This is a genomic window from Actinocorallia libanotica (assembly GCF_039525175.1).
Lineage (GTDB): Bacteria > Actinomycetota > Actinomycetes > Streptosporangiales > Streptosporangiaceae > Actinocorallia > Actinocorallia libanotica.
Map to the genome: position 1 here is coordinate 113338 of NZ_BAAAHH010000005.1, position 109913 is coordinate 223250.

Sequence of the window (109913 nt, forward strand, 5' to 3'; positions counted from 1 at the left end):
GGAGCGGCGGCGCTCCAGCCGAACAGCGGCAGCCAGCCGTCCCAGCCTCCGCTGGGCACGGTCTGCCGACGGTGGAACGTCCCCAGGCCGGACGGCCCGATCGCGGTGACGGTGAGCCGGCCGCTGCCGTCCCGCGCGACCCTCGGCGCGGCGCCCGCCGCGGTCCCGAACGGGTGCCACGCGGCGGTCCAGGGGCCGCCCGGCGACTCCTGCCAGCGGTGGTGGATCGCGGCGCCGCCGGGCGTGAGGATGAACGCCTCCAAACGGCCGTCGGCGTTGGCGGCGAGGACGGGAGGCGCCCCCGCGGCGCCGCTGAATCCCACTTCCCAGGGGTTCCAGGCGAGCGATCCCGGCGTCCCCTGGCGCCGGCGGGCGACGGAGGCGCCGCCGGGGCTCAGCGCGAGGACCTCCAGCCGGCCGTTCGCGTCCCGGGCGACGGCGGGGGCGGCACCGGCCGGGCCGCCGAACTCCTCCCAGCCGTGCCAGCTTCCGTCCGGCCGCTGCACCCGGTGGTGCAGGTCGGCGCCGCCCGGAGCGAGCGAGAACACCTCCAGCCTGCCGTCCGCGTCGCGGCCGAGCGTGGGGACGGCCCCGGCCGGGCCGCCGAAGACCTCCCACGCCGACCAGGTGTCGGTGCCCGGGTCGAGCTGGACGCGGCGCAGCATCGACCGGTCCCCGGCGTCCAGCGCGAACACCGTGAGCCGGCCGGCGGCGTCGAGGCCCGCCACCGGGTTGTCGGGGCTCTGCCACGGCAAGGGGGCGTCGTGCCAGTGCAGGGGCGCCACGTACAGGCCGTTCCGGAACCAGCCCGCGGCGCTCACGTACCAGTCCTCGCCGTCGGCGACCACCTCGACGGCGTGACCGGGCACATGTCCGGCGTACCTGTCGAGGCCGAAGCGGAACGGGTCCCGGGACGCCAGCACGTCCGTGCCCTCGTAGCCGCCCCGCGGACCGACGAACAGGTAGTACCAGCCGTCCCGCTCGGCGACGAACGGCGACTCGGTCACGGAGACCGTCGTGTCGGTGCTCGCGTCGGTGAACGCGGTCCCCGGCCCGCTCCAGTGCAGCAGGTCGTCGGAGCGGCGGTAGGCGACGATGTGGTGGCCGCCCGGTTCCGAGAGCTCGGTGTAGTACATGACCCACTCGCCGCCGATCCGCACCACCATCGGGTCGCGCGCGACGAGGCCACGGAACAGCGGGCCGGACGGCTCACGGGTCCAGGTGGACAGGTCGGTGGAGGTGGCGAGGTTGATCGCGGCGCCGTTCGCGCCGCCGGCGGCGTAGAACATCCAGTATCTGCCGTCCGCCTCGATGACGTGCGGCGCCCACAGGTGCTCCTCGCCGTAGGAGGGGTCGACGGTGAGGGCGTCGGCGTGCGCAGTCCACGGCCCGTACGGCGTCGGGGAGGAGGCGTGGGCGAAGGAGACCTCCGCCGCGCTGTCCGGTGACTCGCCGCGCGGCGCGCTCGCGCCAACGATGCCGAACATGTGCCATCGGCCCCGGGCCCGGACGAGCGTGTGGTCGTTGAGGTAGCGGGGCCCGGCGGAGGTGGACGGGTCATGGACGTAGGTGAAGGGGCCCGAGCCGACCCACCGGTGGGGCGGGGCGGCGGAGGCCTCGGCGCGGCCGGCGCCCAGAAGCGGGAGCGCGCCCGCCGCGGCGGCGCCGCGCAACAGGTTCCGTCTGCTGATCGGGAACATGGGTCTCTCTCATGCGGGCCACGCGGCCGGCCGTGCCGTACGGGCCGGCCGCGTGGCGATGACGGGTCAGTCGAGTGCGGGGCCGGAGGTGGTGTTGACCCAGGCCCAGTCGGACCAGGTCGTGAAGCCGGTCTGCCATTTGTGGTAGATGCCGGCGTGGCTGGCGCCGAAGACCTCGATGCGGCCGTCGGCGTTCGTCGCGGCGGTGATCTCGGTGCCGCCGGTGCCGAAGGTCGTCCATTGCCCGTAGGGGGCGTTCACTCCGGTCTGCCAGAGGTGCTGGGCGACGGTGTCGTTGATGGCGAAGATCTCCACTCGGCCGTCGGGGGAGCGTTCGCTGGTGAGTTGGGCGTTGGCGGGGCCGCCGGTGGCTTCCCATTCCGACCAGCCGGAGGCGTTCTGGTATTTGTGGAAGACGCCGTTGGGGTTGGAGGCGAATACTTCGAGGCGGCCGTCGCGGTTGTGGTCGACGGTGAGGTCGTGGCCGCCGGTGCCGAAGGCGTTCCACGCCGACCAGCTGCCATTGGCGGCGGTCTGGTAGAGGTGTTGGAAGACGTTGCCGTTGAGGGCGAAGACCTCAAGGCGGCCGTCGAGGGATTTCTCCATTTCGATTCGGCTGTTGGCGGGTCCGCCTGTGGGCTCCCAGTTGGACCAGCCGCTGCTGGGCGCGTTCTGGTATTTGTGGAAGACGCCGACAGGGCCGGAAGCGAAGACTTCGAGACGCCCGTCCTTGTTGGAGCCGACGGCGATGTCCTTGCCGCCTTCGCCGAAGGTCTCCCATCCGGACCAGGTGCCTGAGGGGGAGTTCTGGTAGCGGTGCTGGAAGGTGTCGCCGTTGATGGCGAACAGTTCCAGGCGGCCGTCGGCATTGGGTCCGATGGCGAGTTCTGCGTTTCCTGGGCCGCCGAGGGACTGCCAGGCCGACCAGGTGCCGTTGGCCTTGTTCTGCCAGGCGTGGTGGACGCCGTTGGCACCGGCGGCGAAGACTTCGAGGCGGCCGTCCGCCGATCGGGCCGAGACGACTCGGCCCGACTCCGCCGGATACACCAGGGGTGCGGGGCCGGGCCCGTTATGGCCGAGCCGGTCCACCGCGGCCCGCGCCGTGTCCATGTGACGCTGGTGCGCGCCTATGTTGTAGGTGGTCCAGGGCTGCCAGTTCGTACCGCCGGAGGAGATCCGGAAGGCGGCGTTGGCGTTGCACTGGGCGTCGTAGGCGCAGGCGTCGCTGACGTCGGGGTGCCAGTAGTCGTTGATCTGCCACAGGCCGCGGTCCCGCGAGGGCGGCGTGTTGTTGTAGGTGTTGGTCGCCGAAGGGTCGCAGCTGGACTCCGCGAGCGCGACGGCGACGGCCGTCACCAGGCCGCCTCCGCGGAAGCCCGCGTTGTAGCCGACCTGGGCGCACAGGTCGCTCGCCGCGGCATGGGCCGGGGCGGCGCCGACGACGCCCCCCGCGGCGAGCAGCAACGAGACCATCGCTGCCAGCGCGGCACGGCGGGGTGTCCTCCGGGACCGCCGCACGGGGTTCACCTGTTGTCCTGTCACCAGATGCCTCCTCAGTTGAGTGCGGGGCCGGATGTGGTGTTGAGCCAGGCCCAGTCGGACCAGGTGGCGAAGCCCGTCTGCCATTTGTGGTAGACGCCGGCGTGGCTGGCGCCGAAGACCTCGATGCGGCCGTCGGCGTTCGTCGCGGCGGTGATCTCGGTGCCGCCGGTGCCGAAGGTCTCCCACTGGCCGTAAGGGGCGTTCACCCTGGTCTGCCAGAGGTGCTGGGCGGTGTTGTCGTTGATGGCGAAGACCTCGACTCGCCCGTCGGGGGAGCGTTCGCTGGTGAGTTGGGCGTTGCCGGGGCCGCCGGTGGCTTCCCATTCCGACCAGCCGGAGGCGTTCTGGTATTTGTGGAAGACCCCGTTGGGGTTGGAGGCGAATACTTCGAGGCGTCCATCGTGGTTGTGGTCGACGGTGAGGTCGCGGCCGCCGGTGCCGAAGGCGTTCCATGCCGACCAGTCGCCGTTGACGGCGGTCTGGTACTTGTGCTGGAAGACATCGCCGTTGAGGGCGAAGACCTCAAGACGGCCGTCGGGGGCCTTTTCCATTTCGATTCGGCTGTTGGCGGGACCGCCGCCTGTGGGCTCCCAGTTGGACCAGCCGCTGCTGGGGGCGTTCTGGTATTTGTGGAAGACGCCGACGGGCCCGGAGGCGAAGACTTCGAGACGGCCGTCCTTGTTGGCGCCGACGGCGATGTCTTTGCCGCCTCCGCCGAAGTTCTCCCAGCCGGACCAGGTGCCTGAGGGGGAGTTCTGGTAGCGGTGCTGGAAGGTGTCGCCGTTGATGGCGAACAGTTCCAGGCGTCCATCGGCGTTCGGGCCGATGGCCAGTTCCGCGTTGGCGGGGCCGCCGAGGGACTGCCATGCCGACCAGGTGCCGTTGGCCTTGTTCTGCCAGGCGTGGTGGACGCCGTTGGCGCCCGCGGCGAAGACCTCCAGGCGGCCGTCCGCCGACCGTGCCGAGACGACCCGGCCGGACTCCGCCGGATGCACCGGGGGAGTGGGACGCGGGCCGACGCCCGGGGTGCAGGGCAGCGTCACGCCGCGGGCGGCGAGATAGGGCTCGGGGTCGATGCCCTGGTTGGCGGACGGGCTGCTCCAGATCCGCAGGTGGAGGTGGGGGCCGGTCGACTGGCCTTCGGAACCCATCAGGGCGATCTGCTGGCCGGCCACCACATGGTCGCCGGCGAAGACGTCCCGCTGGTACATGTGCCCGTACTCGGAGATCGTCCCGTTCGGGTGCTGGATGCGGATCCACTGGCCGTAGCCGCTCTCGTACCCGGAGATCGTCACCTGGCCGTCGCCGATGGCGTAGATCGGGGTTCCTCTGGAGTTGGCGATGTCGACGCCGTTGTGGCCGCTGTGGAAGTGCTGGGACACGATGCCGGTGGCGGGGCAGGCGGCCGGGGGGTCGGCGGCGGCCGGGGACGCGGTCGCCAGCATCGGCAGAAGGGCGGCCGTCGCCGCGAGGACGCAGGTCAGCGCGCGTCGGGAGAGCCCGGTCAGCATGAGAGGCCCCTCTTCCTGGTCGTCTCTGGGTGGCTGGGGGAGGGCGCGGAGCCCGGTGCGCCGGTCATGCCTTGCGAAGGTGGGCGATGATGCCGTTGATGTCGTCCTGCATCAGGTTGTGGCGGATGAGGTGGCCACCGTCCGGCTCATGCGACTGGTACGGGATGCCCGCGTTCCTGAGCAGGGAGCCGAACTCGCGCTGCCCGTCGAGCACCTGCCTCTCGGTGATCGCCTGGTACCAGTCGACCGGGTTGGGGCCGGTGCCCGCGACGAGGAAGATCCGCTTGTTGCGGAAGCTCTCGATGCGCTGCACCGGGTTGTCGGCGGACACCCGGGCCTCGTCCCAGAAGGGCGCGCCATAGACCGTGCCGCCGCCCAGGTCCACGGCGCCGGAGGTGACGTTGGCCCAGTGGACGACCAGGCCGCCGTCGCGGCGCAGGCTGGCGGGGCCCGAGTGGGAGCTGACCGAGGCGAAGTGGCCGTAGTACTTGGCGGCGTACTTCAGCGCGCCGAAACCACCCATCGAGAATCCGGACACGGCACGGCCGTTGTACTCGGCGTAGGTGCGGAAGTTCGCGTCGACCCAGGGGATCAACTGGTTGATGTGGAAGTTCTCCCAGTTGCGCGGGCCGACGTTCGAGTGGACGGGGTTGGAGTACCAGCCCGTGCGGCCGCCGTCGGGCATGACCACGATGATGCGCTTGCCCGCGGTCCAGGCGCGGATGCCCTCGAGGTCGAAGGTGATGAAGTCCTGGAGGCCGCCGTGGAGGAGGTACAGGACCGGGTAGGTGCGGCCGCTCCAGTGGTAGTCGTCCGGCAGGAGCACGTTGACGCCGGGGTTCCAGCCGATCTGGGCGGTCTGGAAGCGGTAGTACCACATCCGGGGGTCGCGCTCGTCGCGGCCGGCGATGTGCAGGCCGAAGCCGTCGTTGGCGGCCGAGGCGGCCGAGGCGCTGAGCAGGGCGCCTCCGGTGCCCGCGGCCAGTGCGGCGGAGAGTCCTCCGGCGGCCTTGAGAAGGTTCCTGCGGGTGGGGTGCTGCTCGCTCAACATGACCTCCTGGTCGGGAACACGACGAAGTGTCCGGGCGCAGCGGAGGGCCCCGCGTGTCGCGTCGGACGGGTCCGGCGGATGCCATCGACACCGTAGGGAGGAAGGCCGCAAACGGGACATCCGGAACGCTCCGGAGTGACACCCCGGCACTTCGGGTGCTTCTGTGCCGGCATGGCCCGGAGGTGCTCGCGAGGAGGGGTTTCGACCGCCCGATAGGGCGGCCCTTGAATGCCGCCTTCTGTGCGGGTCAATCGAGTTAATTGTGTGGGTTTGGTGCGGATATTCGGTCATTCTGGTCGGTGGTTCGCCGAAATCCCCCCACTCGGAGGTCTTATGAAGAACCTCAAGCACGTCAGCGCCGCCGTCGTCTCCGCCGTTCTGGTGACCCTGGCCGCCACCGGCTGCTCGGTCAGCGTCCGCCCCGACACCAAGGGCCTGGAGTACGACGCCGGCCCGCTCTCCTCGACGGAGTTCGACAACTGCAACACCGGGCGGATCTGGCACGGGCCCGGGGACAAGGTGTACCTCTATCCGGTGGGCCAGCGGACCTACCAGTTCGGCGACGACGGCGACACGGACGCGTTGAAGGTCGTGTCGAAGGACGACCTGGAACTGACCGTCGAAGGCGTCGCGACCTTCAGCCTCAACGACGACTGCAAGGTCCTGCGCAAGTTCCACGAGGAGATCGGCCTGAAGTACGAGGCCTACGAGGACGACGGCTGGGCGAAGATGCTCCGCATCTACATCGGCTCCCCGCTGGACCGCGCGCTCGACGAGGTGTCGAAGGGCTACTCGTGGCAGGACCTGTACTCCGACCCCAAGATCAAGCGGGAGTGGGAGACCAAGGTCGGCGAGGCCGTCGCCCAGCAGGTCAACGCGATCGCCGGTGACAACTACTTCTGCGCGCCGACGTTCAACGGCTCCGGGGAGTGCGGCTCGTTCCTGCTGACGCTGCAGCAGCCCGTCCCGCCGGAGAACGTCCGCGTCTCGCTGGCCGCCGCGCAGCAGGCGATCGAGGACAACAAGACGCAGACCAACCGCAACAAGCAGATCCAGACGGAGCTCAAGGCGCTCGCCGACCTGAAGAAGGTGCTGGGCGACGCCTACGCGGTGATCCTCTACCAGGCGATCAAGGACGGAAAGATCAAGGTCGTGCCGGTCCCCGCCGGAGGCGACATCAACATCACCACCGACTGACCGGCCGGAGGGGCCGTCGTGCGACGGTCCCTCCACGGCCGGTTCAGGCGCGGAGAACCTTGCGCAGGAGCTCGCCGAACTCGGCGGAACGGGTGGTCAGGCCGGTGTGCCCGCCGGGGAAGTGCACGAGTTCCGTGCCGAGGCGTTCGGCCAGGTGGGCGGCCGGACGGTAGGGGAGTTCGCCGCGGGAGTCCTGGCCGCAGGCGAGCACGAGCCGGTCCGACAACGCTTCCAGCCGGTCGACGTCGGGGACGTAGGACATGAAGGCGGGGACGATGCGGCCGATGAAGTAGGGCAGACCGGCCATCGTCTGCTCGGCTCTCGCCGCGGCCTCCGGCGGAAGCTCGACCTTGGGCTGCGGTTCGGCGGCTCCCTCGGCCCGCAGGCCCGCGGCGAACACCGTCATCGCCGGCATGAGGCCTTCGGCACGGAACGTCTCCCGTACGCGTGCGATGAGCGCGCGATGCTCGGAAGCGTCCGGCAGGACCTCCACCACCGGCGGCTCGTGCGCCACGACACGTGCGACGCGTTCGGGGTGGGCGGTGAGGAGATGGAGGGCGACGATCGCGCCTGAACTGGAGCCGAAGACGCGGGCGGGCGCGTCAGGCGACAGGAGTTCCAGGAGATGGAAGGCGTCTTCGGCGTGCTCGGCCACATGTTGTTCGGCTTCAGGATTGTCCAGGGCGCTGCGGACCATGCCGCGCGGGTCGTAGGTGGCGACCGTGTAATCGACGGCCAGCGCGTCGGCGATGCCGTCGAAGGAGGCCGCGCCGCCCGTGCCGCCGGGTATCAGCAGCAGGAGCGGTCCTTCGCCGCGTACTTCGTAGTGCAAGGTCGCGCCGTTCACGCGCAGGGTGCCGGTGGTGGTCATGGGGAGTCTCCTTCTCGGGATGACGGCCAGTTCTCCAGGAGGATGTGCAGGGCGTCGAGGGCGCGATCCCAGGTCTGCTGCGGGGAACGGGCATGGGCGAATCCACCGGCGGCCTCCAGGGTGACGAACCCGTGGAACGTGCTGCGCAGCACCCGCACCGCGTCGGTCAGATCGGGTTCCTCCAGGCCGTAGGCGCGCAGCATCCCGTAGGTCAGCTCGACCGCGCGCCGCGGCCCCGCGGCCTTCGCAACCAGCTCGGGATCGATCTGGATCGGAGTCTGCGTCGCCGCGTAGCGGCCCGGGTGCCGGTGGGCGTACTCCCGCCAGGCGTTCGCGAACGCGACCAGCGCGTCCTTGCCCGCCCGGCCGACGGTCGCCTCCGCGATGCCGATGGTCTTCTCGTCCGCGGCCAGCAGCGCGATCCGCCCCCGCAGATCTTCCAGACCGCGCACGTGCGTGTAGAGGCTCGCGTCCTTCACCCCGAGCCGCCGCGCCACCTCCGACATGCTCACCCGGTCGAACCCGACCTCATCCGCCACCTCGGCGCCCACGACCGTCACCCGCTCCGCCGTCAGCCCGACCCGCCCCATGCACACCCTCCGTTTTCCTAGGACCTCTAGGAATATCCTAGGACTCCTAGGATCGCAAAGGACTTATGCGACAGGACCATGCCGTACTGGAGGACTTTCAATACTTCGTTGAGCGATATATCGTCCACCGTATGGTGAAGCGAGTATCGGTGATGAGCGAGCCCACGTACTTCGTGCTGGCGGCGCTGCTCGACGGGCCGTCGCACGGCTACGGGATCATCAAACGGGCCGAGGAGCTGTCCGCCGGGCGGGTCCGGCTGGCCGTCGGCACGCTCTACGGCGCACTCGACCGGCTGGCGGGCGATGGCCTGGTCGTCGTGGACGGCGAGGAGACCGTCCAGGGACGGCTCCGCCGCTACTACCGGCTGACGGAGGACGGGAAGCTGGCCGTCACCCGCGAGGCCGTGCGGATGGAGCAGGCCGCACGAGTCGTCACAGGACGAACCGCTCCGGCGGCATGGGCGGTGTGGGCATGAGCGAGGTGTTCACCGAAGGCTGGTACCGGCTGTTCCTGCGGGCCTTTCCGGCCGGGCACCGCGCCGAGTACGGCGACGACGTCCTCGGCACGCTGGCGGGAGACTCACCGCGCCGCGCTCCGTCGTTGAAGGAGACCGCCGGGCTCGTCACGGCGGGCTTCGCCGTCCGGGCGCGCAGAGCCGCCGAAGGACCGGCCCCCTGGTGGGCCGACGGGGTGCAGCTCGGACTGCTGGTGCTGGCCCTGGCGAACCTGTCGTACGGCATCGCGGACCGTGCGTCGCCCTGGTGGACGGCGGTTTCGGCGGCGCTCGTCGTCGTGCTGCTGCGCGGCTGGACTCTGGTGGCCCTGCCCTTGGCGCTGGCCGTCGCCTTCTCGACCGGCCGGGCCATGCTGTTCGGCGCCGAGGCGACGGGATGGGCGCCGTTCTTCGGCCCGGCGTACCACAACTGGGCTTCCCTGGTGCCTTACGGAGTGCTGGCCGCAGGGTCCATGATCCTGGCGGTCCGCGGGCCGCGGGGATTGCGCGTCCGGCCGTGGTGGTGGCTGGCGGTCCCGGCGGCGGCCCTCGCCCTCACCTACGGGCCCGGAGCGTACGGCGAGATCTGGGAGTCGGCCAGGGCGGGCACGGAAGGCGTTCTCCTCCTCGCGGGAGTGTGGGCGACAGCCGTCACCCGCAGCCCGCGCTGGACGCTGGCGGCGGCGGTCTACGTTCTGCCGGGTGTGGCCGCCTCTCTGGTTCATCCGCCGTCGAGTATCCAGATCATCGGCTACTGGTCGGTGTTGGCGGGCCTCTTGGTGGTGATGGCCGTGACGTCGCGGACTGCTGCGGTCGGAGCCTGACGGAGGCCGGAGGAGTCGCCTCGCGAACGAGACGGAGGGCGGTCTCAGGCGGGGAGGTGGTGCTCCTCGCCGATCGCGGCGAGGAGCTCGATGGGGAACTCCCGGTCGGCCTGGCCGACGGCCAGTGCCACCCAGCGGCCTGGCACCGGGCGCCGCCAGACGAGCATTCGGCCGCTGAGCATGGACAGCCGGCCCAGGGGTTCGGGTGCGGGCTCCTCGCTCCAGAGGTAAGGGTCGAGGTCGACCGTCTCGGGCTCGCCCCACCGTGCCGTCAGAGCGGTCGCCAGTGCTCGGAAGGCGGCGTCGATCTCCTCCTCGGCGGCCTCGACGATCTCCTCGTCGCGGTCGTCCCAGAAGTCGCGGCTGGCCTGGAGGACCTGTACGTGGTAGCCGGGCCCGCTGTCACGGACCTCGCCTCGCGTGTCCTCGCGGGGGAAGGGCAGGGCGAGCAGCTCCTCGACGGCGGCATGCAGGTCTTCACTGGTCATGGCGCGAGGCCGGTGAAGGTCGGATCTCCCACGTGTCGCCTTCCATGATGACGGCCTGGTCGTCGTTGATCGAGACGAACCGGAACGGTCCGCCATGCCGGGCGGCGTACCGGTCGTGTCGTTCGGCGCGGCCTCGATCGCGGTGGGGGAGGACGGTGAAGGGGGCCAGGCCGAGACCGGTGGTGGAGGCGCAGACTCCGGGGTCTTCGGCGTCCTGGAAGAAGCGGAGGTCGGGGCCTGTGAGGGCCGCGCCCGCCGAGACGCCCGCGTAAGCCAGGCGGCCCTCCCGGACGGCTCGGGAAACGACGCGGTCGAAACCCGTCCTGCGTGCGTGTTGCAGGAGGAACATCGCATAGCCGCCGGTCACGAAGACCAGCTGGGCTTCGCTCACGGTGTCGGCGGCGGAGTCCACGTGTTCCAGGTCGAGGCGTTCGACGAGCAGGCCTTCTCCGCGCAGCAGTCGCGCGGCCGCGTCGACGAAGGGGGCCGAGGGCAGGGGATTGGCGGCGGTGGGGACGAGGACGGCTCGTCGCGGTTTCGCGGGGAGGGCGGCGAGCCAGGCCGGTAGGGCTCCCAGGCGGGCCGAGCCGAGGAAGAGGCGTCGCACGAGGTCAGGCCCGGGATTCGGCGCGCAGGGACTCCAGCAGCCGGGACAGGGCGGACATGGTGTCGGCGAGGTCCGCGGGGTCGGTCGATTCCGCCAGCCAGAGGGCGGCTTCGTTCAGGGCTCCCGAGAGCAGGCGGGTCAGGGGGGCGACGGGTTGCGGGGCGATCAGGCCTTCGTCGATGAGGGAGGTGAGCGCCTCGGCCAGGTGCCGGGCCGAGGCGGCTTCGTCGAGGGCGCGCCATGCGTGCCAGCCCAGGACGGCGGGGCCGTCGACGAGCATGATCTGCCGGACGCCGGGGTCGGTGCCGGCGGTGAGGAACGCCCGGCATCCGGCGGTGAAGCACGCCCACGGGTCGTCCTGGGCGTCGGCGGCCGCGGCGACGGCCTCGCCGACCTGCTGCTGCACCTCTTCCAGGACGGCGCGGAAGAGCGCGGTCTTGCCGTCGAAGTGGTGGTAGAGCGCGCCCTTGGTGACTCCGGCGGCGCGGACGACCTCCGCCAGGCTCACCGCGCCGTAGCCGAGCGTGGCGAACAGGCGCCTGCTCTCGCGCAGGAGCGCCCGCCGGGTCTGCTCCTTCTGCCGTGCCCTGCCGTCCGCCATCCCGCCCCGCTCTTTGACATACCGATGGTACGCCAATAGGTTACCTTCACATACCGACGGTATGTGAAGGAGCCCGTATGCAACTGTCCAGCCTCTACCCCGTCATCTGCAGCTCGCGGATCCAGGAGGCCCGCGACTTCTACACCGGCCTGATGGGGTTCGAGACCACCTTCGAGGCCGACTGGTACGTCAGCCTGCGCCGCCGGGAGGAGCCGAGGTACGAGCTCGCCCTGCTCGACCACACGCACCCGACGCTGCCCGAGGCCTACCGCGCGCCCGTCCGGGGACTGCTGCTCAACTTCGAGGTCGAGGACGTGGACGCGGAGTGGGAGCGCCTCGTCGTCCGCGGCGGCCTGCGGCCCGAGCTGGAGCTGCGCGACGAGGACTTCGGGCAGCGGCACTTCATCGTCGCCGACCCCGACGGCGTCCTGATCGACGTGATCACCGAGATCGCGCCCACCGAGGAGTACGCCGACCGGTACGCCTGACGGGCCGAAGGGGGCGCCCGGCCGTCAGGGCCGGTCGTCGCCGTACTCGTCGTGCAGGCGCCACCACTGGTAGGGCGGGGTCTGCGGCCGGCCTTCGGGGGAGTCCTCCCAGGTCTCCTGCCTGCCGAACGGGGTGAGGTCCAGGAAGGTCCAGTTGCTGCCGAGGCGTTCGACGCCTCGCCCCGTGGTGAAGTAGGTGCGGTACACCTCGTCGCCGTCGCGCAGGAAGACGTTGAGCGCGAACCCGTCGCCGGCCCCGACGTCGTCGTTGAAGTCGCCGCCCAGCGAGGAGAACCACGGGAGCGTCCAGCCCATGCGCTTCCCGACCTGCGTGATCTCCTCGATCGGGCCGCGCGACACCAGGGCCAGGGAGACGTCCCGGGCGTGCAGGTGGGCCGGGTGCCCGATGTTGTCGACGAACATCGCGCATCCGGAGCAGACGTCGTCGAGGCCGTGCCACATGAAGCAGTAGGTGATGAGCTGGCTGCGCCCGTCGAACAGGTCGAGCAGGCTCGCGGGCCCGTCGGGGCCCTGGAAGCGGTGGTCCGCGTCGACGCGGACCATCGGCATCCGGCGCCGTTCGGCGGCCAGGGCGTCCAGGGCGCGGGTGAGCTCCTTCTCCTTGGCCAGGAGGGCCTCCCGGGCGGCGTGCCAGTGGGGTTCGGAGACGATCCGGGGTCGGTTCACGGCTGGACCTCCAGTTACTTCCTTGAGGAAAGGGACTGGGGCGGACTCTACCCCAGCAACTTTCTTCAGGGAAGTGACTGGCCGTAGACTGCTCCCATGCAGCGGACCCGGTTCGGAGACATGGCCTGTTCGATCGCCCGTACGCTCGATGTCATCGGGGAGCCCTGGTCCCCGCTGATCCTGCGCGACGTCTACGTCGGCATGGGCCGCTTCGAGCAGCTCCAGCGCGACCTGGGCATCTCCAGCAAGGTGCTCGCCGAGAGGCTGAAGTGGCTGGTCGGCCAGGGGGTGCTGGAGCGCAGGGAGTACTCGAGCCGGCCGCCGCGCCATGAGTACGCGCTGACGGCCAAGGGCGAGGAGCTCTGCGACCTGCTCCTGGTGATGGCGCGGTGGGGGGATCGCTGGACGGCGGGCGAGGCGGGCCCGCCCGTGCTCCACCGCCACCGCGCCTGCGGCCGGATCGGCCACGCCGAACTGCACTGCTCGGAGTGCGGCGGGCCGATGGCCGCCGCCGACGTCGACGTGCTGCCCGGACCGGGAGCGCGGACCGGCGGAGGCTGAGCGGCCCGGTCAGTCCCGGGCCGCGGCGGGCCGGGAGAGCACGTGGTGGCGGCCGATGGGCAGCATCAGGGGGCGGCCGGAGACGGGGTCCTCGATGATGCGGCTCTCCAGGTCGAAGACCGTGCGGACGGTGTCCTCGGTGAGGACCTCGGCGGGCGGACCCGCGGCGTGGAGGCCGCCGCCGGCCAGGGCGATGAGGTGGTCGGCGTAGCGGGCGGCGAGGTTGAGGTCGTGCAGGACCATCACGATGGTGGTGCCGCGGTCGCGGTTGAGGTCGGTCAGCAGGTCGAGGACCTCGACCTGGTGGCTGGCGTCGAGGAAGGTGGTGGGCTCGTCCAGCAGGAGCAGGTCGGTCTGCTGGGCCAGGGCCATGGCGATCCAGACGCGCTGGCGCTGGCCGCCGGAGAGCTCGTCGACGGAGCGGTCGGCGAGCTCCGTCGTCCGGGTGGCCTCCAGGGCCGCCGCCACCGCGACGTCGTCCTCGTGCTTCCACCGGGAGAAGAGGCCCTGGTGGGGGTGGCGGCCGCGGCCCACGAGGTCGAGCACGGTGATGCCCTCGGGCGCGACCGGCGACTGGGGGAGGAGGCCGAGCGTGCGGGCCAGCTCCTTGGCCGGCATGCGGTGCACCTCCCTGCCGTCCAGGACGACGCGGCCCCCGCGGGGGGAGAGCAGCCGGGACAGGGAGCGCAGGAGCGTCGACTTGCCGCAGGCGTTCGCGCCCACGATGACCGTGATCTTCCCGGGCGGGACGGCCAGGTCCAGGGACTCGACGACGGTGCGGTCGCCGTAACCGAGCGTGAGGTGCTCGGCCGTCAGGGAGTGGGACGTGGTCACAGCGCGCCTCCGGCACGGTGGGTGCGGACGATCAGGTAGACGAGGTACGGCGCGCCGAGGACGCCGGTGACGACGCCGACCGGGTAGCGGACGTCGAACGCGAACTGGCCGGTGAAGTCGGCGACCAGGACGAGGAGGGCGCCGACGAGACCGGCGGGCACGAGGAGGGAGCCGCCCGTGCCGATCAGCCGGGCCGCGATGGGACCGGACAGGAACGCCACGAACGCGATCGGGCCGGCCGCCGCCGTGGCGAACGCGATCAGGCAGACGGCGGCGACGATCACCAGGACGCGGGTGCGTTCGACGCGGACGCCGAGGGCCGAGGCGGTGTCCTCGCCGAGCTGCATCATCGACAGGTCGCGGGACAGGGCCAGCAGGGCGGGGGTGAGGACGGCCATCGCCGCGAGGGCGGGCAGCGTCTGCTCCCAGGTCACCCCGTTGAGGCTGCCGGTCAGCCAGCGCGTGGCCTCCTGGAGGTCCCATTCGGCGGCCCTGGACAACACGTAGGAGGTGACGCTCTCCAGCATCGCGGAGATGCCGATGCCGATGAGGATGAGCCGCGTGCCGACGACGCCGTCCCGGAACGCCAGGACGTAGATGAGCAGGGCGACGGCGAGGGCGGAGACGATGGCGAGGGTCGACACCTGGGTCCCGCCGAGGGACAGCGACACGATCGCGACGGCCGCCGCGGCGCTCGCGCCCCAGCTGATGCCGATGATGTCGGGGCTGGCCAGCGGGTTGCGGAGCATCGTCTGGAAGGTGACGCCGGCCAGGCCGAAGCTGAATCCCGCGACCACGGCGAGGACGGCCCGCGGCAGCCGGAGCCGCCCGACCGTGAAGGACGCGCCCGGCACCTGCTCGCCCAGGATGACGCCGATGACGTCGCGGGGCGGGTAGAACGTCTGCCCGAACATCAGGGTCACGGCGAACCCCGCGACGACGAGCACCGCCAGCGTCAGCATGACGAGGCGGCGCCGGGAGGCACGCCGGCGGCGGCCGCGGGCGACGTCCCGGACCACGGAGTCCAGGTCGCGGGCGGCGGACTTGGGCGGGCGGGTGGCGGCGGGGGCGCTCACAGCTCACGCACCTTCTGACGGCGGACGATGTGGATGAAGAACGGGGCTCCGATCAACGCCGTCACGATGCCCACCTCGATGTCCGAGGGGCGCGCCACGACCCGGCCGACGACGTCGGCGGCGGTGAGCAGGGCCGCGCCGACCAGGGCGGAGAACGGCAGCATCCAGCGGTGGTCGATGCCGACGAGCAGGCGGCACGCGTGCGGGACGACGAGCCCGACGAAGGCGATCGGCCCGGCGACGGCGGTCGCCGCGCCGCACAGCACGACGGCGCCGAGGGCGGCCACGGCCCGGATGACGGCGACGCGTTCGCCGAGCCCGGCCGCGAGTTCGTCGCCCAGCGCGAGCGAGTTCAGGCCCCGCGCGGACAGGAGGCACACGACGATGCCGACGACGAGGAACGGCAGGACCTGCCCGATGCGCTCGTAGGACGCGCCGCCGACCCCGCCGATCTGCCAGAGCTTGAAGCTCCCGGCGATGTCGTTGCGGGGCAGGACGACGGCGCTGACCAGGGACGCGAAGGCCACCGACGTGGCGGTGCCGGCGAGCGCGAGTTTGAGGGGCGTGGCCCCGCCGCGCCCGAGGGATCCGATGGTGTACACGAACACCGCCGAGACGGCCGCCCCCGCCATCGCGACCCAGATGTACGCGGTCGGCGACGTGAGCCCGAGGAACGCGACGGCGGTGACGACGGCGAGCGACGCGCCCATGTTGACGCCGAGGATGCCCGGGTCGGCCAGCGGGTTGCGGGTCACGCCCTGCATGACGGCGCCGGAGAGGCCGAGCGCGGCGCCCATCAGCACCGCGAGCAGGGTGCGCGGTATCCGCTTGGCGACGGCCGCCTGTTCGAGTGTGTCGTCCGCGCCGCCGAGCGCCGCCCACACGTCGGCCCAGGCGACGTCCCGCGAGCCGAGCGCCACGGAGGCCACCATCAGCGCGGCCAGGACGAGGACCGAGACGAGCAGCCACAACACCCGGACACGCGCCGGACGCCGCACAAGGGCGGCGTCCGGCGCACGTCTGACGTCGGACGCCGTCGTCACTTGGCCTCCCACCATGCATCAGAAGTAGTCATATGAATACGTAGAGTTGATATAGGCTTGGCGCTATGGCGACGCAAGGCAGCTCCGAACATGGTGCTGGTAGCGCTCGGTATACCTACCGGCTGCGTGTCTCGACTATGGCTGAGCGGGCACTGCTGGCTGAGTGGGGCCGGTGCCGGTGGGTGTGGAACGAATGCGTCGCCCAGTCCAAAGCCGTGTATGCGACAGGCGACACGTGCGGTCCTGCGAAGCTGGACAAGATGCTGACCGGCTGGCGCGCCGAACAACGGTGGCTGCGTAAGGGCGCGTCGGTGCCGCAGCAGCAGACCATCCGCGACTTCGCCAGATCTCGTGCCAGGGCGATCAAGGACATCGCCAACCGGGTTCCCCTGCACCGACGGTCGGGGATGCCTCACTTCAAGAAGAAGAACGAGGCCGAACCGACGCTGAACTACACCCGGCGCGGGTTCCGCCTCACCGGTGGACGTCTGCTCGTGGCCGGGGGAATCTCCCTGACCGTGGTGTGGTCCCGGGCCCTGCCCGCTGCTCCCACTTCGGTGCGAGTCCACCGCGACTCGCTGGGGCATTGGTACTGCTCGTTCGTCGTGCCCGCGCAGGTCGAGCCGTTGCCCGCCACCGGGCAGGTGATCGGAATCGACTGGGGTGTGTCCATGATCGCGACCACCACCAGCGACGAGTACGACCTTCCCCATCCCCAGTACGGCAAGAAGGCCCAGGCCGAGCTCAGCCGCTATCAGCGGATGATGGCCCGTCGGAAGCCCTCTCGAGGGCAAAGGGCATCCAGAGGCTACCTGCGCGCTAAGAAGCAGGCCGCGAAGATGCATAAGAGAGTGGCCGCACAGCGACGGGACACCGCCCGCAAATGGGCCAAGAAAATCGTGCGCGACCATGATGCGGTCGCGGTGGAGGACTTCCGCCCGAAGTTCCTGGCCAAATCCACCATGGCGCGCAAGGCCACCGACGCGGCCATCGGCGCGACCAAGACGGCGCTGATCGAGATGGGCTGCAAGCACAGTCGAGCCGTCCGCCTGGTGGATCCGGCGTATACCACGATGGACTGTGGTGATTGCGGTACGAGAGCCAAGCACCGCCTGCCTCTGTCCGAACGCACTTACACCTGCACCGCGTGCGGGGTCTCCCGTCCCAGAGACAAGAACTCCGCGCATGTGATGCTGGTCCGGGCTGGTTTGAACCCGGCTGGTGACGACGGCGTAAGTCCTCCTGCCCCGGTGGGGCAGGAGGCCGCCCGAGCCAGGAATCCTCGCGGTTCTCATGGCGGGAGGGGGCTCATCCGAGAGCCCTCTCCCGCCAGGGAGGGGAGCGATCAATTGACCTTGTCCGCGGCCTCGGCGAGGGCCTTGACGTAGTCCTCCAGCACCCACGTGATCGACAGGGGGGTGGGGTTGGCGGCGGTGCCCAGCGGCTTGGTGTCGGGCAGCAGGTAGACCGAGCCGCGCTCGATGGCGGGGATCTTCGACAGCAGCGGGTCCTTGCTGATCTTGTCGAGCAGTTCGCCCTTCTCGTCGCCGTATCCGGTGATGATGTCGACGTCGTCGAACATGTCGATCTGCTCGGAGCTCACCGTCAGGCCGAACTTGTCGGTGTCCTTGGACGCCTCGGTGATGCTGTCCGCGATCTTCAGTCCGAGGTCCTCGAAGAACAGCGTGCGGGTGTCGTGCGTGGTGTAGAAGCCGACCTGGCTCACGTCGTTGGGGTCGAGGTGGGTCATGAACATGACCGACTTGTCCTTGAGCTGCGGGTACTTCGCAACGACCTCGGTGATGTCGCCCTCGATGTCGGTGATGAGCTCCTCGCCCTTGTCGGCGAGGCCGATGGCCTTGCTGTTCAGCCGGATGATCTCGCGCCACGGGGTCGCCCACGCGGCCTCGGGGTAGGCCACGACGGGGGCGATCTGGCTGAGGGTGTCGTAGTCCTGCTTGGTCAGGCCCGAGTAGGCGGCGAGGATGACGTCGGGCTTGGTGTCGGCGACGCCCTCGAAGTCGATGCCGTCGGTCTCGTCGAAGAGGACGGGCGTCTCGGCGTTGAGCTCGGTCAGGCGCTCCTTCACCCAGGGCAGGAGGCCGTCCTTGTCATCGTCGCCGAAGTTCGCGGCGGCCATGCCGACCGGGACGACGCCCAGGGCCAGCGGCGCCTCGTGGTTGGCCCAGTTGACCGTGGCGACCCGCTCGGGCTTCTCCGGGATCGTGGTCGTGCCGAGCGCGTGCTCGATCGTGAGGGGGAAGGAGGCGCTCGCGGCGCTGCTCTTGGTCTCCTTCTCGGCCTCCGACGAGTCGCCGCAGCCGGCGAGGCCCACGAGGAGGGCAGCCGCGGCGAGGATGCGAAGGCTGTGTGGCCGCTTCAATCCGTACTCCACTCTCAGAATTCCGCCGGCGCCGGTCCTCGTACGACTGGATCGCGGTCCTGCGTTCGTGGAGCGGTACACCGTCCTACGGCAGGTCCCACCTAGTTAGGTAAGCCTTGCCTTGGTCGAACCTTAGGAGAAGTGGGCGAGTTGTCGCAATCGGTCTTTTGGGACATCCCTTGTAGCAATCGGGACATGAAGATCGACGAGTCGGCTTCGCACGGAGGCCTCAACGGGCACGGAACGCCCCCGGCGTCAGGCCCGTCGTCCGCCGGAAGGCCACGCCGAACGCGCTCGCCGAGTGGTAGCCGACCTTCTCGGCGACGGCCTCGACCTCCCAGCCGCGGGTGAGCAGCCCGACCGCGTGCTGGGCGCGCACCGCCGCGACCCAGCGCGCGAAGCTGGTGCCCGTCTCGGCGTTGAAGGCGCGGGTGACCGTGCGGCGGCTCACGCCGAGGCGGGCCGCCCAGTCCGACAGGGTCCGCTGGTCGCCCGGGTTCTCCTGCACGGCGTCGGCGATCGGGCGCAGCAGGTCGGAGGTGGGCATCTGCAGCAGGAGCTCGTGCGGGGAGGGCGTGAGCACGTCGAGCACCATCGCCTCGGTCACCGTGCGCGAGGCGTCGGGCAGCGCCGTGTCGGCGAGCCGCTCCAGCAGCAGCCGGAGCAGCGGGGTGATCTCGACGGCGACGGGCGTGTCGGAGAGCGAGGTCATGGTGCCGAAGCCGAAGAAGCTGGCGCGGCACAGGGTGCCGGCGATCGCCGAGCCGGAGTGCAGGACGCCCGCCGGCATCCACAGGCCCAGGGAGGGCGTGACCGTCCAGACCCGCGGCCCCACCACGGCCGTGGACGTGCCGCGCTCGTTCCAGAGCAGCTCGTGGAAGGGGTGGGAGTGCGCGTTCCAGGTGGTGTCGTGGGCGATGGTCTCGCTCCAGCCCAGGATGACGAACGGCATCTCGACGGGTCCCGCCGCGAGGGCGGGCAACGTACGGGTCTCCCTGGTCATAAGTGCACACAGTAGGGCGTAAGGGACTCCCTTTCGTCCGAGTACCTGCGGAGACCTCCGGTAAGGCCTGTCTTATATTTGGCGCGTGAATCTTTCCGAGATCCGTACGGTGGGCACCGAGGCCGAGCTCCGGGCGATCGTGCAGGAGCCGTCGCAGGTCATGTGGGACAAGGACATCGGCCGGATCGACGAGCACGCGCGCACCCTCATCGCGCACTCGCCGTTCGTGCTGGTGGCCACCGCGAACACGGACGGGACGTGCGACGTCTCGCCGAAGGGCGACCCCGCCGGATCGGTGCTCGTCCTCGACGACCACCGCCTCGCCATCGCCGACCGCCCCGGCAACCACCGCGTCGACAGCTTCCGCAACATCCTGCGCAACCCCCGCGTCGGCCTGCTGTTCCTCGTCCCCGGCATGAACGAGACGCTGCGGGTGAACGGCCGCGCCATCCTCGTGTCGGACGCGCCGTTCTTCGACGACCTGGCCGTCCAGGGCAAGCGCCCCCGCCTCGCGCTCGTCGTCGAGGTCGAGGAGCTGTACATGCACTGCGCCAAGGCCCTCCTGCGCTCGTCGTTGTGGAAGCCCGAGACCTGGCCCGACCGCAGCGCCCTGCCCACCCTGGGCCAGATCTCCAAGGACCAGCTCCGCCTCAAGGACATCCCCGCCGAGGAGATCGACAAGGGCCTCGACCTCGACGCCGCCACGAACCGCTACTGACTTCCGGGCCAGCGCCGTACGGTCAGCCGCCGGGCTTGAGGTGGCGGGCGAAGAACGCCTCGATGCGGGCCCAGGCGTCGGCGGCGGCCGCGGGCTCGGGGCCGATGTTCGCGACGCGGGTCAGCGGGCGCAGGAGGCGCGGGGCGTTCTCGGCGTCGTTGAGGAAGGAGTGCCCGGCCTCCGGGTACTCCTTGACGTCGTGGGGGACGCCCGCACGGGTGAGGGCGTCGTCCAGCTTGGCGGCGGCGCCCTTGAGGCTGCGGTCGCGCGCTCCGTAGCTGGCCACGACCGGGCACGCGCCGGCCAGGGCGCGGTCGAGGTCCCTGGGCAGGATGCCGTAGTTGGCCGACACCGCCTCATAGCCGCCGTTGTTCGCGGAGAGGAGCGCGAAGGCTCCGCCCATGCAGAAACCGATGAGGCCGATGGCGCCGGTGCAGTCGGGACGGGCGGCCAGCGTCCGGCGCGCGGCCTCGATGTCGGCGTGGGCACGGCCGCGGCCGGACACCATGGCGAGGAAGGTCGGAACGAGGCAGCGGCGTTTGCCCCCGTCGCTGTACAGGTCGGGCAGAAGCGCGAGATAACCGGCCTCGGCGAGCCGCTCGGCCTGGCGGACCATGACCTCGTCACTGCCGAAGACCTCGTGGACGACGACCACTCCGGGCCACGGCCCCGGACCTTCCGGACGCGCAAGATGCCCCGTCAGCCGCGCGGAGCCGTTGAGCCCGGCGCTCATCTCGCTCAGATCCACGATGGTGTGGGCCACGGTCTCCTCCAAGGGGTCGGACGGGAGCGATGCGGGTCTGGACGGTCAGCGGCCGACGACGCCGACCCGGTGGCCGCGCCGGACGGGCTCCCGCGCGATCTCCTTCCCGATACCGGAGGTGGCACCGGTGACGAGGCTGGTCTTCTCGTGCATGGTTCTCCTTCGGTCGGTCCGGAAGACGTGCCGTGTCCATGTCTACAGCGTTTCGTCCATGATCGCCGATCTCCGTCCGGCGCGACCCGGCCGGGTTCGCGTCCGGCCGCCGGAGGGCCTCCCGCGGTGTTGACTTCAAGGAAGGTTGAAGTTCTACCGTCGGGGGTGTTCGGTTTCGGCGACGCGAAGGAGAGGCCGTCATGGCGTTCAAGGAGTACACGGTCGAGGAACTCGCCGCCCAGCCCATCGGGTACTGGAGTTCGGAGACGGGGCGCAGGGTGGTCGGCGCGCTGCGGGAGCAGCTGGCGGTGGAGGGGCTGACCCAGCCGCACTGGTGGACGCTCAACCATGTGGCGGGGGCGCCCGGGACGTGGACGCGCGCCGCGCTCTCGCGGAAGCTGATGCCCTTCGACGACCTGGGGACCGACTTCGACGGCGTCTACGACGATCTGCTCTCCCGCGGCTGGATGCGGGAGGACGCCGGGCTGCTGGCGCTGACCGAGGAGGGCGAGGCCGGCCGGCGGCGGGCGAGGGAGCGCAACCTGCGGGTCCACGAGCGGACGCACGAGGGCGTCACGGCCGCCGAATACGCCGCGGCGGTGAACGTCCTGCGCCGCATGGTGGGCAACCTGGGCGGTGACAGCGACCTCCCTCGATGAGGCGCGGCGCTCTGGCCGTCGACTTCGGGCGGCCTGCTCCAGGAACCTCAAGAATTTTGGAGGTTTTGGACATCTTCGGGAGGGCGGGGTGCGAAACGTTCCAGGCCGCCTAAGCTCCGATGCATGGCGAAGTATTTCGATGTGCATCCGGACGACCCGCAGCCCCGGGCGATCCGCCAGGCGGCGGACCTCATCGTCAAGGACGGGCTGGTCGTGTATCCGACGGACTCGTGCTTCGCGCTCGGGTGCCGGCTGGGCAACAAGGAGGGGATCGACCGCATCAGGGAGATCCGCCACCTCGACGACGGCCACCACTTCACCCTGGTGTGCAAGGACTTCGCGCAGCTCGGCCAGTTCGTCCAGATCAGCAACGCCCTGTTCCGCTCCATCAAGGCGGCGACGCCCGGCGGCTACACGTTCATCCTGCCCGCCACCAAGGAGGTGCCCCGCCGCCTCCTGCACCCCAAGAAGAAGACCGTCGGCGTCCGCATCCCCGACCACGCCGTCGTCCAGGCCCTCCTCGCCGAGCTCGGCGAGCCCATCCTCTCCAGCACCCTCCTCCTCCCCGGCGAGGAGGAGCCGATGACCCAGGGCTGGGAGATCAAGGAACGCCTCGACCACGTCGTCGACGCCGTCATCGACTCCGGCGAGTGCGGCTCCGTCCCCACCACCGTCGTCGACCTCTCCAGCGGCGAGCCCGAGATCCTCCGCAAGGGCACCGGCGACCCGTCCCTCTTCGAATGACCGCTCCTCCGCGCCCGCCGCCCCGCCGGACGCGGGACGGCGGACGCGGACGGCAGGCGCGGGACGGCGGGCGCGGCCGCCTGCGATGGGGCGGCGGGCCCGGCGGCTCCCGGGGCTTTCAGCGGGGGACGAGCTCCACGAACGGGATCAGCTCGCGGCCGACCTGCTCGTAGTCGGCGGCCGTGCCGTCGACCCGGATCCCGCAGGCGTTCATGAGGCGCCGGGCCAGCCGGGGGTGGAGGGCCGCGTACTCCGTCATGGCCCGGCCCGACCGCGCGGGGTCGAGGGGTCGGGCGGTCGCCGGGTAGACGCGGCGGCCGATCTGCACGGTCACCTCGGGGTTGCTGGTGATGTTGCGAAACCACTGGGAGCCGCGGCCGTAGCCGGAGGCGATCCGGACGACGTCGCCTTCCCTCCCGGTGACCTCCAGGACCACGTGCCGGACGGCTCCGCTCTTGCGCCCCACGTGGCTGAGCCGCAGGAACCGCCCGCCCAGCAGCCATCCCAGCCTCGCCCGGTAGAGCACGAGCGGCATCCGCGCCATCGCCTTCTTCCACCCCACGGGCGGGGGCGTCTCCTTGATCTTCTCTGCCACACTCCCCACCTTCCCACCGGAGGCGGCGGCCGGCACCCGTTCCCGTGGCCCGTTCCGGCGCCGTGGCCTACCTTTGATCACGACGCAGAACCATCCGTGAGACTTGGTATGAGCGAACGCAGACTCCGTCCCGTCGACCTGGCCAGAGAGCACGGGATCTCCACGCAGGCCGTCCGGAACTACGAAGAGGACGGGATCCTGCCGGCCGCCGAACGCAGCCCGTACGGCTACCGCCTCTACCGCCCCGTGCACGCCGAGGCGCTACGGGCGTTCCTCGCGCTGGTGCCGGGCCACGGCCACCAGGTGGCGGCCGACATCATGCGCGCCGCGAACCAGCACGACCACGAGACGCTCTTCCGGCTGGTCGAGCAGAGCCACGCCCGCCTCCTGGCCGACAGGCGGACCCTCGACGCCGTCGCGAACGCCCTCAGCGACCTCACCTCCCCGGACGTCCCGCCCCTCACCACCAAGGACCTGCACATCGGAGCGGTCGCCCGCCGTCTCGGCGTACAACCGGCGACCCTCCGCAAATGGGAGAACGCCGGAATCCTCCACCCCGAACGCGACCGCGCCACCGGCTACCGCACCTACACCGCCGCCACCGTCCGGGACGCCCACCTCGCCCACCAGCTCAGACGAGGCGGCTACCTCCTGGAGCAGATCGCGGACGTCGTCGAGAAGGTCCGCACGGCCGGCGGCATCGCGCCCTTGGAGTCCACCCTCGAAGACTGGCGTTCCCGGCTCAACTCCCGAAGCCTGGCCATGCTGAAGGCCTCCGCCCGCCTGGCCGCCTACCTGGAACACGGCTGACGACGCCACCGAACCCGACCACCGCAGGGTCCGCCTCCCCCGATCTGGACTGTCGTTACCTGTACATCTCCCGATAAAGCGCCGTACACCGTCCGCACACGGGGCGGGGGATACGGTTCCGGGTCATCCCGCCGGACCGGACGTCCGAGAGCGGGCTCGGTCCTGGTGGGGAGTACATCGTCAATGTCGTGGTTCGAAGCGGTGGTCCTGGGTCTGCTGCAGGGGTTGACCGAGTTTCTGCCGATCTCGTCGAGTGCGCACCTCCGGGTCTTCTCGGCGCTGGCGGGGTGGGACGATCCGGGGGCGGCGTTCACGGCGGTCACGCAGCTGGGGACCGAGGCGGCGGTGCTCATCTACTTCCGCAGGGACATCGCGGCGATCATCAGGGCCTGGACGTCGTCGCTGGTGAGGAAGGAGCGCCGCGGGGATCCGAACGCCCGGATGGGGTGGTTCGTCATCGCGGGCTCGGTGCCGATCTGCGTGCTGGGGGTGACGTTCCAGCACGGCATCGAGACGGCGCTGCGGGACCTGCGGGTCATCGGGACCACGCTGATCGTCTTCGGGATCATCCTGGCTCTCGCCGACCGGTACGCGGCGGCGCGGCGGCCCCGGCCGCTCGGTGAGCTGACGCTGCCGCACGCGCTCGGCTACGGGTTCGCGCAGTCGCTGGCGCTCATTCCCGGGGTCTCCCGGTCGGGCGGGACGATCAGCGCGGGCCTTCTGCTGGGCTACGGCAGGGAGGCGGCGGCGCGTTTCTCGTTCCTTCTGGCGATTCCGGCGGTGCTGGCGTCCGGGACGCTGGAGCTGTTCGAGATCGGCGAGGGTCCGGCGCCCGCGTGGGGGCCGACGCTGCTGGCCACCGTCATCGCCTTCGTCGTCGGCTACGCGGCGATCGCGTGGTTCCTCAGGTACATCTCCACCCACACGTTCACGCCGTTCGTGCTCTACCGGGTGGCGCTGGGCCTGCTGATCCTCGGCCTGGTGGGGTTCGGGGTGCTCGGCCCGGACGCGGGCGCCGTCGAATAGATTCCGCCCCCGGTTAACCCGTTTATGGCTTCTTTAAACATTAAGTCCCGCAATGTGAAGTATATGGCGGTGCTGGTTTATCGGGCTCTGAACGGGAACGGCTGATGTACGGCCGCCTCACGCGGTCGGTGATCGTCAACGGGGAGGCGAGAAGACATGACCGAAGGAGCCCAGAGGCGGGCCGCCGGGGCATGGGCCTGGCCGGAGGAGCGGCAGCGGGAGGAGCCCGGGACCGGCGAGCTGATCCAGCGGGCCACCGACCAGCTCTCGGAGCTGGTCCGCGCCGAGATCCGGCTGGGGATGGCCGAGGTCAAGGACAAGGGCAAGCGCGCCGGCGTCGGCGCGGGGCTGCTCGGCGGCGCGGGACTCGTCGCCGCCTACGGGGTCGCGGCGGTGCTCGTCGCGGTGGTCGCCGCGCTCAGCCTGGTGCTGCCGCTGTGGGCGGCCGCCCTCATCGTCGGGGCGGTCCTGCTGCTCGTGGCGCTGGGCCTGGGCCTGCGCGGCCGCAAGGAGGTCACCGAGGCCGTCCCGCCGACGCCCGAGCGCGCCGTGGCCAGCACCCGCAGGGACATCAACGAGATCAAGGAGCGAGCGCACCGATGACCAACCACCCTGGTGACAACAACGGCTGGAAGCCCGTCGCGTCCGGGAGCACCCGCTCGGGCGCCACGGCGCTCAGCACCCAGACGGGCGGCAAGACCTCGACGAGCGGCAAGGCCTCGACGAGCGGCAAGCCGGAGCACGCCGAGAACGTGGACGAGCTGCGCGAGGACATCGAGCAGACCCGCCGGGAGCTCGGCGACACCGTGGACGCGCTCGTGGCGAAGACCGACGTGAAGGGCCGCGCCCAGGAGCGCGCCCGCCAGGTCAAGGTCACCGCGCAGGAGCGGCTGCAGACCGCGCGCGGCCGGGCCGAGGAGCTGGGCACCCAGGCCAAGGCCAAGGCCATCGCCCCCGAGAACGCGCCCAAGGTCAGGGGCGGCGCCGCCGCTGCCGCCGGGGTGGCGGCCGTGGGCGCGGCCCTGTGGATGCTGCAGCGCCGGCGCCGCCGGCCCAAGTCCTCCTGGGAGCGGGCCGTCTGCGCGGTGCGCGACGCCGCCGAGCGGGCCCGCGGCCCGGTCGGCCAGACCGTCAACGCCATCGCCACCAGCGACGTCACCGTCCGGACCGTGGAGAAGGCGCGGCAGGCCGCCGCGGCCCCCGAGGCCAAGCCCCGCGCCGAGGGCGCGGGCGCGACGCTGGGCACCCTGCTCGTCCTGACCATCCTGCGCCGCGCCGCCCGGCGGATGCCGGACGGGAGGTGACCGGCGGACCGCCATGCTGATGGACGACACGAGGAAGCAGGGGGAGGCTCCCGACGGGCCGACTGAACTGCCGGGATCATCCTGGTGGGGAGCGGTACGGCGTACCTTCGGGGAGTACAAGAAGGACAACATCGGTGACTGGGCGGCGGCCCTCACCTATTACTCCGTCCTGTCCATCTTTCCCGGCCTGCTGGTGATCATCTCCCTGGTGGGGATGGGCGGCGCGTCGGTCACCGAGGGCCTGACCAAGAACCTGGAGGACCTGGCGCCCGGCCCGGTGCGCGAGATCCTCGCCAAGGCCCTCACCGAGCTCCAGAGCGCCCAGGTGGGCGCCGGCCTGACCGCCCTCATCGGTCTGGTGCTGGCGATCTGGTCGGCGTCCGGGTACGTGGCGGCGTTCATGCGCGCCTCCAACGTCGTCTACGACGTGCCCGAAGGCCGCCCGATCTGGAAGACGCTGCCGATCCGCGTCGGCGTCACGCTGGTCACGTTGGTGCTGCTGTCCACCTCCGCGATCGCCGTGGTGGTGTCCGGCCCGCTGGCCCGCCGGGCCGGCGACGTGATCGGCCTCGGCTCCGCCGCGGTCAGGACGTTCGGCATCGTCAAGTGGCCCGTGCTGCTGCTGATCGTCAGCTTCCTGTTCGCCCTGCTGTACTGGGCCTCCCCCAACGCCAAGCAGGGCTTCCGGTGGGTCACCCCCGGCGGAGTCCTGGCGATCCTGCTCTGGCTGGCGGCCTCCGCCGGGTTCGCCTTCTACGTGGCGAACTTCTCCTCGTACAACAAGACGTACGGCAGCCTCGCCGGGATCATCGTGTTCCTCGTCTGGCTGTGGATCTCCAACATCGCGATCCTGCTCGGCGCCGAACTCAACGCCGAGCTCGAACGCGGCCGCGCCATCACGACGGGGCACCCCGCGGACGAGGAGCCGTACGTGGAGCTGCGCGACACCCGGGCGCTCGACGAGGACGAGATGCCGGGCCACGACGAGTGCGCGGACGACGAAGCCGATCATCGCACGCGGTACAGGGACGACTCCCCAGGGTAATGGGGTGTTCGGGGCGGAAACCCGTCCCGAGCACTCGGGGGAGAGGTGGCGCGAGATGGCGCGCGGGTTCAGGTACCGGAGCCTTCCGGCGGCGGTGGCGCTCGGCCTGACGGGACTCGTCGCGGCGTGCGGCGGACAGGCCGGACCGGTGGTCGAGCGGGCGGGGCTCGGGGTGCTCACCCCGAGCCCCGTGGCCGACCCCCTCTCCGCCCCGGTCACCGAGAAACTCGACAGGGCCGTCAACGAGGTCATGCGGGAGACGAAGGCGCCCGGCGCCATCATCGGCCTCTGGATGGGCGACAGCTCCTACGTACGGGCGTTCGGCGTCTCCGACAAGGCGACGAAGGAGCCGATGGCGGCGAACCTCTTCATGCGCATCGGCAGTGAGACCAAGACCTTCACGGTCACCGCGCTCCTGCGCCTGGTCGACCAGGGCAAGGTGAAACTGGACGACCCCATCTCCCAGTACGTTCCGGGCGTGCCGAGCGGGGAGCGCATCACCCTGCGGCAGCTGGCGGGGATGAAGAGCGGCCTCTACCCCTACACCTCCGACGCGGGCTTCCAGAAGGCGATGCTCGCCGACCCGAAGCGCGCCTTCAAGCCCCGGGACCTGCTGGCCTACTCCTTCGGGCACCCGCTGGTCTTCCAGCCGGGCGAACGGTTCGAGTACAGCAACACCAACACGGTCCTGCTCGGCCTGGTGATCGAGAAGGCCGGCGGAAAGCCGCTGGCGGAGTTCATCCGGCAGGAGGTGCTGGTCCCGGCGAAACTGCGGCGCACCCTCTTCCCCAAGGGGACCGAGTTCCCGCGTCCGCACGCCCACGGCTACACCACCCAGTCCGCCGACGGGAAGCCCACCGACGCCACCGGCTGGAGCTCCTCGTGGGCCTGGGCCGCCGGAGCCATGATCTCCACCCTGGACGACCTGCGCACCTGGGCGCCCGCCCTGGCCACCGGCACCCTCCTGTCGACCGGCACCCAGGCCGAACGCATGAAGGGCGCCTACGAGCCGTTCCCCGGACTGCGCTACGGCCTCGGCATGTTCGAGGTCCGCGGCTGGCTCGGCCACAACGGCTCCCTCCCCGGCTACCAGACCGTCACCGTCCACCTGCCTTCCGAACGCGCCACCCTCGTCGTCCTCACCAACACCGACGCCCAGCACGAGGGCCGCGACGTCGGCACCCTCCTGGCCCGCGCCGTCACCCGCGTCGCCACCCCGGACCACGTCTACACCCTCCCCGCCACGCCGTCGGCGTCCCCGACGGCGGCGGCCACGCCCACGACCTCGGCCTCGCCCGCGGCGGGCCGGACCGGCGACTGAACCCAAGGGGGAGCCCCCGCCGTACAGGGAGTGGGCGGGGGCTCCGGGGGCGGACGGCCGTCAGCCGGTGACGGTCGCGTCCGTGCTCAGGGACTTGATCCTGGTCTGCAGAGTGGTGCGGAGGGCCTCGGCGTCGGAGGTCGCGCGGTCGGTGTCGGCGCCCTCGTTGAGCCGGTAGGACGCGACGATGGCGTCGAGGGCGGACGCGGCGGTGCCGTCGGCCAGGAGGTCCTGGTAGAGCAGGCGGTACTGCTCGGCGTACACCTCCTTGAAGGCGGCGTTCTCCAGGAAGCGCTCCTTCAGGGTGTGGCCCATCTGCATGCCGCCGCCGGGACGGCCCTGGCGCTCCTGCTGCCCTTGTCCGTCCTCCTGCCCCTGCCGGGGCTGCTGCTCCTGCTGGTTCTGGGAGCCCTGCTGTCCCTGCGGGCGGCCGCCGCCTCGGCCGCCCATGGAGAGGGTGTCGGTGGCGCCGGCCTCGGCGTCGCCGTTGAAGGCGTAGTTGAGGTCCCAGGAGACGACCTTGAACTTCTTCGCGCCCAGGTCGTACCAGAGGTAGTAGTTGCGGCCGGGCCCGCTCATGTCGTCGAAGTTGACCATGAGGTTCTGCAGGGCGAGGTAGCGGGCGAAGGACGCGGTGTCCAGGCGGTCGGCCAGGCCCCGGGCGAACTCGGTGTCGGAGCTCTCCTCCGTCCACTTGACGAGGTCGATGACGGGCTGGAGGTCCTGGGTGCCCTTGCGGTTGATCTGCTTGAAGTCGTCGGCGTAGGCGGTCTGGTCCTCGCCCTTGTAGCTGAAGGAGCTGGAGGCCAGGGACTTGTAGAGCACGCCGTCGCCGAGGTCCTCGGCGTACGCCTCGTCCGGGTGGCCGATCAGCAGGCGCGGGGCGGACGAGCGGCCGTTGACGGTGAAGGAGCCGTAGGCGTACTCCTGGGTCGGCTCGCCGGACTCCCCGGTCAGGGTGAGGGCGAGCGCCTCGTTCAGCAGGGTCGAGCCGTTCAGGGACGGGCGGACGGCGAGCTGGGAGAGGCCCTGGTAGCGGCGCCCCTCCGCGAACTCGTCGAAGCTGATCAGCCAGGGGAGGTCCTCGGGCTCCTCGGCCTTGAGCTGCTGCCCGCCGGGACCGCCTCCGGGCGGACCGCCGCCCTGGAAGCCCTCCGGCAATTGGAAGCCTTCCGGCATCTGGCCGTCCCCGGGCGGTTGGAAGCCCTCCGGAGGCTCCATGCCCTCCGGCATCCGGCCGCCCCGGCTGCCCCGGCCGCCGCGGGCGTTGCTCGACTCGCCCTTCCAGGTCAGGCCCATGAGGGTGGAGTTGCCCTTCAGCCGGATGCCGACGCCGGGGATCACGGTGCCGTCGATGGTCAGGTCGGCCTCGACGTACTTCTTGCTCCCGTCCTTGAAGTACTCCTCCAGCATGTCCTCGTAGGCGGCGTCCTTGAACGTGAGCTCGACGTCGTGCGCGGCGGCGGGGTCGAAGAGGTCCTTGAGGCCCGCGATGTCCTCGGTGACGGTCTCGGTCGCGGCGACCTCGGCGGTGGTGGCGTAGGGCCGGATGGTCTCGGTGCCCAGGCCCGCGCCGAGGACGAGGACGAAGGCCCCGGACGCGGCGACCAGCTTCCAGTGGTGGCGCAGCCGGACGGGCACCCGGTGCCTGAGCTTCGGCCGGTGCGGGGGAAGGGGCTGGGAGGGAAGGGGCATGGCGGCCTACAGGTCCGTCTGGTCGTAGCCGGTCAGGACGGTGACGGGCTGGCCGGCGTTGCGGGCGCGCAGCACGGCGATGAGCGAGCCGGGCTCGCTCCCCTTCTTGATCCGCACCGTGTACATCAGCTCGGTGAGCGCGCCGCCGCGGATCGACTCCATGCTCACCAGCTCGAACTCGTCGGTGTGCTGGATGAGCACGTCCTGGACGGTGTGCGTGTAGTCCTCGTCGGCGGGCACCTGCACCTTGACCACCTGGCGCTGGACGTTCAGCGCGAACCAGTTGAAGCGGTGCATCAGCACGGTCACCAGGCAGATGGCCAGGCAGGCGACGACGGCCAGCACGTAGAAGCGGGTGCCGGCGGCCATGCCGATGCCCATCACCAGGAAGATGAACCCGACGTCGCGGGTCTCCTTGATGGCGTTGCGGAAGCGGACCACCGACAGGGCGCCGACCAGGGCGAACGCGCGGGCGATGTTCGAGCCGACTACCAGCATGATCAGCGAGATGAGCATGCCGAGGATGACGAGCGTCTGCACGTAGGACTGGCTGTAGGAGACGTTGCGGTGCGTCGCCCGGTACACGAAGCCGATGAGCACGCTCAGGACGAACGAGAGGGACATCGCCAGGGCGACGTCGAGCACGCTGAAGGTGCCGGAGAGGTCTTGGAAGTCGAGGTTCACGGGGTCATGCCTTCTCGAGGGGGAGGTGGATGTCGTGACCGGGAACATGGAAGACGGAGCGGGGTGCCCGGCCGGCCGCCTCCACGCTCTGGCAGTACTTGGAGACCCGTACGACCTGCAGTTCGCGGCTCGCGGTCAGGTCGGTGAGCCAGTAGGGGACGCGCTCGTTGGCCTTCACCTCCATGATCACCTTGTGCGGCGGGATGATGAAGCGGTTCTCGGCGGGGGTGGCCAGGTCGAAGTCGCGGTCGCGGCCACGGACGCGCTGGTCGAAGGTGACGCGCAGGCCGACGTCGGCGCCGCGGCCCATGTAGGCGTGCCGCTGGTAGCCGGTGATCGCCGTGGCCCGCAGGTCGAGGCGGCTCGTCAGGTCCAGGACCTCGTCGATGAACGCCGTCTCGCCCAGGGAGTGCTCGACCGCCTCGCGCTTGTCGCACAGCCGCAGGGCGTCGTGGTAGCTCAGCCGCACGCGGCGCTTCTGGGTGACGCGGTTGACGCGCTGCTTGATCTCGACGAACACCGGGGTGTCGCCGGTGATGGCGAAGCGGTCGCCGTAGTGCCTGATCCGCAGCTTGCGGCGGAACTTCAGGCCCTCGATCTTCTCCCAGTAGAAGCGCAGCCGCCGGGTGTCGTAGTAGACGCTCCAGATGCTGTAGCCCTCGGGTCCGCTGTGGACGTCGCGGTCGAGCCGCTTCTCGATGTCGGCCCGCAGCCCGTCCAGCCGGTCCACGTCGATGAGGTACTTGATCTCGTAGCGGTTGAACGCGTGCAGCCGGCTCGGTGCGCGGAGGGCGTGCCCGAGGTCCATGAACTCTCCTTTCTGGCGAACGGGTACATGCCACCCCACGAATCTGAGAAAAATCTGTGAACGATCTGGAAACGGAGCGGGAATGTCAGTGCCTCCTGTGACGATGCGGAGGTGGCGGAACCTCTGAAGGAACGGATCAACGAGGCGTCGGTCGGCGTGCTGGCCGACGGGCTGGCGGCGGTGCGGCCGTCCTTCGAGCACGCGGCGTTCGTCCGCGACGCGCTGGACGGGCTGGCGGGGCTGGAGCTCAAGGCGCGGGTGCGGTGGGTGGCCGGGGCGCTGGAGCGGCGGCTCGCGCTGCCCTTCCCCGAGGCGGGGGCCGTGCTGCGGGAGTGCGCCGAGAAGGCGCGGTTCGACATGTGGAGCGGCTGGCCGGTCACCGAGTACGTGGGGACGCACGGCACCGCCCATCTGGCGGAGGCGATGGAGACCATCGCGGTGATCACGCCCTACGCCACGGGGGAGTTCGCGGTCCGGCCCCTCCTGGAGCGCCACCGGGAGGAGGCGCTGGAGGTCATGCTCGGCTGGGCGTCCTCTCCCGACGAGCACCTGCGGCGGCTGGCGTCGGAGGGCACCCGGGCGCGCCTGCCGTGGGGCGCGCGGGTGGGGTGGCTGATGGAGCCGGGGCCGACGCTGCCGATCCTGGACGCGCTGCGGGACGACCCCAGCGAGTACGTGCGGCGCTCGGTGGCCAACCACGTGAACGACCTGGCCAAGGAGCATCCGGAGTTCGCGGTGGGGCTGCTCGCCCGGTGGCGGGGCGAGGGCGGCTCCCACGTGGAGGCGGTGCTCCGGCACGCGCTGCGCGGGCTGCTGCGCGCCGGCGACACCGGGGCGCTCGCCCTGGTGGGCGCGGTGCCCGGCAACGGGACGGTCGAGCGGCTGGAGATCGCCGAGCCGGAGGTGCCGGTCGGCGGGCGGCTGCGGTTCACGGTGGCGCTCAGCGCGGGCGAGCCGGGGCCGCTCGTGCTCAAGTACGTGCTCCGCCGGGACGGCTCGCGGCGCACGTTCCATCTGGGCAACCGCAGGGCCGTCGCCGCCGGGGAGCGGTTCACCGTCGCCAAGTCGCACTCCTACCGGCCGGTGACCACCCGGCGCGAGCCGCCGGGGCCGCGCGTCCTGGAGGTCGTCGTCAACGGGGAGGTGAGGGCGAGCGCGTCGTTCAAGGTCGTGAACCAGATCGGAGTGGGCGAATCATGGTGACGGCGTGCCCGGGTGATGCAGGATGGGGCCTTCTGGTTTTTCTGGTGAGGTGACATCCGGGGAGAACGCATGGCAGTGGGTTCGGCGCCGTCCGCTCTGGCACGCAGGTTCGTGGTCGTCACGGTCTCCGCGTCCGTCGCGGTCGCGACGGTTCTGGCGGGGGACGCCGGCGCCACTTCCCGGTGGCGGGTGACCGAGAGCGTCAAACAGCAGATAGGCGGCGGCCTCGCCAACTTCGACGGGCTCACCGCGGTCTCCCCGAAACTGGCGTGGTCGGTGCTGGGGCACGGGATGGGCGCGTCCGGGGCGATCCTGCTGCGCTGGGACGGCACCGCATGGAGCAGGCAGGAGCTTCCCGAAGGCCTGGCCGCCTCGTCCGTCAGCGACCTCAGCGCCTCGTCCGGCGTCAACCTGTGGCTGGCCGGACAGAACGCGGAGATGACGCGGTCGTACGTGGCGCGCTGGGACGGCACGGCATGGACGTCGCGGCTGCTCCCCACCGGGGACAGCGTCGAGCGCCTGCTGGTGCGCAGCGTCAAGGACGTCTGGTACTTCACCCTCAAGGGCAAGGCCGGGCACTACGACGGCAAGAAGTGGCGCGTCCACGACCTGGGGTTCACCGCGTTCTCGGCGGTCGCGGCGGGCGAGAAGGTGTGGGCCGTGGGCGGCGACACCGACAGCGGCGTCCCGCGCGCCTCGGTGTGGAACGGCAGGAAGTGGAAGAAGACCCGCGTCGCGGGCGAGGGCACGCTGTACGGGGTGACGTCGTCGGCCGGCCGGATCTGGACGGCGGGCATGGTCTCCGGGCACGCCGCGCTGCTGCGCTGGAACGGCAAGGCCTGGAAGAAGATGAAGGCGCCCCAGGTCGCGGTGAAGGACCTGGTCCCCGACGGCTCGGGCGGGCTGTGGGCCTCGTCGTGGCCGAGCTACCCGGCTTCGCAATCAGGGATCTACCACTTCAAGAAGGGGCATTGGTCTCGCGCCTCCATCAAGGGCATGCCCGGCAGCAAACACCCCCTGGCCGTCAACCGGCTGGTGCGCATCCCGCGGACCAAGGCGTCCCTGTGGGCGGTCGGCGGGCACGACAACGGCAGGACGGACACCAGCGCGCTCATCATGAAGTGCGGCTCCTGATCCCCCGGGAATCTTTGCTCCGGCGGGTTCGGTTGAAGAGGACATGCCGGACTACGGGCACGATCTGATCTTCGGTTCCTTCCTCACGCCCGCCAACGCGGCACCTCAGGAGGTCGTGCGCCTCGCGCAGGCGTCCGAGACCGCCGGGCTGGACCTGGTGACCTTCCAGGACCATCCGTACCAGCCGGGCCACCTCGACGCCTGGACGCTCCTGTCGTACGTCGCGGCACGGACGGAACGCGTCCACCTCTCCGGGAACGTCATCAACCTGCCGCTGCGCCGGCCGGCCGTCCTGGCCCGCGCGGCCGCGAGCCTCGACCTGCTGAGCGGCGGCCGCTTCGAACTCGGCCTGGGCGCCGGCGCCTTCTGGGAGGCCATCGAGGCGATGGGCGGCGACCGCCTCACCCCCGGCCAGGCGGTCCAGGCGCTGAGCGAGGCCATCGACGTCATCCGCGGCGTCTGGGACGTCGAGAACCGCGCCCGCCTCCGCGTGGAAGGCGAGTTCCACTCCGTCGACGGCGCCAAACGCGGCCCCGCCCCCGCCCACGACGTGGGCATCTGGCTGGGCGCCTACCGCCCCCGCATGCTCCGCCTGACCGGCGCCAAGGCCGACGGCTGGCTCCCTTCCCTCTCCTACATGAGCGACGTCGACCAGCTCGCCGAGTCGAACTTCATCATCGACGCCGCCGCCACCCAGGCCGGCCGCGACCCCGCCGCCGTCCGCCGCCTCCTCAACGTCTCCGGCACCTTCGCCCCCGCCGCCGTCTCCGACCGCTTCCTGCACGGCCCGCCCGACCACTGGGTCGCCCAGCTCGCCGCCCTCGCCCTCGACCACGGCTTCAGCGGCTACATCCTCCAGACCGACTCCCTCCTCGACCTCATGCGCTTCGGCCAAGAAGTGGCACCCGCCCTCCGAGCCCTCGTCGCGGCCGAACGCGCCTGACCCGTCGTCCTCGAACGTCTCGGCGGGGAACGTCGCCGACTTCGGCACCTGTCGGGTCGGCGGCAGGCCGATCCTGTGTCCACAGGCTGTGGATGAATTTCGGCGCGCGGTGGCACCGTGCGGTCGCGAAAGAAGGGCCGGGCGTCCAGCGGGTGGGTTTCGTCGGTGGGAGGGCTTCTAGCGGGCGGTCAGGTTCAGGAGGGCTTGGGAAGCGGCGCGCAGGGCGGTGTCGGCGGCGATGTCGGGAGAGGAGTGTTTGCGGGGGACGCGCTGGTCCTGGGTGGCGTAGCGGTGCAGGAGCCTGCGGTGGACTTCGGTCAGGTGCGCCACGCCGACTTCGGTGATGACCTCGAAGGCGGGCAGGGGGTCTCGCGCCTCACCCGCGTTGGTGAGGAGGAGGTCGATCAGCCGGATCGGAGAGCAGCCTTCGGGCAGTTGCCATGCGTCCGAGCAGACACGGATCAGCGCCCGGACGGTCTCCGGCAGCTCGTAGAGATCATAGAGCCGATGGGCGACGTGCTCGGCCAGCGAGGCCGCCGCGGGGCCCAGTTCCCGTACGGCGCGGACCGCCTTGGGACCGGAATCGGGCGCGGCCAGAGCGGCGTCCAGGACGGGGCGTACGTGCTCGGTCTCGCCGGTGAGGCGCCAGACCGCCACGGCCACGTCGACGAGCCAGGGAAGCCTGCGGGGCTTGGGCCGTGCCAGCAGGCGGAGCAGGACGGGCAGCAGCGGCCGGGCTTCCTCTCCCAGCTCCCGGCAGGCTTCGGCGGCGTCCGGCCGCAGCGCCTTGTCTGCACGCGCGCCCTTTTCGCTCAGCAGCACGGCGGCCTCGGCGAGCACGGGAAGCGCATCACCGGTGAGCCGCCACAACGCCCGAGACGCCGCCAACCGCGCCCGCGCCTCTCCACCGGCCACGACCCGTCGCAGCACGGCCTTGACCTGCTCCCGTCCGTCGCTGGAATCGCCGATGGCGGCCAGCGTCGCGCACACCTGTTCCAAGGCGCCGCCGTCGGACACGGATATCGCGGCCGGCCGCTTGGTTACGTCGTCCGTATCGGCCCGTACGCGTTTCTTTTCCGGAGCGGAGGCACCGCCTGCGACTGGGGTCTGCCGCTGTTCGGTGCGGGCGGCGGCGTCCGGCAGGGCTTTCCGCTCCAGGAGGCCGCACAGTTCGGGGACGGCTTCGTGGGCTTCAGGACCCCAGGAGCGGAGAAGAGCGAGGAGGAAGCGCTCGGCTTCCCGCTCCGGCCCGGTGGGCGCAGGACGCTCGCTCCCGTCCGCGGAGGGCTCCGATGCGACACGCAGCCGTTCCCTGACCGCGGGCAGCAGGACGGAAGAGAACGGCAGGCCGTGCTCCACCGCCGACCGCAGCGCCAGGGGACGGCACGGCAGGTCCGCGGCGAGGAGGGACGTCCCCCGATCGTCGCCGAGCCTGATCAGGGCGGCGAGGGCGCGATCGGCGTTCGCAGGCGAGGACGCGTCGCCCGCGAGAACGACGAGCGCGTCCCGCGCGGGCGCGGCATCCGTACCGAGGCTTCCGATCAGCTCGGCGGCGTCCCCCGGAAGAGAAGCCGTCCAAGGCGGGACATGCGGCCCTTCACCCCGCCACGCGAGCACGGCGCTCAACGCCGGAAGCAACCGCCCCGGCGCCGCCCGGAACTCCCCGCACAGCCGCTCCGCGGCCCAGAACGCCTCGTACAACCCCCGCCCGTCCCCCGAGCAGGCGCGCAGCAGCGCCGCCTCCACCAGTTCGCACGCCACCCCCCACGCGTCACGCCGCGCCAACGCGGCGACGACGACGTCCAGCGCACCGGGATCTCCGACCAGGGAGTCCAACGGCGCCACGGGCGTCCATCTGCCCTCGGACGCGAGGAGCGCCGCCACCGCCTCCACCCGCCACAGGGCCCGCCCTCCGGCCCAGGGATCCGCCAGTACCTCAGCCGCGACCGCGGCTCCACCCTCGGCGTCCACCTTGGCGAGGGTATCCGCAAACCCCGCCCCGACCCCGGTAACTCGCCATGTCTCCCCTTGTCAGAGCCCCAAGAAGAAGAACCACACCCCTTCAACCCTCCTCCCGAACGCTTCCGTCGGCGTGGAACGACCGCCTGCGGGCGGGCGCTTCCTACACCAGGACCGAGTCGTGGGGATCGTTCTCGGTGCCGCCTCGTACTCGGTACACGCCTGAACCGATCGGGTCCGACCGCTCCTCGATCAACGGGCCGATGCCTTCGGGCCAGACCGTCGAACGCGTCCACAGCGCTCCCGCGAACACCTCGATGTCGGCCACCCGCAGATCCGACAGATCGGCACCCGACACGTCCGCGGTCCTCGTGTGGAGGATCCGGGTGACGGCGTTCATGAGTGAGTCGTCGATGCTGCGCGCGTCGGCTCGGTCGAGATGGGTGACGCGGTTGAAAAAGCGGCCGAGACCGGGCACGTGGTTGAGGTCGAGGGCGAGGTTGAGAATGCGGTTGAGCTCGCGGTCGAGCCGGTGGCCGGGAGGCCGGGAGAAGCGGTCGGTGCCGAAGGTGAGGCCGAGGTTGAGTTCGTGGGTGTGCTTGCGGGCGCGGGCGAGGGCGAGGGTGAGCCCGAGGTCGAGTCGGTGGGAGAGGCCGAGGGCGTGGTCCAAGGCATGTTTGAGCATGCGGGTTTGGCTGAGCGCGGGTTCGTGACCGGCGTGGAGGCGGTAGTCGAGGTTGAGAGCACGGGTGAGGTCGAGGGCTGCTCCGAAGGCGTGGCTGAGGGAGAGGAGGAAGGCCAGGTAAGCGAGGTCGTCATCGTCGGGGCGGGCACGGATGATCCCTTTGGAGACTTCGAGGCTGTCGCGTGCGGTGCGTGTGAGGTTGCGCAGTTCGATGACGGTCCTGCCGAGGTGCGTGCACCGGCTGTCGGCACCGTCCATGAAGGCGACGAGGCCGGGGAGGAGGTCGGTGTGCCGGTCGAGATGGTGGAGCAGCGCGCTGTGCGCGGCAGTGAGGAAGGCATCCAGTTCGTCATCGGTGGACTCACCCTGGAGGGTCATCGGCTGCCGCCTTCCCGAAGGTAGCCGGGCAAGGAGGGGATCAAGAGCCGGCGGGCCTTGGCGCGCAGGTTGCGGACCCGTTGGGGGTCCATACCGAGTTGGGCGGCGATCACGCTGTCGGGGAAGCCGTCCAGGGTGAAGGCCATCACTGCCCGCAGGTCGTCGCCGGGGAGGGAGCACAGGGCGTTCAACAGGTCCACCGCCACGGTCGCGAGCTCGTCGGGTCCGGGACGCCGGGTGGAGAGGTCCAGCAGGTCTTCCAAGGGGACACCGGTCACCGTCGGCGGACGATCGCGGCGGATCCCTCCCGGGCGCCGGTACCGGCGCTGCGCGACGGACCGCAGCCAGGCCAGAGGCTGGTCGACCTTCTCCCAATCGCCGGGTTTGGAAGCTTTCTGCCACGCTTCGACGAAGGCTTCCTGGGCGGCCTCCTCGGCGGCCTCTTTCGTGGCGGAGCAGGCGAGTATCACGAAACGCACCACCTTCGTGTAGTGCGCTTCATACAGGTCCAGGAACTCCTCGCACGCCGAGGCCCGTGGCCGGGCGAGCCCGGGGTCGGGACCGTCCGCTCGCGGAGGCCGGCTGATGGCGGCGGGCGGCGACGGGTCATCGCGGGTGCCGCCGTCACTCGCCATGGTGAGCCCGGACGGACCGTCCACACCCGCAGCAGCCGCCCTCCGCGAGGCCGCGGAGGTCCTCGGCGAGCCCACGGCACCGGCGTGATCCCGCTCCCCGCCGGTCGCCGCGCGCGGTCTCCCTCAGCGGCAGTGCCGCTGCCGTCACCCCCAGCACCGCAATGATCATTTGTGCCACCGTTCCGGTGTCCATGTCCTGCTCTCCTTCGCACTCCCGTGACGGGTTCCTTCAAGAGAGAGTGGGCACGAAAGCACAAGATCGGTAAATTCAGAGCATCACGTTTTTGGAGAACTCGAAAGATCTCGGCGGGGCTTCAGCCGAGTCCCCAGCCCAGGAGCCGAGGCCCGGTGACAGGACCCCCTCCTGTCGTCCATGGGCAGAAAGCGGGATCGAAGTCGTTGTTCGCGTGCTCGCACAGGAACGCGCCATCACGACGAAAACGCCGTTTGGGAGGCCGTCTTCACCAAGGGCATGGACTACCTTCTCGACGGCATCCAGATCGCCTTGGAACACAACGCCCGCTGAGGCACATACACCGACCCGGTGTCGACCCCGCCGAAAGAAGAACCACACCGTTCTTCGGCACTGTCCAGGAGCGTCTCTGCGAGCTGATAGGTCGTTCTGGTGCCCCTGGGCTTGTAGTCCGTGTCCGACGGAGAGCGGTGGTGTGACGGTTCGGTCTTCGGGTCGTGTCAGGAACGCGGGGGTGGGCCGAGGAGGTCCCAGCGGTTGCCCCAGGGGTCGGTGAAGACGGCGACGCGGCCGTAGGGCTCGTCGCGGGGAGGGACGACGAAGGGCACTCCCGCGGCGGTCAGGCGGGCGTGGGAGGCGGTGAAGTCGTCGACGCGCAGGAAGAACGCGACGCGGCCCGCGGCCTGGTCGCCGACGGCGGCGGTCTGGCGGGCTCCGTCGGCGCGGGCCAGGACGAAACCCGTGCGCGCGGCCGGTGGACGGACCACGACCCAGCGCTTGGGCCGGCCGTCGTTGGTGAGGGAGGGGACGTCCTCGGCGAGATCGAACCCCAGAACGCCGGTGAAGAAGGCGATCGCCGGATCGTAGTCGTCGACGATGAGCGTCACGAGGTCGAGATGCACGAGGAAAGGCTAACGAGACTCCGGTTGCCGACGCTCGTCCGCCCGGCGGGCGGGCGAAAGGGAGACGAGGATCCAGGTCGGCGAGGTGTTCCGGGGACAGGCCGACGTCGGTTCTGCCGTGGGCGGCGAGGTGTTCGCGTTGGGCGGCGAGGAAGGACCAGCGGAGATGGGCGTCGTCGATGGGGGCGAGCAGATGGGGCATGGTCTCTCCAGGGCCGTTCTGCGCGGCCGTCTCCGGGTTCGGCGACCGGAGCGCGTGACCGGTGGGGCTCCTGCGACAAGGTGACTCGTACGGCGAGCAGCTCCGGGTCGGACGGCCGGAGGCTGCTCGCTGAATGAGGGTGTCAGAGGCCGTGACGTCCGGTGCGGAGCTGGCGGGTGAACCGGGTGAAGGCGGTGCGGGTGAGGACGAGGTTGGGGCCGTCGGGATTCTTGGAGTCGCGTACGGCGATCACCTCGGGGAGTCCGGCGATCTCGACGCAGTTGTCCCCGGAAGCGTCACTGCGGGTACTTTTACGCCAGCGGGCGGATGACAGGGCGGATGCACTCACTCGTCCTCCATGATCGTGCAAATCATGTTCTCGGATTCCTCGGCGGACAGCGCGTCGGATCTCGTCACGTTGAACAGTACGGCAAGCCTCCGGACCGCTTCCGGATCGGTGAGCATGCGACCGTTTCCGTAGGAGCCTTCGAGATAGGCGAGGTCGGCCTCTACCGCGAAGTTGAGCACCTGAAAACCGGCCGAGTGAAAGACCAGGGCGTTCTTGGGGATGATCTGGACGGAGAACTTGGGATGCCCCATCAGGTCCAGCAGCTGCTTGCACTGACCGAGTCGGATCTCCGGATGAAGATCTCGGACGACCGATTCGCGGATCAAGAGGAAGATCCAGGGCGGATTCTCCTTCTGGAGGATCGCCTGGCGTCCCATTCGGATGGCGACCAGTTCTTCGATCCTGTCATGGTGGTGGCTGGTGCTGAACACCAGCCGTGCGTACTCCTCCGTCTGGAACAGGCCGGGAATGAGGACGGGCTCATAGAAGCTGATCCCGGTGGTGATCTTCTCCGCGTCTATCAGCCGTCGGAAGCCGCTGGGAATAAGGCCGCGCCTCCGTGCGTCCATGATCTCTTTCCACAGTCTGTGAAAGGTTCCGCCGGACTTGAAATAAGTGTCGAGATCCTCAGAGAGCGCCTCGGATGGTGACTTCTCGCATGCCTCGACCTTCGCGAGCCACTGGGGTGTGCAGCCGAGGGCCTCGGCGAGCTTGTTGCGGGACAGTCCCGCGGCCTCGCGTCGGGCGCGCATCTCGATGACGAACATCTTCTGGGGCCAGGCCGGCTCGTCCTTGTGCTGAGGTGCCATCGGGGTTCTCCCGTGGGTGTGTCCGCCGAGGTTCCGGGTGTCGTCGGCGAAAAGCGGGTGCGGGCGGGGGAGTGCCCGGTTCGTAGCCGAGAGTAACAACCTCCTGTGAGGGTGGTCACGAGAACGTAGGCCGAGCCCCGAGGAGTCTCATCCATGAACAAGCAGGAATGCGCCCTACTCCAGCAGCAGCACCCGAACTGGCACATTCGCCCCTTCGGGGACCAGGGGTGTTACATCGCCACCCGCCTCGGCTGCCCCTTCCTCACCGACGAGGAACTCGTGGCCGGCCTTTACATGACCCTCGTGGAAGACACCCTCGAAGGACTCGGCGAAGCCCTCGTCGCCCAAACCGAGATCGAGGACTCCCTGTGACCCTGGGAAGCGTGGGCGCCCTCCTTCTGGGCGCCTACGCCCTGTCCCTGGCCGCCGCCCTCGGTGCCATGGCCGTCCGCGACAGGGCGTACGTCGGCCGCCACCGTTGAAAGCGCCGGAAATCGGTGCCGACCGATTCGAGTCGGCTCCATGGTGCTGAAGGTTGAGCCTTTTGCGGGTAGATCTCGGAAATGGCGGGGCTGGTTATGATCTCTCCGTGATGGAGACGGATGGGTCGCTTGTTCTGAAGCCCGCGCGCGGCCGGTTCCTCAAGCGGATCGGTGTGCTCGTGGTCGGCGGGGCGGTGCAGGTCGGACTGGTCTCCGCCGCGTCCCAGGTGCGGGGCGAGGGGCCGTTCGATTTCACGATGCTCTTCTGGGCGGGGATTTTCGGGGCGGTGGCGGCGTCGCCGGCGTTGTACACGGGGAGCACGCGGGTCGATGCGGGCGGGGTGAGCCGGCGGGTCGGGTGGTCGCGGCGGCGGTTCTCGTGGGAGGAGATCGAGCGGGTCTCCCTTGTGCCCGCACCGTTGAGCCGGGCGAGCTACTGGCTCGTGCTGCATCCGAGGAAAGGGCGTGCGCTTGCTCTTCCCGCGCCTCTTGTGACGGCACGCGGCACTGAGGAGGAGGCGGCGGGGAGGCTCGAACCGGTCTATGAACGGGCCGGGGAGCATCGGGAACGTGTGTCCGCTCGGCCTGTCTCCGGCAATCCGCGGAAATCGGTGCGCTTTCTGGTCGTCCTGTCGGTGGTTCTCGTGGTGCTGGAACTGCCCGGCACGCTCATGGTGCGGCCGTGGGAGCAGAGCTGGTGGCCGGGGAAGCAGGAGGCGTTCGGGCTTCCCGGTGCGTGCTCCGTTGTCGAACGCGATGACGCGGTCCGGCTTGTGCCGGGTGCGGAGGGCCGTGAACAAGCGGGGGCGTCGGATGAGGACCGCTCATGTGTCTGGGAGGCGGACGGTCATGTCCTGGCCGTTCGGCTGATGAGGGAGAAGCCGGGGCTCGTCGGCGGGGACGGCTCGGTGGAGAGGGCGCGGAAACGCCATGCCGCTCTTGCCGAGGAACGGAGGACCGTCTGCTTGCAGTGGTCGGTGAAGGTCGGCGACGAGTTCTGCGAAGTTCTCGAGACGAGCGGAGGCGAGGTGCGGATGGCGGGGGTCCTGGTGCGGGAGAACAACGTCATCGTCGACATCGCCTACCGCGCCGACGGGCCCGTCGAGGATCCCGATGGGGAGATGGCGCAGATGGCCGACGAGGTCATCGGTGAGATCCGGTTCTCCTGACGGGGAGGACGGGTGCGTCCCGCCGTGGGCCGGGTACGCGGCGGGACCGGAACGGCGTCAGGGTTTGCGGGCGACGCCGCAGACGACGGGGAGGCCCTTGAGGTCGGGGGAGGCGCCGGGCCAGTTCTCGTAGGGGCCGAAGCCGGGGCCTACGAAGTCGAGGCCGGTGAAGAACTCGCGGATCTGGTCGGCGTGGCGGAGCCTGTAGGGGACGGCTCCGGTGTCGTCGTAGTCCTGCTGGGCCTCGTTGAGGGCGGCGTTGGCGTCGTGGCCGTCGTAGAGGGCCAGGTAGCTGCCGGAGGGGAGGCCGGCGAGGAGGTTCCGCACGGTCGCGCGGGCTTCGGCGTCGTCGGGGATGTGGCCCAGGCAGCCCATCATCATCAGGGCGACGGGGCGGGCGGGGTCCAGGGTCGCGGCGGCCCGGGAGAGGACGGCGGGGGCGTCGCGCATGTCGGCGTGGAGGAAGGCGGTGGTGCCTTCGGGGGCGTCGGCGAGGAGGGCTCGCGCCTGGACGAGGACGAGCGGGTCGTGGTCGACGTAGACGGTCCGGGCGTCGGGGTCGAGACGCTGAGCCAGCTGGTGGGTGTTGTCGGCGGCGGGGAGGCCCGCGCCGACGTCGAGGAACTGGCGGACGCCTTCGGCGGTGATCAGGTGCTCGACGGCGCTCGCGAGGAACGCGCGGCCCACCTTGGCCATGCCGACGATGCCGGGGAACACCTTGATGTAGGCGTCGCCCGCCTCGCGGTCGACCTCGTAGTTGTCCTCGCCGCCCAGCCAGTAGTTCCAGATCCGCGCGGAGTGGGGGACTGTCCTGTCGATCTGGGGTTCGTCGTCGGCCACGGTCGCTCCTTTGCCCACGGTGCCGGTCTCGGGGGTGATGACTCACCGCAAGGCTGTCCGCTTAGTCGGAAAAATACAAGATCCACTAGAGAGTCTCTTTCATCACTATTTGTGGGGATGGGTACTACGGACGAGCTCCGCGCCGGGTTCGTTTCGCCCGAGGGCACCGGGGCAGGAGGGACGGTAAGGGGCGAACCGCCGCGTCGAGGGGATGGCGGGATGAAGGTCAAGGGGAAGGTCGTGGTGGTGACCGGGGCCTCCAGCGGGATCGGGCGGGCCACCGCGGTGGCGTTCGCCCGGGCCGGAGCCTCGGTGGTGCTCACCGCGCGGAACACCGACGCGCTCGAACAGGCCGTACGGGAGTGCGAACGGGCCGGCGGGCGGGCCTGGGCGGTGCCCGCCGACGTGACGGACGCGCGCGCCGTGGGCCACGTGGCGCGGCGGACGGCGGAGCGGTTCGGGCGGATCGACGTGTGGGTGAACTGCGCCGGGATCGCCGTCTTCGGAAAGTTCGGCGACGTGCCGCTCGCCGACTTCCAGCGGGTGCTGGACGTCAACGTGATGGGCTACGTGCACGGCGCGCGGGCGGCGCTGCCGTACCTGCGCGACCAGGGGCAGGGCGTGCTGGTCAACGTCTCCTCGATCGCCGGGGCGGTCTCCCTGCCGTACGCGCACTCCTACGCGATGTCGAAGTTCGCCGTCCGCGCCCTGAGCGCGAGCCTGCGCCAGGAACTCTCCCTCGAAGGCGTCCGGAAGGTCCACGTCTGCACGGTCATGCCCGCGACCATCGACACCCCGTTCTTCCAGCACTCCGCCGACTACACCGGCCGCAGGACCAGGGCGATGCCGCCGGTCTACACGCCCGAACGCGTCGCGCGCACGATCGTCAACCTGGTCCGCGCGCCGCGCCGGGAGGTCGTCGTCGGCCCGCTGGGAAGGCTCGTGACGGCACAGGCCAAACTGCTGCCCGGCCTCACCGAGCGGATGATGGCCGTGCAGACGGACCGGGGCATGCTGTCGCGGACCGAGGAGCAGGAGGACACCACCGGGACCCTGTACGACCCGGCTCCGGGAATCGGGTCGGTCGACGGGGGCTGGCACGGAAGGCGCTGGACGGCCGTGCGCCGGACCGCCGCCGTGGCGGCCCTGGCGGGCGCGGCGGCGGGGGCGTTGAGCAGGCACCGCCGATGGGGCTGAGAATTTCGGATATTACTGACAAATACCTTCCTGATTTGGTAGCCAGGTCTCCATGACGAACGAGGTGCCCGAACTCAACTCCGAGATCCCGCAGACCGCCCGCATCTGGAACTACTGGCTGGGCGGCAAGGACAACTTCGAGGTGGACCGCCAGGTCGGCGAAGAGATCCTGAAGGTCATCCCCGACATGGCGCTGTTCGCCCGCTCCACCCGGCAGTTCCTGCGGCGCGCCGTCCACCACCTCGCGGCCGACCTGGGCGTCCGGCAGTTCCTCGACGTCGGCACCGGACTTCCGACCGCCGACAACACCCACCAGGTCGCGCAGCGGGCCGCCCCGACCTCGCGCATCGTGTACGTGGACAACGACCCGCTCGTCCTCGCCCACGCCCGCGCCCTGCTGGTCGGCACCGACGAAGGGGCCACCGACTACCTGCACGCCGACCTGCGCGACCCCGAGGCGATCCTCGAGGGCGCCGCCAAGACGCTGGACCTCGACGAACCGGTCGCACTGCTCCTCATGGGCATCCTCGGCCACATCACCGACTACGACGAGGCGCGCTCCCTCGTCCGGCGCCTGATCGGAGCGCTGCCCTCCGGCAGCTTCCTGGTCCTCTACGACGCCACCAACGTCGTGGACCCGGCGTCCGCCGAGGCCATCGAGATCTGGAACCGCTCGGCCGAGCCGCCCTACGTCCTGCGCACCCCCCAGCAGCTCGAAGGCTTCTTCGAGGGCATGGAGATCCTGCCTCCCGGCGTCGTCTCCTGCCCGCTGTGGCGTCCGCCGGCCACCGACATCGGCGAGCCCGTCGAGATCGACGAGTTCGGCGGGGTGGGCCGCAAGCCCTGACCGTGCGCGCAGGTCACGGCCGGAGAGAGTGGTCGTCCGCGACGGATCCCGGGGAGGACGGCGGCGAAGGAGGGCCGTGCCACTCCAGGAGGAGGACGGTGGCGTCGTCCTGCAGCGGCCGTTCGTGGTGGTCGAGCAGGGTGCGGACCAGGCGGCGCAGGGTCTCGGGGACGGGGAATCCGTCGGCGATGTGGCGGATCACGAAGTCGACGAAGCGCTGGAGGCCGAACTCGCGGCCGTGGCGGTCGCGCGCCTCGATGATGCCGTCGGTGTACAGCAGCACCCGGTCGCCCGGTTCGAGGTGCTCGGTGCACGGGATCACCGGCAGGCCCATGTCCATGCCCATGGGATGGGAGGGAGGGCAGGCCAGGCTGGTGATCCAGCGGCCGCCGCGGATCACCACCGGGGGGTGGTGGCCGCGGTTGACCCAGGTGAACGTGCCGGTGACGGTGTCCAGATCGGCCATGATCGCGGTGACGAACCGGGTGCGGGGGCCGAGCTCCCGCAGCAGGACGGCCTCGATGCCCTGGCTGGCCTCGGCGAGCGGGGTGCCGTGGCGGCGGTGGTTGCGGCAGGCGGCCATCGCCAGGTTCGCCGTGATCCCGGCGGCCACGTCGTGCCCCATCGCGTCGAAGACCGCCAGGTGGACGGTGTCACCGGCGACGGCGTAGTCGAAGGCGTCCCCGCCCAGCTGGTACGCCGGCTCGGCCACCGCGCCGATCACCATCTGCTCGCTGGCGAACGTCAGCGGCGGCAGCAGGTTCCACTCCATCTCCGCGGCCACGTTCATCCGCTCGGTGCGCACCAGCCGCGCGTGGGAGTCGCTGTAGGGCCGTGTGCTGACCAGCATCAGGGCGACCAGTGAGGCCAGGTGCCGCATGCGGTCGACCACCGACGCCTCGCCGCCCTGCCCGGCGGTGCGCACCCGCAGCACCCCCAGCCGCTCGGTGCCGTCCAGCATCGGCACCCACCAGTACTCGGCCTCGTCGGCCTCCGCCTCCTCGGGCCCCCTGGTGGCCAGGACGCGCACCTCCTGGAACGCGCGGCCGCCCAACGTGCCGTCCACCCGCAGTTCGGCGGTCTCCGCGTCGGCGCCCTGGCCGGCGTCCGCGCCGTGCCCGGTCACCAGCCGCAGCACGCGCTGCTGCAGATCGACCAGGTAGATCAGCACCTCTTCCATGCCCGCCTGGCGCGCGTGCGCCGCGACCAGGGAGGGCACCTGCTCGAACGTCGCCAGATGGCTGGCCTCCAGCAGGCCGGTCAGCATCCGCTCGACACCGCTTTCACCGTCCATCGGTCTCCACCCCGTTACCACCGAATTTCTCGGTATATCCACTTTCTGTGGCAATTTTCCGTAATGCGGATATGGGGGGTATGGCGGAATTTCCCTGCCGGAATTCCGATGGTAACCGGTGTCAGTAGTCCTTGACGGTGTAGGAGGCGACGACCTGGGCGAACTCTTCGACGCCCGTCTCCGCCAGGGCGTCGGCGGCCTCGGCTTCGCCGGCGGTCTCCTGGGCGACCTGGGCGCGGCGCTGGCGCATGTTGGTGATGGCCACCTCCTGGTTGGCGCGGACGTAGTCGCGCAGCTCCTTCTCGTAGGCGGCGAAGGCGGCGGTGTGGTCGCCGCCGGCGGCCTTGAGCTCGCCGGCCAGCACGTAGCCGCCGACCATGGCCATGGTGGTGCCCTGCCCCGACAGGGGGGAGCCGCAGTAGCCGGCGTCGCCCAGCAGCACGACCCTGCCCCTGGACCAGGAGTCCAGGTGGATCTGGGCGGCCGCGTCGAAGTGGAAGTCCGGGGCCGAGCGCATCCACTCCAGCAGGCGCGGCACGTGCCAGCTGTCTCCCGCCAGCTCGCGGGCCACGAGCTCCTGCTGCGCGGAGACGTCGCGGTGGTCGAGGGTGACCGGCTCGGCGGGGTCGAACATGAAGTAGGCGCGGGCCTCGGCATTGTCGCGGACGCTCATCACCATGACGCCGCTCAGCGCGTTTCCGGGCATCTGGTGCATGACCTGCCAGTGGTCCAGGTCCAGGAAGTTGGGGACCGTGCAGACCGCCATGCAGGTTCCCAGGGGCCGGATGAACGCCTCGGTGGGGCCGAAGGCCAGGCGGCGGGTGAGGGAGTGCAGGCCGTCCGCGCCGACCACGAGGTCGAAGGTTCGGCGCAGGCCGCTCTCGAAGGTGACGCGGACCTCGTCGTCCTGCTCCAGGGCGGCGATCGAGTCGCCGAAGAGGTACTCGGTCCCCGCGCCGCCGGCCGCGGCGATGATCTCGGCCAGGTCGTCGCGGAGGATCTCGACGTCGGGGCTGTCCAGGTCGCCGCCGCTCACCGTGCGCTCCTCGCTGCGGTACAGCTCGTTGCCGGCGCCGTCCACCACGGACATGCCGCGCATCTCGGTGTTCTTGGAGCGCACTTCCGCCAGGATCCCCATCCGCCCGGCCACCTCCAGCGCCGGGCCGCGCACGTCGACCGCCTGCCCGCCGGGCCGGATCCCCGGCGCCCGCTCCACGACGGTGGTCTGGAACCCGTACCGGTCCAGCCAGTAGGCGAGGGCGGGGCCGGCGATCCCGGCGCCGGAGATGAGGACGCGGGTGTTCTTCATGGTGTTCTCCATCGGCTCGTTTCCGTGCCGCCGGTCGTTCCGGCGACGAACGAAAGACTCGCCGAGGGCGCTGACCGTCCGCTGATCAACGGCTGACCGTCGGCTGACGGGCCTGGTGCGCGGCGGTCCCCGGCGGAGCCGTTCGGAGCGCCCGGTTCCCCGCCGCCGCGCGCATGCTGGTGGTTTTATTGCCATTTATGTGGGTTCGTGTCCGTTCGTTGAGGGAGGGGCGGGTAGGGGAGGTGGGGTAAGGCGAAGGAGGCTGAGATGACCGGACGTGAAGGCAAGGGCGAGGACGGCGCGAGCCGCGAGGACCTGCGGGAGATGGCGGCCGAGCGCATCCGCGACCTCCCGGCCGAGACGGCGCTCGGCGGCAGCGACCAGGCCGCCATGGCGGACCGCGCCGGACGGGAGGCGCCGGACGCGGACCTGGAGAAGGAGGCCACGGGCCGGGTCGAGGGCATCGCGAACATGGAGGGGACCGGCACCCGGGCCCCGCTGGGCGACCAGAGCACCGGCGGCGAGGCCGCCCGCCAGGCCATCGGCGCCGAGCCCGGCCTGACCAACGCCGACCCCGCCCTCGGCACCCGCACCGGCGACCGCCTGCTGGACGAGGTGATCGAGGAGGAGAGAGGCGCCTGACCCGGCGCACGACGCCCGGCGCTCGGGCCCCCTGGAGTCCGGGTACCGATGCGGCAGGGGCTGCGGATAGCGTGCGCCCCATGATGCGCCGATGGATGTTGCCCCTGGTGTCCGTTGCCGTCGGCCTGATGATCTTCGTCCGGCAGGCCGGTGAGGGGAGGCCCGGGCCGGCCGTCGTCTGGGCGGTGGTGTTCTCCGTGGTCGCCCTGGGTGTTTCGCCGCTGGCCTTTCCCCGGTCGGTCGGCGCGGCGGAGGCGCGGCGCCGCAGTGCGGAGGACGGCCGGCCGATCGTCTACTGGCGGCCCGGCTGCCAGTACTGCCTGCGCCTTCGGCTCCGGCTGGGCCGCACCGCCCGCCGGGCGCACTGGGTGGACATCTGGCGCGACCCGGAGGGCGCGGCCGACGTCCGGGCCGTCACCGGAGGAGACGAGACGGTGCCGACCGCGGTGGTGGCGGGTCGGCCCCACGTCAACCCCGACCCCGCCTGGCTGCGCCGACGGCTCCGCTGAGCGCGCGCATGGCGGGTCCGGCCCGCGGGGAGGGGCGGGGTCAGCCGAGGTGGCGGTGGAGGAAGGCCAGGGTGGTGGTCCAGGCCTGCCGGGCGGATTCGGGGTGGTAGGAGGGGCGGGTGTCGTTGAAGAAGGCGTGGCCTGCCGGGTAGAGGTGGAATTCGGGGGAGATGCCCGCCTGGTCGTGGAGGGCGGCGCGCAGGTGCTCCAGGGCCTCGGGCGTGATGCTCTTGTCCTTGGTGCCGTAGTGGCCGAGGACCTGGGCGCGCAGGCGGGAGAAGTCGGGGATCTCCCGCATGGCCCCGTAGAACGGCACGGCCGCGCCGACGCGCGGGTCGGCGGCGGCCAGGTGGAGGACGAAGGCGCCGCCCATGCAGAAGCCGACGGCGCCCACGGTCGCGGAGGTGGTCTCGGGGCGGGACAGCAGGTAGTCGACCGCGCCGGACAGCAGGTGGACGCCGCGCTCCACGGGGAGGCGGCGGCGCATGCGCGCGGCCTCGTCGGCGTCGTGGGCGACGCTGCCGCCGAAGAGGTCGGGGGCCAGGGCGACGAATCCCTCCCGGGCCAGGCGCTCGGTCACGTCGGCGATGTGGTCGTTCAGGCCCCACCACTCCTGGATGACGATGACGCCGGGGCCGCGGCCGCCGGGCGGCAGGGCGAGGTAGCCGTGGGCGGTGCCCTCCCCGCTGGGGAACGTCACGTTCTGCCGGACCTCGGAACCGCTCGACTCGGGCATGGCGCCGCCACCTTCTCCTCAGGACTCTCCGCTCCCTCCACAGGGGCGTTCCCCGCGGCGGCGGTTCCTGACCGTCGCCGGAGCCGCCGGCGGTGATCCCGCCCGTTCGCCGATCGTTTCCCCAGGCCCGTGCGACCCCGCGGGGCGGCAGATGCCGGGCCCCGGGGGTCGCGGTAGGATCGGACGTCAGGTCGAGAGGCGCTGCAACGGGCGGGCCGCCCGCCACGCTCGGCCTCCCTGCGAAGGAAACAAGGGCGCCTCCCGGATCATGATGGGAGGAGAGCCGGATGCAGGAATCAGCGCAGGCCGTCCAGGGTCGCCAGGAGCGGACGCGGCGGCTGCGGGAGATTCTCGAGCAGCGGATCGCGGTGCTGGACGGGGCCTGGGGCACGATGCTCCAGGGCGCGGACCTCAAGCCCGAGGACTACCGGAGTGAGCGGTTCGCCGACCACCCCATGGACGTCACCGGCGACCCGGACCTGCTCAACATCACCCGGCCCGACGTCATCCTGGACGTGCACCGGCAGTACCTGGCGGCCGGGGCCGACATCACGACCACCAACACGTTCACCGCCACGAGCATCGCGCAGGCCGACTACGGCCTGGAGGGCTTCGTGCGCGAGATGAACATCGCCGGGGCGCGCCTGGCGCGGCAGGCGGCCGACGAGGCGGGCGGCAGGTTCGTCGCCGGGTCGGTGGGGCCGCTGAACGTCACGCTCTCCCTGTCCCCGAAGGTCGACGACCCGGCCTACCGCGCCGTCACGTTCGACGAGGTCGAGGCGGCCTACGCCGAGCAGATCGAGGCGCTGGCCGAGGGCGGCGTCGACCTCCTCCTCATCGAGACGATCTTCGACACGCTCAACGTGAAGGCCGCGATCTCCGCGGCGCAGCGCGTCGCCCCCGACCTGCCGCTGTGGATCTCGGTGACGATCGTCGACAAGTCCGGGCGCACCCTGTCCGGCCAGACGGTCGAGGCGTTCTGGAACTCCGTCAAGCACGCCGAGCCGCTGGTCGTCGGCGTGAACTGCTCGCTGGGCGCCGACGAGATGCGCCCGCACGTGGAGGACCTGGCCCGGCTGGCCGGCACCTACACCGCCTCCCACCCCAACGCGGGCCTGCCCAACGCGTTCGGCGGCTACGACGAGACGCCCGAGGAGACCGGGCACAAGGTCGGCGGGTTCGCCGCCGAGGGCCTGATCAACATCGCGGGCGGCTGCTGCGGCACGTCCCCCGCGCACATCGCGAAGATCGCCGAGGCCGTCCGGGGCAGGGCGCCGCGCCAGGTGGCCCGGCCGCCGAGGCGCAGCCGGTTCTCCGGCCTGGAGACCTTCGAGATCGGCCCCGACACCGGCTTCGTCATGATCGGCGAGCGCACCAACGTGACCGGCTCCGCCCGGTTCCGGCGGCTCATCGAGGCCGACGACTTCCAGGCCGCCGCGGACGTGGCGCTGGAGCAGGTGCGCGGCGGCGCCAACCTCCTCGACGTCAACATGGACGCCGACCTGCTCGACAGCGAGCAGGCGATGACGACCTTCCTCAACCTCATCGCGACCGAGCCGGAGATCGCCAGGATCCCCGTGATGATCGACAGCTCGCGGTGGAGCGTGCTGGAGGCCGGGCTCAGGTGCGTCCAGGGCAACGGCGTCGTCAACTCCATCAGCCTCAAGGAGGGCGAGGAGCAGTTCCTGGAGCAGGCCCGCCGGGTCCGCTCGTTCGGCGCGGGCGTCGTCGTCATGGCCTTCGACGAGCAGGGCCAGGCCGAGACCGCCGACCGCAAGGTCGAGATCTGCGGCCGCGCCTACGACCTGCTCACGCAGCAGGCCGGGTTCGCGCCCGAGGACATCATCTTCGACCCGAACGTGCTGGCCGTCGCGACCGGCATGAGCGAGCACAACGGCTACGCCAAGGAGTTCATCGAGGCGCTGCCGCGGATCAAGGAGCGCTGCCCGGGCGCGCTCACCTCCGGCGGCATCTCCAACCTGTCGTTCTCCTTCCGCGGCAACGAGGTGGTCCGCGAGGCGATGCACTCGGCGTTCCTGCTGCACGCCGTGCGGGCCGGGCTCGACATGGGCATCGTCAACGCCGGCCAGCTCGCCGTCTACGCCGACATCCCCGCCGACCTCCTCGAACACGTCGAGGACGTGCTGTTCGACCGCCGTCCGGACGCCACCGACCGGCTCATCGAGTTCGCGCGGACGGTGTCGGGCAGCGGCACCAAGCGCGAGGTCGACCTGTCGTGGCGGGAGAGGCCCGTCGCCGAACGCCTCGCGCACGCGCTGGTGCACGGCATCACCGACTTCATCGAGGAGGACACCGAGGAGGCGCGCCAGACCTTCCCGACCCCCCTCGAGGTGATCGAGGGCCCGCTCATGGACGGGATGAAGATCGTCGGCGACCTGTTCGGCTCCGGGAAGATGTTCCTGCCGCAGGTCGTCAAGAGCGCCCGCGCCATGAAGCGCTCGGTGGCCTACCTCGAACCCTTCATGGAGGAGGAGAAGGAGCGGGCCAAGGCCGAGGGCCGCGTCCAGACGCGCCGCGGGCAGGGCAAGGTCGTGCTCGCCACGGTCAAGGGCGACGTCCACGACATCGGCAAGAACATCGTCGGCGTCGTGCTCGGCTGCAACAACTACGAGGTCGTGGACCTGGGCGTCATGGTGCCCGCCGCGAAGATCCTCGACACCGCGCTGGAGGAGGGCGCCGACATCGTCGGGCTCTCCGGGCTGATCACCCCGTCGCTGGACGAGATGGTCGCGGTCGCCGCCGAGATGGACCGGCGCGGCATGAAGCTGCCGCTGCTGATCGGCGGCGCGACCACCTCCCGCCAGCACACGGCCGTGCGGATCGCGCCCGCCTACACCAACCCCGTCCTGCACGTCCTGGACGCCTCCCGTGTCGTCGGCGTGGTGTCGGACCTGATGGACGCCGGTCGCGCCGACGCGCTGGACACCGCCAACCGCGCCGAGCAGCAGCGGCTGCGCGAGGCGCACGAGAACCGGCGGCAGCAGCCGATGCTCACGCTGGAGCAGGCGCGCGCGAACCCCGAGCGGATGGGTTTCGAGGCACTGCCCGTGCCGGCGTTCACCGGCCTGAAGACCCTCACGCCCAGCCTCACCGAGCTGCGCGAGATGATCGACTGGCAGTTCTTCTTCCTCGCCTGGGAGCTGAAGGGCAAGTTCCCGGCGATCCTGGAGCAGCCCGCCGCCCGCGAGCTGTACGACGAGGGGCAGGCGCTGCTCGACCAGATCATCGCCGACGGCTCGCTGCGCGCCGAGGGCGTCTACGGTTTCTGGCCCGCGCACTCCGAGGGCGACGACATCGTGCTGGAGGACGGCACGCGCTTCCCGATGCTGCGGCAGCAGACGGCCAAGCCCGAGGGCCGTCCCAACCGCAGCCTCGCCGACTACGTGGCGCCGTCCGGCGACCACCTCGGCGGGTTCGCGGTCACCGTCCTGGGCGCCGAGGAACTGGCCGCCGAGTACGAGGCCCAGCACGACGACTACAAGGCGATCATGGTCAAGGCGCTGGCCGACCGGCTCGCCGAGGCGTTCGCCGAGCTCATCCACCTGCGCGCCCGCCGCGACTGGTTCGAGCCGGAGTCCCAGCCCCTCCTGGAGGACCTGCACGCCGAGCGCTACCGCGGCATCCGCCCGGCGCTGGGCTACCCGGCCTGCCCCGACCACAGCCGCAAGAGCACCCTCTTCGACCTGCTCGACGCGGGCGCCCACGGCATGGCCCTCACCGAGTCGTTCGCCACGACCCCCGCGGCGAGCGTCAGCGGCCTGATCTTCGCCCACCCCGAGGCCCGCTACTTCACCGTGGGCCGCCTGGGCCGCGACCAGATCGAGGACTACGCCGCCCGCGCCGGCATGACGGTCGAGGAGACCGAACGCTGGCTCCGCCCCAACCTGGCCTACGACCTCTGACCGCCGGCGTAGGGTCCGGCCCGTCCCCACTGTGGGACGGGCCGGATTTTTTTCCCCGGATCTGTCACGTTCCCGGGTGCCGCGGGTTCGTCATGGTGACGCACTCAAGACGCCGGAGGCTCCGGCGTCCGCATCCGAGGAGAACCGCTGATGTCCACCGCTTACGTCGTCGTGACCGTTCTGGGCGCTGTGATGGCCGGATTCTCGGCCGGTTCCGTCTTCTTCCGCGCGCCGTGGGTGGTGCAGCCGCTGGCCGAGTACGGGGTTCCGCGCTCGTGGTGGAACCCGCTCGGGGCCGCCAAGGCGGCCGGGTCGGTGGGGCTGCTGGTCGGGCTGGCCGTGCCCGCCGTCGGGATCGCCGCGGGGATCGGGCTGGTGCTGTACTTCACCGGGGCCGTCATCACCGTGCTGCGGGCCCGCTCGACCTCGCACGTCCCGTTCCCGCTGGTGTACATGGCTCCGGTGGCCGCCTCCCTGGTGCTGGGCGCCGTCGCCTGAAAGCGGCGAATCCGGCAGGATCATCGGAGGGGAGGCGGCGGGATGGACGAGCGGGAATGGCTGACCGGGCACTTCGAGCGGCAGCGGCCGCGGCTGCGGTCGGTGGCGTACCGGATGCTCGGGTCGGTGAGCGAGGCCGAGGACGCGGTGCAGGAGGCGTGGCTGCGGCTCGACGGCGCGGACACCGGCGAGGTCGAGAACCTCGACGCGTGGCTGACCACCGTGGTGGCGCGGACCTGCCTGAACATCCTGCGCACCCGCCGCAACCGGCGTGAGGACCCGGCCGACGTGCACATGCCCGACCCGCTCGTCGGCCCCGAGGACGCCGCCCACCCCGAACGGGAGGCGGTGCTGGCCGACTCCGTCGGGCTCGCGCTGCTGGTGGTGCTCGACACGCTCACCCCGGCGGAGCGGCTCGCCTTCGTGCTGCACGACATGTTCGCCGTCCCCTTCGACGAGATCGGCACGATGATCGAGCGCTCCCCGGCCGCGGCCAGGCAGCTGGCCAGCCGGGCCCGCCGCCGCGTGCGCGGCCGGGCTCCGGTGCCCGACCCGGACGTCGCCCGCCAGCGCAGCGTCGTCGACGCCTTCTTCGCCGCGGCCCGCGACGGCGACTTCGAAGGACTCGTCGCCGTGCTCCACCCCGACGTCGTGCTCCGCTCCGACGGCGGCGCCGCCCGCGCCCGGCACACCACCGTGCTCACCGGCGCCCGCACCGTCGCCGCGCAGGCCGTCACCTTCGGCGGCCTCTCCCCGTTCGCCCGCCCGGCCCTCGTCAACGGCGCCGCGGGCGTCGTCGTCACCGCCCGGGGCCGCACCCTGTCCGTCATGGGCTTCACCGTCGTCGACGGCGGGATCGCCGCCATCGACGTCATCGCCGACCCCGACCGCCTCGCCCACCTGGACCTCACCGTCCTCGACGCGTGAAGGGACCGGCGGTCAGTCCGGGGTGTACTCGGTGGCCCCGGGGAAGGCGGCGTCGCGGACGACGCGGAGGGCCTCGTCGAGGGAGGCGAGCTGCCCGGGGGCGAGCAGGCCGGTGAACCAGCGGTCGACGGCGGCGAGGTAGTCGGGGAGGGCCTGGGCGAGGCGTTCGGCGCCCTGCGGGGTGAGGACCGCGTAGGTGGTGCGGCGGTCGCCGGGGGAGGACTCGCGGGCGGCCAGGCCGGTGCGGGCCAGGCGGTCGACCAGGCGGGTGACGCCGCTGGTGGACAGGGAGGTCTGGGCGGCCAGGTCGCTCATGCGCAGCCGCCGGCCGGGTGAGCGGCTCAGGCGCATCAGGGCGTTGAGGTCCAGGTTGGACAGGCCGTGCGCCCTCATGACGGGCTCCAGCTTGCTCAGCAGGCCGCCGGTGGCCTCCAGGAGCAGGCCCGACAGGGTGAGGCGGGGGTCGGCGAAGAGGTCGTCCATGGGGACGAGCCTACCCCGAAGTGTTTGATGCAGGGATAGTTGACGTGAGGAATAGTTCGCTGCATGATTGCGACGTCAGTATTCCTCGCGTCAACTAATCGGGAGTGGCGATGACGCAGCAGTGGGTGGCGGGTTTCCGCAGCGCGGTGATCAGCCCGTACGAGCAGGTCCGGCTCAGCGTGCCGCGCGGTTTCGCGGGCCAGACGGTGCGCCAGCCGTTGCGCCTGGCCGGAGGCGGTGAGCGGCTGCGGGTGCGGCTGAGCAACCGGTACGGGCGGGAGCCGCTGGTGGTCGGGGCCGCGCGGATCGCGGTGCGCAAGGCCGACGACGAGATCGTGCCCGAGACCGACACCAGCCTGCGCTTCTCGGGAGGGGCGGAGGTGAGGATCCCGGCAGGCGGCGAGGCCGTCAGCGACCCCGTCGAGATGGCCGTGACGGCCGGCACCGAGCTGGCGCTGAGCCTGTACCTGCCGGACGAGACGGGCCTGGCGACGTACTCGCACATGCCGATGGAGACGGCCTTCGTGGCGGACGGGGATCTCGCCTCCGCCCCGGGGCTGCCGGACGCCGAACGCGTCGAGGCGCGGTTCTACGTGACCGGGGTGGACGTGCTCGCCCCCGAGGGCACCGCGATCGCCGTCGCGTTCGGCGACTCGTGGTTCGAGGGCGTGGGCACCACCCCCGACGCCCACCGCCGCTCCGTCGACTTCCTCAACGCGCGGCTCGACCGCGGTTGGGCGGTCAACCAGGGGATCTCCGGGAACCGGCTGCTGACCGACGAGGTCGGCGAGCACGCGCTCGCCCGTTTCGAGCGCGACGTCCTGGCGGTGCCGGGCGTGACGCACGTCCTGGTGAACTTCGGCATCAACGACCTGGGCCTGCCCGGCATGGCGGGCCTGCCGCCCGCGACGGCCGAGGACCTGATCGGCGGGTTCACCGAGCTGGCCCGCCGCGCGCACGCCGCGGGCCTGAAGGTCCTCGCCGCGACCGTCGGCCCGTACGCGGGCGCCGTCTACCCGGGGGTCAGCACGCCCGAAGGCCTGGCGACACGGCGGCGCGTGAACGAGTGGATCCGCACCGCCGACGTGTTCGACGCGGTCTTCGACGTGGCGCGGGCGGTCGAGGACCCCGCGGATCCCGACCGCATCCGGCCCGAGTACGACGGCGGCGACGGCATGCACCTCAACGACGACGGCGCCCGCGCGATGGCCGGGACCGTCGACCTCCGGGACCTGGTCCTCTAAGGGCGGCCCAGGGACCAGACGGCGACGTTCAGGCCGTCGGCGCCCTCCCGGGTGCCGACGGCCCACAGGGAGCGGGTGCCCGGGATGCGGGTGATCTGCTGGACGCTCCTCGCGCCGGTCAGGGTCCGGTGGGACCAGGTGCCCCGGGCCGAGCGGTGGAAGAGGCGGTGGCGGTCCTCTCCGGCGCGGTCGGGGCCCCAGCCGTGGACGTAGAGGCCGCCGGCCCCGTCGGAGGCGTAGTCGCTCAGGTAGTGGCCGCGGGCGGAGCGGGGGGTCTCCCGCGTCCAGGAACCGCCGTTCCAGTGGAGCTGCGCGTGGGTGGAGACGGCGTCGGCGGAGCAGACGTCGCCTTCACGCGTGAGTGCCGAGACCCAGACCTGGCCGCGGTCCAGGAGGCCGAAGTCGAGGATCATGGACGTGCGGTCGGCGGCGGTCCGGGAGGCTCCGGCGGACGGTGCGTCCGGCTGGGCGGCGGCCCACCGGGTGCCGTCGAAGCGGACGAGCCTCGTTCCGTTGGAGGTGCGGTCGCGGACGAGCGCCCAGATGTCCCGGCGGGAGGCGGCCTCGGCGCTCAGGACGTGGAAGGGCAGGGACCGCCGCCGCCACTTCTCGCCGTCGAAGTGCCAGGAGGCGGGGCCCTTGCGGTCCAGGCCGTACACCCGGACGTCGCGGGGGCCGAAGGTCAGGACCTCGTTGATGTAGGCGTTCTTGAACGTGCGGGCGACGGTCCAGCGCCTGCCGTCCCAGCGCAGGACCTTCGAGGGCGACGCATCCGCGCGGGACGCCGCGGGGGAGGGACCGCGCTCGGTGGAGCAGTCGTCGGAAGGCAGGCCGTCCAGGTACCTGCTGAGCATTCCCTCGTTGCCCATCACGGTCATCCAGACGTTCTTCGCCGACGACGCGTCCGCCTGGCCGGGGATGCCCCGCACCCCGCCGGGCAGCGGGCTGCGGCTCCACGCCCTGCCGTTCCAGCGGAAGGCCAGGGGTTCGAGGGCGGTGCCGCGCTCGCGCATCGCGAACACGAAGGCGCTGCGGCGCGCGGGCGCGACCAGTCCCGTCACCGTCTCGTCGCCTTGGAGCCGGAACGTCTTCACCAGGGCGAGCGCGCGGGGTCCGGCCGAGGCCGGGTCCGCGAGCAGGGAGGAGGACAACGCTCCGGCGACGACGACGGCGACAAGACGCTTCACAGGCATTCCTGACGAAAGGGGTTCGTGGTGCGACGAACCTACTCCTCGTCCACCGGATGTCAGGGCAGCCGCGCGGCGCGTGTCACAGGTCGGGAGCCGACCAGAGGGGGAACCAGCGGGTCAGGTCGGTCTCGATGGGCAGGGTGTCGGCCAGCTCGGCGCGGACCTGGAACTCCAGGTGGTTGTTGCGGCGCTCGTTGGGGAGCGGGGCGAACGGGTAGAAGGTGCCGCACTTGTAGAGGTAGACCAGGGCCAGCGGGCGGGCGGCGGGATTGCGGAAGGCCACCATCGTGCACAGCAGGCGCGTGGCGAAGCCCCCGTTCTGCAGGACGGCGCTCATGGCGTGCAGGTTGTCGACGAGCTCGGGGAAGTCGTCGGGGGCGTGGTGGGCGAGGAGCCAGGTGTAGCCGCGGACGTCCTCGGTGAGCGTCATCGTCGGAGCGTCCGGGGTGGCGTCGAGCATGTCCTGCAACTCCCGGCAGAGCCGTCCGGGATCGGCGTCCTCCGGCGTGGCGAAGCAGACCGAGCCGACGCCGGTGGGCGCGTAGCCCGTGGCGGAGCGGACGATGGCCGCGGCCTCCGGGAGGGCGTACAGGCGGTCCAGGTCGGCTTTGGCGCGGCCCAGCAGGGTGTCCAGGAAACCCACGGAACTTCTCCTCTCAGGGATGTCACCCGGGGATGAGGCCCTCGGACGACAGGAGCTCCTTCACCTCGTCCAGCGTGGTGTCCTCGTCGGGCAGGACGAGCTCCGACGGGGCGAGGACGTCGGACGGCAGGGGGGAGCCCAGGCGGCGGACGGTCTCCAGCAGCTCGCGCAGGGCCAGCGTGAAGGACTCCTCGTCGCCCTGGTCGACGGTCTTCTGCAGGACGGCGTCCAGCTCGTTGAGCTCCTCCAGGTGGGAGTCGGTGACGCGGTACTGGCCCTCGCCGAAGATCCTGATGATCATCTTCTTCCTTCCGGTAGCTGCTTCTGCTCGGTCTTCAGACGTTCCAGCTCGGCGTCCACGTTCCGGTCGCGGGTGAGGGAGTCGAGCTCGGCCTGGATGTCGTCGCGGCCCGGCGGCAGGGTGGCGTCCTCCAGCGCGCCGGACGCCAGGAGCTCGTCCAGGGCGCCGGCCCGCGCCTGCATCTGGTCGGTGCGGTCCTGGACGCGCTGCATGGCCATGCCGACCTCGCCCATCTCCTCGCCGATGCCGCCGACCGCCTCAAAGACGCGGGTCTGCGCCTCGGCCGCGCTGTAGGTGGCCTTGAGCGTCTCCTTGCGGGTGCGGAAGGACTCGACCCTGGCCTGCAGCCGCTGCGAGGCGAGCACGAGCTTCTCCTCCTCGGCCTGGAGGGACGCCTCCTGGCCCCGCAGGTCGGCGAGCTGGGAGTCGACGCCCGAGCGCCGGGCGAGCGCCTCCCGCGCCAGGTCCTCCCGCCCCGCCTCCAGGGACCGCCGAGCCTGCTCCTCCAGGCGTCCGCTGGACTGCTCCAGCCTCGCCACCTGCAGCTCGACGCGTTTGCGGCTCGTGGCCACGTCCGCCACGCCCCGCCGCACCTTCTGCAGCATCTCCGACTGCTGCTGGTAGGAGTAGTCCAGCACCTCGCGGGGATCCTCGGCCTCGTCGAGCGCCCTGTTCGCCTTGGCGCGGAACAGGGCGGCGAGCCGTTGCGCGATACCGCCCATGGTGCTCCGTCCCCCTTCTCCACCGGATGCCGTAGAAAAGCCGACTGTCACCCACGGTAACGGTCTCAGCGTCATTTGCCAGCTATGTGTCGGTATTGGAGTCGTTAGGCCGGTACCCCACGGCCCCTCCTCCCCCCGAACCCTTGGTCCTGCGGCCTTCCCGTAAACGCTTCGCGCGGTGGGCGCTTCCGTCCGCCCTCGTCCGGACCGTCCTCGTCCGGCTCTGCTTCGGGTGAAACCACCTGTGTGGGCGAACTTTAGTGTGCTTAACGTTATCTGTCTCACAGATGGCCTGTGATGTGAGTCTCAAAATGGGGTGGTTTAGCCGGGCGGCTTTGCCGTGTCGGGTGGAGGAATGTGCCGTCTACCAGGGGGAATGCGGGTCACCGGGAGTTCATGGCAGTTTACCGTATGGTCTGAGTAAGTCCTTTCCCTGTGTTTCGTCATGGTTGGTCAAGGGCATCGGAAATGCATGGCAACTCTACTTTGGATCATCGCAGTCGTCTTCGTCATCGCCGGCCTCTACACCCTCCTCGCGCGGCGTGACCTGCTGTGGGGCCTCATCCTCATCGTGGTGGGCTTCCTCATCGGCCCGGGCGGGGTGAGCATTTTCAACGTCTAGCGATTCGCACCGGACCACGCATCGGAAATTCACCGGAGAAACCGAAGGAAAGGTACGCGAAATGAGCACCATCGAGCAGGTCGTCGATGTCGCGGTCCCCGTACGGATCGCCTACGACCAGTGGACGCAGTTCGAGGACTTTCCGAAGTTCATGGAGGGCGTCGACCACATCGAGCAGATCACGCCGACCCGCACCCACTGGAACACCAGCATCGCCGGCGTCCGCCGGGAGTTCGACGCCGAGATCACCGAGCAGCGGCCCGACGAGTGCATCGTCTGGCACACCATCGGCACCCCGCGCCAGGCCGGCGTCGTGTCCTTCCAGCCGCTCGACCCGGTGAACACCCGGGTGGTGCTGCAGATGCAGTTCATCCCCGAGGGCCTCGTCGAGCAGGTCGGCGACCGGCTGAACATCGTGGAGACCCGGGTCAAGGGCGACCTGCAGCGCTTCAAGGAGTTCATCGAGGAGAACGGCCGCCCCACCGGCGGCTGGCGCGGCAGCGTCGGCACCGACCCGACCCCGGGCTTCGCCGACGCCACCACCCCCGACCTCCGTCCCGAGGCCCGCCGCCCCGCCGCGGGCACCCGCTCCGTCCCGGACGGCCTCCCCGCCCCCGGCGACCACGCCGCTCCGAGCGCCCCGACCGACCAGCCCGTCCCGGGCGCGCAGCCCGCTCCGGGCGGCCACCCGGCTCCGGACACCCGGCCCGCCCCGGACACCTACCCGGCTCCGGGCACCCGGTCCGCTCCGGGCGGCACCTCGACCCCGGGCTCGACCCCGGGCGCGCAGAACCCCGTCCCCGGCACCCAGCAGCCGGCCCCCGGTCCGTACCCGACCCAGGAGCCGCGCAACAACCCGGGCTCCGGCTTCTGACGGCCCTCGCGGCCGCCCCGTCCCCTCCCGAAGGAAGGACCCCCGACATGAACCTCACCACCGAACTGCGCCGCCTCACCCGCGGCGGCACCCGGACGCGTGGAATCTTCGACCGACATCACCGCGGCGGCCCGCGCCTGTCGGCCCTGCGCCGGAACCGTCCCGCCACCGGCCCCCTCGCCCGCCTGAAGGGCCTGGCCGGAAGGGTTCGCCGGACGCTCCGGTGACACCGAGCGCGGAGGCCGCGGTCATCCATCGGGGGAGCCGCGGCCTCCGACCATGCCCCACCCCTTTCGCACGAGCACCGCGTCGCCGGCACCGTCCGGCGGCGCTTTTTGCGCGTGCCCCCGCCCGTCCGGAGTTCTCAGGGTTTTGCCAGCTTCTGTCTCTATAGTCGCTCCGTCAATCGACTCCAACGAGAGGTTTCTCATGCAGAGCCGTATCGTCATCTCCGCGTTCATGGGGGTCGCGGCCGGAGCCACCGTTCTGGTCGCGGGAGCGGGAGCCGCCTCCGCGACCCCGTCCTGCGACACCCGGGTGTGGTCCGACGACGTGCAGGGCCGGCCCGCGGGCCTGACCACCTACTCCAAGGGCGGCGTGTACCTGTGGCACGCGCGTGACGGCTTCCACCTGAGGGTGACGCACCGCCGCGGCGACAAGCGCGTGTACGCCGGTTCGATCGTCTCCCCGACGCGCATCCATGGGGTGAAGCGGGTGCGCAAGGAGTGGCGCGACAGGATCTGGCTCTCCAAGGACCGCAAGACGCTGCACTTCCGCTTCGTCAACCGCGGCAAGATCGACGGCGTGAACTTCCGGACGGCCTGCGCGACCAGCCTGACGGTCACCGCCGCCAAGGGCGGGGGCCGCACCCTCCCGCCCAAGCGCGTCTACCTCGGCGAGGACCGCGTCAACCCGGCCTCCGTCCCGTTCACGGTCAACCGCCAGGACTGACCGACGCGCGACCGCCCCCTCGCCGAAGCCCGGTCTCCCCGAGCTGCGGGCTCCCGGGACGAAGCCGCCCGCCCGCGGCCGGGAGCCCCAGGTTCCTCAAGGAGAAGCCGCCCGCCCGCGGCCGGAGGCCGGGGCGCCTCGAAGGGGAGGCCGCCCGGCGGCGGGTGGACGGCGGGCCGTCCCCAGGGTGCGCGAGCGTGTCGTGCCGGGGCCGTACCGTGTGACGGGTGGCGAGGGGGTTCCGGATGGGACGGCAGCGGATACTCGCGGTGGACGACGACCCCGCGATCCTGCGGGCCCTGCGGCGCGGGCTCGCCCTGGAGGGGTTCGCGGTGGAGACCGCGGACGGGGGGCGGGCCGCGCTGGCGGGGGCCGCGGGGGCGGACGCGATCGTGCTGGACGTCTCCATGCCGGACGTGTCCGGCACGGAGGTGTGCCGGACGCTGCGCGAGCGGGGCTCGGACGTCCCGGTCCTCATGCTGTCGGCGTTGGACGAGGTCTCCGACAGGGTGGCGGGGCTGGAGGCGGGCGCCGACGACTACCTGGTCAAGCCGTTCGACTTCACCGAGCTCGTCCTGCGGCTGCGCGCGCTGCTGCGCAGGGCGGGCGCCGCGCCCGGAGACTCGGTGCGCGAGGGCCCGGTGGCGCTCGACCCGGTCACCAGGCGGGCGTGGCGCGGCGAACGGGAGCTGAAGCTGACCCGGCGCGAGTTCGACCTCCTGGAGGTCTTCGTCCGCAACGCCGGGCGGGTGCTGACGCGAGGCGTGCTGCTGGAGGAGGTCTGGGGATACGACTTCGCGGTCACCGACAACGCGGTCGAGACCTTCGTCGGCTATCTGCGCCGCAAGCTGGAGGCCGGGCGGGAGACCCGCATCCTGCACACCGTCCGCGGCGTCGGTTACGTCCTGCGGGACCGGCCGTGAGGCTCTCCACCCGGTTCACCCTGTGGGTCGCCCTGCTGGTGTCGGCGCTGGTGGCGCTGTCGGGGCTCCTGGTGCTGCGGACGGCCGTCGACGGGCTGGGGAGGGAGCGCGACCACCGCCTCTCCGTCCGGCTCCGTTCGCTGGAACCCATGGCCGCCATCTACGCGCGGCGCGTCGTCAAGCGGAACACCGGGACCGTGGCCGGGCAGCGGATCAGCGCGGCCACGGCGGGCACGGGCGGCGTCGTCACCGCGCTGAACGGCGCCGAACCGCTGGTCATAGGCCCCGTTCCGGGGGAGCTCCCCGCCCTGTCGGAGAAGCCGGCCACCACGCCCGACGGCCGGTGGCGCCACGCGGGCGCCGGACTGGGACGCGACGGCCGGCTCGGCACGCTGTGGGTCTTCGAGCCGGAGGCGGTGCTGGCCGAGCAGGCCTCCCGGCTGCGGGACCGGCTGCTGCTCGCGACGCTGGCGGCGATGCTGCTCTCCGCGGCCGCCGGATACGGGATCGGCCGCGTCGCGGTCCGGCCGCTCTCCCGGCTGAGCGCCGAGACCACCCGGATCGACCTGAGCCCCGGCGGCGGAAGGCTGTCCACCTCCTCCGGCGTCACGGAGATCGACGACCTCGCGCGCCTCGTCAACGACCTGCTGGAACGCCGGGACGGGGCCGTCGCGCGCACCGGCGAGGCGCTGGAGGCCGCCCGCGCCTTCGCGGCCACCGCCGCCCACGAGCTGCGCACCCCGCTGACCAGCATGAGCGCCAACATCGGCCTGCTGCCCCACCCGGACCTCCCCGAGGAGGACCGCGCGGAGATCCTCGAGGACCTCGCCCGGGAGCAGGCGAGGATGCAGCGCCTCATCACCATGCTGCGGCAGCTCTCCCGGGGGGAGCTGCTGGATCCCGCCTCCTTCACCGAGGTCGACCTGTCGGCACTGGCGGAGGTCGCCGTGGAGGACGCCCGCCGGCGGCACCCCCGCGCGGCGGTCGTCGCCGACCTCCCCGGCCGGGTGGCGGTCCGCGGCTGGCCGGAAGGGCTCCGCCTCCTCCTGGACAACCTGCTCGACAACGCCGTCCTCCACGGCGCCGACGCCTCGGGCCGCGCCCGCGTCGACCTCACCCTGCGCCCCGACGGGGAGACGGCGGTCCTGCGCGTCCGCGACCGGGGACCCGGCATCCCCCCGGAACGCGCCGCCGAGGTCTTCGAGAGGTTCCGCCGCCGCCCCGACAGCCCGGGTTCGGGACTCGGCCTCACCCTCGTCCGGCAGCAGGCGGTCCTCCATGGCGGAACGGCGGTCCTGGCCCCCGCGCCGCCGGGCGGCGGCACCCTCCTCCAGGTGGAGCTCCCCCTCCAGGGCCGCGCCCCGTCCCCCCGGGCCGCCTCCTCCTGGCGCACCGCCCACCCGTCCCCGCCCCCGGAGTCCGCGAAGCCCCCGGCCCCCACGGAGGCGGCACCCGAGGACGGGTGAGCCGGAGGCACCCGCCTGGACGGGTGCCTCCGGTCCGTCAGTCCTCGCCGCCTTCGTCCTCGTCGTCCTCGAAGATCTCTTCCATGATCTCGCCGGCGACCATGCCGCCGACGAAGCCGGCCGCGGCGCCCGCGACGACGCCGCCCATGCCGGGGCCGCCGCGGTGGTGGCCGTCGTGGTGGCCATGGGAGTCGTGGTGGCCGCCGTGGTGGCCGTAGGGGTCGTGGTGTCCGGCGAAACCGCCGCCGGCGAAGCCGCCGCCCGTGAAGCCGCCTCGGGTGAGGGACTCCAGCCAGGAGTGGAGGTGGGAGACCCAGTCGGTGGCGAGGGCCTCGTCGTGGGAGACGGTGAAGCGGCCGATGGCGTCGTGGCCGCCGCCGAACATGCCGCCGCGCTTGTCGGCCTCCAGGATGACGGTGAGGTTCCACGGGTCGCTGTGGAAGGTCAGCTCGACCTCGTTGATGCGGCCGCGGTACTGGCCGGGGGGATAGAACTCGATCTCCTGGTAGAAGGGGATCTGCTGCTGGACGCCGGCGAGGCGGCCGTGCTCGACGTCGGCGCTCTTGAACTGGAAGCCGAGCTGGGAGAAGGCGGCCAGGACGCTCTGCTGGGACGGCAGCGGCTCGACGGTGACGAGGTCGAGGTCGCCCTTGTCGACGGCCTTGGCGATGGCGAGCTCGGTGCGGACGCCCAGGGACATGCCGTGCAGGTGGGTGCCGAACACCGAGGTCAGCGGGGTCTCCCAGGGCACCTCGAACGTGAAGGGGATGCTCTGGTCCTGGCCGGCCTGGAGCTGGAAGGAGCCGGCGACGTCCACCCGGTGGAACTCCACGGTGGCGTCGACCTCCTCCTCGCCGTGCTCGGATTCCATCCGGGTGACGAGGCCGAGCGTGATGCGCTGGATCTCGACGGGGTAGTCCGCCGCCTTGATGAGGACCTGCCCGCTCAGCGTCCCGCCGGGCCGGCAGACGGGCTGCGCCAGGACGGTGTCGACCGACGGGCCGCCCATGCCGAGGCTGCCCAGGATGCGTTTGAAGACCACGAGTTCCTCCTGCGCGCACGCCTCCGGCGGCGCGAACGGTGATGATCGACAGAGATACTATTACATTTGTAATTTTCCCATGCCGGGCATGAGATGATCTTCCGGTCCCCGTGGCGGTTACCCTTGGAAAAGGTGACCCCCCGCGCCCCGGAATGTTCCGCCTCCCCTCCCTGGAGCCCTTCGTGCCCGGACGTGCCCGTGTCCGCACGCTCGTCGACTCGCGCAGCTTCCAGCGGTTCATCACCGCGGTCATCCTCGCCAACGCCGTCACCCTCGGCTGTGAGACCTCGCCCCGCCTGCTCGCCGACTACGGCGTCCTGCTCCACGCGATCGACCGCGTCGCCCTGGGCGTCTTCACCGTGGAGCTGGGTCTGCGGCTCTACGCCTACCGAAGGCGGTTCTTCGCCGACTCCTGGAACTGGTTCGACCTGTGCATCGTCGGGATGGCGCTGCTGCCGTCCGGCGGCGGCCTCTCGGTGCTCCGGGCGCTGCGGATCCTGCGGGCGCTCCGGCTGATCTCGGTGGTCCCCAGCATGCGGCGGGTGGTCTCGGCGCTGCTGACGGCGATGCCGGGCATGGCCTCGATCACCGGCCTGCTGGCGCTCATCCTCTACGTCGCCGCCGTCATGGCCACCAAGCTCTTCGCCGCCACCGACCCGGAGAACTTCGGCGACCTGGGAGCGTCGGCGTTCACCCTCTTCCAGGTGATGACCGCGGACGGCTGGTCGGAGATCGCGCGGAGCGTCATGGCCCAGCAGCCCTTCGCCTGGATCTTCTTCGTCCTCTACATCCTGGCCTCGAGCTTCGTCGTGCTCAATCTCTTCATCGCCATCACCGTCAGCGCGATGGAACCGCAGGTCGTCGGGGAGATCCACGAGGACCTGGAGCGGCTGGACGAGCGGGAGCAGCGCACGGACACGCTCGTCCTCAACGAGCTCCGCGCACTGCGCGCCGAGGTGGAGGAACTGCGGAGGCGGCTCCCGGAGGGGCGCCGGACGCCCGCGGAGCCCGAAGGCGAACCCGACGTCCTGCCCGCCTGACCCCTCTTTATCAACCATTTGGTTGTCAACGCCGTCGGCATCGCGTAGGCTCGTTATCAACCAATCGGTTGAATACAAGGAGGCAGGGGTGGCCGAGGAACGGCTCTCCCGGGTGTTCGCGGCGCTCGCCGACCCGACCCGGCGCGACATCGTGGCGCGGCTCGCGGGAGGCGACGCCACGGTGGGACAGCTCGCCGAGCCCTACGGGGTGTCCGTCCAGGCGATCTCCAAGCACATCAAGGTGCTGGAGGAGGCCGGGCTGGTCAGCCGGTCCCGCGACGCCCAGCGCCGCCCCTGCCATCTGGAAGCAGAGGTGTTCGACCTCATGACCGGATGGATCGAGCGCTACCGCCGCCGGGCCGAGGAGCGCTTCCAGCGCTTGGACGCCGTGCTCGCGGCCATGGACGACACGCAGGACAACGACCAGCAGGGAGTCGCATCATGACCACGAAGACCCGCGAGACCACCATCGAGGCCGACCCGAACCTGCCGACGATCCGCATCGTCCGCGAGTTCGACGCGCCGCGCGGCCGCGTCTTCCGCGCCTGGACCGACCGGGGGCTCGTCGCCCGGTGGCTGGGCCCGCGGAACCTCGAGATGCGGATCGACGCCTGGGAGATGGAGACCGGAGGCCGCTACCGCTACGCGTCCGTCCAGGACGGCGAGGTGGTCGCCTCCTTCTACGGCTCCTTCCACGAGGTCCGCCCGGACGAGCGCCTCGTGCAGACCTTCACCTGGGAGGGCGCCCCCGACGGCGTCTCCCTGGAGACCGCGACCTTCGAGGAGCTCGACGGCCGTACTCGCGTCACCATCTTGTCGGTGGTGGAGAGCATGGAGATCCGCGACCAGATCCTCGCCAGCGGCATGGAGGTCGGCGTCAACGAGGGCTACGAGAAGCTCGACGAAATCCTCGCCGAGGGCTGATCCGTCCCCTCGCCGGGCAGGAACCCCTGCATGACGACGCCCGAGCCCCGGCACGTCCGGATCGAGACGGATCCGGACGTGCCGGCGATCCTCATCGCCCGCGACTTCGACGCCCCGCCCGGCCGCGTCCGCCGCGCCTGGACCGATCCCGCCCAGGCCGTCCGCTGGCAGGGCCCCAAGCACGTCACGACCCAGGTCGACCCCGGCCCCGGCCCCGCCCCCACGGGAGACGGCGAGCGCCCCTCGCCCCGCCTGGCGCAGACCTGCACCTACGACCTCGTCCCCGACGCCACCTGCCTGGAGACCGTCACCTTCGAGGACCTCGGCTCCGGCCGCACCCGCGTCACCTCCCTGTCGGTCGTCGACACCCTCGACCACCGCGACCAGCTCCTCTTCCGGGGCCTGGAGCAGTGGGTCACCGAGGGCTACACCCGCCTCGACGCCCTCCTCCGCGAAGCCTGACCCCGATCGGCGAAGCCCGGACGCCGCGTCCAGACCCTGGGCCTCCACGACCCGCAGGAGCGCTTCGGCCACCTGGCGGCGGCGTTGCAGGGGTCGACCCGACCCCGGGATCTCCCGGAGGGCGGTGGCGGGGATCTCCGCTCCAAGGAGGAGGGGATTTCCTACCTTGGGGCGGTATGCCGTGTTTCTTCTGGACTTGGTCCGGTCCGGCTGTCACGTTGGAGCGCAGAGACGGCGTACTGGCGGGAGGCGGAAGGCGTGCCGGAGACAGAGGGTGTCGTCCTCCGCTGCGAGGGGCTGCGCAAGAGCTTCGGGGAGCTGACGGCGGTCGACGGGCTCGGCTTCCACATCGGGGAAGGCGAGACGTACGGGTTGCTCGGGCCCAACGGGGCGGGGAAGACGACGTCGATCTCGATGATCGCGGGCATCCTGGCGCGGGACGCCGGAGAGGTGCTCATCGACGGGGAGCCGTTGACGGGCGGGAGCGTGCGGCTCAAGTCGAAGATCGGGTACGTGCCGCAGGAGCTGGCCGTCTATCCGGATCTGTCCGGACGGGAGAACCTGCGGTTCTTCGCTCGGCTCTACGGGCTGAAGCGGCAGGAGGCGGCGCGGCGGGTCGAGGAGGTGCTGGAGGTCGTCGGGCTCGCGGACCGCGCGAAGGACCTGGCGAAGAACTACTCGGGCGGTATGCAGCGGCGGTTGAACGTTGCACTCGGGCTGCTGCATCGGCCTCGGCTGCTGATTCTGGACGAGCCTACGGCCGGGGTGGATCCGCAGAGCCGTAACGCCATCCTCGACAGTGTCGCGGAGCTCGCCGCGCAGGGGATGGCGATCCTCTACACGACGCACTACATGGAAGAGGCCGAAAGGCTGTGCGACCGGGTCGGGATCATCGACCAGGGCCGGTTGCGGGCCGAGGGGACACAGCGGGAGCTGGTCGCGCTCGTCGGGGAGCAGGACCATGTGACGTTGACGGGTGACGGGGAGCTGGAAGGGCTTTCGGCGCGGCTCGCGGAACTGCCCGAAGTGGCCGGCGCCAGTGTCACGGACGGGCGGATCGAGGTGTTCGCGCACGACGCGCGTGCTCTTCTGCCTCGGCTGCTGCACGTGGCGGACGCGGAGGGGACGACGGTCAGGTCCGTCCAGGTCGTGGAACCGGATCTCGAAGCGGTCTTCCTTCACCTGACGGGGAAGGCGCTGAGGGACTGACATGCGCACGGCTCTCCTCATCGCGGGCAAGGACTTCAAGCAGCGTCTGAGGGACAGGACGCTGCTCATGTACGCGCTGCTCCTGCCCCTGGGCCTGGCGTTCGTGTTCAACCTGGTCTTCGGCGGCGTGGGCGAGGAGAGCGCGGCGCGCCTCGGAGTCCTGGACGCCGACCGCGGCACCGCGGCCTCCCGTTTCACGAACGAGGTGCTGCGGCCCGTGGAGGCGTCTGGGGCGGTCGAGCTGCGAACGGTGCAGAGCCGTGAAGAGGGCGAGAAGCTCGTCGAGAACGGCGACTTGACCGCGCTGTTCGTCATCCCCGAGGGGTTCACGGCGGCCGTCGAGTCGGGTGCGCGAACCGCCATCGTGATCGTCGGCGACGAAGCCTCCCCGACGGGCACCGCGGTGGCGCGGGCGATCGCCACCGCGTACACCTCGCAGGTCACGACCGTCCGGCTGGCCGTCGCGCTGGTGGACGGCGGCGATCCACGGGCGGCGCAGCAGGCCGTGGCGTCGGGGGAGGCCATCGCCGTCGAGCGCGTCGGCACCTCCGACAAGCAGCTGGACTGGGGGACCTACATGGCCGCCGGGATGGCGGTGTTCTTCCTCTTCTTCACGGTGCAGTTCGGCGCTTCGGGACTGCTCGAAGAACGGGAGAACGGCACACTGGCCCGGCTGCTGGCCGCGCCCGTGTCCCGTACGGCGGTCCTGGCGGGAAAGCTCCTGCTCAGCGTGTTCGTCGGCGTCGTGAGCATCGCGCTGCTCATGGCCGCGATGGCGCTGCTGTTCGGCGCGCGGTGGGGGGACCCGGTGGGGCTGGCGCTGGTCGTGCTGGCGGGCGTGCTCGCGGCGACCGCGCTCATGGCCTCGGTGGCGGCGTTCGCCCGCGGGCATGAGGCGGCGGGCAACCGGCAGGCGGTGCTGGCGATCGTCCTGGGCGCGCTCGGAGGCTCGTTCTTCCCGGTGGCGCAGCTCGGCGGGCTGATGAGCCAGATCAGCAAGGTCTCCCCGCACTACTGGTTCCTGCAGAGCCTGGCGGACCTGTCGGGCGGGGCCTCGGCCGTCGACGTGCTGCCCGGCGCGGCGGTGCTCGCGGCGTTCGCCGCCGTCGCCGGAGGGGCGGCGGTGTACGGCTGGAGAAGGGAGGCGGGCGCGTGAAGGCGTTGGCGATCGCCGGTACCGAGCTGCGGATGATGCTCCGCGACCGCGGCAGCGTGTTCTTCGTCTTCCTCATGCCGATGATGCTGATCCTCGTCGTCGGTGTCGCCTTCGGCAGCGGCGGCGACGCCCGGGTGGGCCTGGTGGTGGAGGACCGCGGGCCGCTGGCCGCGCGGATGGCCGCGGAGCTGCGGGAGCTGTCCGGCCTGCGGATCAGGGTCGTGTCCGACGTGGAGAAGCTCACCGCGGACGTCGAGCGGGGACGGCTGGAGGCCGGTGTCGTCATTCCCGACGGGTACGACCGGGCGGTGCGCGCGGGTTCTGCGGGCACCGTGCGGTTCGTGAGCAAGGCGGACAGCCTGGACGGGGTGCGCCTGGGCTTCCGGGTCCAGGCCGCGGCGGGCCAGGAGGCCGAGCGGCTGAAGGCCGCCCGTTACGCCGCCGCGGAGGGGGACGGCTCGCTCGACGAGACGCTGGCCCGCGCCGACCGGACGGCCTCTTCGGTTCCCGAGGTGGCGGTGGAGACCGTCACCGTCGGGGAGGAGCAGATCTACGCGGGGGCGGAGCAGTTCGACGTGGGGGCGAGTCAGCAGCTCGTGCTCTTCATCTTCCTGACCGCGATGAACGGCTCGGTCGCGATGATCGTCTCCCGCAGGCTGGGGATCGCCCACCGGATGCTGGCCACGCCCACGCCGGTGCGCACCATCCTGGCCGGGACGGCGCTGTCCCGGATCGGGCTCGCCCTGTTCCAGGGCCTGGTGCTCATGGTCGGCTCCGCGGCGCTGTTCGGCGTCGGCTGGGGCTCCCCGGTGGGCGCCGCCGCGCTGCTGGCGGCGTTCTGCCTGGTCGGCGGCGGCGCGGCGATGCTCGCCGGCGCGCTCTTCCGGACCGAGCAGCAGGTCGGCGGCGTGGGGCTGCTGCTCTCGCTCGGCCTGGGCGCGCTCGGCGGCTCGATGATGCCGCTGGAGTTCTTCTCCCCGGCCCTGCGCACGGTCGCCTTCCTCACCCCGCACGGCTGGGCCAACGACGGTTTCGCCGTCCTGCTCCTGAAAGGCGGGGGAGTGGGAGACATCCTGCCCAACCTGGGCGTGCTGCTCGCCTACGCCGCGGTGCTGCTGGCCCTGGGCACCTGGCTCCTGCGCCGCACCCTGCTGTCGGCGCGCTGACAACAGGGCGCGGCACAGCGACAGGACCGGGCACAGCGGCAGACGGCGCGCGTCGGCCGTCGGCGGTGCGGGCGCCCCGGCATGGTCAGCGCACCGGTTCGCTGCCGCGCAGCAGGAGCTTCGCGACGAGCGCCGGGTCGTCGACCATGGGGACGTGGCCGCACGCGGGGAGGCGGAAGTGCCGGGCGTGCGGGAGGCGGCGGCGGGCCTCGGACGCCTGGTGGAGCGGCAGGACGAGGTCGAGCCATCCCCAGGCGATGGTGACGGGGACGTCGCGGGGGATCGCGGCGTGCAGGGGCTCGCGGTCCTCGATGAACCGCTCGATCGTCGGCAGCGCGCGCAGCAGTCCCTGGAAGTCGCCGAGGGCGAGGTCGGGCAGGGCGGTGTGGGGGCGGGCGTGGATCCAGCCGAAGGCCAGGGCGCGGCCCGCCCTGGTGGCGAGCAGCCGCTCCGATCGGGTTTCGAGCCGGCCCGCGAGGGAGGTGACCGTCCGGAAGAGGGCGCGGGTGTAGGCGAATTCGGCGCCGGAGTTCCAGAACCCGGCCGGAGAGAGGGCGGTGGCGCTGCGGACCGCCCCTTCGGCGGCGAGTTCCAGGGAGAGCCTGCCGCCGAGGGAGTTGCCCGCCACGTGCGGCCGGTCCAGTCCGAGGTGGTCGATGAGGAGGCGGACCTCCTTGCGCATGGTCTCGGTGGGCGCGCCCGGCGCGAGCTCGGGCGATGCGCCATGTCCGGGCAGGTCCACCAGGACGACCTCGCGCCGCTCCGTCAGCCGGTCCAGCACCGGATACCAGCCCTGCCTGCGGTGGGCCAGTCCGTGCAGCAGCACCAGGGGTTCGCCCGTCCCGACGCGCTCGTAAGCCAGCATCTCCGCTCCATCCGCCGGAAGGGCGACCTTTTCGCCCCAGTCGCAGCTGGGATGGTAGCGCGTCAGTGCTTAATGTGTCAGTAGCGACTGGTAAGAACGTGGGGTGGCGGTCCCGGCTCGGGGGCGGGGACCGCCCGCCCGCTCAGTCGTCGTCCTCGTCATCGGAGTCGTCGTCGGCGTCGACGGCGCTGGAGACGACCTTGCCGTCCGCCGGGTCGACGAGCACCTCGTGCTCGACGCCCTTGCTGTCGCGGACCTCGACCTCCCAGGCGCCCTGGCCCGTCAGGTCCACCGAGGTGACGGTACCGGCGACGGATCCGGTCGCGGCGGCCGCGGCCTGGACGGCGGAGACCTTGACGGCCTTCAGCGCGTCGGCCTCGGCCTTGTCCTCCGCCTTGTCCTCGGCGTCGTCGGACTTCTCGGCCTTCTTCGTGACCTTTCCGGCGGCGTCGATCTCCACCTCGTGCCAGGTCCCGTCCCCGGCCAGCACGTCGAGGTCCCAGCCGGTGCCGCCGTCCTCCAGGTCCACGGAGCCGACGGTGCCCTTGACGGCGTCCTGGGCCCGGGCGACCGCCTGCTCCAGGGTCAGCTCGGTCTTGGCGGGCTCGCTCCCCGTGACGGTCCGGGTGACCTTGCTGACCGCCTCGTCGTCGGCCACGGCCACGGCGGTCCCGCCGCCCACGGCCACGACACCGGCGGCGGCGATCGCGATCAGAGTCCTCTTCTTCACTTGCCTTCTCCTTCTGCTCGACTGCCTTCACCCTGCCTGAAAGGTGCTGAAGGCTTGCTGAAGCCACCTGAAGGCCGCTTCAGGTGCGATTTGGCAAGCTGGCGGTATGCGACTGCTGATCGTGGAGGACGAACGCCGCCTCGCCCTCTCCCTCGCCCGCGGCCTGACCGCCGAGGGCTTCACGGTGGACGTCGTCCACGACGGGACGGACGGGCTGCACCAGGCCACCGAGGAGGAGTACGACCTCCTCATCCTCGACGTGATGCTCCCGGGCATGAGCGGCTACCGGATCTGCTCGGCGCTGCGCGCCGCGGGCGACGAGACCCCGATCCTCATGCTCACCGCCAAGGACGGGGAGTACGACGAGGCCGAGGGCCTGGACGTGGGTGCCGACGACTACGTGACGAAGCCGTTCTCCTACGTCGTCCTGCGGGCCCGTATCCGCGCGCTCCTGCGCCGCCGCACCCGTGGCGGATCGCCCGTGATCACGATCGGGGACCTGACGGTGGAGCCGGACGCCCAGCGCGTCCTGCGCGACGGGGAGGAGGTCGTCCTGACCGCCCGGGAGTTCGCCGTCCTGGAGCACCTCGCCCTGCACGCCGAGCAGGTCGTCTCCAAGCGGGAGATCCTGGAGCACGTGTGGGACTCCGCCTACCGGGGCGACCCCAACGTCGTGGAGGTCCACATCAGCGCGCTGCGCCGGAAACTGGACATCCCCTACGGGCGCAGGTCGATCGTGACGGTGCGCGGCGCGGGCTACCGGCTGACGGCCGGAGGCTGAGATGAACCTGGGCTCGGTACGCGCGCGCACCACGCTGGGCGCCACCGCCGTGGTGGCGCTCGCCCTGGTGGTGACGGGACTGATCGTGGTGCTCTCGCTGCGCAGCGACCTGGTGCGCACGGCGGATCTGGAGGCCGAGGTCAGCGCCCGCAGGGTCGCCTCCCAGATCGCGGGCGGCGTCGCGTTCGGCGACCTCCGGCTCCCCGACGAGGACGAACCCGTCCAGGTCGTCGACTCCCAGGGCCGGGTCGCGGCGGCCACGGAGGACCTGACGTTCCTCGCGGACGGCGGGGAGAGCACGCCGCGCGAGCCGGACGATGACGACGACGATGAGGACGAACCGGGCAGGGGAGAGGTCGCCTCCCACGTCGGCTTCAGCACGCGCGAGGCGGTGGTCGACGGGGTGGCCGGCGAGTACAGGTTCGCCTCCGTGGAGGCCACCAGCCCCGACGGCGCGACCGTGCTGGTCCACGCGGGGGCGGACCTGGCGGCGACCCGCAACGCGGTCTCCACCACGGTGCGCTCGATGCTTCTGGGCCTGCCCCTGGTGCTGCTCGTCGTCGCGGCGGCCACCTGGCTCCTCACCCGCAGGGCGCTGCGGCCCGTGGAGGCGATCCGCGGCGAGATGGCCTCCATCACCGAAGCGGGCGACCTGGCCCGCCGAGTGCCCGTCCCGGGCTCCCGCGACGAGATCGCCCGGCTGGCGGCGACTACCAACCGGACGCTCGCCGCCCTGGAGTCCTCGGTCGAGCAGCAGCGGCGTTTCGTCGCCGATGCCTCGCACGAGCTGCGCAACCCGATCGCGTCCCTGCGCGCCCAACTGGAGATCGCGCTCGAACACCGGGAACTTCTGGATCTTCCCGGCGCCGTGGAGGACGTGCACCGGCTGCAGCAGCTCACCACGGACCTGCTCTTCCTCGCCCGCGTGGACGCGGGAGAGGCGAGGCCGCCCGCTTCGGAGATCTCCCTGACGGAGATGGTGGCGGGCGAGCTGGCGGCCAGGCCGGACACCGACCGCGTCCCGATCACCGTTGACCTGGACGCGGGCGTCCGGGTGGAAGGCCACCCCAGGCAGCTCGCTCGCGCGCTGTCCAACCTGGTGGACAACGCGCAGCGCCACGCTCACTCGGAGGTGACCGTGACGCTGCACGCTCGTGAAGGCCGGGCCGTCCTGCGCGTCGCCGACGACGGGGAGGGCGTCCCTCCCGCCGACCGCGAGCGGATCTTCGGGCGTTTCGTCCGTCGTGACGACGCCCGGACCCGCGATGAGGGCGGTGCCGGCCTCGGTCTGCCCATCGCACGTGAGATCGTCGCATCCCACGGAGGCACGCTCCGGGCGGTGGAACCCGCCGGACGGGGTGCCGTCTTCGAGATCACCCTGCCCCTGAGCACCGCCGTGACGGCGGAAGGGTGATCACGCGGGGCAGAGAGGGAGGGGAGGCCGCGGGACCCCCGACACCGCGGCCTCCCTGGCTCGAGTCACCGGGTGCTGCGCTTGATGTCGCGAGCGGCGTCCTTCACGCGCTCGCCGACCTGCTTGGCGCCGCCCCGGAGGCGGTCGGCCTGGCCTTCCGCGGTCATCTCGGGGTCGCGGTTCTGCCGGCCCAGGTTCTCCTTGGCGTGGCCCTTGCCGATGGTCGCCTTGTTGCGGAGCTTGTCGAGGAAACCCATGTTCTGATTCCTTTCCGGGAGTGCGGGGAAGCGGGGGTCAGCTGACGTCGCCGCGCCAGGCGCCGGTGGCCTGGCCCCTGCTCTCGATGAAGTCCTTGAAGCGGCGGAGGTCGCCCTTGACCCGGCTCTCCACGAGGTGGAGCTTGTCGCCGGCCTGCTCGGCCAGCCCTTCGGGCTCGAAGTCCATCTGGAGCATCACCCGCGTGGTGCCGTCGTCGATCCGGTGGAACGTGACGACCCCGGCCTGGCGCGGCTTGCCCAGCGTGTGCCAGGCGACGCGCTCGTCGGGGTGCTGTTCGTCGATCTCGGCGTCGAACTCGCGGTGGACGCCGGCGATGCTGGTCTTCCAGTGGGTGCGGGTCGGCGTGACCTGCTCGATCCGGTCGACCCCCTCCATGAACTTCGGGAACTCCTCGAACTGGGTCCACTGGTTGTAGGCAGTGGTGACCGGCACGTCCACCTCGACGGACTGCTCGATGGTGCTCACTCTTCTTTCCATCCTTTCTCGAGGACCTTTTCCGTTGTCGCGGGGTCCGCTGGATTACGGATTGAAGATGCTGACGCCGCCGGGTCCGATGAGGAGCCCGACCACGATGAGAATGATTCCCCACAGCAGGTCGCGTCGTGCCAGCAGGGTATAAAGCCCCGCCAGAACGAAGACCACTGCGATGATCCACAAAATTGTCGCCATGTTTTTTGCTTGCCCTGGGTTTCCCCGCCTAAACGCCGTGGTCGTGGACGGGCGGGGCCGGGGGGTGATCAATAAGCGGCAAAGAGGCGACGTTTCCGCAGGTCAGAAGCCGTTCTCGGGTGGAGTGGGCGGGGGTTAGATTTTCTTTGACCGAACCGGAGTTGATGTTAGTGACCAAACCGAGATGTGAGCTGGCTTACTTTCGCACCGGTCGGGGATTGGATTTGCCGCGAAAAGAGAAAGATTGGGCGCGTCCGGGCGCGGGCATATGAGGTGACCATGGGCACGAAGAAGAACGACCATGACGGGAGCCGGGGCGCACGCGCGGAGGAGCCGGAGAGCGAACGCGCCGCCGAACGGGTGTCGGACGCGCTGGAGCGCGGTGTCCCCGAGGAGGAACTCGACCCCGCCGACGCCGAGCGGACCGCGCACGCCACCGTCTCCCCGCAGCCGGAACCGGACGAACGCCCCGACCGTCCCTGAGCCGGACCTCGGACGGGCACCGGGGCCCTGGGCGGGAGGGGCCGGGGCGCGGGGGTTCAGGGCGCGAGCGTGACCGGCAGCCGGGCGAAGCCGCGCAGGGCCAGGCCGCCGTCCCGTACGGGCGGTCCCGCCAGGGCGCAGCGCGGATGGCCGTCCACGAGCCGCTGGAGGAGGACCTCCAGCACCAGCCGCGCCAGATGGGCACCCAGGCAGCAGTGCCGCCCCGCCGCGAACGCCAGGTGCGCGGACGCCGGGTGCGGGTCGCGGGTGACGTCCAGCCGGTCGGGCTCGGGGTACCGGTCGGGGTCGCGGTCGGCCGCGCCGAGCAGGGCCAGCACCGTCTGCCCCGGTTCCAGCCGCGCCCCCAGGAAGGCGAACGGCTCCAGCACGGTCCGCGCGACGACCTGCACGGGGGCGTCGTAGCGCAGGAGCTCCTCCACCGCGCCGGGGACCAGCGACGGCTCCCGGCGCAGCAGGGCGTACTGGCCGGGGTGGGCGAGCAGCGCGTGCACGGCGTTGCCCAGCAGGTGGGCGGTGGGCTCGGCGCCGGCTCCCAGCAGGAGGAGGGCGGCTCCCACCGCCTCGTCCGCGGTGAGCGCGTCGTCGGCGCGCGAGGCGGCCAGCCGGGAGAGGAGATCGTCCTCGGGGCGGGCGCGCCGGGCGGCGAGGAGCACGCCGAGCCGGTCGGCCAGCACCGCCTGGGCGTGCGCCGCCCGGGCCCGGTCCGCCGGGACGCCGTCGTGGCGGAAGGCGGCGTTCATCTCCCCGACCAGGGGGAGCAGCTCGGCCCGGTCGGTTTCGGGGACGCCCAGCAGGTCGGCGAGCACGTCGACCGGCAGGGGCAGGGCGAGGCCGGCCATGAGGTCGGCGCCGGGCGTCCGCGCCAGCGCCCGCAGCCGGGCGTCCACCCGGGCGGCGACGGAGCGGCGGAGCGCCTCGACATGGCGTCCGGCGAAGGCCGAGGAGACGAGCCGCCGCAACCGGGCGTGTCCGGACGGGTCGGCGGAGATCATGCCGTCCTGCACCGTCCGCAGGGCCAGGACCCGCTCGTCGTCGGGAAGGGCGACCGCGCCGAGGCCGGGCGCGCCGCCGCGCCCGCCGAGGAGGCGGTGGCGCAGGGCGGCGGCGCAGTCGGCGTGGCGGGTGAGGACGAGGACGCCGTCGCGGGTGAGCAGGACGGGCGCCTTCTCCCGGAGGCGGCGGTAGCCGGGACGGGGGTCGGCGTCCCGCAGGCCGAGCATGGTTTCGTGGAAGATCCGCTCGGCGCCGGGGGCGGCGAGGGCACTGCCGGAGACGGGGGACATGTGCCGGTTCTCCTGGGTCGGGGGCGGCGGGTGGAACCGTGTCCCTCAACCTCCTCCCGGCGGGCGGGGCGGTCAAGAGGCCCGGCGGCCGCTCCCGGGAGCGGCCGCCGGACGCGGCGGGCGGACGTCAGGAGGGCCTGACGATGCCCTTCGGACGGACGCCGCGAGGCGCGAGCTTGCGCGTCTTGGGCTTCTGCGAGGGCTTGAGCTTCCGCGGCTTGTAGGTCTCGTGCCGCTTCTTCTCGCCCTTCTTCTTGTCGTACAGGTAGATGTGGAGGTCCTGCCCCTGGTTCTGCTTGAGCTTCTTCTGCTTGTTGTGCTGCTCGTGCCGGTGCCACTTGTAGGGCTTGAAGTTGCGGTCCTGCAGGTCCCACCACTCCGGGCAGTCCTCCAGGGTCCGGATCCGCCCGTCCACCCCGTCGACGAGGTCGCGGAAACCGTGCCTGTCGGTGTAGGCGCGGTGCTGGAGGTGCCTGGTGAACTGCACGGAGTCCCGGCGCACCTTCAGCAGTTCGTACGGGTGCGCCAGCGAGGACGTGCGGTGGCAGATCCTCACCCACTCCCGGGAACCGAGGCCGGGGTCGGCCATGGCGACCGCCCCCGAGCCGCCGACCAGGGCCAGGGTCAGCGCGCCGGCGACCGTGCCGGCGCGTCGAGATGTTCTCATTGCGCGTCTCCCTCCGCCACGCGTGATGATCACGCGGCGATCCTCACTTTAGGTAATCGTGGGAACGCGCAGAGCCGTGACACGCGGCCGCCCGCGTGTCGCCGGGTAGGGGCTATCCCATGCAGGTCACCGTGTTCGGCGCCACCGGGCGGATCGGGCGGCTGGTGGTGGAGCGGCTGCTGGCCGACGGGCACCGCGTCGTGGCCTTCGTCCACGACCCCGGCAGGGTCCACCGCACCGACCCCGGCCTCCTCGTGCTGCCGGGGCGGCTGTTCGACCGGGCGGCGGTGGCCGAGGCGCTGCGCGGGAGCGAGGCGGTCATCAGCGCGCTGGGGCCGACGTTCCGCAGGGGCGGGGCGATGGACCTCGCCGACGGCGTCCGGGTGATCATCACGGCGATGCGGGGCGCCGGGATCGACCGGTTCATCGGCCTGGCGACGCCGTCGGTCGCCGATCCCCGGGACGCCCCGCACTGGAAGCGCAGGATCCGCCTCATGCTGGGCCGGGCGATGTTCCCCCACGCGGTGCGCGAGCTGAACGAGATGGTCGAGCTGGTCGTCGGCTCGGACCTGGACTACACCCTCGCCCGCGTCGTCACCGCCGTGGAAGGGCCGCGCCGGGGCACCCTGCGGGCGGGTTTCCTCGGCCTCGATCCGATCGCGATGTCCTCGACCCGCGCCGACATCGCGGACTTCCTCGTCGACCAGCTCACCGACCGGCGCTTCTCCCGGGCGATGCCGGTGGTCAGCGGCTGAGCGGCCGCCCGCCGTCGGGGACCGCGGGGGAGCCGCCCAGCCGGGCCAGCAGCGGGGTGACCAGCCGGGTCGCCAGGGGGGCGAACATCAGGAGCGCCGCCACCGAGAAGGACGCGCCGAGGACCGCTCCGGCCAGCACGTCGTGCGGGTAGTGCACGCCGACCGCGACCCGCAGGACCGCGGCGGCCAGGCCGAGGGGCAGCACGAACGCGGCGAGGCGGGGGCGCAGCAGCGCGATGCCGACCGCGGCCCCCACCGCCAGGGTGGTGTGGTTGCTGGGGAAGGACCAGTCGCCCAGCTCCGGGCAGGGGGCGACGGCGGCGGCGTCGGCCAGGGCGCGGCACGGGCGCTCCTGGTAGACGAGCAGCTTCAGCCCCTCGCTGAGCGCGTAGGCGGCCACGGTGCCGGCGCCGATCAGCATGGTCCCGGCGACGACGGCCGCGTCGCGGCGGCGGACGGCCAGCGCCCACACCGCCACGAGGGTCAGCGCCACCAGCGCGACGGAGGCCTCCGACGCCAGCTCCAGCACGGTGTGCAGCCAGTGGGGCGTGCCCGCCACCGCCTCGGTCATCGACCGGTACACCGACACCGATACGCCGTCCTGGACCCGTACGGGGGTGTCGCCGCCGCTGCCCTGGGGCGCCAGCCAGAGGGCGCCTCCCGCGCCCACACCCACCAGGATGAGGGCGATGGGCAGGTGGCGGTTGAGGTAGTTCCCGGAGTCCAAGGCCATAGGGGCTGATTCTAGGGAACGCGGGGGGTCGGTTTCCCGGTCCTCGCCCGGGTCGGCCCGGGGAAAGCCGAGGTTCCCGGGGCCGCCCTCCCGGCCGGTCACTACAATGACGGCCCTGCGGACGGTGGGGAACCCTCATTGGACCCGGCGTCAAAAGACGCACCGTCATCACAGGGGAGCAAAGCGGCTACGGTGTGGGCTGCGCCACTTACCTTTGCTCAGTTTTGGTGGAATTTATTGCGGTTCTTGGATCAATCGCCGTCATACCCTGAGGGCATAATCTCGGCCAGCATCTTTCACCGGCGCAACACCCCCCATTTCGCGAGGTAACTGATGGCGACGGCCACTCCCCAGGCTCTCGGCAGGACCCGGCAGATGATCCTGGACCTGTGGGAGATCTCACGTCCCGGCCTGTTCCTGGTCTCCCTGGTGCCCTTCTACCTGGGCTACCTGCTGGCCAGCGGGGAACTGGTCGGCCCGGCCACCGGCCTGCTCGGCCTGGTCATCTGGGGCCCCCTGGTCTGGCTGGCCGTGCTGGCCATCAACGACGCCTACGACCTGGAAGGCGACCTGCTCAACCCGCGCAAGGACACGCCCCTCACCGCGGGCCGGATCACGGCCCGCGGGGCCAAGGCCGCCGCCTACGGCGCCGCGGGGCTCGCCCTGCTGCTGTCCCTGGCGGTGCGCCCCGAGATGGCGCTGGCCACCCTGGGCTTCCTGGTGTGCGGCTGGATCTACAGCGTCCCGCCGCTGAAGTGGAAGAACCGGGCGGGCCTGGACGTGCTGAGCAACTGCAGCGGCCTCGTGTTCCCGGTGCTGGGCGGCTGGGCGGCGGTCAAGCCGCTCGACGGGTTCCCCTGGGCCGCCGCCGTCGCGGTGCTGCTGGTGGAGATCGCGCTCTACACCCCCACGATGATCCCCGACATCGAGAGCGACCGGGCCAGCGGGTACACCACCATGGCGGTGCGCATCGGAGCCGCGCGCACCTACCTGGTGGGCTTCGCCTGCTGGATCGGGTTCTGGGCGCTGACCGTCGCGATGGCGGCCGCCGGCGAGGTGTTCCCGCAGTGGCTGGTCTGGCCGTGGGCGGTCTGCGCCCCGGTGTTCGTCTGGCTGTACCACAGCGGCCTCAGCAAGGCCCGCGAGCCCAAGGACGTCGGCCGGGGCATGCTGCGCGTCGGCAAGCTGTTCCTGGCGCCCTGCCTGGTCTTCGCCCTCGCCTACACCGAGGTGATCTCCTTCTGAACGCGCGGTCCGCGCCCCGGCGGGCACGGACCGCGCTCCCGCGGGCGGTGCTCAGAGCCTGCGGGCGCCGATGCTGCGCATCAGCTCCGGCCAGAGCTGCTTGGAGATCCGCCGCCACGCCGGCCAGTTGTGCCGCCCGTCGCCGTAGAGCCGCGCGGTGTGGGGGACGCCCAGCTTCTTGAGGCGCTTGCGGAACTCCTGGTTGGTCTGGCCGACGACGCGCTCCCCGAACAGGCCGACGTCGACCGGTCCCACCTTCGGGTCGCCGGGCCCCGGGCGGCCGGTGGTCCCCGCGGAGAAGAAGACGCCCACACCCCGCAGCCGCGGGGCGAGCACGTAGGGGTCGTGCGCGCGCCAGTTGGCGGCGTCGGAGCCGGGAAGGCCGTAGATGGCCAGCGGGTCGCGCAGCTCCAGCGCGTTGGTGGCCAGGGCCATCTCGGGCATGCCCGGCCCGGTGAGGTGCAGGATGCCGCTCAGCGACGCCGCGTAGCGGAAAAGCCCCTTGTGCCGCGCCGCGTAGGTGAGCGAGCCCATGCCGCCCGCGGACACGCCCATCGCCGCGCGCTGCCGGCCGCCGCGGTAGTTGCGCTCGACGAGCTGGACGACGTCGGAGGTGTGGAAGGTCTCCCAGCGGGGGACGCCGCCCCTGCCGTAGTTGTGCCAGTCGGTGTAGCTCCCGTTGCCGGCCTCGGGCATGACGACGATCACGCCGTAGCGGCGCGCCCACTTCTCGATGTCCGTGCTGCGCGTCCAGGAGACGTAGCCGTCCCGCCCCCCGTGGTACGCGTACAGGACGGGCCAGGTCCGCTTCGCGCCCTTGCGCCAGCCGCTGGGGAGCAGGATCCTGACCTTCACCGGCTCGGCGAGGTTCGGGGACCGGACGGTCAGGTCCCGCATGTGCCGCCCGAGCCGCTTCTCCCGGACGATCTCGGCGCCGCTGTCGGCGGCCCGCCTCCCCGCCGCCGCGGCGGGAGCGCCCGCCAGCGGCAGCGCGAGCACCACGCCCATCACCCCGGACGCCGTGTACAGCCCGAACGTCCTGACCCTCGCACCCACGGGGCACCCTCCTCCTCGGCGCGGCGAGAGGCCCGTCGGCGCTCTCCCTTCGGCGGTACGAGTCTGCGCGTGAGGAAACACAGTGATCTATAGCAAGAAGTGAGCAAAAATAAAGATTTTCTCTCCCGCCGAGAGGCTTGCCCCCCTCACGGCGCGCGCCGGTTCAGGAAGGGCCGGGGCGCACGCCGAGCTGGATGGGGGCGAGGCCGTCGAGGAGGCGGTCCAGGTGCGCCAGCAGCTCGCCGTGCAGCGGCCAGTGGCCCGGGTCGTCCCGCAGGAGGGCGCCCAGGGCCTCGCGGTGGCCGCGTCCCTCGACGAGGAGGTCGTGGGCCGCCTCGCCGTACTTCACCCGGGTCTCGGGGCCGGGCGCGGTGGCCGTCGCGGCGAACAGCCGGACGGCGCCCGACAGGCAGCGCAGGGTGAGCGCGAGCCGGGTCCGCACGTCCGTCGCCCACATGTCCGAGCCGAGCCCCGTACGGTCGTGCAGCTGCAGCCAGGTGCGGTCGGCCATGCACAGGGCCAGGCCGCGCAGCCGGATGGAGCCGTGCTCCAGCGCGGTCACCGCGGCGCGCAGCGTCGGCGAGGGGCCCCCGGCGATCCTGGCCCGGGGGTTGAGGCGGGCGCTCTCCTCGGCCTCGCTCAGCTTGGTCTCGGTGTCCCTCGCCCGCTCCGACAGCCGCCTGCTGCGGCCCAGCCAGGTGGTGGCGTGCACGTTGCCCGGTTCCAGATGCAGGTCGTCGGCGAGGGAGTCCAGCAGGTCGGCGGTCTCGGACGCCAGCTCCAGCAGCCCCTTCTCGGCGGACTCCACCCGGACCGGCGCGGTCAGCAGCACCCCGATCAGCCCGACCAGCGCGCCGATGAACGTCTCGATGATCCGGTCGAGCGCGCCCGCCGGGGTCTGGGCGCCCAGCTGCAGGATGAGCATCGCGCTGATCGGCACCTCCAGCATGTGGTCGCCGAGCTTGAACAGCCGCCCCAGCAGCAGCGAGATCGCGATGACCAGGCCGAGGCTCCACCAGCTGAAGTCGATCGGCACCGCCACCACCACCGCGACGACGACGCCGGTGGTGACGCTGAGAATGCGCTGCAGGGAGTGCCGGAGCGTCTGGTAGAGCGAGACCTGGACGATCAGCAGCGCGGTCAGCGGCGCCAGCAGGGGGATCTTCACCTCGGTCAGGACCCAGTCGGCCACGAGGTACGCGGCGACCGCGGTCACCACCAGCCTGACCGAGGTGCCCCAGCTCACCCTTCCCTTGATAGGCGATCGGGGCTCCGGGCACCAGGCTCACGGCGGGGAAGTGGCGCCCTCTTGGCGCGGGTTTGGCGCTCCTCAGATCCAGGAGTCCAGCCACATGCGGGACTGCCACATGTCGTGGGTGATGGTCTGGGCGGTCAGCACGGGGTGGAGGTACCAGAAGTTCAGCAGGACCAGCAGGACGTAGGCGCCCGCGATCACCGATCCGGCGACCCGGCGGGAGCGGGGGTGCGGGCGCTCCGGGCCGATGATCAGCCCCAGGACCAGGACGATGCCCAGCACCATGAACGGGGTCAGCGGCAGCGCGTAGAACAGGAACATGGTGCGGCCGCCGAAGGCCGAGGGCAGCCAGGCCGCCCAGCCCGCCACATAGGCGGCGAGGACCGCGCCGGCCCGCCAGTCGCGGTAGGTCAGCCACAGGAAGACGATCACGACCAGGGCCGCGAGCGCCGCCCACCACAGGGCGGGGGTGCCGATGCCGAGGATCTCCCGCGAGCACGTGCCGGCCCCGCAGGACCTGGACTTCTCGCTGTAGAAGAACGCCACCGGCTTGCGCAGGATCGGCCAGTCCCACGGCCAGGACTGGTAGGGGTGCTTGGAGGACAGGCCGTTGTGGAAGGACAGGATCTCCCGGTGGTAGCGCACCAGGTCGGGCAGGCCCTCGAACGGGCGCAGCAGCGCGTTCCCCGCCGGGGTGCCCCGGCCCCAGCCGCCGCTGGTGAACAGCCACCCCGACCAGGTCGCCACATAGGTGACCACCGGCAGGACGCCCAGGCCCAGCAGGGTGGCGGCGCCGTCCTTGGTCAGGGCCCCGCCCACCGGCGTGTACACCCCCGCCGCGCGGCGGTTCCCCACGTCCCACAGGACGACCATCAGCACGAAGACGGCCAGGAACGGCGCGGCCGACCACTTGGTGCCGCAGGCCAGGCCGAAGCAGAGGCCGGCGAGGACGCGCCAGGGGTGGCCGAGCCAGGGGCCCAGGGAGAAGCCGAGGGACGGGTCGGCCTCCAGCCGCGCCGCCAGGATGCGCCGCGAGCGGTCGCGGTCGGCCACCAGGCAGGCGAAGCCCGCCAGGACCCAGAACATGAGGAAGACGTCCAGCAGGGCCGTGCGGCTGGTCACCAGGTGCAGGCCGTCCAGGGCCAGCAGAAGGCCCGCCGCGCAGCCCAGCAGGGTGTTGCCGGTCATCCGCCGGGCCACCCGGCACAAGATGAGCACCGAGAGGGTGCCGGTCAGCGCGGCCGCGAACCGCCAGCCGAACGGGGTGACGCCGAAGAGGAGCTCGCCGACCGCGATCATCCACTTGCCCACCGGCGGGTGGGCGATGAACGAGCCGCCCTCGGCCCAGATCTGGTCGGCCTTGCCGCCCAGGAACAGCTGGTCCGCCAGGTGCTCGGGCTCGCGCACCCAGGAGTGCTCGTACCCGAACCTCAGCAGCGCGTAGGCGTCCTTGGCGTAGTACGTCTCGTCGAAGACCACCGCGCGCGGCACGCCGAGCCGGTCGAACCGCAGGACGCCGGCGAAGACGGTGACGAGCAGCGGCCCAAGCCATCCCCAGAGCACGCTGCCCGGCACCCGCGGCGCCAGTTTCTCGCGCAGCGTGGGGGGCGCCGGTGCCGGTTCGGTCTCGGTGACAGCCACCCGGCCATCGTAGGGGGACAAAGCAAGCACAAGGAGGAGCCCAAGGCCGCGGGAGGGGAGAATGGACGGATGAGTACAGGCACCCTCATTCTCGCCGCCGCCCCCATCGGGCGGGCCGACGACGCCTCGCCCCGGTTGCGGGCGGCCCTGGCAGGGGCCCCGGTCATCGCGGCCGAGGACACCCGGCGGCTGCGCAGGCTCGCCGCCGACCTGGAGGTGACGCCGACGGGGAGGGTCGTCTCCTACTACGACCAGAACGAGCGGGACCGCGCCGCCGAGCTGCTGGACGACCTGCGCGAGGGCCGCGACGTCCTGGTCGTCACCGACGCCGGGATGCCCGGTGTGTCCGACCCCGGCTACCGGCTGGTCGTCGAGGCCGTCGCCGCGGACGTCCCGGTCACGGTCCTGCCCGGCCCGTCGGCGGTGACCACCGCCCTGGTCCTGTCGGGCCTGCCCACCGACCGGTTCTGCTTTGAGGGCTTCCTGCCGCGCAAGCCCGGCGAACGCGCCTCCCGCCTCGCCGAGCTGGCCGACGAGCCGCGCACCATGGTCTTCTTCGAGGCGCCCCACCGGCTGGAGGCGGCCCTGGAGGCGCTCGCCGCCGCCTTCGGCGCCGACCGCCGCGCCGCCGTCTGCCGGGAGCTCACCAAGACCTACGAGGAGATCCGCCGCGCTCCCCTGGAGGAGCTGGCCGCCTGGGCCGCGGACGGAGTCCGGGGGGAGATCACCCTGGTCGTCGCGGGGGCCCCGCCGCGGGAGACGCTCTCGGACCCCGCCGAGCTCGCTGCGGCGGTGTTCGCCCGGGAGGCCGCCGGCATCTCGCGCAAGGAGGCGATCGCCGAGATCGCCAAGGAGAACAAGGTGCCTAAGAAGGTGGTCTACTCCGCGGTACTAGAGGCGAAGTGACCGGAAGGCCGACGCCGCGGCTCCGGGCGGACGCGTAGCCCGCGGCGAGCGCGACGACGGGTGTCGCGGTGAGCATGTAGCGGTAGTCGAAGTCGACGGTCAGGGGCGGGACGGCCAGGAGGGCGGCTCCGGCCGTCCAGGGCAGGACGGCCGAGGAGAGGGTGCGGCGCCGGTACCAGACGCAGGCGGGCAGGAGCAGGACCGCCGCGAGCACCGGCCCGCGGACGGTGAAGACCCCCTGGTAGAAGCGCATGATCCCGGCGTAGGGCTCGGCGGTCCGGGTTCCGGTGCCCGGGTCGACCTCCGGGTCGTAGGCGGTGAGGACGTCCAGCGGGTTGCCGCCGCCGAGGACGGGCCACACCGGCAGGGGGTCGGCCTGCTCGGGGAAGAGGTACTTGCCGGCCGTCACGGCGGTGGGGTGGTCGTCGCGCTCCCAGCGGAACGTGCGGACGACGAGGTCGTAGGCGACCGTCCGCGCGTAGTCGAAGGGCTGCTCCAGGAGCGCGCGCACCGCGAAGCTCTGGGCGTCCGCGTTGATCCGCGGGTCGAACGCCTCGCCGAAGTCCCAGCCGATGGGGGATTCGGCCGCCCACACCTGGGACGAGGACGCCTTGCGGGTCTCCGGCTCGCCCGCGGGGCACAGGTACCGCAGGTGCTCCGGGATGTTCTCGCAGCGCACGAAGGCCGCGGTACGGCCCCACAGGAACACGCCGTCCGTCGCGGTGATGCCGTAACGGCCGTTCTCGGCGTGGAACCAGCCCGCGTAGGCGGCCAGGGGGAGAAGGCCCGCGACGGCGGCCAGCGTCGCGGCCCGCCACTTCCGCCGCAGAAGGAGCCAGGCCAGGGCGAGCAGGAGCACCGGCAGGCCGATCGTCCTGGTCACCGTGGCCATGGCCAGCAGGACTCCGGCGACCGCGAACAGGGCGTGGCGCCGTCCCGGCCACAGCAGGGCCGTCAGAGCGGCGACGACCAGGAAGAGGAAGAGCGTGTCGGAGAGGACGAGGCTCTCCAGCTGGATGATCCCGCCGTCCAGCAGGACGGGGGAGGCGGCCAGAGCGGCCCAGCCCGGCGGCAGGCCGCGGCGGGTGAGGAGCAGGTAGACCAGGAGACCGGTGGCCAGCCCCAGCAGGTGCTGTGCCGCCACGACCACCCCGAAGTCGTGGAAGGGGCGCAGCAGCCACAGGAAGAGGCCGTAACCGGCGGGCCGGACGGGGTGGGGGAACGGGTCCAGGGCGATCTGGACGTAGTCGTAGCTGTCGTTGAACCAGAGCGCGGGCCGGTATCCGGCCATGGCGACGACGCGCAGGAGCGCGCCCGCCGCGAGAACCGCCGCGAAGAGGCGGTGCTTTCGCAGGCGGGAGGGGGAATGACCGACAGGGGAGAGGGGGGTCAAGGCCTTGACCCCTGCTCCCGGCGGGCTCCGTCGTATCCTGGTCACCTGATCCAGATCTCGTCCGCGGCCCGGTTGCGGCTTTGCAACGGCGCCGATGTGCGGTCAGAATGCCCGGCACCATACCTTCACCAGGCCCAGTCGAAATCCTAAGGAGCCCTTACCCATGGAACTGTCCGTGGTGATGCCTTGTCTGAACGAGGCGGAGACCGTGGAGACCTGTGTCCGTAAAGCGGTGGGTTTCCTGAAGGAGCACGGCATCGACGGCGAGGTCGTCGTCGCGGACAACGGCTCCACCGACGGGTCGCAGGCGCTGGCCGAGGCGGCCGGGGCGCGGGTCGTGCCGGTGGCGCTCAAGGGCTACGGCAACGCGTTGATGGGCGGCATCCGGGCGGCCAAGGGCACCTATGTGATCATGGGCGACGCCGACGACTCCTACGACTTCACCGCGCTCCTGCCGTTCGTGGAGGAGCTGCGGGCCGGCGCGGACCTGGTGATGGGCAACCGCTTCACCGGCGGGATCGACCCCGGCGCGATGCCGCCGCTCCACCGCTACCTGGGCAACCCCGTCCTGTCGTTCGTCGGGCGGCTGTTCTTCGGCTCCAAGATCGGCGACTTCCACTGCGGCCTGCGCGGCTTCCGCCGGGACACCGCGCTGGCGCTGGGCCTGCAGTCCTCGGGCATGGAGTTCGCCTCGGAGCTGGTGGTCAAGATGACCCTGGCCGGGGCGAAGATCACCGAGGTGCCGACCACCTTGAAGAAGGACGGCAGGTCCCGCCCGCCGCACCTCAACACCTGGCGGGACGGCTGGCGCCACCTGCGCTTCCTGCTGCTCTACAGCCCCCGCTGGCTGTTCCTCGTCCCCGGCCTGGTCTTCATGACGGTCGGCCTGGTCTCCGGGGTGGCGCTGGCGGTCAAGCCGATCGACATCCGGGGCGTGGTCTTCGACGTGGACACCCTGGTGGGCGCCTCGGCCGCGGTGGTGATCGGCTTCCAGGCGGTGGTGTTCTCCCTGCTCACCAAGGCCTACGGCGTGGCCGAGGGCTTCCTGCCGGCCGACCGCAGGGCCAACTGGCTGCTGAACTCCTGGAGCTTCGAGAAGGGACTGGTCGTCGGCGGCGTGCTGGCGGTGGCGGGCCTGGTCGGCGTCGGGTTCTCGGTGGTGCACTGGCACGGCGCCCAGTTCGGCGAGCTCAACGCCCGCGAGACCCTGCGCATGGTCGTGCCGTCGGCCACCGCGCTGATGATGAGCTGCCAGATGATCCTGGGCACCGCCTTCCTGTCGATCCTGGGCATCCGCCGCGCCAGCCACCCGGGCACCGAGGACGGCGCGCACGAGGCGCTCACCGTGGCGGCCACCGTGCGCAAGCCGGGCCGCGTCGCCCCCGAACCGGTCGCGGCGGAGGACTGAAATCGCCGGAATCGCCCGGATTGCGATAGCGCAACGACCGTGCGGTTCCGTCCGAGGGCGAACGCCCGGTAAGGGAGATTGGGCGGCCGAAGCTACTCTGGGGTAAACGGGGGTGGGATCGTGTTGGAGCGAGTGAGGCGGCTGCCGAGGCCGCCGAGCCGTGCCGCCCTCCTCGCGTTCGCCGGGCGCCACCGCGTCCTCCTGGTCCTGCTGGCCCTCGCCGTCGTGCTGCGGATCGTCACGATCCTGGGCTACCGGTGGGCCATCTGGTTCCCCGACTCCTACCCGTACGTCGACGTGGCGCTGCACCCGCGCCCCGACCCCGTGCGGACCTTCGGCTACCCGCTGCTCCTGATCGTCCTGCGGCCACTGCACAGCGTGGCCGCGGTGGTGACCGTCCAGCACCTGATGGGCCTGGCCGTCGCGTGCGTCCTGTACGCCCTGCTGCGCCGACCCCACCTGTTCGCCCGGGGCCGGGCCCTGCCCGGCTGGGCCGCGGCGCTGGCCGTCGCCCCGGTGCTGTTCGACGGCAACCAGGTCGAGCTGGAGCACCTGCTGCTGTCGGACACCTACTTCCTCCTGCTGGTGACCGTCGCGGCGGCCCTGGTCCTGTGGAGCCCGCGGCCGTCCGTCGGGCAGGTGACCGCCGCCGGGCTGCTGCTCAGCCTGGCCGCCGTCACCCGGACCATCGGCATGCCGCTGCTGATCATCATGCTGGTCTTCCTGGTGATCCGCCGGGCGGGCTGGAAGGCGGTCGCCGGGGGACTGGCGGCGGGCGTCATCCCGATCGCCGCCTACTGCGGCTGGTACGCCTCGGAGAACGGCCAGTTCGCGCTCAGCGGCACCGACGGCGTCTTCCTCTACAGCCGCACCATGACGTTCGCCGACTGCGACGAATTCGGCGACAAGCTGCCCGTCGACGCCTACGCGCTGTGCGACAGCACCCCGCCCGAGCAGCGTCCGGCCTCCCACTTCTACGTGTGGGAGGAGAGCCAGATCTTCCGCTACCCCGGCGGGATCTTCGCGCCCTACAAGAGCGACCTGGCCCGCACCTTCGCCAAGGAGGCGATCGCCGCCCAGCCCGGCGACTACTTCCAGGCCTTCCTCACCGACTTCGGCCGGACGTTCCGCTGGGACCGCCCCGTCTACCCCGACCCCAAGACCTACAGCTACTACGTCTTCCCCGAGACCACGCAGGAGTACTGGCCCGGCAAGGCCGAGACGGTCGCCTCCTACGACGACCAGAGCACCGCCACCCGGGTCGTGGAACCGTACGCGGGCTTCATGCGCGCCTACCAGAAGGCCGTCTACCTGCCGGGGACGGTCCTGGGCGTGCTGCTGCTGGCGAGCCTCGGCGGCGTCCTGGCCCGCTGGCGCGCCTGGGGCGGGGTGGCGCTGCTGCCGTTCGGCTACGCCACGGCGCTGCTGGTGGTCCCGCCCGCCACCGTGCTGTTCGACTACCGCTACGTGCTGCCCGCCGTCCCGTTCGCCGCCGTCGCCGCGGCCGTCGCCCTGCGGGACCTGGACACCTGGCGGCGCTTCCGCAAGACCCCCGAGGGCGCCGGATCCGCCACCGCCTCCCCCGAGAACGAGGAACCGCGCGTCGCCGTCGTGTCATGACCGCCGTACGGGGGAGGACAGGGGTGTGAACAGGATCTTCTCGTTCCACGTCGTCAGCGTCGACGGCTACTACCAGGGGCCCGAAGGCGAGTTCGACTGGCCGAACACCGACGAGGGGTTCCTGGAGTTCTCGGTCGCGCAGCTCAAGGAGATCGACACGCTCGTCTTCGGGCGCCGGACGTATGAGCACATGGCCGCCTACTGGCCCACGTCCGAGGCGCTGGAGTCCGATCCCGTGATCGCCGGGCTGATGAACTCCTACGCCAAGATCGTCGTCTCGCACACCCTGGCCGAACCCCGGTGGCACAACACCGAGGTGATCACCGACCCGGCGCTGCTGCGGGCGCGCCGCGGCACCCTGGCGGTCTTCGGCAGCTCGGAGCTGACCACCTCCCTGCTGGCCGCCGGCCTGATCGACGAGCTGCGCGTCATGGTCCACCCGGTCGTCCTGGGCGCGGGCCGGCCCCTCTTCCACACGGCCGACCGCAGGCACTCCCTGACCCTCACCCAGAGCCGCACCTTCACCACGGGCAACGTCCTGCTGACCTACCGCCCCGCCGGTCGATAACGGTTCGGTCACCTCGGTGGCAAGCCGTAGGCTTGGCACATGTCCCGTCACATCCTCACGTTCCCCGCCTGGCCGTACGCGAACGGCCCGCGCCACATCGGGCACGTCTCCGGGTTCGCCCTGCCGTGCGACATGTTCAGCAGGTACCAGCGGATGCTGGGCAACCGGGTGCTCATGGTCTCGGGGACCGACGAACACGGGACGCCGATCCAGGTCCAGGCCGACAAGGAGGGCGTGACGCCCCGCGAGCTGGCCGACCGCTACAACCGGGTGATCGTGGAGGACCTGCACGGCCTCGGCATGTCCTACGACCTGTTCACCAGGACCTCCACGGAGAACCACTACGCCGTCGTCCAGGAGATCTTCAAGGGCCTGTACGACAACGGCTACATCTTCCCCACCACCACGATGGGCGCGATCTCGCCGTCCACCGGCCGCACCCTGCCCGACCGCTACATCGAGGGCACCTGCCCCATCTGCGGCTACGACGGCGCCCGCGGCGACCAGTGCGACAACTGCGGCAACCAGCTCGACCCGATCGACCTCATCGACCCGGTCAGCCGGATCAACGGCGAGAAGCCGGAGTTCGTGGAGACCGAGCACTTCATGCTCGACCTCCCGGCCTTCACCGAGGTGCTGGGCCGCTGGCTGCGCGGCAAGGAGGGCGACTGGCGCCCCAACGTGCTGAAGTTCTCCCTCAACCTGCTGGAGGACCTCCAGCCGCGGGCGATCTCCCGCGACCTCGACTGGGGCGTGCCGATCCCGCTGGACGGCTGGCGCGACCAGCCCAACAAGCGGCTGTACGTCTGGTTCGACGCGGTCGTCGGCTACTTCAGCGCCTCGGTGGAGTGGGCGCGCCGCTCGGGCGACCCCGAGCGCTGGCGCGAGTGGTGGCAGGACCCCGACGCCCTGGCCTACTACTTCATGGGCAAGGACAACATCGTCTTCCACTCCGAGATCTGGCCGGCGATGCTGCTGGGCTACAACGGCCAGGGCGCCAAGGGCGGCGAGCCCGGCTCCCTGGGCGCGCTGAAGCTGCCCGACGAGGTGGTCTCGAGCGAGTTCCTCACCATGGAGGGCAAGAAGTTCTCCTCCTCGCGCCAGGTCGTGATCTACGTCAAGGACTTCCTGGCGCGCTACGACGTGGACGCCCTGCGGTACTACATCGCGGTGGCGGGCCCGGAGAACCAGGACACCGACTTCACCTGGCAGCAGTTCGTCGACCGCAACAACGGCGAGCTGGTCGCCCAGTGGGGCAACCTCGTCAACCGCAGCGTCTCCATGGCCGCCAAGGAGTACGGCGCCGTGCCCGAGGCCGTGGACCTCACCGAGGCCGACGAGGCGGTGCTGAGGCTCGCCCGCGAGGCCTTCGACCGGGTCGGCGCCGAACTGGCCCGCTCCCGGTTCAAGAACGCCATCACCGCGGCGTTCGACGTGGTCCGCGAGGCCAACCGGTACCTCGCCGAGCAGGAGCCCTGGAAGATCAAGGACGACCCGGTCCGCAAGGGCACCGTCCTGCACGTGGCGCTGCAGGTCGTGGCGGACGCCAAGACCCTGCTCACCCCGTTCCTGCCCAACAGCTCCCAGAAGGTCTTCGAGATGCTCGGCGGCGAGGGCGTCTGGTCCGGCATGCCCCGCATCGAGGAGGTCAGCGAGGGCGAGCGCGTCTACCCGGTGATCACCGGCGACTACGACGCCGCCCAGGCCCGCTGGGAGCATCGCCCGCTCGCCGCCGGCACCCCGCTCCAGCGCCCCGTCCCCCTCTTCCCCAAGCTCGACCAGAGCGTCGTGGACGAGGAGCTGGCCCGCCTTGGCGCCTGACACCCCCAGAGGCGGCGGCCCGGCCCCCGCGGCCGCCCCCGCCGCCCCCGGCGGGGGCGGGGCGGGGAAGAAGGCCAAGGCCGCCAAGGCGCCCAAGCCCGTGCCGCCGACCCCGGTGCTGCCGGTGGAGGTGTTCGACAGCCACTGCCATCTGGAGATGCTCGAGATGCCGGTGGCCGAGGCCGTGGAGAAGGCGCGGGCGGTCGGGATCCGGCGGATCATGACGATCGGCTGCGACGTGCCCTCCTCGGAGTGGGCGGTCAAGGCGGCCTCGGAGCACCCGGACGTCTACGCGGGGGTGGCGATCCACCCCAACGACACCAAGGGCGTCACCGCCGAGACCCTGGGGCGGATCGCGGAGCTGGCCCGCGACCCCCGGGTGGTGGCCGTGGGGGAGACGGGCCTGGACTACTACCGCGACCACGCCTCGCGCGAGGAGCAGCAGGAGTCCTTCCGCGCCCACATCGCCATCGCCAAGGAGACCGGCAAGGCCCTGGTGATCCACGACCGCGACGCGCACGACGACGTCCTGCGCCTCCTGGACGAGGAGGGCGCCCCCGAGAAGGTGGTCTTCCACTGCTTCTCCGGGGACGCCGCGATGGCGGCGGTGTGCGCGGACAAGGGCTACGTGATGAGCTTCGCGGGCAACGTGACGTTCAAGAACGCCCAGCCGCTGCGCGACGCCCTGGCCGTCGCCCCGCTGGACCTCGTGCTGGTGGAGACCGACGCCCCGTTCATGGCGCCCGTCCCGCACCGGGGCAGGCCGAACGCCTCCCACCTCATCCCGCACACCGTCGAGCTCATGGCCGAGGTCAAGGGCGTGCCGGTGGCGGAGCTGTGCGCGGCGATCGCCGGCACCGGCGCGCGTTTGTTCGGCTTCCCGCGGGGGTAGGAGCGGGAAGGCCGGGCGAGTCGCACCTGACACGCGACAAACCAGCACGTTGCGTTGTTCGGCGTTCACGCTGCGCGTTCGGCCCCTAATGTTCTGTGACCGTGACGCGTAGTGGAAGGCATGCGGCCGGGCGACCTCCGAGCCGGGCTCTGCCCCTGGTCGGGGCGGCGCTCCTGGTGGGTCTCGCCGCGGGTGGTTGGTCCCTGTTCTCCCATCCCTCGGAGGCCGAGCAGCTCGCCCTCGCGGGCCAGCAGCACAGCGTGATGCTGCCCTCCCTGCGGACGGTGACCGCCGTCCCGGTGCTGCCCGAGCGCGCCGCGGCCGCCCCCCGCCCGTCCCGCTCCGCCGTCTCCGGCTCCGGCCTCGGCCACCGCGCCGCGCACCCCGACTTCCCCGCGGCGGAGCCCCGCCCCTCGGCGGCGGCGGCGCCCGAGGCGCCCACCGTCGTGGTCCCCACCCCCAAGGCGCCCGTCCTCGACGCCGGGGTGCCCGAGCTCCTGCCCAAGACCACCGAGGGTCTGCGGGTCCTCACCGACTCCGCCGAGGCCCTCACCTCCAAGCTGAAGGCACCCGGCGAGCCGACCGCCTCCCCGCGTCCGGCCGAGCCCCGCCCCGCCGACCTCAACTGGGCGGCCGTGGCCCGCTGCGCCTCCGACGGCGACCCCAAGGCCGTCACCCCCGAAGGCGCACACGGCCTCTACCACTTCACCGTGGAGGACTGGCGCTCCGTAGGCGGCACCGGCCTCCCCAGCGAGGCCACCCCCCAGGAGCAGACCAAACGCGCCCAGCTCCTCTACCTCCGCGAGAACGGCCACTGGCAGGCCCTCTGGCCCGAATGCGGCCGCCTCCTCTTTTTGAAGTGACGCGGAGCGCCTTCAGTCGATCGCCTCCAGGTCCACGATCACGTGGCCGTCGGCCGTCGGGGTGGCGTACATCCGAGAGCCCGCCCCCCTCAGCACGGAGTAGGAGACGCCGCCGTCCGTCGGCGTCAGGGCGATCGATCCGGTCCGTCCCTCCTGGAGGTCGTTCACCATGACCGAGGCCTTGTTCCTCGAACCGTCGACGCTCAGGACGAACCGGTCGAGGGCCACCACCCCTCTGTCCAGCAGATGGCCGGGAAGGTCCGTCATTTGGCTTCCGTCCCTGGTCGTCAGCGCATTCTCGGTCACGGAGGAGCACCAGGTGATCCAGCAGTTCCAGTCCGTTCCTCCGGGGGCGGAGAACACGGGCTTCTTCTCCCCGGTCTCCAGGTTCCGCAGTTCCCAACGGATGGTCTTCGTCTTGTCTCCGCCCTGCGTGCGGTCGCTGACCGATCTGCCCGCCCAGGGCCACCGCACCAGCCGCTCCTTCTCGGTGCCGGCGACCAACTCGGCGGAGCCCCCGGTGAGCGGCGCGGTGTAGACCCCGTTCGGGGAACCCGACCAATAGACCCTTCCGCCAAAAACGCCGAGGCCGGCGACCCCGCTGGGAGACGGTTCGACCGGCACGGCCGTGGCGCCGTCCTTCACGGAGCCGGCGGGGCCGACGGCCTCGGCGGGGATGTTCTCGACCGCCGCGACCGGGGTGCCGCCCTCCACGGGGACGGACCAGATCGTGGTCATCCGGTCGGCGGAGGTGGTCTGCCAGAGGATCTTCCCGTCGCCGACGGTGAACCCGGACGCGAAGAGCCAGGTCCCCTTCGGCGTCACCACGTCGGTGATCTTTTCGGCCTTGCCCGTCGCCAGGTCGTAGGCGTACAGGGCGGAGGCCTTCTCGAAGCTCGCCCAGGCGCTGACCAGGACCGTCCGCGCGTCGATCAGCGCCTGGGGCGTGATCTCGGTGCCGTCCTGCAGCCTGGCCGGGACCTGGTGCACGGCCTCGGGCCACAGCTTTTCGATCGGAGTGGTCTCGAAGGGGTCCTCGGCCTTCTGTCCAGGCCGGGACAGCGCCTGTGTGCTCGTGCCCGACGACTCCAGCAGGGTCGTCGGCCCGCCGCCGTCCGACCACATGCCGAACGCGGTTCCGGACAGGACGAGCGCCATCGCGGCGGCCGCTCCGGTCGTCCGGACCCGGCGCCGCTTCCGGTACCGGGTCTCCACCCGATCGATCAGGTCGGAGGCGGGCGCGGGGGCTTTTTCCGCGTGCCGTTCCAAGGTCCGGTTCAGGGTCTCTTCCAGATTCTCCACGGGCTGCCCGGTCATCGGGTACTCCCTTCCATGACGGCCGGGCTCCAGGTCCGGCGCAGTTTCTCCAGGGCGCGGGAGGCCTGGCTGCGGACCGTCCCCCGCGAGATGCCGAGCTGCGCGGCGATCTCCTCGTCGCTGAGCACCTCGTAGTAGCGCAGCACCAGGACCGCGCGCTGCCGCCGGGGCAGCTCCGCCAGGGCCCGCCAGAGCAGGTCGTCGGATGGCACCGGGTCGGTGTAGGAGCCCTCGGGGACCAGGTCCGTGAGGGTCTCCCGGCGGGTGCGCCGCCAGAGCGAGATGTGCTGGCGGGCCATGGTGGTGCGCACGTAGCCCTCGGGGTCGCGCTTGTTGATCACTCGTGGCCAGGCCCCCCTGAGCTTGATCAGGGCGTCCTGGACGAGATCGGCGGCGTCGTGCGGGTTGCCGCTGAGCACGTAGCCGTAACGCAGCAGGGACTGCGCTCGGGAGGCCACGAATCCCTCGTAGGTGTCATCCACAGGTGTCTCCCTTCATGCCCGGGACGCCGGGGAGGCCTGAACTGTTGCAGGGGAGAAGCACCTGGAGCCTCTGGGAGAATCGAGGGGTGGGTGACGAGGAGACCGCAGAGCGGGAGACGGCGCTGCTGGGCGCCGCCGACATCCGGGAGATCGCGGCTGCGCTGGGGGTCAGGCCCACCAAGCAGCTCGGGCAGAACTTCGTGGTGGACGCCAACACGGTGCGGCGGATCGTCCGGACGGCGGAGTTGACGCCCGAGGACGTGGTGATCGAGGTCGGGCCGGGGCTGGGGTCGCTGACGCTGGCGCTGCTGCCGGAGGCCGCGCGGGTCGTGGCGGTCGAGCTGGACCCGGTGCTGGCGCGGGCGCTGCCCGCCACCGTCGAGGGCCGCGCGCCGAAGCTGGCCTCGCGGCTGGAGGTCGTGCACGGCGACGCCATGCGGATCGCCGAGATCCCGGGTCCGGCGCCGACGGCGCTGGTGGCGAACCTGCCCTACAACGTGGCGGTCCCGGTGGTGCTGCACCTGCTGGAGCTGCTGCCCTCGCTGCGCAAGGGGCTGGTGATGGTGCAGGCCGAGGTGGGCGACCGCCTGTCGGCCGGGCCCGGCAGCAAGATCTACGGGGTGCCGTCGGTGAAGATGGCCTGGTACGCCCGGGCGCGGCGGGCCGGGAGCGTGGGGCGCGCGGTGTTCTGGCCCGCGCCGAACGTCGACTCGGCGCTGGTGGCCTTCACCCGGCGGGAGCCGCCGACGACCGCGGCCTCCCGCGAGGAGGTCTTCGCGGTGGTGGACGCGGCGTTCGCGCAGCGCCGCAAGACGCTGCGGGCGGCGCTGGCGGGCTGGGCGGGCTCGGCGGCGCTGGCCGAGCAGGTACTGCGCGCGGCGGACGTCGACCCCACCGCGCGTGGTGAGATGCTCGACGTCAATGCATTTGCCCGTATAGCCGAACATCGTCTGATCTGAGGTCCAGCATGTCCGTGACCGTCAAGGTCCCCGCCAAGGTCAACCTCCAGCTGGGCGTGGGGCCGCTGCGCGACGACGGCTACCACGACCTGGTGAACGTCTTCCACGCGGTCTCGCTGTTCGACGAGGTGACCGCGGCGCCCGGGCCGCTCGCGGTGACCGTCGCCGGCGCCTCGATCGAGGGCGTCCCCGCCGGCCCGGACAACCTCGCCGCCCGCGCCGCCCGCCGCCTCGCCGACCACCTGGGCCGCGAGGCCGACGTCTCCCTCCACATCGACAAGGCCATCCCCGTCGCCGGCGGCATGGCCGGGGGCAGCGCGGACGCCGCGGCGGCCCTGCTGGCCTGCGCCGCGCTCTGGGAGGCCGACGTCCCCTTCGAGACGCTCCTGGAGCTCGCCGCCGACGTCGGCAGCGACGTGCCGTTCGCGCTGTTCGGCGGCACCGCCCTCGGCCTGGGCCGGGGCGAGCGGCTGACGGCCCTGCCGTGCGCGGGGGAGTTCCACTGGGTCTTCGCGCTGGCCGACGGCGGCCTGTCCACCCCGGCGGTCTTCGCCGAGTGTGACCGCCTGCGCGCCGCCTTCGAGCAGGAGGCGTCCTGGCCGCACGAGTCACCCGACCTGCTGGCCGCCCTCGCCTCCGGCGATCCCAAGGCCCTGGGCGCCGCCCTGACCAACGACCTCCAGCCCGCTGCGCTCAGCCTCCGCCCGTCCCTGGCCCGCACCCTGGCCGCCGGACGGGAGTACGGCGCGCTCGGCGGCCTGGTCTCCGGATCCGGCCCCACCTGCGCCTTCCTGGCCGCCGACGCCGCGCACGCCGCGGAGCTCGCCGCCGCCCTGGACGAGGCGGACGTGGCCCGCACCCTGGTCACCGCCACGGGCCCGGTCCCCGGCGCCCACGTCCTGCCCTGACCCCGTTCCCGGGCCGCGGGCCGGTCCGCTCCGCCGCGCGGCGGCATTAGCCTGGTGAGTGCTGTGAATCTGATCAATCTTGAGAACGTCGTCAAGGCCTACGGGCCCCAGCCGCTGCTCGACGGGGTGTCCCTGGGCGTCGAGACGGGGATGCGCATCGGCATCGTCGGCCGCAACGGGGGCGGCAAGTCCACCCTGATGGCCGTCATGGCCCGCCTTCTGGAGCCGGACTCCGGGCGGGTCACCCACACCGGCGGCCTGCGCCTGGCCCACCTCGTCCAGCGCGACGAGTTCGCCCCGGACGCCACGGTGCGCTCGGTGGTGCTGGGCGACCGCGCCGAGCACGAGTGGGCCGGAGACATCCGCGCCCGCGACATCCTGTCCGGGCTGCTGGGCGGGCTGGGGCTCGACGAGCCGCTGGCGGGCATGTCGGGCGGCGAGCGCCGCCGGGTGGCGCTCGCGGCGCTGCTGGTGCCCGAGTCCGATGTGATCATGCTGGACGAGCCCACCAACCACCTCGACATCGAGGCGATCACCTGGCTGGCCGGCCATCTGAAGGCGCGCAAGGAGTCGCTCGTCGTGGTCACCCACGACCGCTGGTTCCTCGACGAGGTCACCGACCGCACCTGGGAGGTGGTGGACGGCCGCGTCGAGCGCTACGAGGGCGGCTACTCGGCGTACGTGCTGGCCAAGGCCGAGCGGTCCAGGATCGCCGACGCGGCCGAGGCCAAGCGCCAGAACCTCATGCGCAAGGAGCTGGCCTGGCTGCGCCGCGGCCCGCAGGCCCGCACGTCCAAGCCGAAGTTCCGGGTGGACGCCGCGCAGGCGCTGATCGCCGACGTGCCGCCGCTGCGCGACAAGGTGGAGCTGACCCGCTTCGCCACCGCCCGCCTGGGCAAGACGGTGTACGACGTCGAGGACGTCGCCCTGAGCCTGGGCGGCGACCCCGTCTTCCAGCACGTGACGTGGCGGCTGGGCCCCGGCGACCGCGTCGGCCTGGTCGGCGTCAACGGCAGCGGCAAGACGACGCTCCTGCGGCTGCTGGCGGGCACCGTGCAGCCTGACAGCGGCCGGATCGTGCGCGGCAAGACGGTCTCCCTGGCCCACCTCTCGCAGGAGATCGCCGAGCTGGACCCCCAGCGCCGCGTCCTGGAGTCGGTGGAGGAGATCGCCCGCCGGATCACCGTCGGCAAGCGCGAGTGGACCGCCTCCCAGCTGCTGGAGCGCCTGGGCTTCCGCGCCGACGCCCAGTGGAAGCCGGTCGGCGACCTGTCCGGCGGCGAGCGGCGGCGCCTGCAGCTGCTGCGCCTGCTCATGGGCGAGCCGAACGTCATGCTGCTGGACGAGCCGACCAACGACCTGGACATCGAGACCCTCACCGAGCTGGAGGACATCCTCGACGGCTGGCCCGGCACCCTGGTGGTGGTCAGCCACGACCGGTACTTCCTGGAGCGGGTCACCGACGTCGTCTACGCGCTGCTGGGCGACGGCACCATCCGGATGCTCACCGGCGGCGTGGAGGAGTACCTCCAGCGGGTGGAGGCGGGCACGGCCTCGGCCGTCCGCGGCGCCTCCGCGCCCGCGGCCCAGGCGCCGGCCCAGGCCGAGCCGTCCCGGACCAAGCTCGACTGGAAGGTCCAGAAGGAGCTGGACCGCCTGGAGCGCAGGCTGGACAAGCTGGCCCAGCGCGAGGAGCGGCTGCACGCCGACATGGCCGGCGCCGCCACCGACCACGCGCGGCTGATGGAGCTGGACGGCGAGCTGAAGGCGGTGCTCGCCGAGAAGGACGAGGTCGAGATGGAGTGGCTGGAGCTGGCCGAGGGCTGAAGGCCCTACTCCTGGTCGAACGGGATCAGCATGGTGCGCAGGAGGTCGGCCAGGTGCCTGCGGTCGACCTCGCCGAGGGCGGCCAGCAGGTCGCGCTCCCGTTCGATCAGGTCGGTGAGCGCGGCGTCGACCCGCTCCCTGCCGATCTCGGTGAGGGCCACCTGCACGCCCCGCTTGTCCTGCGGGTCGGGGTGGCGCTCGACGAGCCCGGCGGCGGCCAGCCGGTCTATGCGGTTGGTCATGGTGCCGGAGGTCACCAGGGTGGCCTTGAGCAGCTGCCCGGGGTTGAGCCGGTAGGGCGTCCCGGCCCGGCGCAGCGCGGTGAGGACGTCGAACTCCCAGGACTCCAGGTCGTGGGCAAGGAAGACCGCGCGCCGGGCACGGTCCAGGTGGCGCGCGAGCCGGGAGACCCTGCTCAGCACCTGCAGCGGCGTGACGTCGAGGTCCGGGCGCTCCACGCGCCAGGCCGCGACGAGCCGGTCGACCTCGTCCTCCATATGCGGAACCTTACCTTTCTCGACATCAAGACACATGCGTCACGGGGACGGTCGAGGATGTGCGCGCTTCATCTTGACGTCGAGACACTTGTGTTGCCATCATGTATCTCGATGTCAAGAGACAGTTGAACGAGGTGCCGCCCGCAGTGGGAGGAAAGCGGCTATACGTTCCCCTGCGGTGCTGCCGACTCCCGTAGCGGGCGGCATCTATCCAGCCGGGCGGCCCACCCGCCGCCCTCCGAGGCTCTCCATCACACAGAGCCGCTCCGACCGGCGGTCGTACGGAAAATCTCCGACGGCCCGCCGGTCTTCTCATGTGCGGGCACAACAGGATTTTGCCAAGGCGCCCCTTCAGGGTTACGAGTCCGTAGGTTACGGTGGCGTAAGTAAGTGACTCCCACCCCGAGAGACGATGCCCGTGACCACGTCCTCCACCGCCACCGCGCCGCAGCAGCCGATGAGCGACTTCTCCGACAGCCGCAACGGCGTCAAGCACAAGATCCTGGTCGCGGCCTTCACCGGGGTGCCCTTCCTCGCCCTGGCCGCGACGGTGCCGATGGCCTGGGGGAAGATGCTGGGCTGGACGGACGTCGTGCTCTTCGCGGTGTTCTACCTCCTGTCGGCCGGGGGCATCACCATCGGCTACCACCGCTACTTCACCCACGGCTCCTTCAAGGCGAACCGCCCGCTGCGGATCTTCCTGGCCATCGCCGGCGGCCTGGCCATGGAGGGCCCGGTCATGCACTGGGTCGCCGACCACCGCCGCCACCACAAGTTCTCCGACAAGGAGGGCGACCCGCACTCGCCGTGGAAGTACGGCGACGACGCCAAGGCGCTGTTCAAGGGCCTGATCTGGTCGCACTACGGCTGGCTGTACGCCTCCAAGGCCACCAACGTCGACAAGTACTGCAAGGACCTGCAGGCCGACAAGGACATGGTGCGCATCCACCACTCCTTCGCGGGCATCGTGGCCGCCACCTACCTGCTCCCCGCGGTCATCGGCGGCCTGGTCACCTGGTCCTGGGCCGGCTTCTTCACCGCCCTCTTCTGGGCGGGCCTGGTGCGCGTCACCCTGGTCCAGCACGTGACCTGGTCGATCAACTCGATCTGCCACACCTTCGGCGACACGCCCTTCGCCTCGCGCGACCAGTCCCGCAACGTCTGGTGGCTGGCCATCCCGTCGCTGGGCGAGTCCTGGCACAACCTGCACCACGCCGACCCCACGGCCGCCCGCCACGGCGTGCTCAAGGGCCAGATCGACATCAGCGCCCGGATCATCTGGATCTTCGAGAAGCTGGGCTGGGCACGGGACGTGCGCTGGCCCTCCGCGGAGCGCCTGGACGCCAAACGCGCTTAGGGTCTAGGGCCATGAGCGACTCCCGAAGACGGCGGATGTCCGGCGGCGAACGGCGTGAGCAACTGCTGGGCGTGGGCCGTGCCCTCTTCGCCGAACGAGGGTTCGACGGCACCTCCGTGGAGGAGATCGCCGCCAAGGCGAAGGTCTCCAAGCCGGTGGTCTATGAGCACTTCGGCGGCAAGGAGGGGCTGTACGCGGTCGTCGTCGACCGGGAGATGGACCGCCTCCTGAAGGCGGTCACCGACGCGCTGACGACCGACGCGGGCTACCGCCGCAAGCTGGAGCTGGGCGCGCTGGCCCTGCTGGAGTACATCGAGGAGAGCACCGACGGCTTTCGCATCCTGGTCCGCGACTCCCACGCCGGCACGGGCCAGGGCAGCTACGCCAGCCTCCTGTCGGAGATCGCGGCCCAGGTCGAGCACCTGCTGGGAAAGGAGCTCGACCAGCAGGGCTACGACGAGGGCTTCGCGGCGATGTACGCGCAGATGCTCGTCGGCATGATCGCGATGACCGGCCAGTGGTGGCTGGAGACCAGCAGGCCGCGGCGCGAGGACGTCGCCGCCCACGTGGTCAACCTCGCCTGGAACGGCCTGGGCCGGCTGGAGGCGCGCCCCGGTCTCGACCCCCGCCGCAGGGCCAGGGAGCGCGAGCGCAGGGAGCGCCGCCAGGAGAAGGCGCAGGCCAAGGCCGAGAAGGCCCGCGAACGCGCCCTGCGCAGGCAGCCGCCGCTCGCGCCGGGGGAGATCGCGCCGCTGGAGGCCTGACGCCCGTGCGGCATCATGGGCGGATGGCAGAACGTCGCAGGCGGATGACCGGCAAGGAGCGGCGGGAGCAGCTCATCGAGATCGGCCGCGCCCTCTTCGCCGAGCGGGGTTTCGACGGCACCGCCGTGGAGGAGATCGCCGCCAAGGCCGGGGTGTCCAAGCCGGTGGTCTATGAGCACTTCGGCGGCAAGGAGGGGCTGTACGCGGTCGTCGTCGACCGGGAGATGACCCGCCTGCTGGACCTGGTCACCCAGGGCATGGCCGAGGGCCGGCACTACCGGGGCAAGCTGGAGGGCGCGGCCCTGGCCCTGCTGCAGTACATCGAGGAGAGCACCGACGGCTTCCGCATCCTGGTCCGCGACTCCCACGCCGCCTCCGGGACCGGCACGTTCGCCAGCCTGATCAGCGACATCGCCACCCACGTCGAGTACCTCCTGGTCGAGGAGTTCGACCGGCACGGCTACGACGGGAAGCTCGCCCCCATGTACGCGCAGATGCTCGTCGGGATGGTCGCGATGACCGGCCAGTGGTGGCTGGAGGTGCGCAAGCCCCGCCGGGAGGAGGTGGCGGCCCACCTGGTGAACCTGGCCTGGAACGGCCTGTCCCACCTGGAGCCCAGCCCGAAGCTGCGCCCCTCCTCCCGGCGGCGCCGCTAGAGCGCCCGGGCGTCCCCGTCCATCGGCGCCCGGGCGTCCCGCCCGGCCATCGGAAGGTAGACGCGCCCGCCGGCCTCGGTGAACTCGCGGGACTTGGCGCGCATGCCCTCGGCCAGCGCCTCGTCCGCGCTCATCCCCTGCTCGTCGGCGTACCTGCGCACGTCCTGGGTGATCTTCATGGCGCAGAAGTGCGGGCCGCACATGGAGCAGAAGTGCGCGGTCTTGGCGGGGGCGGCGGGCAGCGTCTCGTCGTGGAACGCCCGTGCGGTGTCGGGGTCGAGGGAGAGCTCGAACTGGTCCTCCCAGCGGAACTCGAACCGCGCGTCGGACAGCGCGTCGTCCCGCGCCTGCGCGCCCGGGTGGCCCTTGGCCAGGTCGGCGGCGTGCGCGGCGATCTTGTAGGTGATCACGCCGGTCTTGACGTCGTCCCGGTCGGGCAGGCCCAGGTGCTCCTTGGGCGTGACGTAGCAGAGCATCGCGGTGCCGTACCAGCCGATCATCGCGGCGCCGATCGCCGAGGTGATGTGGTCGTAGCCGGGCGCGATGTCGGTGGTCAGCGGCCCGAGCGTGTAGAACGGCGCCTCGTCGCACAGCTCCAGCTGCAGGTCCACGTTCTCCTTGATCCTGTGCATCGGGACGTGGCCCGGGCCCTCGACCATCACCTGGTTGCCGTGCTCGGCGGCGGTCTTCGTCAGCTCGCCCAGGGTGCGCAGCTCGGCGAACTGGGCCTCGTCGTTGGCGTCGGAGATCGACCCGGGGCGCAGGCCGTCGCCCAGCGACCAGGTGATGTCGTAGGCGGCGAAGATCTCGCACAGCTCGCGGAAGTTCTCGTACAGGAAGTTCTCGCGGTGGTGGGCCAGGCACCACGCCGCCATGATCGACCCGCCGCGCGAGACGATGCCCGTCCGGCGCCCGGCCGTCAGCGGCACGTACGCCAGCCGCACCCCGGCGTGCACGGTCATGTAGTCGACGCCCTGCTCGGCCTGCTCGATCACGGTGTCGCGGAAGACCTCGAAGTCCAGCTCCGCCGGGTTCCCGCCGACCTTCTCCAGCGCCTGGTAGAGCGGGACGGTGCCGACGGGCACGGGGGAGTTGCGCAGGATCCACTCGCGGGTGGTGTGGATGTCCCGGCCGGTCGACAGGTCCATGATCGTGTCGGCGCCCCAGCGGGTGGCCCAGGTCATCTTCTCCACCTCCTCCTCGATGGAGGAGGCCACCGCGGAGTTGCCGATGTTGGCGTTGACCTTCACCAGGAAGTCGCGGCCGATGACCATCGGTTCGAGCTCGGGGTGGTTGACGTTGGCGGGAAGGACGGCGCGCCCGGCGGCGAGCGCGGCACGGACGGCCTCGGGGGAGACCCCCTCGCGCAGCGCCGCGAACTCCATCTCGGGGGTGATCTCGCCGCGGGCGGCGTACGCGCGCTGGGTCACGGCGCCGCCGGAGGCGCGGCGCGGCGCGCGGCCGGAGAACGGGGCCCGGGCGGGCGCCCGGCGCCCGTCGTCCTCGGGGCGGACGGGCCGCCCCTCGTAGGGACGGGTGTCGTCCCGCGCGGCCAGCCAGGGCTCGCGCAGGGCGGGCAGCCCGCGGCGGACGTCGGCCTCGTAGGAGGGGTCGGTGTAGGGCCCGGAGGTGTCGTAGAGCACCAGAGACGAGCCGTCAGTGAGATGAATCTCTTTCATGGGGACCCGCAGATCGTCGCGGGAGCCCTGGAGGTAGGTCTTTCGGGCAGCGGAAGACGTGCCTTCGGCCATGATGACTTCTCCCTACGCCGGCATTACCCGGTCAGGTTCGAGCGGTCGGCGACCCTTCTCGTCGCCCTCTCAGCCCGGTGGACGGCCGGGCTCCCGCGTGCTGTCGGCTCGACGGTAACCCGCGGCCCCCCTCTTGCGGCAACCGCGGGCCCCGGGATATGAGGCGGGGACAAGCACGCGCCCGCAGGCGTTCCGCACGGTATCGTGGCCACCGAAACGATCCGGCGTGGTGTAATCGGCAGCACAAGGGTTTTTGGTGCCCTTTGTTCAGGTTCGAGTCCTGGCGCCGGAGCTTCGATCTGTGCAGGTCCGGTGCGGACGCGTCTTCGCCTGGGCGGTATTCTCTCTACATGTCGGGTGGGTTACGCCCTGACGAAAATTTCCCGTCCTTGACGCCCAGGAGCCACTCAGTGAGCCCGGCCGCAGTCATCGTCCTCGCCGCCGGCGAGGGCACCCGGATGAAATCCCGTACCTCCAAGGTCCTCCACACGCTGGCGGGCCGCTCCATGCTCGGCCACGTGCTGGCCGCGGCCGGAGCGCTCGATCCGCGCCGGACCCTCGTGGTGGTGGGGCACCGGCGAGAACAGGTCATCGAACACCTCCGGCAGGTCGCGCCCGCGGCGGTGCCGGTGGTGCAGGAGGAGCAGGGGGGCACCGGACACGCCGTCCGGATCGTCTACGAGCACACGGGCCCGCTGGAGGGCACCGTCGTGGTGACCAACGGCGACCACCCCCTGCTGACCGGCGAGACCCTGCGCGCCCTGGTCGCCGCCCACGAGTCCGAGGGCAACGCCGTCACGGTCCTGAGCACCGACGTCCCCGACCCGACCGGGTACGGGCGCGTCCTGCGCGACGCCGACGGCGCCGTGGCCGGCATCGTCGAGCACAAGGACGCCACCGACGAGCAGCGGCTCGTCACCGAGATGAACGTCGGCATGTACGCCTTCGACGGCGTCCTGCTGGGCGAGGCGCTCAAGCGGCTGACCACCGACAACGCCGGCGGTGAGGAATATCTCACCGACGTGGTCGGCATCGCCCGCTCCGACGGGCACCGCGTGGGCGCGTACAAGGTCGCCGACTGGGTGGAGACCCAGGGCGTGAACGACCGGGTGCAGCTCGCCGAGGCGCGCAGGCAGCTCAACGAGCGGATCCTGGAGCGCCTGATGCGCGAGGGCGTCACGGTCGTGGACCCGCGGACCACCTGGGTGGACGTCCAGGTGAGCGTGGAGCAGGATGTCACGCTCCACCCCAACGTCCAGCTGCACGGCGCCACCGCGGTCGCCGCCGGCGCCTCGATCGGGCCCAACGTCACGCTGCGGGACGCCGTGGTCGGCGAGGACGCCCTCGTCCGGGACGCCGTGGTCGAGAGCGCCGAGGTCGGCCCGCAGGCGACCGTCGGGCCGTACGCCTACCTGAGGCCCGGCACCCGCCTGGGCCGCAGGGCCAAGGCCGGCTCCTACGTGGAGATCAAGAACTCCGAGGTGGGCGAGGGATCCAAGGTCCCGCACCTGACTTATGTCGGGGACGCCACCATCGGTGAGGGATCGAACATCGGCGCGGGCTGCGTGTTCGTGAACTACGACGGGGTCGCCAAGCACCGCACGACGGTCGGCGACCACGCCAGAGTCGGCAGCGACAACATGCTCGTCGCGCCGGTCGTCGTCGGGGACGGCGCCTACACGGCGGCCGGCTCCGTGATCATCAAGGATGTGCCGCCCGGGGCCATGGCCGTGGCCCGCGGGCAGCAGCGCAACGTTGAGGGCTGGGTCGAGCGCAAGCGCGCCGGTACTGCCGCCGCGGAAGCGGCGAAACGGGCGCGTGAGAACAACACCCAGGAGGGGGACAAGTGAGCGAGATCAAGACCCAGGTGGAGAAGAAGCTGATGCTCTTCTCCGGCCGCGCCTATCCGGAGCTGGCCAAAGAGGTCGCCGCCAATCTCGACTGCGAGCTGGTGCCGACCGCCGCCTACGACTTCGCGAACGGTGAGACGTTCGTCCGGTTCCTGGAGTCGGTCCGGGGCAGCGACGCGTTCGTCATCCAGAGCCACACCGCGCCCATCAACCAGTGGATCATGGAACAGCTGATCATGGTGGACGCGCTCAAGCGGGCCAGCGCCGCGCGCATCACCGTGGTCGCCCCCTTCTTCGGCTACGCCCGCCAGGACAAGAAGCACCGCGGCCGCGAGCCGATCTCCGCGCGCCTCATGGCCGACCTGTTCAAGACCGCCGGCGCCGACCGGATGATCACCGTCGACCTGCACACCGCGCAGATCCAGGGCTTCTTCGACGGCCCGGTGGACCACCTGTTCGCCCTGGAGCTGCTGGCCGACCACGTCGCCAAGACCCTGGACACCTCCCAGGTGACCGTCGTGGCGCCCGACGCCGGCCGCGTGCGCGTCGCCGAGCGCTGGACCGACCGCCTGGGCTGTCCGCTGGCGATCATCCACAAGCGCCGTGACCCGATGGTGGCCAACGAGGTCAAGGTCTTCGAGGTCGTCGGCCAGGTCGAGGGGCGCACCTGCGTCATCGTCGACGACATGATCGACACCGGCGGCACCATCGTGAAGGCCGCCGAGGCGCTGTTCGAGCAGGGCGCCGCGCGCGTCGTCGTCACCGCCACCCACGGCGTGCTGTCGGGCCCGGCCGTGGACCGGCTGAAGAACTCCCGCATCTCCGAGGTCGTGCTCACCAACACGCTGCCGATCCCGCCGGAGAAGCAGTTCGACAAGCTGACCGTGCTGTCCATCGCCCCGCTGCTGGCCAGCGCCATCAACGAGGTGTTCCACGGCGGCTCGGTCACCTCGCTGTTCGACGGCGAGGCCTGAACCCGCACCTTCCGGGCCCGGGAGAATCCGCCCCCGGGTCCGGAAGTGTCGTGCCCGAGCGCATTTCAGCTCCGGGTATCGGCTAGACTTTATGGACCGTGTGCGCCTCCTGCTGCGCGGCACGCCTGACGGATCAGGCGGCCTGTGCCGGAGATGCGCCCGAACGACGCCCTACGAGAGGGCCGAGGTCTTTCAGCTCAACGCCAGCAACGAGGAGTTTCCGCCGTGTCCGAGGTACGCATCGCCGCCGAGCCGCGCTCCGAGTTCGGTAAGGGTGCCGCTCGGCGCACCCGCCGGGCCGGGAAAGTGCCGGCCGTCCTCTACGGGCACGGCACCGACCCGCAGCACATCACCCTTCCGGGCCACGAGCTCATGCTCGCCCTGAAGACCCCCAACGTCCTGCTGCGCGTCTCCGGCCTGTCCGGCGGCGAGGAGCTGGCCCTGCCCAAGGACGTCCAGCGCGACCCGCTGAAGGGCTTCCTCGAGCACGTCGACCTGCTGCTGGTCAAGCGCGGCGAGAAGGTCGTCATCGACGTCCCGGTCGTCACCACCGGCGACGTCCCCTCCGGCGGCCAGCTGGCCCAGGAGCTGACCACCGTGTCGCTCGAGGCCGAGGCCACCCACATCCCCACCGAGATCACCGTCGACCTGGCCGGTCTGGAGGAGGGCTCCTCCGTCCTGGTCAAGGACCTCGACCTGCCGCGCGGCGTCACCGTCGCGGGCGACCCCGAGGCGCTGGTGCTGCAGATCACCGGTGTCGCGGTCGTGGCCGAGGAGACCGAGGGCGAGGCCGCCGAGGCGGCCGAGACCGTCGAGGACGCGGAGACCCCCGCGGAGTGACGTCCGCGCAGTGAGAGCACGTCATGCAGGGCCCGGACGCCGTGAGTGTCCGGGCCCTTGCCATTGAACGAAGATCAGTCTCCGCCGAGCGGGAGAAGGCGATGAGCGAAGACCTGTGGCTGGTGGCGGGCCTGGGCAACCCCGGCCCGTCCTACGCCGGTCACCGGCACAACGCGGGTTTCATGGTGCTCGACCTGCTGGCCGAGCGCATGGGCGGCGCGTTCAAGTCCCACCGCAGCCGCAACGACGTGGTCGAGGGCAGGCTGGAGGGGCACCGGGTGGTGCTGGCCAAGCCGCGCTGCTACATGAACGAGTCGGGCGGCC

114 protein-coding genes, 1 tRNA gene, 3 pseudogenes and 2 riboswitches (2 of these 120 only partly in view) are annotated in these 109913 nt (G+C 71.4%); of the genes and pseudogenes, 66 read left to right on the plus strand and 52 right to left on the minus strand.

The window, feature by feature from the left end; all coding sequences use genetic code 11:
* The 4 genes from ABD140_RS08950 to ABD140_RS08965 form a co-directional block, all read right to left on the minus strand.
* Positions 1-1700: the 5' portion of a DUF8189 domain-containing protein gene (locus ABD140_RS08950; RefSeq protein WP_344238750.1), read on the minus strand. The gene continues 319 nt to the left of window position 1, outside the view; only the first 1700 of its 2019 coding nucleotides appear in the window; the start codon lies at positions 1698-1700; the stop codon falls past the left edge of the window.
* Between the two features lie 66 nt (positions 1701-1766).
* The gene (locus ABD140_RS08955) at positions 1767-3242 is read right to left on the minus strand and encodes a DUF8189 domain-containing protein (protein ID WP_344238752.1); all 1476 of its coding nucleotides are present in this window, start codon (positions 3240-3242) and stop codon (positions 1767-1769) included.
* A gap of 11 nt (positions 3243-3253) precedes the next feature.
* On the minus strand, positions 3254-4753 hold the full coding sequence (locus ABD140_RS08960) for a DUF8189 domain-containing protein (RefSeq protein ID WP_344238754.1): 1500 nt from the start codon (positions 4751-4753) through the stop codon (positions 3254-3256).
* Between the two features lie 64 nt (positions 4754-4817).
* On the minus strand, positions 4818-5804 hold the full coding sequence (locus ABD140_RS08965) for an alpha/beta hydrolase (protein ID WP_344238756.1): 987 nt from the start codon (positions 5802-5804) through the stop codon (positions 4818-4820).
* Positions 5805-6137: 333 nt separating this feature from the next.
* On the opposite strand from ABD140_RS08965, the gene ABD140_RS08970 reads away from it, so the two are divergent.
* The gene (locus tag ABD140_RS08970) at positions 6138-7001 is read left to right on the plus strand and encodes an SPFH domain-containing protein (protein ID WP_344238758.1); all 864 of its coding nucleotides are present in this window, start codon (positions 6138-6140) and stop codon (positions 6999-7001) included.
* A 43-nt stretch (positions 7002-7044) separates the two neighbouring features.
* Here the strand turns inward: ABD140_RS08970 and ABD140_RS08975 are convergent, their stop codons facing one another.
* Positions 7045-7872 carry an alpha/beta fold hydrolase gene (locus ABD140_RS08975; RefSeq protein WP_344238760.1) on the minus strand — a complete coding sequence of 276 codons (828 nt, stop codon included), beginning with the start codon at positions 7870-7872 and terminating at the stop codon, positions 7045-7047.
* Positions 7869-8462: a TetR/AcrR family transcriptional regulator gene (locus ABD140_RS08980; RefSeq protein WP_344238762.1), complete on the minus strand. Its 594-nt coding sequence runs from the start codon at positions 8460-8462 to the stop codon at positions 7869-7871. Before ABD140_RS08980 ends, ABD140_RS08975 begins: the two co-directional genes overlap by 4 nt.
* A gap of 131 nt (positions 8463-8593) precedes the next feature.
* On the opposite strand from ABD140_RS08980, the gene ABD140_RS08985 reads away from it, so the two are divergent.
* Together ABD140_RS08985 and ABD140_RS08990 are read left to right on the plus strand one after the other, a co-directional pair.
* Complete coding sequence (locus ABD140_RS08985) at positions 8594-8938, plus strand: PadR family transcriptional regulator (RefSeq protein WP_344238764.1); 345 nt, start codon at positions 8594-8596, stop codon at positions 8936-8938.
* Entirely contained in the window at positions 8935-9780 is an 846-nt protein-coding gene (locus ABD140_RS08990) for a hypothetical protein (protein ID WP_344238766.1), read from the plus strand. The genes ABD140_RS08985 and ABD140_RS08990 overlap by 4 nt, the downstream gene beginning before the upstream one ends.
* Positions 9781-9824: 44 nt before the next feature.
* Here ABD140_RS08990 and ABD140_RS08995 read toward each other — a convergent pair whose 3' ends face one another.
* The 3 genes from ABD140_RS08995 to ABD140_RS09005 are packed head-to-tail and all read right to left on the minus strand — an operon-like array spanning position 9825 to position 11476.
* On the minus strand, positions 9825-10268 hold the full coding sequence (locus ABD140_RS08995) for a hypothetical protein (protein ID WP_344238768.1): 444 nt from the start codon (positions 10266-10268) through the stop codon (positions 9825-9827).
* Complete coding sequence (locus tag ABD140_RS09000; RefSeq protein ID WP_344238770.1) at positions 10258-10875, minus strand: Type 1 glutamine amidotransferase-like domain-containing protein; 618 nt, start codon at positions 10873-10875, stop codon at positions 10258-10260. Before ABD140_RS09000 ends, ABD140_RS08995 begins: the two co-directional genes overlap by 11 nt.
* 4 nt (positions 10876-10879) lie before the next feature.
* The gene (locus ABD140_RS09005; protein ID WP_344238772.1) at positions 10880-11476 is read right to left on the minus strand and encodes a TetR/AcrR family transcriptional regulator; all 597 of its coding nucleotides are present in this window, start codon (positions 11474-11476) and stop codon (positions 10880-10882) included.
* Between the two features lie 77 nt (positions 11477-11553).
* Here ABD140_RS09005 and ABD140_RS09010 point away from each other — a divergent pair, with 77 nt between their 5' ends.
* Positions 11554-11964, plus strand: a complete 411-nt coding sequence (locus tag ABD140_RS09010; RefSeq protein ID WP_344238774.1) for a VOC family protein — start codon at positions 11554-11556, stop codon at positions 11962-11964.
* Between the two features lie 24 nt (positions 11965-11988).
* Here the strand turns inward: ABD140_RS09010 and ABD140_RS09015 are convergent, their stop codons facing one another.
* On the minus strand, positions 11989-12651 hold the full coding sequence (locus tag ABD140_RS09015) for a DUF899 domain-containing protein (protein ID WP_344238776.1): 663 nt from the start codon (positions 12649-12651) through the stop codon (positions 11989-11991).
* A gap of 96 nt (positions 12652-12747) precedes the next feature.
* Between ABD140_RS09015 and ABD140_RS09020 the strand changes: the two genes are divergently transcribed.
* Positions 12748-13212, plus strand: coding sequence for a winged helix-turn-helix transcriptional regulator (locus tag ABD140_RS09020; RefSeq protein WP_344238778.1), 465 nt, complete (start codon positions 12748-12750; stop codon positions 13210-13212).
* A 9-nt stretch (positions 13213-13221) separates the two neighbouring features.
* Here the strand turns inward: ABD140_RS09020 and ABD140_RS09025 are convergent, their stop codons facing one another.
* From ABD140_RS09025 to ABD140_RS09035, 3 genes are read right to left on the minus strand one after another with little or no spacing between them, the layout of a single operon-like run.
* The gene (locus ABD140_RS09025) at positions 13222-14046 is read right to left on the minus strand and encodes an ABC transporter ATP-binding protein (RefSeq protein WP_344238779.1); all 825 of its coding nucleotides are present in this window, start codon (positions 14044-14046) and stop codon (positions 13222-13224) included.
* On the minus strand, positions 14043-15122 hold the full coding sequence (locus ABD140_RS09030) for a FecCD family ABC transporter permease (RefSeq protein ID WP_425544088.1): 1080 nt from the start codon (positions 15120-15122) through the stop codon (positions 14043-14045). Before ABD140_RS09030 ends, ABD140_RS09025 begins: the two co-directional genes overlap by 4 nt.
* Entirely contained in the window at positions 15119-16180 is a 1062-nt protein-coding gene (locus ABD140_RS09035) for a FecCD family ABC transporter permease (RefSeq protein ID WP_425544089.1), read from the minus strand. The genes ABD140_RS09030 and ABD140_RS09035 overlap by 4 nt, the downstream gene beginning before the upstream one ends.
* Before the next feature lie 50 nt (positions 16181-16230).
* Here ABD140_RS09035 and ABD140_RS09040 point away from each other — a divergent pair, with 50 nt between their 5' ends.
* Positions 16231-17553 (plus strand): RNA-guided endonuclease InsQ/TnpB family protein, encoded by a 1323-nt coding sequence (locus ABD140_RS09040; protein ID WP_344238783.1) that lies wholly within the window; start codon positions 16231-16233, stop codon positions 17551-17553.
* Here the strand turns inward: ABD140_RS09040 and ABD140_RS09045 are convergent.
* Complete coding sequence (locus ABD140_RS09045) at positions 17511-18548, minus strand: iron-siderophore ABC transporter substrate-binding protein (protein ID WP_344238785.1); 1038 nt, start codon at positions 18546-18548, stop codon at positions 17511-17513. The genes ABD140_RS09040 and ABD140_RS09045 overlap by 43 nt on opposite strands.
* 229 nt (positions 18549-18777) lie before the next feature.
* Positions 18778-19551 carry a helix-turn-helix domain-containing protein gene (locus ABD140_RS09050; RefSeq protein WP_344238787.1) on the minus strand — a complete coding sequence of 258 codons (774 nt, stop codon included), beginning with the start codon at positions 19549-19551 and terminating at the stop codon, positions 18778-18780.
* 85 nt (positions 19552-19636) lie between these two features.
* Between ABD140_RS09050 and ABD140_RS09055 the strand changes: the two genes are divergently transcribed.
* Positions 19637-20269, plus strand: a complete 633-nt coding sequence (locus ABD140_RS09055) for a pyridoxamine 5'-phosphate oxidase family protein (RefSeq protein ID WP_344238789.1) — start codon at positions 19637-19639, stop codon at positions 20267-20269.
* A gap of 22 nt (positions 20270-20291) precedes the next feature.
* Here ABD140_RS09055 and ABD140_RS09060 read toward each other — a convergent pair whose 3' ends face one another.
* Entirely contained in the window at positions 20292-21032 is a 741-nt protein-coding gene (locus ABD140_RS09060; RefSeq protein WP_344238791.1) for a dienelactone hydrolase family protein, read from the minus strand.
* Between the two features lie 353 nt (positions 21033-21385).
* Here ABD140_RS09060 and ABD140_RS09065 point away from each other — a divergent pair, with 353 nt between their 5' ends.
* Together ABD140_RS09065 and ABD140_RS09070 are read left to right on the plus strand one after the other, a co-directional pair.
* Positions 21386-21844 carry a MarR family transcriptional regulator gene (locus ABD140_RS09065; RefSeq protein ID WP_344238793.1) on the plus strand — a complete coding sequence of 153 codons (459 nt, stop codon included), beginning with the start codon at positions 21386-21388 and terminating at the stop codon, positions 21842-21844.
* Positions 21845-21967: 123 nt separating this feature from the next.
* Positions 21968-22588: an L-threonylcarbamoyladenylate synthase gene (locus ABD140_RS09070; protein WP_344238795.1), complete on the plus strand. Its 621-nt coding sequence runs from the start codon at positions 21968-21970 to the stop codon at positions 22586-22588.
* Between the two features lie 118 nt (positions 22589-22706).
* On the opposite strand, the gene ABD140_RS09075 is transcribed toward ABD140_RS09070, so the two are convergent.
* Positions 22707-23183 (minus strand): nitroreductase family deazaflavin-dependent oxidoreductase, encoded by a 477-nt coding sequence (locus ABD140_RS09075; RefSeq protein ID WP_344238797.1) that lies wholly within the window; start codon positions 23181-23183, stop codon positions 22707-22709.
* 108 nt (positions 23184-23291) lie between these two features.
* Here ABD140_RS09075 and ABD140_RS09080 point away from each other — a divergent pair, with 108 nt between their 5' ends.
* The 6 genes from ABD140_RS09080 to ABD140_RS09105 all read left to right on the plus strand — a co-directional run bounded on the left by ABD140_RS09080 (position 23292) and on the right by ABD140_RS09105 (position 28689).
* Complete coding sequence (locus ABD140_RS09080; RefSeq protein WP_344238799.1) at positions 23292-23993, plus strand: TioE family transcriptional regulator; 702 nt, start codon at positions 23292-23294, stop codon at positions 23991-23993.
* Between the two features lie 183 nt (positions 23994-24176).
* A complete protein-coding gene (locus tag ABD140_RS09085; RefSeq protein ID WP_344238801.1) occupies positions 24177-25019 on the plus strand; it encodes an undecaprenyl-diphosphate phosphatase in 843 nt (280 codons plus the stop codon).
* A gap of 156 nt (positions 25020-25175) precedes the next feature.
* Positions 25176-25622, plus strand: coding sequence for a phage holin family protein (locus ABD140_RS09090; RefSeq protein WP_344238803.1), 447 nt, complete (start codon positions 25176-25178; stop codon positions 25620-25622).
* Positions 25619-26323 carry a DUF3618 domain-containing protein gene (locus ABD140_RS09095; protein ID WP_344238805.1) on the plus strand — a complete coding sequence of 235 codons (705 nt, stop codon included), beginning with the start codon at positions 25619-25621 and terminating at the stop codon, positions 26321-26323. Before ABD140_RS09090 ends, ABD140_RS09095 begins: the two co-directional genes overlap by 4 nt.
* Before the next feature lie 19 nt (positions 26324-26342).
* Positions 26343-27368, plus strand: coding sequence for a YihY/virulence factor BrkB family protein (locus ABD140_RS09100; RefSeq protein ID WP_344238807.1), 1026 nt, complete (start codon positions 26343-26345; stop codon positions 27366-27368).
* A gap of 55 nt (positions 27369-27423) precedes the next feature.
* Positions 27424-28689 carry a serine hydrolase domain-containing protein gene (locus tag ABD140_RS09105; protein ID WP_344238809.1) on the plus strand — a complete coding sequence of 422 codons (1266 nt, stop codon included), beginning with the start codon at positions 27424-27426 and terminating at the stop codon, positions 28687-28689.
* 60 nt (positions 28690-28749) lie between these two features.
* Here ABD140_RS09105 and ABD140_RS09110 read toward each other — a convergent pair whose 3' ends face one another.
* The 3 genes from ABD140_RS09110 to ABD140_RS09120 are packed head-to-tail and all read right to left on the minus strand — an operon-like array spanning position 28750 to position 31876.
* Complete coding sequence (locus ABD140_RS09110) at positions 28750-30384, minus strand: CotH kinase family protein (protein WP_344238811.1); 1635 nt, start codon at positions 30382-30384, stop codon at positions 28750-28752.
* 6 nt (positions 30385-30390) lie between these two features.
* Positions 30391-31068: a DUF4956 domain-containing protein gene (locus tag ABD140_RS09115; protein ID WP_344238813.1), complete on the minus strand. Its 678-nt coding sequence runs from the start codon at positions 31066-31068 to the stop codon at positions 30391-30393.
* A 4-nt stretch (positions 31069-31072) separates the two neighbouring features.
* Positions 31073-31876 carry a polyphosphate polymerase domain-containing protein gene (locus ABD140_RS09120; protein WP_344238815.1) on the minus strand — a complete coding sequence of 268 codons (804 nt, stop codon included), beginning with the start codon at positions 31874-31876 and terminating at the stop codon, positions 31073-31075.
* A 111-nt stretch (positions 31877-31987) separates the two neighbouring features.
* Here ABD140_RS09120 and ABD140_RS09125 point away from each other — a divergent pair, with 111 nt between their 5' ends.
* The 3 genes from ABD140_RS09125 to ABD140_RS09135 all read left to right on the plus strand — a co-directional run bounded on the left by ABD140_RS09125 (position 31988) and on the right by ABD140_RS09135 (position 35156).
* A complete protein-coding gene (locus tag ABD140_RS09125) occupies positions 31988-33079 on the plus strand; it encodes a DNA alkylation repair protein (protein WP_344238817.1) in 1092 nt (363 codons plus the stop codon).
* A gap of 69 nt (positions 33080-33148) precedes the next feature.
* On the plus strand, positions 33149-34213 hold the full coding sequence (locus ABD140_RS09130) for a hypothetical protein (protein WP_344238819.1): 1065 nt from the start codon (positions 33149-33151) through the stop codon (positions 34211-34213).
* Positions 34214-34256: 43 nt separating this feature from the next.
* Positions 34257-35156, plus strand: a complete 900-nt coding sequence (locus tag ABD140_RS09135) for an LLM class flavin-dependent oxidoreductase (RefSeq protein ID WP_344238821.1) — start codon at positions 34257-34259, stop codon at positions 35154-35156.
* A gap of 177 nt (positions 35157-35333) precedes the next feature.
* Here the strand turns inward: ABD140_RS09135 and ABD140_RS09140 are convergent, their stop codons facing one another.
* The 6 genes from ABD140_RS09140 to ABD140_RS09165 form a co-directional block, all read right to left on the minus strand.
* On the minus strand, positions 35334-37127 hold the full coding sequence (locus ABD140_RS09140; RefSeq protein WP_344238823.1) for a hypothetical protein: 1794 nt from the start codon (positions 37125-37127) through the stop codon (positions 35334-35336).
* A gap of 151 nt (positions 37128-37278) precedes the next feature.
* Positions 37279-38178: a hypothetical protein gene (locus ABD140_RS09145; RefSeq protein ID WP_344238825.1), complete on the minus strand. Its 900-nt coding sequence runs from the start codon at positions 38176-38178 to the stop codon at positions 37279-37281.
* A complete protein-coding gene (locus ABD140_RS09150; RefSeq protein WP_344238827.1) occupies positions 38175-38837 on the minus strand; it encodes a sigma-70 family RNA polymerase sigma factor in 663 nt (220 codons plus the stop codon). Before ABD140_RS09150 ends, ABD140_RS09145 begins: the two co-directional genes overlap by 4 nt.
* Before the next feature lie 669 nt (positions 38838-39506).
* Positions 39507-39908, minus strand: a complete 402-nt coding sequence (locus ABD140_RS09155) for a VOC family protein (protein ID WP_344238829.1) — start codon at positions 39906-39908, stop codon at positions 39507-39509.
* 344 nt (positions 39909-40252) lie between these two features.
* Positions 40253-40459, minus strand: coding sequence for a DUF397 domain-containing protein (locus ABD140_RS09160; RefSeq protein ID WP_344238831.1), 207 nt, complete (start codon positions 40457-40459; stop codon positions 40253-40255).
* The gene (locus ABD140_RS09165) at positions 40456-41268 is read right to left on the minus strand and encodes a helix-turn-helix domain-containing protein (RefSeq protein WP_344238833.1); all 813 of its coding nucleotides are present in this window, start codon (positions 41266-41268) and stop codon (positions 40456-40458) included. The genes ABD140_RS09160 and ABD140_RS09165 overlap by 4 nt, the downstream gene beginning before the upstream one ends.
* A 153-nt stretch (positions 41269-41421) precedes the next feature.
* Here ABD140_RS09165 and ABD140_RS09170 point away from each other — a divergent pair, with 153 nt between their 5' ends.
* Together ABD140_RS09170 and ABD140_RS09175 are read left to right on the plus strand one after the other, a co-directional pair.
* Complete coding sequence (locus ABD140_RS09170) at positions 41422-41640, plus strand: hypothetical protein (protein ID WP_344238835.1); 219 nt, start codon at positions 41422-41424, stop codon at positions 41638-41640.
* 217 nt (positions 41641-41857) lie between these two features.
* The gene (locus ABD140_RS09175) at positions 41858-42919 is read left to right on the plus strand and encodes a hypothetical protein (protein WP_344238837.1); all 1062 of its coding nucleotides are present in this window, start codon (positions 41858-41860) and stop codon (positions 42917-42919) included.
* 57 nt (positions 42920-42976) lie between these two features.
* Here the strand turns inward: ABD140_RS09175 and ABD140_RS09180 are convergent, their stop codons facing one another.
* Positions 42977-43759, minus strand: coding sequence for an SAM-dependent methyltransferase (locus ABD140_RS09180; RefSeq protein ID WP_344238839.1), 783 nt, complete (start codon positions 43757-43759; stop codon positions 42977-42979).
* 219 nt (positions 43760-43978) lie between these two features.
* Between ABD140_RS09180 and ABD140_RS09185 the strand changes: the two genes are divergently transcribed.
* Entirely contained in the window at positions 43979-44956 is a 978-nt protein-coding gene (locus tag ABD140_RS09185; RefSeq protein WP_344238841.1) for an SDR family oxidoreductase, read from the plus strand.
* A gap of 52 nt (positions 44957-45008) precedes the next feature.
* Positions 45009-45803: an SAM-dependent methyltransferase gene (locus ABD140_RS09190; RefSeq protein ID WP_344238843.1), complete on the plus strand. Its 795-nt coding sequence runs from the start codon at positions 45009-45011 to the stop codon at positions 45801-45803.
* A gap of 13 nt (positions 45804-45816) precedes the next feature.
* On the opposite strand, the gene ABD140_RS09195 is transcribed toward ABD140_RS09190, so the two are convergent.
* Both ABD140_RS09195 and ABD140_RS09200 read right to left on the minus strand, forming a co-directional pair.
* Complete coding sequence (locus ABD140_RS09195; RefSeq protein ID WP_344238845.1) at positions 45817-47097, minus strand: PP2C family protein-serine/threonine phosphatase; 1281 nt, start codon at positions 47095-47097, stop codon at positions 45817-45819.
* Between the two features lie 121 nt (positions 47098-47218).
* A complete protein-coding gene (locus tag ABD140_RS09200) occupies positions 47219-48406 on the minus strand; it encodes an FAD-dependent monooxygenase (protein WP_344238847.1) in 1188 nt (395 codons plus the stop codon).
* A 267-nt stretch (positions 48407-48673) separates the two neighbouring features.
* On the opposite strand from ABD140_RS09200, the gene ABD140_RS09205 reads away from it, so the two are divergent.
* Together ABD140_RS09205 and ABD140_RS09210 are read left to right on the plus strand one after the other, a co-directional pair.
* Entirely contained in the window at positions 48674-49048 is a 375-nt protein-coding gene (locus ABD140_RS09205; RefSeq protein ID WP_344238849.1) for a hypothetical protein, read from the plus strand.
* A gap of 107 nt (positions 49049-49155) precedes the next feature.
* Complete coding sequence (locus tag ABD140_RS09210) at positions 49156-49557, plus strand: glutaredoxin domain-containing protein (RefSeq protein WP_344238851.1); 402 nt, start codon at positions 49156-49158, stop codon at positions 49555-49557.
* A 40-nt stretch (positions 49558-49597) separates the two neighbouring features.
* Here the strand turns inward: ABD140_RS09210 and ABD140_RS09215 are convergent, their stop codons facing one another.
* Complete coding sequence (locus tag ABD140_RS09215) at positions 49598-50293, minus strand: dienelactone hydrolase family protein (protein WP_344238853.1); 696 nt, start codon at positions 50291-50293, stop codon at positions 49598-49600.
* A gap of 187 nt (positions 50294-50480) precedes the next feature.
* Positions 50481-50560: riboswitch (S-adenosyl-L-homocysteine riboswitch) on the plus strand.
* Between the two features lie 20 nt (positions 50561-50580).
* Here ABD140_RS09215 and metH point away from each other — a divergent pair.
* From metH to sigJ, 3 genes are all read left to right on the plus strand, one after another.
* The gene (gene metH / locus ABD140_RS09220) at positions 50581-54216 is read left to right on the plus strand and encodes a methionine synthase (RefSeq protein WP_344238855.1); all 3636 of its coding nucleotides are present in this window, start codon (positions 50581-50583) and stop codon (positions 54214-54216) included.
* Between the two features lie 150 nt (positions 54217-54366).
* The gene (locus ABD140_RS09225) at positions 54367-54714 is read left to right on the plus strand and encodes a DoxX family protein (protein WP_344238857.1); all 348 of its coding nucleotides are present in this window, start codon (positions 54367-54369) and stop codon (positions 54712-54714) included.
* A gap of 42 nt (positions 54715-54756) precedes the next feature.
* Positions 54757-55641 (plus strand): RNA polymerase sigma factor SigJ, encoded by an 885-nt coding sequence (gene sigJ / locus ABD140_RS09230; protein WP_344238859.1) that lies wholly within the window; start codon positions 54757-54759, stop codon positions 55639-55641.
* 12 nt (positions 55642-55653) lie between these two features.
* Here the strand turns inward: sigJ and ABD140_RS09235 are convergent, their stop codons facing one another.
* The gene (locus ABD140_RS09235; protein ID WP_344238861.1) at positions 55654-56124 is read right to left on the minus strand and encodes a MarR family winged helix-turn-helix transcriptional regulator; all 471 of its coding nucleotides are present in this window, start codon (positions 56122-56124) and stop codon (positions 55654-55656) included.
* 110 nt (positions 56125-56234) lie between these two features.
* On the opposite strand from ABD140_RS09235, the gene ABD140_RS09240 reads away from it, so the two are divergent.
* Positions 56235-57368, plus strand: a complete 1134-nt coding sequence (locus tag ABD140_RS09240; protein ID WP_344238863.1) for an SGNH/GDSL hydrolase family protein — start codon at positions 56235-56237, stop codon at positions 57366-57368.
* Here ABD140_RS09240 and ABD140_RS09245 read toward each other — a convergent pair.
* The 4 genes from ABD140_RS09245 to ABD140_RS09260 all read right to left on the minus strand — a co-directional run bounded on the left by ABD140_RS09245 (position 57365) and on the right by ABD140_RS09260 (position 60224).
* The gene (locus ABD140_RS09245) at positions 57365-58555 is read right to left on the minus strand and encodes a hypothetical protein (protein WP_344238865.1); all 1191 of its coding nucleotides are present in this window, start codon (positions 58553-58555) and stop codon (positions 57365-57367) included. The genes ABD140_RS09240 and ABD140_RS09245 overlap by 4 nt on opposite strands.
* Positions 58556-58637: 82 nt before the next feature.
* Positions 58638-59201, minus strand: coding sequence for a PspA-associated protein PspAB (gene pspAB, locus ABD140_RS09250; protein ID WP_344238867.1), 564 nt, complete (start codon positions 59199-59201; stop codon positions 58638-58640).
* 22 nt (positions 59202-59223) lie between these two features.
* Positions 59224-59502, minus strand: coding sequence for a PspA-associated protein PspAA (gene pspAA / locus ABD140_RS09255; protein ID WP_344238869.1), 279 nt, complete (start codon positions 59500-59502; stop codon positions 59224-59226).
* Positions 59499-60224 carry a PspA/IM30 family protein gene (locus ABD140_RS09260; RefSeq protein WP_344238871.1) on the minus strand — a complete coding sequence of 242 codons (726 nt, stop codon included), beginning with the start codon at positions 60222-60224 and terminating at the stop codon, positions 59499-59501. Before ABD140_RS09260 ends, pspAA begins: the two co-directional genes overlap by 4 nt.
* Positions 60225-60696: 472 nt before the next feature.
* Here ABD140_RS09260 and ABD140_RS09265 point away from each other — a divergent pair, with 472 nt between their 5' ends.
* The 6 genes from ABD140_RS09265 to ABD140_RS09290 all read left to right on the plus strand — a co-directional run bounded on the left by ABD140_RS09265 (position 60697) and on the right by ABD140_RS09290 (position 65060).
* On the plus strand, positions 60697-60846 hold the full coding sequence (locus ABD140_RS09265) for a GPGG-motif small membrane protein (protein ID WP_198653817.1): 150 nt from the start codon (positions 60697-60699) through the stop codon (positions 60844-60846).
* 61 nt (positions 60847-60907) lie between these two features.
* Positions 60908-61720, plus strand: coding sequence for an SRPBCC family protein (locus tag ABD140_RS09270; RefSeq protein WP_344238875.1), 813 nt, complete (start codon positions 60908-60910; stop codon positions 61718-61720).
* A gap of 47 nt (positions 61721-61767) precedes the next feature.
* On the plus strand, positions 61768-61947 hold the full coding sequence (locus ABD140_RS09275; RefSeq protein WP_344238877.1) for a hypothetical protein: 180 nt from the start codon (positions 61768-61770) through the stop codon (positions 61945-61947).
* Between the two features lie 202 nt (positions 61948-62149).
* A complete protein-coding gene (locus tag ABD140_RS09280) occupies positions 62150-62671 on the plus strand; it encodes a hypothetical protein (protein ID WP_344238879.1) in 522 nt (173 codons plus the stop codon).
* Positions 62672-62916: 245 nt separating this feature from the next.
* The gene (locus tag ABD140_RS09285; RefSeq protein ID WP_344239146.1) at positions 62917-63594 is read left to right on the plus strand and encodes a response regulator transcription factor; all 678 of its coding nucleotides are present in this window, start codon (positions 62917-62919) and stop codon (positions 63592-63594) included.
* Positions 63591-65060 (plus strand): sensor histidine kinase, encoded by a 1470-nt coding sequence (locus ABD140_RS09290; RefSeq protein WP_344238881.1) that lies wholly within the window; start codon positions 63591-63593, stop codon positions 65058-65060. The genes ABD140_RS09285 and ABD140_RS09290 overlap by 4 nt, the downstream gene beginning before the upstream one ends.
* Positions 65061-65097: 37 nt before the next feature.
* Here the strand turns inward: ABD140_RS09290 and ABD140_RS09295 are convergent, their stop codons facing one another.
* The gene (locus ABD140_RS09295) at positions 65098-66102 is read right to left on the minus strand and encodes a sporulation protein (RefSeq protein ID WP_344238883.1); all 1005 of its coding nucleotides are present in this window, start codon (positions 66100-66102) and stop codon (positions 65098-65100) included.
* 182 nt (positions 66103-66284) lie between these two features.
* On the opposite strand from ABD140_RS09295, the gene ABD140_RS09300 reads away from it, so the two are divergent.
* The 7 genes from ABD140_RS09300 to ABD140_RS09330 all read left to right on the plus strand — a co-directional run bounded on the left by ABD140_RS09300 (position 66285) and on the right by ABD140_RS09330 (position 72059).
* Positions 66285-67142, plus strand: coding sequence for an ion transporter (locus ABD140_RS09300; protein ID WP_344238885.1), 858 nt, complete (start codon positions 66285-66287; stop codon positions 67140-67142).
* A gap of 88 nt (positions 67143-67230) precedes the next feature.
* Positions 67231-67587, plus strand: coding sequence for an ArsR/SmtB family transcription factor (locus ABD140_RS09305; protein WP_344238887.1), 357 nt, complete (start codon positions 67231-67233; stop codon positions 67585-67587).
* Complete coding sequence (locus tag ABD140_RS09310) at positions 67584-68066, plus strand: SRPBCC family protein (RefSeq protein WP_344238889.1); 483 nt, start codon at positions 67584-67586, stop codon at positions 68064-68066. Before ABD140_RS09305 ends, ABD140_RS09310 begins: the two co-directional genes overlap by 4 nt.
* A 30-nt stretch (positions 68067-68096) precedes the next feature.
* The gene (locus tag ABD140_RS09315; protein WP_344238891.1) at positions 68097-68528 is read left to right on the plus strand and encodes an SRPBCC family protein; all 432 of its coding nucleotides are present in this window, start codon (positions 68097-68099) and stop codon (positions 68526-68528) included.
* Between the two features lie 258 nt (positions 68529-68786).
* Positions 68787-69737 carry an ABC transporter ATP-binding protein gene (locus ABD140_RS09320; RefSeq protein ID WP_344238893.1) on the plus strand — a complete coding sequence of 317 codons (951 nt, stop codon included), beginning with the start codon at positions 68787-68789 and terminating at the stop codon, positions 69735-69737.
* Position 69738: 1 nt separating this feature from the next.
* The gene (locus ABD140_RS09325; protein ID WP_344238895.1) at positions 69739-70893 is read left to right on the plus strand and encodes an ABC transporter permease; all 1155 of its coding nucleotides are present in this window, start codon (positions 69739-69741) and stop codon (positions 70891-70893) included.
* A complete protein-coding gene (locus tag ABD140_RS09330; RefSeq protein WP_344238897.1) occupies positions 70890-72059 on the plus strand; it encodes an ABC transporter permease in 1170 nt (389 codons plus the stop codon). The genes ABD140_RS09325 and ABD140_RS09330 overlap by 4 nt, the downstream gene beginning before the upstream one ends.
* A gap of 85 nt (positions 72060-72144) precedes the next feature.
* Here the strand turns inward: ABD140_RS09330 and ABD140_RS09335 are convergent, their stop codons facing one another.
* Both ABD140_RS09335 and ABD140_RS09340 read right to left on the minus strand, forming a co-directional pair.
* Positions 72145-72924 (minus strand): alpha/beta fold hydrolase, encoded by a 780-nt coding sequence (locus ABD140_RS09335; RefSeq protein WP_344238899.1) that lies wholly within the window; start codon positions 72922-72924, stop codon positions 72145-72147.
* A 142-nt stretch (positions 72925-73066) separates the two neighbouring features.
* Positions 73067-73654: a PepSY domain-containing protein gene (locus ABD140_RS09340; protein ID WP_344238901.1), complete on the minus strand. Its 588-nt coding sequence runs from the start codon at positions 73652-73654 to the stop codon at positions 73067-73069.
* A 106-nt stretch (positions 73655-73760) separates the two neighbouring features.
* On the opposite strand from ABD140_RS09340, the gene ABD140_RS09345 reads away from it, so the two are divergent.
* Both ABD140_RS09345 and ABD140_RS09350 read left to right on the plus strand, forming a co-directional pair.
* Positions 73761-74435 (plus strand): response regulator transcription factor, encoded by a 675-nt coding sequence (locus ABD140_RS09345; RefSeq protein WP_344238903.1) that lies wholly within the window; start codon positions 73761-73763, stop codon positions 74433-74435.
* A gap of 1 nt (position 74436) precedes the next feature.
* Complete coding sequence (locus ABD140_RS09350; protein ID WP_344238905.1) at positions 74437-75849, plus strand: sensor histidine kinase; 1413 nt, start codon at positions 74437-74439, stop codon at positions 75847-75849.
* Between the two features lie 65 nt (positions 75850-75914).
* Here ABD140_RS09350 and ABD140_RS09355 read toward each other — a convergent pair whose 3' ends face one another.
* Genes ABD140_RS09355 through ABD140_RS09365 form a run of 3 tightly spaced genes read right to left on the minus strand, consistent with a single transcriptional unit; the run spans position 75915 to position 76797 of the window.
* Entirely contained in the window at positions 75915-76106 is a 192-nt protein-coding gene (locus tag ABD140_RS09355) for a CsbD family protein (RefSeq protein WP_344238907.1), read from the minus strand.
* A gap of 37 nt (positions 76107-76143) precedes the next feature.
* Entirely contained in the window at positions 76144-76593 is a 450-nt protein-coding gene (locus tag ABD140_RS09360; protein ID WP_344238909.1) for an SRPBCC family protein, read from the minus strand.
* 54 nt (positions 76594-76647) lie between these two features.
* Complete coding sequence (locus ABD140_RS09365) at positions 76648-76797, minus strand: GPGG-motif small membrane protein (RefSeq protein WP_198653818.1); 150 nt, start codon at positions 76795-76797, stop codon at positions 76648-76650.
* Between the two features lie 279 nt (positions 76798-77076).
* Here ABD140_RS09365 and ABD140_RS09370 point away from each other — a divergent pair, with 279 nt between their 5' ends.
* A complete protein-coding gene (locus tag ABD140_RS09370) occupies positions 77077-77280 on the plus strand; it encodes a hypothetical protein (protein ID WP_344238911.1) in 204 nt (67 codons plus the stop codon).
* Between the two features lie 56 nt (positions 77281-77336).
* Here the strand turns inward: ABD140_RS09370 and ABD140_RS09375 are convergent, their stop codons facing one another.
* Entirely contained in the window at positions 77337-78584 is a 1248-nt protein-coding gene (locus ABD140_RS09375; protein ID WP_344238913.1) for a cytochrome P450, read from the minus strand.
* A 127-nt stretch (positions 78585-78711) separates the two neighbouring features.
* Positions 78712-79251 (minus strand): hypothetical protein, encoded by a 540-nt coding sequence (locus ABD140_RS09380; protein WP_344238915.1) that lies wholly within the window; start codon positions 79249-79251, stop codon positions 78712-78714.
* Between the two features lie 119 nt (positions 79252-79370).
* On the opposite strand from ABD140_RS09380, the gene ABD140_RS09385 reads away from it, so the two are divergent.
* A complete protein-coding gene (locus ABD140_RS09385) occupies positions 79371-80006 on the plus strand; it encodes an NAD(P)-dependent oxidoreductase (protein WP_344238917.1) in 636 nt (211 codons plus the stop codon).
* Here the strand turns inward: ABD140_RS09385 and ABD140_RS09390 are convergent.
* Positions 79996-80739 carry a phosphatase PAP2 family protein gene (locus tag ABD140_RS09390; RefSeq protein ID WP_344238919.1) on the minus strand — a complete coding sequence of 248 codons (744 nt, stop codon included), beginning with the start codon at positions 80737-80739 and terminating at the stop codon, positions 79996-79998. The two genes, ABD140_RS09385 and ABD140_RS09390, sit on opposite strands and share 11 nt — an antisense overlap.
* A gap of 333 nt (positions 80740-81072) precedes the next feature.
* On the opposite strand from ABD140_RS09390, the gene ABD140_RS09395 reads away from it, so the two are divergent.
* Complete coding sequence (locus ABD140_RS09395) at positions 81073-81984, plus strand: UbiA family prenyltransferase (protein ID WP_344238921.1); 912 nt, start codon at positions 81073-81075, stop codon at positions 81982-81984.
* Between the two features lie 51 nt (positions 81985-82035).
* On the opposite strand, the gene ABD140_RS09400 is transcribed toward ABD140_RS09395, so the two are convergent.
* From ABD140_RS09400 to ABD140_RS09410, 3 genes are all read right to left on the minus strand, one after another.
* Entirely contained in the window at positions 82036-83040 is a 1005-nt protein-coding gene (locus ABD140_RS09400; RefSeq protein ID WP_344238923.1) for an alpha/beta hydrolase, read from the minus strand.
* A 163-nt stretch (positions 83041-83203) separates the two neighbouring features.
* Positions 83204-84286, minus strand: coding sequence for an FUSC family protein (locus ABD140_RS09405; protein WP_344238924.1), 1083 nt, complete (start codon positions 84284-84286; stop codon positions 83204-83206).
* An 84-nt stretch (positions 84287-84370) separates the two neighbouring features.
* Entirely contained in the window at positions 84371-85936 is a 1566-nt protein-coding gene (locus ABD140_RS09410; RefSeq protein WP_344238926.1) for a dolichyl-phosphate-mannose--protein mannosyltransferase, read from the minus strand.
* A 69-nt stretch (positions 85937-86005) separates the two neighbouring features.
* Here ABD140_RS09410 and rsmI point away from each other — a divergent pair, with 69 nt between their 5' ends.
* On the plus strand, positions 86006-86842 hold the full coding sequence (gene rsmI, locus ABD140_RS09415) for a 16S rRNA (cytidine(1402)-2'-O)-methyltransferase (RefSeq protein WP_344238928.1): 837 nt from the start codon (positions 86006-86008) through the stop codon (positions 86840-86842).
* Here the strand turns inward: rsmI and ABD140_RS09420 are convergent.
* Positions 86802-88235, minus strand: a complete 1434-nt coding sequence (locus ABD140_RS09420) for a hypothetical protein (protein ID WP_344238930.1) — start codon at positions 88233-88235, stop codon at positions 86802-86804. The genes rsmI and ABD140_RS09420 overlap by 41 nt on opposite strands.
* A gap of 163 nt (positions 88236-88398) precedes the next feature.
* On the opposite strand from ABD140_RS09420, the gene ABD140_RS09425 reads away from it, so the two are divergent.
* The 6 genes from ABD140_RS09425 to ABD140_RS09450 all read left to right on the plus strand — a co-directional run bounded on the left by ABD140_RS09425 (position 88399) and on the right by ABD140_RS09450 (position 95407).
* Positions 88399-89643, plus strand: a complete 1245-nt coding sequence (locus tag ABD140_RS09425) for a glycosyltransferase family 2 protein (protein ID WP_344238932.1) — start codon at positions 88399-88401, stop codon at positions 89641-89643.
* Between the two features lie 120 nt (positions 89644-89763).
* Positions 89764-91263: a hypothetical protein gene (locus ABD140_RS09430; protein ID WP_344238934.1), complete on the plus strand. Its 1500-nt coding sequence runs from the start codon at positions 89764-89766 to the stop codon at positions 91261-91263.
* Between the two features lie 25 nt (positions 91264-91288).
* Positions 91289-91831 (plus strand): dihydrofolate reductase family protein, encoded by a 543-nt coding sequence (locus ABD140_RS09435; protein ID WP_344238936.1) that lies wholly within the window; start codon positions 91289-91291, stop codon positions 91829-91831.
* Positions 91832-91870: 39 nt separating this feature from the next.
* A complete protein-coding gene (gene metG / locus ABD140_RS09440) occupies positions 91871-93652 on the plus strand; it encodes a methionine--tRNA ligase (RefSeq protein ID WP_344238938.1) in 1782 nt (593 codons plus the stop codon).
* Positions 93653-93752: 100 nt separating this feature from the next.
* Complete coding sequence (locus ABD140_RS09445; RefSeq protein WP_344239148.1) at positions 93753-94544, plus strand: TatD family hydrolase; 792 nt, start codon at positions 93753-93755, stop codon at positions 94542-94544.
* Between the two features lie 101 nt (positions 94545-94645).
* Positions 94646-95407, plus strand: coding sequence for a transglycosylase family protein (locus ABD140_RS09450; RefSeq protein WP_344238940.1), 762 nt, complete (start codon positions 94646-94648; stop codon positions 95405-95407).
* A gap of 12 nt (positions 95408-95419) precedes the next feature.
* Here the strand turns inward: ABD140_RS09450 and ABD140_RS09455 are convergent, their stop codons facing one another.
* Positions 95420-96724, minus strand: coding sequence for a hypothetical protein (locus tag ABD140_RS09455; protein WP_344238942.1), 1305 nt, complete (start codon positions 96722-96724; stop codon positions 95420-95422).
* Positions 96721-97206, minus strand: a complete 486-nt coding sequence (locus ABD140_RS09460; protein ID WP_344238944.1) for a SigE family RNA polymerase sigma factor — start codon at positions 97204-97206, stop codon at positions 96721-96723. Before ABD140_RS09460 ends, ABD140_RS09455 begins: the two co-directional genes overlap by 4 nt.
* Before the next feature lie 86 nt (positions 97207-97292).
* Between ABD140_RS09460 and rsmA the strand changes: the two genes are divergently transcribed.
* The 5 genes and pseudogenes from rsmA to ABD140_RS40080 all read left to right on the plus strand — a co-directional run.
* A complete protein-coding gene (rsmA, locus tag ABD140_RS09465) occupies positions 97293-98165 on the plus strand; it encodes a 16S rRNA (adenine(1518)-N(6)/adenine(1519)-N(6))-dimethyltransferase RsmA (protein ID WP_344238945.1) in 873 nt (290 codons plus the stop codon).
* Between the two features lie 8 nt (positions 98166-98173).
* The gene (locus ABD140_RS09470; RefSeq protein ID WP_344238947.1) at positions 98174-99073 is read left to right on the plus strand and encodes a 4-(cytidine 5'-diphospho)-2-C-methyl-D-erythritol kinase; all 900 of its coding nucleotides are present in this window, start codon (positions 98174-98176) and stop codon (positions 99071-99073) included.
* Positions 99074-99223: 150 nt separating this feature from the next.
* Positions 99224-99817, plus strand: a pseudogene (locus ABD140_RS40070) (ATP-binding cassette domain-containing protein); the annotation flags it as partial.
* 240 nt (positions 99818-100057) lie between these two features.
* Positions 100058-100369: pseudogene (locus tag ABD140_RS40075) on the plus strand (ATP-binding cassette domain-containing protein); the annotation flags it as partial.
* A 336-nt stretch (positions 100370-100705) separates the two neighbouring features.
* A pseudogene (locus ABD140_RS40080) lies at positions 100706-100900 on the plus strand (ABC transporter C-terminal domain-containing protein); the annotation flags it as partial.
* Between the two features lie 5 nt (positions 100901-100905).
* Here the strand turns inward: ABD140_RS40080 and ABD140_RS09480 are convergent.
* Positions 100906-101397 carry a MarR family winged helix-turn-helix transcriptional regulator gene (locus ABD140_RS09480; RefSeq protein WP_344238951.1) on the minus strand — a complete coding sequence of 164 codons (492 nt, stop codon included), beginning with the start codon at positions 101395-101397 and terminating at the stop codon, positions 100906-100908.
* 412 nt (positions 101398-101809) lie between these two features.
* On the opposite strand from ABD140_RS09480, the gene ABD140_RS09485 reads away from it, so the two are divergent.
* From ABD140_RS09485 to ABD140_RS09495, 3 genes are read left to right on the plus strand one after another with little or no spacing between them, the layout of a single operon-like run.
* Positions 101810-102754 carry an acyl-CoA desaturase gene (locus ABD140_RS09485; protein ID WP_425544090.1) on the plus strand — a complete coding sequence of 315 codons (945 nt, stop codon included), beginning with the start codon at positions 101810-101812 and terminating at the stop codon, positions 102752-102754.
* Positions 102755-102765: 11 nt separating this feature from the next.
* On the plus strand, positions 102766-103518 hold the full coding sequence (locus tag ABD140_RS09490) for a TetR/AcrR family transcriptional regulator (RefSeq protein ID WP_344238953.1): 753 nt from the start codon (positions 102766-102768) through the stop codon (positions 103516-103518).
* A 23-nt stretch (positions 103519-103541) separates the two neighbouring features.
* A complete protein-coding gene (locus ABD140_RS09495; protein ID WP_344238955.1) occupies positions 103542-104174 on the plus strand; it encodes a TetR family transcriptional regulator in 633 nt (210 codons plus the stop codon).
* Here the strand turns inward: ABD140_RS09495 and thiC are convergent.
* Positions 104171-105925 (minus strand): phosphomethylpyrimidine synthase ThiC, encoded by a 1755-nt coding sequence (gene thiC / locus ABD140_RS09500; protein WP_344238957.1) that lies wholly within the window; start codon positions 105923-105925, stop codon positions 104171-104173. The genes ABD140_RS09495 and thiC overlap by 4 nt on opposite strands.
* A riboswitch (TPP riboswitch) is annotated at positions 105918-106032 on the minus strand. Its footprint overlaps the gene before it by 8 nt.
* Positions 106033-106145: 113 nt before the next feature.
* Here thiC and ABD140_RS09505 point away from each other — a divergent pair.
* The 5 genes from ABD140_RS09505 to pth all read left to right on the plus strand — a co-directional run.
* A tRNA-Gln gene (locus ABD140_RS09505) sits at positions 106146-106217 on the plus strand.
* A 118-nt stretch (positions 106218-106335) separates the two neighbouring features.
* Complete coding sequence (gene glmU, locus ABD140_RS09510; protein ID WP_425544091.1) at positions 106336-107775, plus strand: bifunctional UDP-N-acetylglucosamine diphosphorylase/glucosamine-1-phosphate N-acetyltransferase GlmU; 1440 nt, start codon at positions 106336-106338, stop codon at positions 107773-107775.
* A complete protein-coding gene (locus ABD140_RS09515) occupies positions 107772-108749 on the plus strand; it encodes a ribose-phosphate diphosphokinase (RefSeq protein WP_344238961.1) in 978 nt (325 codons plus the stop codon). The genes glmU and ABD140_RS09515 overlap by 4 nt, the downstream gene beginning before the upstream one ends.
* Before the next feature lie 225 nt (positions 108750-108974).
* Entirely contained in the window at positions 108975-109589 is a 615-nt protein-coding gene (locus tag ABD140_RS09520; protein WP_344238963.1) for a 50S ribosomal protein L25/general stress protein Ctc, read from the plus strand.
* A gap of 101 nt (positions 109590-109690) precedes the next feature.
* Positions 109691-109913, plus strand: partial view of an aminoacyl-tRNA hydrolase gene (gene pth, locus ABD140_RS09525; protein ID WP_344238965.1) — the 5' portion only. It continues 353 nt past the right edge of the window; only the first 223 of its 576 coding nucleotides appear in the window; its start codon is at positions 109691-109693; its stop codon lies beyond the right edge, outside the window.

Bases quoted from the DNA above. Each gene is read 5' to 3' on its own strand.
- ABD140_RS08960 (WP_344238754.1), bottom strand. From the start codon at position 4,753: ATGCTGACCGGGCTCTCCCGACGCGCGCTGACCTGCGTCCTCGCGGCG.
- ABD140_RS08965 (WP_344238756.1), bottom strand. From the start codon at position 5,804: ATGTTGAGCGAGCAGCACCCCACCCGCAGGAACCTTCTCAAGGCCGCC.
- ABD140_RS08970 (WP_344238758.1), top strand. From the start codon at position 6,138: ATGAAGAACCTCAAGCACGTCAGCGCCGCCGTCGTCTCCGCCGTTCTG.
- ABD140_RS08975 (WP_344238760.1), bottom strand. From the start codon at position 7,872: ATGACCACCACCGGCACCCTGCGCGTGAACGGCGCGACCTTGCACTAC.
- ABD140_RS08980 (WP_344238762.1), bottom strand. From the start codon at position 8,462: ATGGGGCGGGTCGGGCTGACGGCGGAGCGGGTGACGGTCGTGGGCGCC.
- ABD140_RS08985 (WP_344238764.1), top strand. From the start codon at position 8,594: ATGGTGAAGCGAGTATCGGTGATGAGCGAGCCCACGTACTTCGTGCTG.
- ABD140_RS08990 (WP_344238766.1), top strand. From the start codon at position 8,935: ATGAGCGAGGTGTTCACCGAAGGCTGGTACCGGCTGTTCCTGCGGGCC.
- ABD140_RS08995 (WP_344238768.1), bottom strand. From the start codon at position 10,268: ATGACCAGTGAAGACCTGCATGCCGCCGTCGAGGAGCTGCTCGCCCTG.
- ABD140_RS09005 (WP_344238772.1), bottom strand. From the start codon at position 11,476: ATGGCGGACGGCAGGGCACGGCAGAAGGAGCAGACCCGGCGGGCGCTC.
- ABD140_RS09010 (WP_344238774.1), top strand. From the start codon at position 11,554: ATGCAACTGTCCAGCCTCTACCCCGTCATCTGCAGCTCGCGGATCCAG.
- ABD140_RS09020 (WP_344238778.1), top strand. From the start codon at position 12,748: ATGCAGCGGACCCGGTTCGGAGACATGGCCTGTTCGATCGCCCGTACG.
- ABD140_RS09035 (WP_425544089.1), bottom strand. From the start codon at position 16,180: ATGGTGGGAGGCCAAGTGACGACGGCGTCCGACGTCAGACGTGCGCCG.
- ABD140_RS09040 (WP_344238783.1), top strand. From the start codon at position 16,231: ATGGCGACGCAAGGCAGCTCCGAACATGGTGCTGGTAGCGCTCGGTAT.
- ABD140_RS09050 (WP_344238787.1), bottom strand. From the start codon at position 19,551: ATGACCAGGGAGACCCGTACGTTGCCCGCCCTCGCGGCGGGACCCGTC.
- ABD140_RS09065 (WP_344238793.1), top strand. From the start codon at position 21,386: ATGGCGTTCAAGGAGTACACGGTCGAGGAACTCGCCGCCCAGCCCATC.
- ABD140_RS09070 (WP_344238795.1), top strand. From the start codon at position 21,968: ATGGCGAAGTATTTCGATGTGCATCCGGACGACCCGCAGCCCCGGGCG.
- ABD140_RS09080 (WP_344238799.1), top strand. From the start codon at position 23,292: ATGAGCGAACGCAGACTCCGTCCCGTCGACCTGGCCAGAGAGCACGGG.
- ABD140_RS09085 (WP_344238801.1), top strand. From the start codon at position 24,177: ATGTCGTGGTTCGAAGCGGTGGTCCTGGGTCTGCTGCAGGGGTTGACC.
- ABD140_RS09090 (WP_344238803.1), top strand. From the start codon at position 25,176: ATGACCGAAGGAGCCCAGAGGCGGGCCGCCGGGGCATGGGCCTGGCCG.
- ABD140_RS09095 (WP_344238805.1), top strand. From the start codon at position 25,619: ATGACCAACCACCCTGGTGACAACAACGGCTGGAAGCCCGTCGCGTCC.
- ABD140_RS09100 (WP_344238807.1), top strand. From the start codon at position 26,343: ATGGACGACACGAGGAAGCAGGGGGAGGCTCCCGACGGGCCGACTGAA.
- ABD140_RS09105 (WP_344238809.1), top strand. From the start codon at position 27,424: ATGGCGCGCGGGTTCAGGTACCGGAGCCTTCCGGCGGCGGTGGCGCTC.
- ABD140_RS09110 (WP_344238811.1), bottom strand. From the start codon at position 30,384: ATGCCCCTTCCCTCCCAGCCCCTTCCCCCGCACCGGCCGAAGCTCAGG.
- ABD140_RS09120 (WP_344238815.1), bottom strand. From the start codon at position 31,876: ATGGACCTCGGGCACGCCCTCCGCGCACCGAGCCGGCTGCACGCGTTC.
- ABD140_RS09130 (WP_344238819.1), top strand. From the start codon at position 33,149: ATGGCAGTGGGTTCGGCGCCGTCCGCTCTGGCACGCAGGTTCGTGGTC.
- ABD140_RS09135 (WP_344238821.1), top strand. From the start codon at position 34,257: ATGCCGGACTACGGGCACGATCTGATCTTCGGTTCCTTCCTCACGCCC.
- ABD140_RS09145 (WP_344238825.1), bottom strand. From the start codon at position 38,178: ATGACCCTCCAGGGTGAGTCCACCGATGACGAACTGGATGCCTTCCTC.
- ABD140_RS09165 (WP_344238833.1), bottom strand. From the start codon at position 41,268: ATGGCACCTCAGCACAAGGACGAGCCGGCCTGGCCCCAGAAGATGTTC.
- ABD140_RS09170 (WP_344238835.1), top strand. From the start codon at position 41,422: ATGAACAAGCAGGAATGCGCCCTACTCCAGCAGCAGCACCCGAACTGG.
- ABD140_RS09185 (WP_344238841.1), top strand. From the start codon at position 43,979: ATGAAGGTCAAGGGGAAGGTCGTGGTGGTGACCGGGGCCTCCAGCGGG.
- ABD140_RS09190 (WP_344238843.1), top strand. From the start codon at position 45,009: ATGACGAACGAGGTGCCCGAACTCAACTCCGAGATCCCGCAGACCGCC.
- ABD140_RS09195 (WP_344238845.1), bottom strand. From the start codon at position 47,097: ATGGACGGTGAAAGCGGTGTCGAGCGGATGCTGACCGGCCTGCTGGAG.
- ABD140_RS09200 (WP_344238847.1), bottom strand. From the start codon at position 48,406: ATGAAGAACACCCGCGTCCTCATCTCCGGCGCCGGGATCGCCGGCCCC.
- ABD140_RS09205 (WP_344238849.1), top strand. From the start codon at position 48,674: ATGACCGGACGTGAAGGCAAGGGCGAGGACGGCGCGAGCCGCGAGGAC.
- ABD140_RS09215 (WP_344238853.1), bottom strand. From the start codon at position 50,293: ATGCCCGAGTCGAGCGGTTCCGAGGTCCGGCAGAACGTGACGTTCCCC.
- metH (WP_344238855.1), top strand. From the start codon at position 50,581: ATGCAGGAATCAGCGCAGGCCGTCCAGGGTCGCCAGGAGCGGACGCGG.
- ABD140_RS09225 (WP_344238857.1), top strand. From the start codon at position 54,367: ATGTCCACCGCTTACGTCGTCGTGACCGTTCTGGGCGCTGTGATGGCC.
- sigJ (WP_344238859.1), top strand. From the start codon at position 54,757: ATGGACGAGCGGGAATGGCTGACCGGGCACTTCGAGCGGCAGCGGCCG.
- ABD140_RS09235 (WP_344238861.1), bottom strand. From the start codon at position 56,124: ATGGACGACCTCTTCGCCGACCCCCGCCTCACCCTGTCGGGCCTGCTC.
- ABD140_RS09240 (WP_344238863.1), top strand. From the start codon at position 56,235: ATGACGCAGCAGTGGGTGGCGGGTTTCCGCAGCGCGGTGATCAGCCCG.
- pspAA (WP_344238869.1), bottom strand. From the start codon at position 59,502: ATGATCATCAGGATCTTCGGCGAGGGCCAGTACCGCGTCACCGACTCC.
- ABD140_RS09260 (WP_344238871.1), bottom strand. From the start codon at position 60,224: ATGGGCGGTATCGCGCAACGGCTCGCCGCCCTGTTCCGCGCCAAGGCG.
- ABD140_RS09265 (WP_198653817.1), top strand. From the start codon at position 60,697: ATGGCAACTCTACTTTGGATCATCGCAGTCGTCTTCGTCATCGCCGGC.
- ABD140_RS09270 (WP_344238875.1), top strand. From the start codon at position 60,908: ATGAGCACCATCGAGCAGGTCGTCGATGTCGCGGTCCCCGTACGGATC.
- ABD140_RS09275 (WP_344238877.1), top strand. From the start codon at position 61,768: ATGAACCTCACCACCGAACTGCGCCGCCTCACCCGCGGCGGCACCCGG.
- ABD140_RS09280 (WP_344238879.1), top strand. From the start codon at position 62,150: ATGCAGAGCCGTATCGTCATCTCCGCGTTCATGGGGGTCGCGGCCGGA.
- ABD140_RS09285 (WP_344239146.1), top strand. From the start codon at position 62,917: ATGGGACGGCAGCGGATACTCGCGGTGGACGACGACCCCGCGATCCTG.
- ABD140_RS09310 (WP_344238889.1), top strand. From the start codon at position 67,584: ATGACCACGAAGACCCGCGAGACCACCATCGAGGCCGACCCGAACCTG.
- ABD140_RS09315 (WP_344238891.1), top strand. From the start codon at position 68,097: ATGACGACGCCCGAGCCCCGGCACGTCCGGATCGAGACGGATCCGGAC.
- ABD140_RS09325 (WP_344238895.1), top strand. From the start codon at position 69,739: ATGCGCACGGCTCTCCTCATCGCGGGCAAGGACTTCAAGCAGCGTCTG.
- ABD140_RS09335 (WP_344238899.1), bottom strand. From the start codon at position 72,924: ATGCTGGCTTACGAGCGCGTCGGGACGGGCGAACCCCTGGTGCTGCTG.
- ABD140_RS09345 (WP_344238903.1), top strand. From the start codon at position 73,761: ATGCGACTGCTGATCGTGGAGGACGAACGCCGCCTCGCCCTCTCCCTC.
- ABD140_RS09350 (WP_344238905.1), top strand. From the start codon at position 74,437: ATGAACCTGGGCTCGGTACGCGCGCGCACCACGCTGGGCGCCACCGCC.
- ABD140_RS09355 (WP_344238907.1), bottom strand. From the start codon at position 76,106: ATGGGTTTCCTCGACAAGCTCCGCAACAAGGCGACCATCGGCAAGGGC.
- ABD140_RS09365 (WP_198653818.1), bottom strand. From the start codon at position 76,797: ATGGCGACAATTTTGTGGATCATCGCAGTGGTCTTCGTTCTGGCGGGG.
- ABD140_RS09370 (WP_344238911.1), top strand. From the start codon at position 77,077: ATGGGCACGAAGAAGAACGACCATGACGGGAGCCGGGGCGCACGCGCG.
- ABD140_RS09375 (WP_344238913.1), bottom strand. From the start codon at position 78,584: ATGTCCCCCGTCTCCGGCAGTGCCCTCGCCGCCCCCGGCGCCGAGCGG.
- ABD140_RS09380 (WP_344238915.1), bottom strand. From the start codon at position 79,251: ATGAGAACATCTCGACGCGCCGGCACGGTCGCCGGCGCGCTGACCCTG.
- ABD140_RS09385 (WP_344238917.1), top strand. From the start codon at position 79,371: ATGCAGGTCACCGTGTTCGGCGCCACCGGGCGGATCGGGCGGCTGGTG.
- ABD140_RS09390 (WP_344238919.1), bottom strand. From the start codon at position 80,739: ATGGCCTTGGACTCCGGGAACTACCTCAACCGCCACCTGCCCATCGCC.
- ABD140_RS09395 (WP_344238921.1), top strand. From the start codon at position 81,073: ATGGCGACGGCCACTCCCCAGGCTCTCGGCAGGACCCGGCAGATGATC.
- rsmI (WP_344238928.1), top strand. From the start codon at position 86,006: ATGAGTACAGGCACCCTCATTCTCGCCGCCGCCCCCATCGGGCGGGCC.
- ABD140_RS09425 (WP_344238932.1), top strand. From the start codon at position 88,399: ATGGAACTGTCCGTGGTGATGCCTTGTCTGAACGAGGCGGAGACCGTG.
- metG (WP_344238938.1), top strand. From the start codon at position 91,871: ATGTCCCGTCACATCCTCACGTTCCCCGCCTGGCCGTACGCGAACGGC.
- ABD140_RS09455 (WP_344238942.1), bottom strand. From the start codon at position 96,724: ATGACCGGGCAGCCCGTGGAGAATCTGGAAGAGACCCTGAACCGGACC.
- ABD140_RS09470 (WP_344238947.1), top strand. From the start codon at position 98,174: ATGTCCGTGACCGTCAAGGTCCCCGCCAAGGTCAACCTCCAGCTGGGC.
- ABD140_RS09480 (WP_344238951.1), bottom strand. From the start codon at position 101,397: ATGGAGGACGAGGTCGACCGGCTCGTCGCGGCCTGGCGCGTGGAGCGC.
- ABD140_RS09485 (WP_425544090.1), top strand. From the start codon at position 101,810: ATGCCCGTGACCACGTCCTCCACCGCCACCGCGCCGCAGCAGCCGATG.
- ABD140_RS09490 (WP_344238953.1), top strand. From the start codon at position 102,766: ATGAGCGACTCCCGAAGACGGCGGATGTCCGGCGGCGAACGGCGTGAG.
- ABD140_RS09495 (WP_344238955.1), top strand. From the start codon at position 103,542: ATGGCAGAACGTCGCAGGCGGATGACCGGCAAGGAGCGGCGGGAGCAG.
- thiC (WP_344238957.1), bottom strand. From the start codon at position 105,925: ATGGCCGAAGGCACGTCTTCCGCTGCCCGAAAGACCTACCTCCAGGGC.